The following is a 113,898-nucleotide window of genomic DNA, read 5'->3' as shown; positions in this document are numbered from 1 at the left end:
GAGAGCGGCGCATAGGTCCGCGCGTTACTCCCACCAGCGGTCGATGCTGGCAATATCATCATCGGACCAGCCGAAGTGATGCGCGAATTCGTGGATGGTGACATGGGCCACCAACTCCGCGATGCTGACATCGCCGCGCGCGCGCCATTCATCTAGAATAGGCTTGCGGAACAACCACACAGTGTCTGGTCCCATCGGTTGGTCGAACACCGATTTCTCGGTCATCGGGATGCCTTCGTAAAGTCCGGTCAGATCCAGCGGATCGTCGATCTCCAGCCCCGCCATCAAATCCGCGTCAGGCCAGTCCGTGACGCAAATTGCCACGTGCAGTGCCGCCGCGCGAAACGGGTCAGGCAGGCTGTCCACCGTCTGGCGGGCCATCTCTTCCATCTGGGCAAGATCGGGTATTTGCTCTGACATGGTCGCGATATGACCCTAAACGCGGGAAAATGAAATCCCCTCATCCTGTAGGGACATAAACGACCTCTGAGTCGTGTTTCGGCGCGCCGCGGGCAGGGTGTTCTGCGAGAACACGCCGATTCCAGTTCAGGACATGAAAATGATCGCAGTGCATGCGCAAGAAACGGCTTTCTCAGGCGAGGAATGTGACCGGATCGTCGGTTTGGCCGACGCGGCCCCGTCGCGCGATGCGCGTCTGGTAGGGCAGACACAGGACCACAACCTGCGGCGCGCCGATCTGGTCTGGCTGGACGATGTGCCGGGCAGCGATTGGGTCATGGACCGTATCATCGACGTGGTGCGGATCGCCAACCGCGATGTCTTCGGCTTTGATCTGCAAAGCTTTTCCGAAAGTGCGCAAGTTGCCCGCTACGATGCGGCGCGCGAGGGCCATTTCGACTGGCATTCCGATATTGGCGAGGGGCCATTGGCGCGCCAGCGCAAACTGACCATGGTGGTGCAGCTGTCCGGGGCAGAGGATTATGATGGCGGGCGGCTGGAAGTCATGCCAAGCGCGCATACACACGAGGCGGGCCTTGGTCGCGGCCATGCGACGATCTTTCCCAGCTTTCTACTGCACCGCGTGACGCCGGTCACCAAAGGACAGCGCCATTCCCTGACGATCTGGGCGCATGGTCCGGCCTTCCGCTAGGCTGTGCCAGCGCAACGTGGTGCTCTCGGTCAACGCGACTATGGATATTTCCGGCAGAAAGAAACAGGCGCCGCCCTGACATTCTTCTTGCTTCAAATATCCCTGATGCCCGTGCCGGCAAAGCGGGGTGTCAGGGTTTGGGCAGGATGATCCGGTTGACATGCCCCATCTTGCGACCGGCTTTGGCCTCGGCCTTGCCGTAAAGATGCAAGGCGGTAGCTGGCTCTTTTGCAAGCTCCGGCACGTGGTCCATATCCGCCCCGATCAGGTTCTCCATGATCACATCGGCATGGCGCGTCCCGTCCCCCAGAGGCCAGCCCGCGATTGCGCGGATGTGCTGCTCGAACTGGTCGATGGTGCAGCCGTTCTGGGTCCAGTGCCCCGAATTATGCACACGCGGCGCGATCTCGTTTACGATTAGGCCCTTGGGGGTGACAAACAATTCAACGCCCATCACACCGACATAATCCAGCGCGTTCAGAATTCTGGCGGTCAGCAGTACCGCATCCATCCGCTGCGCCGAAGTCAGGCGCGAGGGAACGGTGGTCGTGTGCAGGATACCATCGCGGTGCACGTTCTCGCCCGGATCATAGCAGGCGACCTGCCCGCTGGTATTGCGTGCGCCGATCACCGAGACCTCGAAGCTGAAATCAATGAAGGCTTCCAGAATGGCAGGGCTGCCCGCCATATCCGCCAAAGCGCGCGGCGCATCAGTGCTGGACCGTAGCCGTGACTGCCCTTTGCCATCGTAACCGAAGCGCCGCGTTTTCAGAATCGAGGGCACCCCGACGTCTCCAATCGCCTTCTCCAGCGATGCGGCATCATCCACGGCCGCATAGGGGGCGGTGGTAAGACCCAGTCCCGTCAGAAAGTCCTTCTCGAGTATCCGGTCCTGACTGATCCTCAGCGCCTCGCGGCCCGGACGGATCGGGCGCAGCGGCTCCAGCAAGTCCAGTGCAGCGGTCGGGATATTCTCGAACTCGTAGGTGATGACATCGCAAGCGGCCGCAAACCGGCCAAGGGCTGCGGCATCTTCGTAAGGGGCGGTGGTCACCTGATGCGCGACATCAGCAGCGGGCGGATTAAGCCCCGGCTCGAAAATATGCGTGCGAAAGCCAAGGCGGCTGGCCGCAACTGACAGCATCCGGCCCAGTTGTCCGCCGCCCAGAATACCGATGGTCGCGCCCGTTAGAAGCATATCACTCATCCACTGGCACCTCGGGGATCGAGGCTGACAGATCCGCGCGCCATGTGTCCAGCCGCGTCGCCAGGGCTGCATCCTGTAGGGCAAGGATGCTGGCTGCCATCAGCCCGGCATTGGCCGCCCCTGCAGCACCGATCGCCATGGTCCCCACAGGATAGCCGCGTGGCATTTGCAGGATCGAATAGAGACTGTCCACACCCGACAGCGCACGCGTTTGCACAGGTACGCCGATCACCGGCACCCGCGTCTTGGAGGCCATCATGCCAGGGAGATGCGCCGCACCGCCAGCGCCTGCGATAATCACCTGAAGCCCGCGTTCCACTGCCGTTTTGCCATAGTCCCAAAGCCGGTCCGGTGTGCGATGGGCCGATACGATCCGCGCCTCGTAGGGCACATCAAGCGCGTCCAGCATATCTGCTGCCTCTTTCATGGTGGGCCAGTCCGACTGGCTACCCATGATGATACCTACCTTGACGTCGGCCATGCCTTCACGCTCCTTCAACAACTGAGCGCGCACTATAGCCAAGGTCGCAGGCGACGCAATCGCAGGATCAGGCGATGATGTCCGGCGTCAGACGGTCTTCGATTCGGGCGATCAGGTCTTTCAGCATCAGCTTCTTCTTTTTGAGCCGCTGGATCGTCAATTGGTCGCCAGTGCCTTTTTGAACAAGCGCGGAAATCGCATCATCCAGATCGCGATGCTCGCGCCGGAACACTTCAAGCTCCACGCGCAATACGTCGTCGTTCTTCATCGAGATATCGCTGATGGCGTTCATGGCACGACATTCCCTGACTGGTGATTCCCCCGTGTTTCGCACGGAGAACCAAGATACTGAAAAACCGCATTTTTGCAAAGTATCTCGAACGGAGGGGCGGATTCGGAAGCCCCCCGAAGGTGAGGCTCTTGCGCTGGCAACCTGGCCACCCCATATTTCCGGTATGCAGGCCGCCATAACGGGACCTGCAATCTGGACGGTCGCTTTTGACAAGGACGTGTCGATGACGAAACTGACCTTGGGGTCACACCCTTACCTGCTGGGCTTTGACCAGCTGGAGCGTTTGCTGGAACGCAACGCGAAATCCGGGAATGAAGGCTATCCCCCCTTCAACATCGAGCAAACCTCGAACAATTCCTATCGCATCACGCTTGCTGTGGCAGGATTTGCCGAGAACGACTTGGCGATCACAGTCGAGGACCGGCAACTGGTCATTCGTGGACGGCAGCGTGACGATACAGAGGGGCGCGTCTATCTGCATCGGGGCATTGCCGCGCGACAGTTCCAGCGCAGTTTCGTTCTGGCTGACGGTGTCGAGGTCGGCGAGGCGATCATGGAAAATGGATTGTTGCATGTCGATCTGACACGCGCCCAGCCCGAGACTGTGGTGCAGACGATCAGGATCAGGAAAGGATAAGGTACATGGAAACGAAATTCGATTTCGGAACAGAGGGTGAGAACCCGATTGTCTATGTCCGGCCCGTGAAGGTCGCGGATCTTCCCGAGGAAATTCGCCAGCAAGCCGAAGGGATCGAGACTTTATATGCGGTCCATGATGCGGCAGGCATGCAGCTTGCCCTGGTCAAGGACAGAAGCCTTGCCTTTGTTCTGGCGCGGCAAAACCATATGGCGCCCGTAACGGTCCACTGACGATCCGGCCAGACAGTGGCTGCGCCTGAATCTGTGCAATACAAAAAGGCCGCATCCAGAAAGGTGCGGCCTTTGGTTTTGGACGATATGGGCGCGATCAGCCTGCGATCAGACCCATGCTTTCCAGCTTCAGAATGACCTGATGGGCGCAGTTGTCGACCTCGACATTCTCGGTGTCCAGACGTAATTCTGGATTCGCGGGGATATCATAGGGGTCTGAAATCCCAGTGAATTCCTTGATTTTCCCCTCGCGGGCCAGCTTGTAAAGCCCCTTGCGGTCGCGCCGTTCACATTCTTCGAGGCTTGTTGCGATATGCACTTCCAGAAACGCGCCGAACTGCTCGATATCCTCGCGCACGGCGCGGCGGGTCGTGGCGTAGGGCGCGATCGGAGCGCAGATGGCGATGCCGCCATTCTTGGTGATCTCGGATGCGACATAGCCGATGCGACGGATGTTCAGGTCGCGGTGTTCCTTGCTGAACCCTAGTTCGGAACTGAGGTTCTTGCGGACAACATCCCCATCAAGCAGCGTGACGGGGCGGCCACCCATTTCCATCAGCTTGATCATCAAGGCATTGGCGATGGTGGATTTGCCCGATCCCGAAAAGCCGGTGAAGAACACGGTAAAGCCCTGCTGCGACCGTGGCGGACGGGTGCGGCGCAGCTCTGCGACCACTTGCGGGAAGGAAAACCATTCGGGGATTTCCAGCCCCTCGGCCAGACGGCGGCGCAGTTCGGTGCCCGAGATGTCCAGCACGGTCGAACCTTCGGGCACTTCGTCAGCGGGGAAATACTGCGCCTTTTCCTGCACATAGACCATGTGTTTGAAATCGACCATCTCAATGCCGATTTCGGCCTCATGTTCCTTGAAAAGCGTTTGCGCGTCGTAGGGGCCGTAGAAATCCTGCCCCGCAGAGTTCTTGCCGGGGCCGGCATGGTCGCGGCCCACGATGAAATGCGTGCAGCCGTGGTTCTTGCGGATCAGCCCGTGCCAGACCGCTTCGCGTGGGCCAGCCATACGCATGGCGAGGTTCAGAAGGCTCATCGTCGTGGTCGCGGAAGGGTATTGGTCCAGCACAGCCTCATAGCAGCGCACGCGGGTGAAGTGATCCACATCGCCCGGTTTGGTCATGCCGACAACCGGATGGATCAGCAGGTTGGCCTGTGCCTCGCGCGCGGCGCGGAAAGTCAGTTCCTGATGCGCGCGGTGCAGCGGGTTGCGGGTCTGAAAAGCCACGACCTTGCGCCAGCCCAGCTTGCGGAACAGGGCGCGCAATTCGTTGGGCGTATCGCGGCGGCCTTTGAAATCGTAATGCACTGGTTGCTGGATGCCTGTAACCGGACCGCCCAGATAGACAGCACCTGCGGTATTGTGCAGATAATTCACCGCCGGATGGGCCAAGTCATCGTCGCCAAAGACCTTTTCCGCCTCGCGCGCCTTGTCAGGCACCCAGCGGTCGGTCACGGTCATGGTGGCAAGGATCACGCCTTCCTGATCGCGCAGCGCGATATCCTGACCGATTTCCAGTTTTTCGGCAAAGGCTTCGGGCACATCCAGATTGATGGGCATCGGCCAGAGCGCGCCATTCGCCAGACGCATCGTGTTGACGACGCTGTCGTAATCTTGCTCGGACAGGAACCCTTTGAGCGGGTTGAAGCCGCCATTCATCAGCAGTTCCAGATCGCAGATCTGGCGCGGGGTCAGATCCCAACTGATCAGCTGCGCCGCTTCGACCTTGAGCTTTTGGGCACTCTCATACGAGACATAGAGTTCGGGAATAGGGGCAAGATTAGGCGTATACATGGTCAGTCTTTCAATGCGGAACAGGCGGAATGCTGATGCGGAACGGATTACGGTTGCCCAATCGGCTAGCCGCAGGGTCGCGGGCCGAATAGCCTTTGAAGCAGGCGAAATTCAAGCTGACATTGGCCTGAACTGTGTTTTCGGACCAATGTGATTCATTTTTGCAGGGCTTTGGTCGATTATTCCAGATGTTCGGCCAGAAAGCGTTCAGCGTCCAGCGCCGCCATGCAGCCCATTCCGGCTGATGTTACGGCTTGACGGTATTTGTGATCCGTCAGGTCGCCTGCCGCGAAAATTCCGGGAATCGATGTCTCGGTGCTGCCGGGTTTCACGGTGACATAGCCGCCATTGTGCAATTCCAGCACGTCCTTGACCAGTTCGTTGGCGGGGGCGTGACCGATGGCCACGAAGACACCCTTGCACGGAATTTCGGTAATGGCGCCGGTATCGACATGTTTGACGCGCACGGCTGTGACGCCTTTGGGATTATCCTCGCCAACAACCTCTTCCAGCGCGTGGAACCACAAAGTTTCGATCTTGGGGTTCTTGAACAGACGGTCCTGAAGGATCTTTTCCGCCCGCAGGGTGTCGCGGCGATGGATCAGGGTGACTTTTGACGCGAAATTGGTCAGGAACAACGCTTCCTCGACCGCAGTATTGCCGCCACCGATCACGACGATTTCTTGACCGCGATAGAAGAACCCGTCGCAGGTGGCGCATGCCGATACGCCGAAGCCTTTGAAGGCATCTTCGGACGCGAGGCCCAGCCATTGGGCGCGCGCGCCTGTGGCAAGGATCACCGCATCTGCCGTGTAGATCGTGCCACTATCGCTGCGCGCCACGAAGGGGCGCACAGTGGTATCGAGCGAGACAATGATATCGCCAATAATCTCGCAGCCCATCGCCTTGGCATGGTTTTGCATCCGCACCATCAGATCGGGGCCCTGCACTTCGGTATCGCCGGGCCAGTTTTCGACTTCGGTTGTTGTGGTCAACTGGCCGCCCGGTTCGATCCCTTGCACAAGGATAGGCTCCAGCATCGCGCGGCTGGCATAGACCCCTGCCGTATAGCCCGCAGGCCCTGAGCCGATGATCAGAACCTTGGTATGTCGTGTCTCAGCCATGGGGCCACCTTTGCCGTTTGAATCTTGTGTCAACCTTGCATATAGACCCGCAATGTCAGGGCGGAAACCCCTTTGGCGGGCTTTGGGTCTGGCTTTGCAACTGATGCTTGGGAACAAGCCTGTCGGCAATGATCTTGCGTCATGTTGAAAGAATATTGCGTGTGCTGATGGCAGTGCTATAAGAAACCGTCTTCAAGGAGAGCAGGCACATGGCCGGAACGCGGCTTGATCCGATTGATCGGAAAATTCTGGCGGAATTGCAAGCTGATGGCCGCATGACCAATGTGGAACTAGCCAAGCGCGTCGGCATTTCCGCACCACCCTGCTTGCGCCGCGTCCGCACCTTGGAAGAGGCGGGGTTCATCCGTGGTTATCACGCCAAGGTCGATCCGCGCGAACTGGGCTTCGAGGTGCAGGTTTTTGCGATGGTCGGGCTGCAAAGCCAGGCCGAGGCGGATCTGAGCGCTTTCGAGGCACGCTGCCGCGCCTGGCCGCTGGTGCGTGAATGCCATATGCTGAATGGTGAGGTCGATTTCATCCTGAAATGCGTGGCCCCCGATCTGAGCACGTTCCAGTCTTTCCTGACCGAACAACTGACCGCTGCGGACAATGTTGCCAGCGTCAAGACCAGCCTGGTGATCCGCTGCGCCAAGGATGATCCCGGCGTGCCATTCGACATATTGGAAGCGCGGCTGAACCGGTCGGCCTGACGCCGCACTTCCGTCGCTTCAAGCGGCTGACAGGTTGTCCAGCATTTCCAGCGTTGCGCGCGGAAAGGCCAGCGGTCCGAAATCCTCGAGATTGCGGATATGCGGGAACAGTGACAGGAACAGCGCCACGGTATTGGGGCCCATACGCTGTTCAAGCCCCGGACCGGGGTGATAGCTTTCCATGTCGATGCCTGCCACCTTGATCGCCGCGTGCTGGTCAAGGCATAGGTGATAGACCGTGACAGGGCGGGGTGGCGTGATCCTGATCGCGCGCGATCCGTCCTCAAAATCGGCAACCGGTGTGAAGACCTGACCTGAACGTGCACCGGTTCCGTCCAGCCCGCGCAGGGCGGCGGGACGGTGCAGCAGGCGCGCGCCGGGGCCTGCCATGACATCCGCCATGGGACGGCCCAATCCGAACGTGTCAGCCATCAGGCGGGTCATGCGGGTCTGGTCTGGCGTGTCGACAGGGGCATCGGGTAGGATCGTCATGCAGCCGATCCACAAGACACGACGACGACCAGCGCCGGACGTTTCGATCTCCATTCCGGGGACCAGATCCTCGATCGCGCAAAGCCCGTTTGACGTGGTCAGCAAAGTGCCGCGGGCAAAAGCGGAAAAAGCGGATTCGAACTGCGCTGTGGCCGGGGCCACATGGCGGCTGCTGTCGATATGTCCATCTGATGTCAGATAGCTCACTTCGTAGCGGCGCATCACTGGCGGCTTGCGCGGCTCTGTCACGGCCTGGGGCAGCGTCGCGCGTCGCATCTGCTGCGGCGGAACGGCTGTCAGTACCCGCGCGGGCACTGTGGCGCGACGCGGCGTTTCGCAATGGGTTTTGATCTGGACGGATGCGTCGCGCGCATTTGGCAGAGGCTGCGCGGCCTTCATCATCCCTTTCGGAAGTGTGATTCCATGGGTGGTTTTTTCAACCGCCGGAAATCTGGCAGAGGGGGCATCGTATGCCATACGGTTCACCAATATTTGGCGTCGCAATCGTGTCGGCCCCCACCGACAACACTGAAAGGACTGTTGTTTCAGATCGAATTCAGTGCGTTTTGTATGGCCAATTTTCGCCATCTTTGTCAAAAACGACGACTAATCCTTTTTGGAACAACGCCAATCATGGTTGCAAGCACAGTTTTGTTTCGAGCTTTCGGACAAAGTTGCCACAATTCGATTCGATCAGGGAATCTTGCGCACATTGGTGCAAAAACCGTGCCATTTCAGAACCGGACATGCAAAAGCCGCCCGTGCGGGGGCGGCCTGATGCTGAAACGGTAATCTGTGTCAGGCGCTGCGGACAGCTTTCAAGGGGCTGTGGCGCTTCACGATCATTGCGGCCCGCGTTCCTCCGCGCTGCCACGGCAGGGATGTTCCGGCGACGGTTGTGCTTTTTGCGGTTTCGATCACCGACTTCATCCAGCGCTTGTTTTTCATTCTTGTGTCTCTCCTGCCCTTGATCTTGTTGTCCGGACCCTAAGGTTCTGATCCGGTCGTTGCGGCGCATGTCGGCCAATCAAGAAACAATATGCCCGATCAATACGGCATTGTTTTGTCCGCTTCTGTGGCATTGTTATGGCGGCCTGTCAGCGCAGGTCGATGCGCGGGCTCGACGTCACGGAAGTGGCGCAAATTGCTTGAAATATACTGTTTTTAAGCGGATTTCTGGAAACAGTATCAGATGTTTCGCATTCATTGTTGCGGGAAGGGCGCAAGGTGCGTGCCGGAAATGTGGCGAAATCGCCAAATTACAACCGGATCGCCGAAATCAGCCGCCCGTAATCAGCCTCGCCTGCATGGGTGGTCCGGCGATAAGAGAAAAAGCGGTCTGGATCGGCATAGGTGCAATGGCGCGTCCAGTCCGCGTGTCCCACGCCAGCGTCGCGCAGGCGGTGCAATCCGTAAGATGGCAGATCGAACATCATCCGGTCGCCTTGGCCTTGGGCAAAGAAACGCGTGTTCCGAATATCCTCGGCCAGAAAGTCGTCCAGAAATTCGGGACCGACCTCATAGGCGCTCTGGCTGATCGTTGGGCCGATGACGGCGGTAATGTTCTCGCGGTCGGCGCCCAGTTCCACCATCGCGGCCACTGTCGCTTCCAGCACACCGTCCAGCGCGCCGCGCCACCCTGCATGTGCGGCACCGATAACCTGCGCCACGGGATCGGCGAAAAGCACCGGCTGGCAATCTGCTGTGAGGATCGCAAGCGCAATGCCGGGCGTGGCGGTGACCATCGCATCGGCGCGCGGTTTTTCCGCCACGGGACCAGCGATATGGACGACCTCAGGGGAATGGACCTGATGCACCGTCACCAGGGACTCCGGTGCAACCTCCATCGCTTGCGCCACACGGGCACGGTTGATCGCAACGATTTCCGCCTGATCTGAGGAGCCAGGACCGCAGTTCAGCCCCTGAAACACGCCCGAGGATGCACCGCCGCGACGGGTAAAGAACCCGTGTCTGAGGGGCATCAACGCCTCTGATGTGAGTATTTCCAAGGTCATTTGTGCTATGGTTCCAGTCCGGGCGGTGGGGCGGCACCCTGCGGAAAGAGGGCCACCACTTTGAAGAGCGTCCCCATTTCCTGCGGATGCGTCAAGCGGCGATGTGCAGCGATATGTGTCTCCAGCGCCTTGCCCGACAGTTTGGCCGCAAGGCTCTGTGCGCGGGACGTAATTCCAAGGCGTTCCAGAAACACGCCCTGTGGTGTCAGGCGGCTGTGCGGGGCAGGGCTGGCGGCGACCAGCGCCTCGAAATCGACATGGGCGGTCAGATCGGCTTGTCCGGGGCTGTCTAGCGGATCGCAGGCGGCATGATTGCGCAGTGCTTGCAGCGTATCGCCCAGTGACCGCCAGTCGCCATAGTCAAGAATCAAAACCGTTCCGCCATGATCGTTGATCCGCGCACCGATGCTTTGCATGACAGGGCGCGCGGCGGTGCACAGTTCAACCAGATCACCGTCGCGGGTATCTGCCAGCCTGTGATCCAGCGCGCCTTGCGGTGTCGCGTCGGTTAGGCCTAAAGCCAGCTTTCCCGCGATAAGCCCCACGCGTTTTTCCCGCCATCCGTCGCCATCACGCAGGAATTGCCGTATCGGCAATGCATCAAAAAACTCGTTCGCGACTCCAAACAGCGGCTGTTCGGGCAGGGTGTCGGCACTATCGTGCCAGGTTGCCGGGTCAGGTCTGATCAAGGGCGCAAGCGTCCGCTCTTGTGCTGCGCGCAGCACCGCGGATGCCTCGACCAGATGCACTTGCGCTGCGTCGTGAAATCCCGCCACGATACGCGTCGCGCGCAAGATATCGGCCATCAACGTGCCACGCCCCGGTCCGAGCTCGGCCAGTGTGAATGGTGCGGGCGCCCCCTGATCAAGCCAAGCCTGCGCCAGCGACAGGCCGATCAACTCCCCGAACATCTGACTGACCTCGGGTGCGGTGATAAAATCACCCGCCACGCCGAACGGATCGCGGGTGCTGTAATAGCCAAGTGTTGGATGCAACAGACACTCGGCCATGTAATCCGCAATCGAGATAGGCCCGTCCGTGGCAATGCGCGCGGCGATATGCTGCGCTAACGGTGTCATGCCGGAACTGCAGCCACCCTGCGGCGCGCCAGCAGGATCAGGACAAGGCCCGCAGCTACCATGGGCAGCGACAGGACCTGACCCATCGTGATGCCGGCCTCGCCCAACCGGATGACATAGCCCATCGGGTTGTCGAAGGTGATGAACTGGGCATCGGCTTGCCGGAAATATTCTACCACGAAGCGCGCGAGCCCGTAGCCCGCCACAAAGACCCCTGTGATCTGTCCCGGAACCTTCAGCGCATCACGCCGGAACGCCAGCCACAGCAAGACACCCAGCAAAACAGCGCCTTCGAGACCTGCCTGATAAAGCTGCGAAGGGTGTCGAGCGCAAACACCGACGACGCCAAAGCAATCCTGCGCCGCAGCGCCAGGAAAGATCACGCCCCACGGCAGATCGGTGGGGCGTCCCCACAACTCGGCATTGATGAAATTGGCCAGACGTCCCAGCATCAAGCCGACAGGCACCCCAAGAGCGATGGCATCGGCAGCGGCCAGACGCGGTATCTTGTGGCGCGCGGTGAATATCCACGCGGCCATTACGACGCCCAGAAATCCGCCGTGAAAGGACATGCCCCCCTGCCAGACCATCGGAATCTGCGCCGGATTGGCCAGATAATAGGAAGGCTGGTAAAACAGCACAAAGCCCAGCCGTCCGCCCGCGATGATGCCGATGATGATCCATGTCAGCAGATCCTCGATCTGTGCCTTGGTCATCGGGGGGATATTGCCGCGCCACAGTGCGGGACGCCGGATTGCGGCCATCGTGATCTGCCACGCGATCACGATCCCAAAGATATAGGCCAAAGCATACCAGCGCAGCGCCAGTTCGAAACCGAAGACGGGAATCGAGAAAATTTCGGGCGAGAATTCGGGGAAGGGGATCATTGCGCGCATCTGCGTCTGTGTGCCTCGGGGCTGGAAGGAGGTCAACCTTGTGAACTGCTAATTCGCAGCCCATATAGGGCGTAAAGGTAACGTTGGAGAGCCGCAATGCAGACGCGCAACAAAATTCTGGATGATATCTCGCAATTGATGACAAATGCGATGGGCGTGGCACAGGGCGCCAAGGACGAGGCCGAAACCGCGATGAAATCCATGATCGACCGCTGGCTGGCCGATCGCGACTTTGTCACGCGTGAGGAATTCGACGCCGTGCGTGCCATGGCGCAGAAAGCGCGCGAGGAGAATGCCGCGTTGAAGGCGCGTCTGGATTCGCTGGAAACCAAGGCCAAATAATAGCCGCGAATTGCCACGCCGGACAAGCTACGCGCACCCCGAAACGGGTGCGCGTTTTTCGTGTGCACGCCCCCGATGCCGCTGCATTGATCAAGATGCTGTCATAATACACGGTTCATCCACACCTTATTGGGGTTATCCCCAAAATATTGCTTTACAGAACAAAGCGACGCGACCACCATATCTTGTAGGGACGAGTGGAATAGCCTCCGTCCTTTGAGCAGGCACCTAGCAGTTGAGGCAATATAAAGCCCGACAGCTACAGGCAGAGAGGTGGCGTCATGGCACTATCCGAGCATTACCTTGAAGATGACATTCACCCCATCGACATCGTCGAAAATATCGCCGAATATCACGACTGGGATTTTGACCGCATCGGTCAGGACCAGATCGCCATGGCGGTTGAGGGGCAGTGGCGGACCTATTCGATCACACTGGCATGGTCCAGCTATGACGAAACCCTGCGCCTGATCTGCACCTTCGAGATGGAGCCGCCCGAGGCGCGTTTGCCGCAACTTTACGAGACACTGAACGCCGTCAACGATCAGTGCTGGAACGGCTCCTTTACCTTCTGGGCCGCGCAAAAGCTGATGGTCTGGCGCTACGGGCTGGTGCTGTCGGGCGAACAGGTGGCTAGCCCTGAACAGATCGACACGCTGATCAACGCGGCCGTGATGAATGCCGAGCGCTTTTATCCGGCCTTCCAACTGGTCGTCTGGGGCGAACGGTCGCCGGCCGATGCGATCCAGGTCGCCATTGCAGAGGCTTACGGGCGCGCGTAACACTACCCCCCGACGCGAGACAGCCAAGGGGGATTTCACATGGATATGACAGAGCTTGGACGCAGGGGGCTGGTCCTTCTGGGCTGTGGCAAGATGGGGTCGGCCATGCTGGCAGGCTGGCTCAAGCGCGGATTGGCCCCGTCCGGCGTCTGGGTCATCGACCCCAACCCGTCCGATTGGTTGCGCGGCACAGGGGTGCAGATCAACGCGATCCTGCCGGATACGCCTGCAATCGTGATCGTCGCTGTCAAACCCCAGATGATGGGCGATGCCTTGCCCGTTCTGGCCGCGGTGGGAAATGGCGACACGCTGTTTGTCTCGGTTGCCGCAGGTACATCTATTGCGCGTTTCGAGGAGGTCTTGGGCGCAAAGACACCCATCATCCGCGCGATGCCGAATACTCCCGCCGCTGTGGGGCGCGGTATCAGCGCGATCATCGGCAATGCCCATGCGGGTCAGGCACAGATGGATCTGGCGGAAGACCTGCTCTCCGCCGTGGGGCAGGTCGTGCGGCTTGAAACCGAGGGGCAGATGGATGCGGTCACGGGCTTGTCCGGCTCTGGCCCTGCCTATGTGTTTCATCTGATCGAAACGATGGCCGCCGCTGGCGAGGCACAGGGGCTATCCCCCGGTCTCGCGCTGCAACTGGCGCGGGCGACTGTCGCAGGCGCAGGGGCGCTGGCCGAGGAAGCAGATGAGACCCCCGCGCAACTCCGTATCAATGTCACCAGTCCGAACGGCACTACGCAGGCGGCGCTTGAGGTGCTGATGGACCCCAAGACGGGTTTCCCTTCACTGCTTGATCGCGCTATCACCGCTGCGACCGAACGATCCAAGGAACTGTCCCGTGGCTGAAATAACCTATGATGATTTTCTCAAGGTCGATATCCGCGTAGGCCGCGTGACCCGCGCCGAACCTTTCCCTGAGGCGCGCAAGCCCGCGATCAAGCTCTGGGTCGATTTCGGCGCTGAGCTTGGTGAGAAGAAGACTTCGGCACAGATCACGGTGCATTACGCACCGGACGGATTGATCGGCAAACAGGTCATGGCCGTGGTCAATTTTCCGCCGCGCCAGATCGGTAAATTCATGTCCGAAGTGCTGGTTTTGGGCGTATCGGACGCAACAAACGGGATCGTGCTGCTGTCGCCCGATCTGGAAGTGCCACTTGGCGGAAGGATGCATTGATGCCCAAGGTTCTGATCAGCCGCCGTTTGCCGGATAGTATCCTTGCCGCCGCCGAGGCCATGTTCGACGTCGAATTGCGCGACAAGACAACGCCGATGACACCTGCGGAAATGCGGTCTGCCCTTGCGCTTTATGACGGGATCATGCCCTCGCTCGGGGATCAGTTTTCGGCCGAGATTTTTGCTGAATTTGGGCGGCCCCGCTGCAAGATCCTTGCGAATTTCGGGGTAGGGATCAACCATATCGACGTGGACGCAGCGCGCGCGCACGGGGTTAAGGTGACGAACACGCCCGGTGCCGTGACCGACGCCACAGCCGATACCGCAATGACCCTGATCCTGATGAGCGCGCGTCGCGCCGCCGAGGGCGAGCGTCTGGTGCGCTCGGGCGCGTGGGAAGGCTGGCACCCGACGCAGATGCTGGGCCTGCATGTGACGGGTAAGACCGTCGGTATCGTCGGCATGGGGCGGATCGGGCAGGCCATTGCGCGGCGTTGCCATTTCGGTTTCGGGATGGAGGTGCGCTATTTCAACCGCTCCCCCAAGACGATTGATTTTCCGGCACGGCAGATGGACAGCCTGACCGATCTGGCGGCGGCGGTGGATATCCTTGTGATCGCCACGCCGGGCGGTGCCGAGACGCGCCACCTGATCGGCGCAAAGGTGCTTGAGGCGATGCAACCCCATGCCCATCTGGTCAATATCGCGCGCGGCGATGTGGTCGACGAGGCAGCGTTGATCACCACCCTACAGGCGCGCAGCATCGGGGGGGCGGGGCTTGATGTCTACGAGTTTGAGCCACAGGTGCCGCCGGCCTTGCGCCAGCTTGATAATGTGACGCTGTTGCCGCATCTGGGCACGTCGACACTTGAGGTGCGAGAGGCAATGGGACAGCTTGTGCTGGACAATCTGGCCGCACATTTCGCCGGAGAGCCGCTTCCCAACCCCGTATAGCGTGCGCTGTCACCGGAACGGCAAAGGGACGGGGGCTTGACCTAGGCGCCGCACTGGGATGATCTGGGTCACCATTCAGAGAGGTTTTGTCATGTACCAGCCAGTCATCAGCGGCACAGGGGTGTTTACGCCCTCCCAAACCATCACCAATGACGAACTGGTTGTCGCCTTCAACGCTTATGCGGACATGTTCAATGCCGAACACGCGGACGAGATCGCGGCAGGAACAGTCATGGCCAAGGATCACTCCTCGTCCGAGTTCATCTTCAAGGCGTCGGGGATCGAGCAGCGTTATGTGCTGGATAAATCGGGCATTCTGGACCCCACAGTGATGCATCCGCTGCTGCGCCAGCGCAGCGATGACGAACCCGGCGTCATGGCCGAAATGGCATTGGATGCCTGCACCAAGGCGCTTGCAATGGCAGGACTGACTGGGGCGGATATTGATCTGGTCATCTGTGCGGCCAGCAACATGGAACGCGCCTATCCCGCCGTCGCGGTTGAGATCCAACAGCTTCTGGGCGCAGGCGGCTTTGCATTTGACATGAATGTTGCCTGTTCTTCGGCCACCTTCGGGATTCAGGCGGCCTCCGATATGGTGCGGTCCGGATCGGCCCGCCGTGCGATTGTCGTCAACCCCGAAATCTGTTCAGGCCATCTGGAATGGCGCGACCGCGATTGCCATTTTATCTTTGGCGATGTCTGCACCGCCACGGTGATCGAGCGGGAGGAGGACGCGAAAGACGGGTATTTCAAGGTGCTGTCTACCCGCTGCGCCACCCAGTTTTCCAACAATATACGCAACAATAACGGCTTTTTGCGCCGCTCGCGTCCAGATGGCACGGCAGACAGGCGGGACATGCAGTTCATGCAGAACGGGCGCAAAGTGTTCAAGGAGGTGGTGCCGATGGTGTCCGAACACATCCTCGCCCATCTCGCGGCAGAGGGTGTCGGATCGGACCAACTCTGTCGCCTCTGGCTACATCAGGCCAACAAGTCGATGAACGATTTTATCGGTCGCAAGGTGTTGGGCCGCGAACCGGCACCGGGCGAGCAGCCCAATATCTTGCAGGATTACGCCAATACATCCTCGGCAGGGTCCATCATTGCCTTTGCCAAGCATTCGGCGGATCTGAAGTCAGGCGATCTGGGGTTGATCTGTTCTTTTGGCGCAGGCTATTCCGTCGGATCGGTGCTGATCAAACGGGTCTGATCCGCCCAAGCCGTCCCATGCGGCAAATCGCCCACCGCCTCGCGCCAATGGCGTCGGCACAGGCTGACATAGGTTTCGTTTCCGCCGATCTGCACCTGTGCGCCGTCGCGTAGCGCGCGCCCTTCGGCATCGTTGCGGACGACCATCGTCGCCTTGCGCCCGCAATGACAGATCGTCCGCACTTCGCGCAATTCATCCGCAAGCGCCAGTAGCGTGGCCGATCCGGGGAATAATTGGCCCCTGAAATCCACCCGCAATCCATAGCACATGACGGGCAGACCCAGATCATCCACAGCCCGCGCCAGATCCCAGACCTGCGCGGGTTCCAGAAACTGCGCCTCGTCTATGAAGACGCATGCCACAGGTGCCTGCCTGATTCTATCTTTGAGGCGCGCAAACAGATCGTCACCGGGGGCGAATGTGTCAGCCTCCTGACCGATTCCAATGCGCGAGGCGACACGCCCTCGACCGGCGCGGCCATCCACCTGTGCAGTCAACAGATAGGTCTCCATACCCCGCTCTCGGTAGTTGTGCGAAGCCTGTAGCAGGACAGTCGATTTGCCTGCATTCATAGTGGAGTAATGAAAATAGAGCTTTGCCATTTGGCCGGTCTAGTCCGGGAGGCCGGCCAAAGACAAGCACATTGGCGCGTTCGGGAGGGGTGAAATGCGGGTTCAGGAATGTGGCTTTTCAAAGTCCGCCGCGTTGCTGCCAGAAACTCTGGCTCTATCCTCTCCAAGGATAGAAACGCGACGGACCAAAACGATGCCCTGACGGAGAATCAAGGCCACTCGTATGTCTGCCACAGCGTGCAGATGCAGAAGAACTAGCATCCAACCATTGATTGCGGGACAAAAAAATTAAGTCGCGCGCAACAAGTTCGCACCCTTGTTACCGCTACGCAACAAATCTGACGTCGCAAAAATATTTCGGGTGCAGCCTTGTATCTAAAGATACCTGGCCTTGACCAAACTGGTTTCAGCCTTGCAGCGGCATGACCGTAAAATCGCCTTCTTCTCTTGCGCGCATGGCAAGTGCTGCCGCATGGCTGCCCGCTGCGGTCGTGAAATAAGGGATCTTGTCATAAAGCGCCACTTTGCGAATTTCACGACTGTCCTCGACTGCCTGCGCGCCTTCGGTCGTGTTCATAACCAGCGTGATTCCACTGTCTTTCAGCATATCCACGATATTCGGACGACCTTCGTAGACTTTGTTCACGACCTCGCAAGTCACGCCATTTTCCTGCAACCATGCAGCTGTGCCTCTTGTTGCCACAATCTGCAGGCCAAGGGCTGTCACGATCTGCGCGGCCTCGATCATGTCGGCGGTCTTGTCGGCGTCACGAATCGAGATAAAGACGCGGCCCTCGCGTGGCAGGTCGGTGCCGGCACCCAATTGTGCCTTGAGAAAGGCGAGCGGGAAGGACACGTCCCAGCCCATCACCTCGCCGGTCGAGCGCATTTCAGGGCCCAGGATCGTATCGACACCGGGGAAGCGGGCGAAGGGCAGCACCGCCTCTTTGACTGAGAACCAGGGCATTGCAGGATCTGCTAGCGTCAGCGGATCTGCCATTGGCAGGGTGCCGGGTTTTGCATCCTTGGGGTAGGGGCCGCGATGCGGGAAATTCGCCATCGGCTCGCCAGCCATCAGGCGCGCGGCGATGGACGCAATCGCGCTATCGGTGGCTTTTGCCACGAAAGGCACGGTGCGCGAGGCACGCGGGTTGACCTCGATCAGATAGACCTCATCATCCTTGACGGCGAATTGAACGTTCATCAGACCGACAACACCAAGGGCAAGCGCCAGCGCTTCGGTCTGCTTGTGCACCTCGTCGATGATGCGCTGCGGCAACGAATAGGGGGGCAGCGAACAGGCGCTATCGCCGGAATGCACGCCCGCCTCTTCGATATGCTGCATCAGGCCGGCGACATGCACGGTCTTGCCATCGCAAAGCGCGTCCACATCCATTTCCACGGCGCCGGACAGATAACTGTCGAGCAGGACTGGGCTGTCTCCCGACACGACCACCGCCTCGCGGATATATCGCTCAAGATGGGCCATATCGCGCACAATCTCCATCGCGCGCCCCCCCAGCACGTAAGAGGGGCGGATCACCAGCGGGAAGCCGATATCCTCGGCAATCGCCAGCGCCTGCGCGTCGGTGGATGCAATACCGTTGCGCGGCTGTTTCAGACCCAGACGCTGGACAAGCTGCTGGAACCGCTCGCGGTCCTCAGCAAGGTCGATGGCGTCCGGCGTCGTGCCAAGGATCGGAATACCTTCTTCATAAAGCGCATTGGCCAGTTTCAGAGGGGTCTGGCCGCCGAATTGCACGATCACGCCGTGCAAGGTGCCGTTGCTTTGTTCAACCCGCAGAATCTCCATCACATGCTCGAAGGTCAGCGGCTCGAAATAAAGCCGATCCGAGGTGTCATAGTCGGTCGACACGGTCTCGGGGTTGCAGTTGATCATGATGGTTTCATAGCCCACATCCGACAGGGCAAAGCAGGCGTGGCAGCAGCAATAATCAAACTCGATGCCCTGACCGATCCGGTTGGGACCGCCGCCCAGAATCACCACTTTCTTGCGATCCGAAGGCCGTGCCTCGCATTCCACATCGCCCATCGCGGGGGCTTCATAGGTGGAATACATATAGGGCGTCTGCGCCTCGAACTCTGCGCCGCAGGTGTCAATGCGCTTGAACACGGCGTTCACACCAAGGTTCTGGCGCGCGCGGCGGACATTGGCTTCGGTGCGGCCCGTCAGATTGGCCAGACGCGCATCGGTGAACCCCATCATCTTGAGCTTGCGAAGACCGTATTCGGTGACAGGCAGCCCGTTGCGACGTACTTCGTCCTCCGCGTCAACGATCTCGCGGATACGGGCAAGGAACCACGGATCGAACATGGTGGTCGCGTGAATTTCGTCATCTGTCAGACCATGGCGCATAGCCTGCGCGATTGTTCGCATCCTGTCGGGCGTTGCTTTGGAGATGGCTTTGATCACGGCAGACTTTTCAGGCGCGCCCTCGATCTCGACCTCGTCAAAACCGGACAGGCCTGTTTCCATAGACGCCAGCGCCTTCTGCAGCGATTCGTGGATCGTGCGGCCAATCGCCATCGCCTCGCCCACGGACTTCATCGCTGTGGTCAGGTTGGGCTGGCTGCCGGGGAACTTTTCGAAAGCAAAGCGCGGGATCTTGGTCACGACATAGTCGATTGTCGGTTCGAAGCTGGCAGGTGTCACCTTGGTGATATCGTTGTCCAACTCGTCCAGCGTGTAACCCACCGCCAGCTTCGCCGCGATCTTGGCAATCGGAAAACCCGTCGCCTTGGACGCCAGAGCCGAGGACCGCGACACGCGGGGGTTCATCTCGATCACGACCATGCGCCCATCCGCAGGATTGATCGCCCATTGCACGTTGGAGCCGCCGGTCTCAACACCAATCTCGCGCAGTACGGCGATGCTGCCGTTCCGCATGATCTGGTATTCCTTGTCGGTCAGCGTCAGGGCAGGGGCCACGGTAATCGAATCGCCTGTATGCACGCCCATTGGATCGACGTTTTCGATCGAACAGACGATGATCGCATTATCGGCGCGATCGCGCACGACCTCCATCTCGAACTCCTTCCAGCCCAGAAGGGATTCATCGACGAGAATCTGCGCCATCGGCGAGGCTTCAAGCCCCGAGCGGCAGTAATATTCGTAATCGTCGCGGTTATAAGCGACGCCGCCACCCGTGCCGCCCAGCGTGAATGCAGGGCGGATGATGGCCGGCAGGCCGATATCCTCAAGCGCCTCAAGCGCCTGTTTCACACCGGCGGCGATATCGAATTTGCCGTTCTCTTTCTTGGGCGCCGCGACAATCGTTGCCTTCGGGTTCTCCAACCCGATCCGGTCCATTGCCTCGCGGAACAGCTTGCGATCTTCTGCCATTTCAATAGCTTGGCGATTGGCACCGATCAACTCGACCCCAAACTTCTCCAGCACGCCCATATCGGCCAGAGCCAACGAAGTGTTTAATCCCGTCTGTCCGCCCATCGTGGGCAGCAGCGCATCAGGCCGTTCTTTCTCGATGATCTTGGCGACGACTTCGGGGGTGATCGGCTCGATATAGGTGGCGTCCGCTAGGCCCGGATCAGTCATGATCGTCGCAGGGTTCGAATTGACAAGGATGACGCGGTACCCTTCCTCGCGCAAAGCTTTGCACGCCTGTGCGCCGGAATAGTCGAACTCGCAGGCCTGTCCGATCACAATGGGACCGGCTCCGATGATCATGATGGACGAGATATCGGTTCTTTTTGGCATGTCGGTCCCCTTGTGGCGCGGCACGTTGAGAAGGCAGAGCCTGCGCGGCAGCTTGGCGTCACGGGGGGCAGCCCCGCGCGCAAATTCTCGTGGGTTATAGACATCCCGAGTTGCGGCGCAAGCCCTGTTTGGCAGCCAAATCCACATGCTTGCACGCATCTGCCAACAGCACTTGTTTCGCGGCAGCGTGATACTTATGTCAACTTTCATTGACAGGTTTGGGTCACAGTAAGCGTTGCGACGCCACTTTTTCCTTCTTACGGCTATTGCGCCCTAAACTTTGTGCTTTCCCGTCCCTTCGCGGAACCAGGAGAGAAGGAATAAGAATGAAACGGTCCGAACCACAGCAGCAGGCGATCACAAAATGACCGCGCCGACCGCAGGATTGCTGCGCGCGCCGCGCCGCAAGGGCATGATGGGGTCGCAAACCGTTTTGCCGCTGGTGGCTGCGATTGAACGGAGACTGGGGCAGGATACCGCCGCTAGACTTCTGGATGAGGCGCGGTTCACGCAGCTTCCCAAACCCGGCGAACCGGTGCGCGAGCGGCAGGTGGCGGTTCTGCACCAGTCCTTGCGACGTGAATATCCCGACTTGGCCGAGGCGATTCAGCGCGAGGCGGCGCGTGATGCTGTCGATTGGTTGATGCAGAACCGGATTCCGGCACGGGCGCGGTTGCTGTTGTCGGGCATGCCATGGGGTATGGCCGTTTGGATGCTGGGCCGCAACGCAGCGCAGAATTCATGGACTTTCAGCGGATCGGGCAAGTTCAGCCTGCTCAGCACCAGCGAGTTCCAGATGATCGACAACCCCTTGATACGGGGCGAGCGCAGCAATGGTCCGGTCTGCGCCTGGCATGAGGAATTATTGCAACACACTTTCCGCCGCATGGCGCATAGCCGATTAAGCTGTGTCGAGACAAGCTGCATGGCCACCGGCGCCGATGCCTGCCGGTTCCGCCTGAGCATGGATCCGGTGCTAAACACAGCTTGATCTGTGTCAATTTAAGTTGACACTTAATATGTCAGATTTCCTGAAAGTAACAGGGAGTCGGCCATGCGTATTCTTTTCGTTCACCCCAATTACCGCTCGGGCGGGGCCGAGATTGCAGGAACATGGCCACCCGCTTGGGTCGCCTATCTGTCGGGAAGCCTGCGCAAGGCGGGTTTTGACGATATCCATTTCATCGACGCGATGACCGACAATATCGGCGATGCCGATTTGGCCACGCGGATGGCCGCGATCCAGCCCGATGTTGTGGGCGTTACGGCGATCACCCCGTCGATCTACCGCGCCGAAGACGTGCTGAAGTTGGCGCAGGAACACTGTCCGAACGCGGTGCGGATGCTGGGCGGTGTGCATGCGACTTTCATGTATAAACAGGTCATCTCAGAGGCGCCTTGGGTCGATGTGATCGTGCGGGGCGAGGGCGAGGAGATCCTGACCGAGTTGATGCTGACGATCGAGGATGGTCGATGGCCTGCCGACCGTCATAAGGTCAAGGGTATCGCCTTTGCCGAGGGCGACCACATCGTGGCAACACCAGCCGCCAGCACTGTCAGGGATCTGGACGGGATCAGCCCCGACTGGTCCATTCTGGAATGGGAGAAATACAAGTATATCCCCCTGAACACCCGTGTCGCCATCCCCAATATGGCGCGCGGCTGTCCCTTTACCTGTTCCTTCTGCTCGCAGTGGAAATTCTGGCGCGACTACCGTGTGCGCGACCCCAAAAAGGTCGTGGACGAGATCGAAGATCTGGTAAACAACCACGAGGTGGGCTTTTTCATCCTCGCGGATGAAGAACCCACGATCAACCGCAAGAAGTTCATCGAATTCTGTCAGGAACTGATCGACCGTGGCCTGCCCGACCGCGTGAAATGGGGCATCAACACCCGCGTTACCGATATCTACCGTGACCGCGAATTACTGGGTTTTTATCGCAAGGCCGGACTGGTCCATGTCAGCCTTGGCACCGAGGCCGCAGCCCAAATGAAGCTGGATATCTTCAACAAGGAGACCAAGGTCGAGGAAAACAAGACCGCGATCCGCTTGCTGCGCGAGGCCGATATCCTGGTCGAGGCGCAATTCATCGTGGGCCTTGATAATGAAACCCCCGAGACCTTGAACGAGACCTATAAAATGGCATGGGACTGGCAGCCCGATCTGGCCAACTGGGCCATGTATACCCCATGGCCCTTCACGCCGCTGTTTCAGGAGTTGAAGGATCAGGTCGAGGTGTTCGACTTCAGCCGCTACAACTTCGTCACCCCCATCATGAAACCCGCCGCCATGACGCGGGGCGAACTGTTGGACGGGGTGATGAATAACTACCGCCGCTTCTATCTGAAAAAAGCTCTGTTTCATTACCCGTGGCGCGGCACGGGCTTCCGGCGGCGCTATCTTCTGGGCTGCCTCAAGGCGTTCATGAAAGCAGGCTTTGCGCGCACTTTCTATGATCTTGGCAAGGTCGGCTATACGGGGCCGCAATCCAAGAACAACCTTGATTTCCATTTTGACGAGACCCGCACCATTGCCGAGGCGCAGATGGAGGATTGGGACGCCAGCGCCGACAAAGCCGCCCGCGCGGCAGAACGGCGCGCGGCTTTGCGCGCGCAAGGCAAGGAACGGGCAGCCGAACGCGCCAAGGGTTTCAAAATGCCCAACGGGGCCAAGGTGAAGGCCTGTGGCGGCGGCTCGCAACAGATGGAAGATGTCTGAGCAGGAGAAGGCCAACCATGGCGCTGGCCTGATCGGGCCGAACGCTGTGCTGCAACTGGTCCCGCTTCTGGACAGAACGGGCGGGGCCGTGTGGCGCGACATGCTCATGACCCGCGCAGGGCTTGAGGTGTTGCCTGACGGATCAGACATGATTCCGGAACGCCCCGTCGCACGACTGCATCAGGCTTTGCGCCATGACCGGCCAGATCTGGCCGCGCAACTTGGCGGGCAGGCGGGCGTTGCCACGGGCGACTATATCCTTGCCCACCGCATTCCGGCTGCGGCGCAAAGGCTGCTGAAAATACTGCCCTGGCAGCTGTCCGCGCGCCTGTTGTCGACGGCCATCGCCCGCAATGCTTGGACCTTTGCCGGATCGGGACAGTTTCTGGTCGTGTCACCGCTGATTTTCGAGTTGCGCGCCAACCCGCTTGTGCAAGGCGAAGTCGCCGATCATCCACTTTGCGACTGGCATCGGGGCGTCTTCACACGGCTCTTTCAGACCCTCGTTCATCCGCATCTCACCTGCCACGAGCCGCGCTGTTGCGCTACTGGCCACGCGGCCTGCCGCTTCGAGATCCGCCACGATATCGCATGAAAAGCCGCAAATCGGGCTGATCCCTTGACTTCCACGCGCAGGCGCGGTGTATCGGGCCAACTCATTTGCCCCGAAGGGACCGCCCCATGCATGCCTATCGCAGCCATACCTGCGCCGATCTGAACATCTCTCATGTTGGGGCCGCCGTGCGCCTGTCCGGCTGGGTCCACCGTGTGCGCGATCATGGGGGCTTGCTGTTCATTGATCTGCGCGACCATTACGGCATCACACAGGTCCTCTGCGATCCCGACAGTCCCGTTTTCGCGCAGGTCGAGAAAGTCCGATCCGAATGGTGCATCCGCATCGACGGCGAGGTGAAGGCGCGCGATGCGGCACTCGTAAACCCCAAGATTCCGACCGGCGAGATCGAGGTGTTTATCCGCGATATCGAAGTGCTGGGGGCCGCCAAGGAATTGCCGCTGATGGTGTTCGGCGATCAGGAATATCCCGAGGAAACACGTCTGCGCTACCGCTTCCTTGATCTGCGCCGCGACGCGATGCAGCGCAACATGGTGCTTCGCTCGGACGTGGTCGCCTCGATGCGTAAGCGTATGTGGGACAAGGGCTTCCGCGAGTATCAGACCCCGATCATCACAGCGTCCTCGCCCGAGGGCGCGCGCGACTTCCTGGTGCCGTCGCGCCTGCATCCAGGCAAGTTCTACGCCTTGCCGCAGGCGCCGCAGCAGTTCAAGCAGTTGCTGATGGTGTCGGGCTTTGACAAGTATTTCCAGATCGCACCCTGTTTTCGCGATGAAGACCCGCGCGCTGACCGTAGCCCTACAGATTTCTACCAGTTGGACATGGAAATGTCCTTCGTCACCCAGCAGGACGTATTCGACACGATCTCGCCCGTGATTGCAGGTGTGTTTGAAGAGTTCGGCGGCGGACGCAAGGTCGATGCAGCCGCCGACTGGCCGCAGATTTCCTATAAGGAGTCCGCGCTGTGGTATGGCACCGACAAGCCGGACCTGCGCAACCCGATCAAGATGCAGGTCGTGTCCGAGCATTTCGCAGACTCGGGTTTTGCCATCTTCGCCAAACTGTTGGAGCAGGAGGGCACCCAGATCCGCGCCATCCCTGCGCCAAAAGGCGGCAGCCGCAAATTCTGCGACCGGATGAATGCTTTCGCCCAGAAGGAAGGATTGCCCGGAATGGGTTATATCTTCTGGCGGCAGGCCGAGGACGGATCAGGCATGGAGGCCGCAGGCCCCCTTGCCAAGAATATCGGGCCCGAGCGGACCGAGGCGATCCGCCAGCAGCTTGGTCTTGGCATCGGCGATGCGGCCTTCTTCCTCGGCGGCAAGCCCAAGCAGTTCGAAGGTGTGGCGGGCAAAGCGCGCACCGTGATCGGTGAAGAGCTTGGTCTGACCGACAAGGAGCGTTTCGCCTTTGCGTGGATCGTGGACTTCCCGATCTACGAACAGGACGCGGAAACCGGCAAGATCGACTTCGAGCATAACCCCTTCTCCATGCCGCAGGGTGGAATGGACGCGCTGATGGGTGATCCGCTGGCCGTGCGCGGTTTCCAGTATGATCTGGCTTGCAACGGCTACGAACTGGTTAGTGGTGCGATCCGGAACCACAAGCCCGAGATCATGTTCAAGGCGTTCGAGATCGCAGGCTATGGCAAGGACGAGGTCGAGAAACGCTTTGGCGGGATGGTCAACGCCTTCCAATATGGTGCGCCGCCGCATGGAGGTTGCGCCGCTGGGATCGACCGGATCGTGATGTTGCTGGCGGACGAGGCAAATATCCGCGAGGTGATCCTATTCCCGATGAATCAGCGCGCCGAAGACCTGATGATGGGCGCGCCGAGCGAGCCTTTGAGCCAGCAATTGATGGAGCTCAACCTGCGCGTTATCCCGCAGGAGTGATTTCACCCTTTGCGGTCGCATTTCGCAGCTGGAAAGTTGAGAAAATGATAGAGTGGGGCATATTTGTGTGCCCCGCTCTTTCTATATGAACAGGATGGTGCAATCCGTCAGATCAGTTTGTCGCGCTGTTTTCGGCGCGTTTCGGCAAGGCGGGTCAGGCAGTTTCCGCCCGCCCGTCACCCTGCCAGAAATTATATTATATCCGGTCTGACACATAGGTGGATGTTTCATCGGCCAGCGCCATTGTGCCTGTCTTGACCGCAAAAAATGCGGCGACAGCCAGCGAGATGACAGCCGCCACAAGAACAACCCAGTCTACTGTCACGGCACCGCATTCAGCGCGTATGAAGCGTTTGGCAAAAACGACCATCGACAAATTCCTTCCGCAGTCCCAGCGCCACCAATGAACGCTGGAACCTGCGTGCACTGCAAATACGGCGCTTTTGGGTGGAAACTATGTGCAGAAAACGCTTTGCAACTGTGTTTTTCATCTTTGTACGAAAACATCCTAAAGCGCGGATCAGATTGCCACGCGGTTGGCCAATCTGTCCTGTAACAGCCCTGACAGATGCGCGAGATCCGAGCGCAGAGGCTGGCCCGCGGCGCGTGCGCGCCGCAGCGAGTGATTGGCCGCCAGCAATGGCCGGTCGCCTGCAAGGTCAGCCACGCCTTCGAGAAACTGGGTGACATAGTCCAGAACGGTATCATCCGCACCCGATCCGATCAGATCGGCGACATGGGCCACATCGTCACGAAAGGCCACCGAATCAGGGCTTATAACCTCATCCGAAAGCAGGCGCGGCCCGGGAGGCTGCCGTTCGGGGGGCAGATGTTGCAGGATTTCCTTCTGGAACAGAGCGAGGGATTGCAGTGGTTTGTCAAGAAATCCGTTGGCACCCGCATTCATGCAGATGTCGCGGGCTTGATCATCGGCGCTGATGCCAAGGATCAGGTCGATACGGGGGGCTGTCTGATCTGCCTCGGCGATAAGATCGGCGCCGGAACCGTCTGGAAGACCCAGATCGACGATCAGCACGGAAGGGCGGTAAACTTGCAAATGCCGCCTTGCAGAGCGCAAGCAATCCGCCCGACGAATGCGCGCGCCTGATCGCATGCATAAAAGGCGCATTGCTTCGGATGCAAAACGACTGTCCTCAACCAGCAGGACAGTCAGGCCCAGCAGCGGACGCGCCGCCGAGGGAATAGGCAAACTGTGAAACGGGTCCCTGTCGTCCATTTGGTCCATCCTTCTGTATCAGGGTGATCGTGATGCCGACTCAGACCCCAGACTGGACCGCATATCCCTAAGAGGGGGTTAACACGGATGTGCAAACGTCGCGTCGCTGCACCTGCCCCTGCGCGCCCATGCCGCCCCCGACCATCTTGCCTAAAATCTCCATGCAGCCCATAACCAGCCAAACAGGAATTAAACCACAGGAGTTGCCCATGATCGGCCGTCTTAACCATGTCGCCATTGCCGTGCCCGATCTCGAGGCCGCCGCAGCACAGTATCGCGATGCGCTCGGCGCAAAAGTAGGCGCGCCACAGGACGAGCCGGATCACGGTGTGACGGTCGTCTTTATTGAGTTGCCGAACACCAAGATCGAATTGCTATACCCCTTGGGCGAGAACAGCCCGATACAGGGATTTCTGGACAAGAACCCATCGGGCGGGATGCATCATGTCTGTTATGAAGTGGACGATATCATTGCAGCGCGCGACCACCTGAAGAAAACAGGCGCGCGTGTGCTTGGTTCGGGCGAGCCCAAGATCGGCGCGCATGGCAAGCCGGTTCTGTTCCTGCATCCCAAGGATTTCAACGGCTGTCTGGTCGAGTTGGAGCAGGTTTGATGGGCATCACATCCGCCCTCGTTCTCTATGCTGTGCTGTGGTTTCTGACCTTTCTAGTGGTGATCCCGATCCGGCTGAAAACCCAAGGCGATGTGGGCCAGATCGTGCCGGGCACCCATGCCGGTGCGCCGCATGAACCGAATCTGCGTAAAAAGGCACTGATCACAACGGCTGTGTCAGCCGCACTTTGGGTGATCATAGCCTATGTTTTGGTGTCGGGCATGCTGACGGTGCGCGACATCGACTGGTTCAACCGGATGGAACCGCGCGGCTGAAGGCTTTGGCCGTTAAACAGGATGCCCTGCGTTTTGGCGCAGGCCGTGGTAGATATGCGTAAAGGTCGCGGCGCCAAGCACGGGGATCGCCAGATTGACCAAAGGTACCGATAGTGGCATCGCCATCAAAACACCCGCCAGCCAAATCGTCCCGTTATGGCGCTTTCGCATCTCGATGGCCCGCACACGGCCCAAATGTCGGATTGCGACCAGCGTGAAATACTCGCGCCCCAACAGATAGCCGTTCAGGCCCCAGAAAATGAACAGGGCCACCGGCGAGAAAATCACATAGAGCACCAGTGCCACGATGTTGGCGGCGATCATCACCCCAAGAAAACCGGCGGAATCAAGAAGGCTGTCCACAAACGAGACAGGTGTGGCGACGCCGGCCTGCGGATAATGCCGCGCCTCGACAGCATCGGCCACGCGATCCAGAAACAGCGAGGACATGGCCGAGGCGACAGGCACCATCAGCACCACCGAAAACAAGATCATCGCGACCGGCCCCGACCATGCGGCCAGTGTCGCAAACCATGTGACCTCGCCGACTAGGGGCAAGGTGACGCCGTCCCCCGCCCACCAGAGCAAAAGCGCCTGTACCGCCGCCGAAGCGAGCGCCAGCAGAACAAGGCTCAGGACGATCCCCAGCCAGAACACCCGCGAAAGGCGGCGGTCGCCGATCTGACCGACTGCCTTGACAAAAGATCCCAGAGTCAGAGCAAATGCCATGTCAGGATCTGCACCATGTCACGATCTGTGACAGATCGGGGCGCGGGCGGTCCGGCGGCGCGCTGGTCTCGGTGCCGATATGGATGAAGCCTGCAACGCGTTCATACGCGGCAAGCCCCAAGGCATCGGCCATGAAGCTGCGGTCATGGCTGGGCCAACCGGACAGCCAATTCGCCCCCCAACCACTGGCCAGCGCCGCATTTAGCAGTGCTAGGCAAACGCCACCGACCGCATATGTCTGTTCTAGCGCCGGAATTTTCTCAGAGGGTTTTTGCACCTCGATCACAGCCACTGCCAGATGGCCGGTCTCGAACTGTTGCGCGCCCTTGTCCGCCTGCTCCGCGTCCAGGCCGCGCGTCTTGGCGCAGGCGCGGGCCTCATCGCCCAGACGCCGCAGGGCGATGCCCTCAAACACGATAAAGCGCCAAGGCTCCAGTTTGCCGTGGTCGGGGCTGCGCGCGGCAGCCGTCAGGATCGGCGTCAACTGTTCGGGCGTGGGGACCGGCAGACCGAGGGTTTTGGCCGGACGCGAACGACGTGTCAGCAGGAAATCAAGTGCGGCGGGGTTGGGATCGGGCATAAGGTGTCCTTTGGCCTTTGGTCCATAGTTCGCTGGGTCCACAGGGCGGACTGGCTGGCATGATCTATGTCGTCGTTTCGTGCGTCCGGTTCAAGGCGTGGCAGGAAGTGGCAGTAGGATATCGGCCATCTCGCCGATCAATGTGCTGACAAACCCATCCATCCGCGCCGAGGGTTGGCGGGCAGCGACGATCGCTGCCATCGGATCAGGCGCGTCGATGTCGCTTCGGGCCAATTCCTGCAACACGGCATGACCGCAAAACGGCACATAGGCTTCGGAATACCCGCCCTCATGTACCATCACCAGACGCCCCCCGCACAGACGGTCGGCGGCATCCATCACTTGCCGCGTCATTTCGCGGAACGTATCCACCGTGGCCAGCATCCGCGCCAGCGGGTCGAAACAGCCGGCGTCATAGCCGCAGGCGATGATGATCATGTCAGGCTGGTACTGATCGAGCGCGGGCAGCACGATCCGCTCCATCGCCTCGAGATAGCTTGCATGCCCTGCGCCCGGCGGCAGGGGTATATTCATGTTGAAGCCAAGGCCCGCATCCCGTCCGCGATCCTCGATAAAGCCTGTATCGGTGGGATAATTCCGTTCCTGATGCAGGCTGATGGTCAGCACATCGGCGCGACCATAGAATACCGCTTCGGTTCCGTTACCGTGATGCACGTCCCAGTCGATCACAGCAATCCGGCCGCCATGTCCTGCCGCCCGCGCCGCGCCGATGGCAATGCCTATATTGTTCAGAAGGCAAAACCCGTTGGGCCAGTCGGGCAGACAGTGATGCCCCGGCGGACGCGACAGCGCATAGGCATTGTCGCTGCGCCCTTCCCACACGGCCAGAACAGCGGCCTTGGCCAGCCCTGCCGACAGTGCCGCGATCTCGAACCCGCCTTTCAGAAATGGCGTCCGCAGCCCCAACTCTCCTCCGCCCAGATCGGACAGATCCTTGAAACGGTGCAGGAATTCCTCGGGGTGTACGCGCGCAAGATCTTCCCAATTGGCATGATCCGCGCGGCGCTGGTCCAATGCGTCTGACAGGCCGGTCACATCCATCAGGTTCTTGAGGCGCCGTTTGGTCTCGGGGTTTTCGGGCAAGCCCCCTGCCGCCAGCGGTTGCACCAATCCGCCCAGTGGCAGGGTCAGAGCGTAATTCCCGCCCGCATGCCAGAAACACCGCTCATCCCAGTAAAACGCAGTTGTCATTCTTGCTCCGTTTGCTTCTTCTTGCTGCCAGAAGAGAACCGAAAGGCGCAGGATGGACAAGGGTGCATTGGTACATCTGGCCCTTGAAGGGGCAGAAATCGCGGTGCGTGTGACGCCGGGGGCGGCGCGCGACCGGATCGCGGCAGAGGCCGGTTGCATCCGCATCCATGTCACGGCACCGCCCGAAGACGGGCGCGCCACACGGGCGGCGCAGGTGCTGCTGGCCCGTGCTTTGGGGGTTGCAAAAAGCCGTCTTGTCCTGCTGCGCGGGGCCGCATCCCGCGACAAGCTGTTTCGTCTGGACTGAGTGTCGCAAGACCTTTTCGGCCCTAGTCGGCGGCGCGCAGGTGATAGACGCCTTCCGGCAGGTTCAGCGCGGCCGCCAAATCGCGGATCTGCGTCATGGACAGGTTGATCTTCTGCACCTGCTCAAGTCGCGGATCGAATTGTTCAATCGTCACGCAGTCTTCAAAGGCATTGACGATCACGTCTTCCTGCAAATGCTGCTCGCCCTCGTCGACAAGGGTGATCACGGTGGCGTCAAATTCGTGCTCTATGGTAAACATGGTCCCAGCTTACGGCGGGAAACAGCCAATGCAAGCCCGACAATGGGCGTGATTGCAGACAAGCCGTGCCATGGCGCAGTCAACTGCGCGTGAGCAGGTCTGGCGCCGCGCGCAACTGCTGCTAAAGATGATGCTACCGTTTTCGAAAGGGAAATTGCATGCGCTGGTTTGTTCTGACCGCTACGTTGGTGCTGGCAGGCTGTGTCAGCCCGATGGATTTGCCCGACGCGCCGCGTCCGGCCGCGCCATCGCAAGCCGGTGCGCCGGTAACCGGGGCCGTGACGCCCCGCAGCTTCGCGCAGGTGGCCGACAGGGTGCGCCCCGTGGCCGAGCAGGAATGCCGCCGCGTCAGGAGCGGGAATTGCGATTTCCAGATCGTGGTCGATGACAGGCCGGGACAGGCGCCGAATGCGTTCCAGACGCTGGATAATGCAGGTCGCCCGGTCATCGGCTTTACCGTGGCGCTGTTGCGCGACATGCAAAATAACGACGAGCTTGCCTTTGTCATGGCCCACGAAGCCGCACATCACATCGAAGGCCATATTCCGCGCCAGCAACAAAATGCCGCTGCCGGTGCTGTGGTTTTCGCTGGTCTGGCGTCATTGACGGGTGCAGATGTCAATGCGATCCGTTCGGCGCAGCAGCTTGGCGCGACCGTCGGGGCGCGTAGCTACTCCAAGGAATTCGAACTCGAGGCCGATGCCCTTGGGACGGTCCTTGCGGCAAGAGCGGGGTTCAACCCCGTGCGCGGTGCCGAATTCTTCAATCGCATCCCCGATCCGGGCGACCGTTTCCTCGGCAGTCATCCGCCCAATGCCGCACGCGTTGCAACAGTGCAGCGCGTCGCCTCTGGCCTCTGACCGTCGCCTTACCTGCTTAGTTTGCTGCGCTTGATTCAGGTCAAGGCAGTCAATCGCGGCTTCATGCTTGAGTAATCCTATCCTGCGGGTCGCAGGATCTGGATAATCCGAGGAGAAGCCGATGCCGACAAACAAGACATTTCGCCGCCACGCGGAACTGGTTGACCGGATGGCGGGTGCGCTGGGGCTGGATCTTGAAGAGGTCGTCATGCGCGGCCAGCTCAGCCCTGACGAACTGCCCGAAATGGTCATGCGCTGCACAGGATGCGGCAATCCCGACGGGTGCGAGTCCTGGCTGGCGACGGGTGCCTCAAGTAACGAAGCCCCCTCTGAGGCCACGCCCTATTACTGTCGGAATGCCGGGGTTTTCGATGATCTCAAGCGGATCTGACGAGGCCCGTCGTCAAAGGGCGCAAGAACATTCTGTGCTTCCACTCGGCGATCCTGACCGCCATTTCTGGCTTTTCCGCTCTGTTGCGCGGGTGATCGGTCTTGATCTGGCAAGGGCCGTGTCACAAGGCATGTTGGAGCGTGAAAATTACAGCGCCATCGTCAACCGCTGCCGGACTTGCCCGATGGTGGCCGCCTGTGAAACCTGGCTGGCCACATCCAGCGGGTCGGCCGCGACCCCGCCGCAGGGCTGTCTTGTCGCCGCAGATATCGCACAACTGAAAACAATGACAAAAAGCAAGGGAGCCTATTGATGGGACTGTTTGACAAGATCGACCGCAGCGCGCAGGTGATGGGGCGCATGGCCGAAACACTGAGCGTGGATTTCGCAGAAGCTATCGCGCATCATCCCGAGACTGTGCGCGAGTATCGCCAAGCGGTGATGCGATGCGCCGCCTGCACGCATGAGGACGCATGCACCGGCTGGATGGACGCGCATCCCCAAGCAGCGCAGACACCCGGTTATTGCCGGAACAAAGATATTCTTGAGCAGCTAGCCTAGTCGCGGATATCGCGGGTTTCGCCTGATTTCAGATTTGCCCCTTCCGGCGCAGCCTGCGCAGATGCGTCCGGTAGAGAAGGGGGGCCAGCACATAGTTATAAGTCAGGGTCGCGGCCTGCCGTAAAACCGGCAGGGCGACGAACCGCGCCAGCCAGCGATAGCGGGGCATTTGCTGCCACAGGGTGATGAAAGCAGGCATGCCTGACAGAACCCGCCCCTCATGCACGACATGCAACCGCCGTGCGGCCTGATCGGCAGTAACACCCCACATTCCCAGATCGACCATGTTCAGATCGCAAAAGCCGATCGCCAACCCCTCACGTCCTGCGTAATCCGCATAATGCGTGATTTCCGCGCGGCACACGGGGCAGTCGTGATTGTAAAGAACGCGGGTCGCTGTTTCAGACATGAATCACAGATAGATGCGGGTCCCGATCCGGCAACCCCGACCGGCCCATCGGGAACCACAGTTTCCGCAACAGCGTTGGCATCCGTATGAAAGCGGCTTGCGCCTTGCGAATGCGTTTCGCGCCTTGGGCGCGGCTGTCCGGCCTGACACCTGCCGCAGCAAGCCATGGAACGAAAGGGGAAAGCCATGAGTGTATGGCAGGAAATCTGGAGCACGATTGCAGGGCAGTTCTCGGATATTCCGGACGTCAAAACGCTTACGTTAACCACGATGCGTCTTTTTTTGGCGGCACTACTTGGCGGTATTCTCGGCTTCGAGCGCGAGAGCAAAGCCCGCAGTGCTGGCGTGCGGACCCATATGCTGGTGGCCGTGGGGGCTGCGCTCTTTGTGACCGGATCGGTGCAAAGCGGTATGGAAATCGCGGATCTGTCCCGCGTTCTGCAGGGGATCGTTCAGGGCATCGGCTTTCTGGGGGCCGGTGCCATAATCGTGCGCAACAACACGCAGGTTCAGGTCGAAGGCTTGACCACTGCCGCCGGTATCTGGGGTGTGGCAGGCATCGGTGTTCTGGTGGGGCTCGGGCTTGAGGCGACAGCGATCCTGTCGACCGCGATTATGCTTGTGATCCTTGCCCTTGTTCCGCTCATTGTCACAACAGCGGCGAAGAATGGAAATGATGGGTCCAATCCACCGGACGCATGAACCCGCGCTAAAGCCATCAAGCGTCAGACCAGCCGTCCCCAAAGATCGTATTCCCCGGCCTCGTCCACCTCGACCTTGATAACATCGCCGACATTCAGCGCAGTTGTGTTTTCGTCAATGAACAGGTTGCCGTCGATTTCCGGCGCATCGGCCCATGTGCGGCAGGTGGCGATCCCGTCCACGTCGATATCATCCACGATGGCCTCCAGAACGCGGCCCACCTTGGCGTCCAGCTTTGCCTCGGAAATGGCTTGTGCCTTTTCCATGAAACGCTCCCAACGCTCTTGCTTGACCTCTGGCGCGACATGATCCGGCAGCGCGTTTGACCGTGCTCCGGCGACGTTTTCATACTGAAAACAGCCTACGCGGTCCAGTTGCGCCTCGTCCAGCCAGTCCAGAAGTGTCTGGAATTCGGCCTCGGTCTCGCCGGGATAGCCGACGATGAAGGTCGAGCGCAGGGTGATATCGGGGCAGGTCGCGCGCCATGCGGCGATCTCGTCCAGCGTCTTTGCCGCAGCAGCGGGTCGCGCCATGCGGCGCAGCACATCCGCGTGCGCGTGCTGGAAGGGAATATCCAGATAGGGCAGCACCCCTGACGCCGGATCAGCCATCAAGGGGATCAGGTCGCGCACATGCGGGTAGGGATACACGTAATGCAGCCGCACCCATGCACCAAGCGACCCCAGATCGCGGGCCAGATTGGTGATATGGGCGCGGTGTCCATTTGTCTCGGCATGTTTGATGTCGACGCCGTAGGCCGATGTATCCTGCGAGATCACCAGCAGTTCCCGGACACCGTTCTGCACCAGCTTTTCGGCCTCGCGCAGCACGGCATGGGCGGGCCGACTGGCAAGGCGACCGCGCATGTCGGGAATGATGCAGAATTTGCACTTGTGATTGCAGCCCTCGGAAATCTTCAGATAGCTGTAATGGCGCGGCGTCAGCGATACGGCGGATGCGGGCAAAAGGTCGATGAACGGATCAGGCGAGGGCGGCACCGCCTTGTGCACCGCGTCCAGCACCGCCTCGTATTGATGCGGGCCGGTGACAGCCAGCACCTTTGGATGCGCACCGGTGATATATTCAGGCTCGGCCCCCAGACAGCCGGTCACGATCACGCGGCCATTCTCGGCCAGCGCCTCGCCGATGGCATCCAGGCTTTCGGCCTTGGCGCTGTCCAGAAAGCCGCAAGTGTTCACGATCACCGCATCCGCACCGGAATAATCAGAGCTGATGGCGTAACCTTCGGCGCGCAGCCTTGTCAGGATGCGTTCGCTATCCACAAGTGCCTTGGGGCAACCAAGACTGACCATACCGATTGTAGGCTGGCCGGGGCGTGGCGCATCGACGATCCTTGCGCGCGGCGCAAGGTCGGGACGCATGCTGGGCGGATTTGCATAAGGCGGGTTCTGGGTCATTTGCGCGCCTATAGTCGGTTTTGTGCTGCTGTGGAAGTGTGCCGGAAGAGTATCATCTAACCGGGTCTGACAAGTTCGGCCATAAGCGGCATGTGATCGCTACAGGCAAGCCATTCCGCGGGCGCACCGATCCGCAAAGCGCCTATCTGCCACGCCTTGCCCGTCAGGATATAGTCGAGGTGATAGGGCTTTGCCAAATTGCGCTGCAAGAAGAAACTCGGATGCAACTCGTCGCCATGGGCGACGTTGTAGTGCCTGTGATAGGCGCTTTGCAGCCCCAAGGCGGCAAGGCGCTGCATGGTGGGTGTATGGCCCCAGCTTTTGCGCGGCCCGTCCCAGACCGCGCTGCTGTTGAAATCACCGGCAAAAATGCAGGCCGGATCGTTCAGCCATTGCGCGCGACTGTCCAGCGCTTGGGATATCTGGCCAATGTAATTGCGCCCTTTACGTGTGGCGCGATGTGCCCAGACCGCGCAGACCGGAACGCCCGCAACAGCGCGTGGCAAAAAGAACCGCGCCTCATGCGTCCACCGCAAAGGTTCTATCGCAAGGTTCCGCCGTGGGAAAATGCCAAGGCCCTTGCTGGCGGTAGTGCCGATCCATGCATAATTCTCACCGGCCCACGTCCGGTAGGCAGCGTCCTGACTTTGGGCAGGATCTTCGCATTCCTGAATGATCAGAATGTCTGCATCCAGGCTGTCGATTTGGCCAAGCTTGTGCCGCAACGCCCCGTTGCAGTTCCAAGTGCAGATGGTCAGCTTGGACGGTGGCGTGATGGTCATATGGTCAGGCTGTGATGTCTGTTACGGTTGCAAAATCCTGTTACCAGAAAGATGCCTGCCCCGCATCCGCCTGTAGATATCTGTCTGGGTGAAGCGGTCGTTCGGTAGTGGCTGGGCAACACGCGCCGACGTCTGGGCGTGACATGCCGCGAATCTGCGGCTAAAGTCCGTAGACGACAGGAGGGTGCCTGCATGTATCGCGGAATCTGGTTCATCTGATCACATCCGCCCTGACAGGGCGTTTTGCGTGCTCCGGCGCGCCTTGATCGCATTTCCATATTCCAGAAAGCCGCGCCCATGTTCCGTTTTTTCGAAAACCTCGTCGATCCCTATGTCTCCTATGCTCAAAAGGACCACCCGCCGCAGACGTTGCTGGCCTTCATGCTGGACTATGCCCAGCCTTTCAAACGTGTTTTTTGGGTCACGGGTATCCTGTCCGTGCTTGTCGCGGCGGTCGAGATCGCGCTGATCTGGGTCATGGGCTGGATCGTGGACGCGCTGCAGGGCGATCCCGCGCAGTTCTGGGAAGATCACGGTCTGGCGATGATCCTCCTGGTGGTCTTCATCCTGATCCTGCGCCCCGCCATCCAGGGCCTGGACGTGCTGCTGCTGAACAATACGATCCTGCCCAATTTTGGCACCCTGATCCGCTGGCGGTCGCATGCCCATGTCCTGCGGCAATCCGTGGGCTGGTTCGAGAACGATTTTGCAGGCCGTATAGCAAACCGCATCATGCAGACCCCGCCTGCTGCAGGCGAGGCGGTGTTTCAGGTTTTTGACGCCATCACCTTTTCGCTGGCCTATGTCGTGGGCGCTGTCGTTATTCTGGGGCAGGCCGATGCGCGGCTGATGCTGCCGCTGGTCGTCTGGCTTGTCGCTTATGCGGCTCTGATGCGTTGGGCGATCAAACGCGTGCAGCCCGCATCCGAGGCGGCATCGGACGCGCGCAGTGCCGTGACAGGCCGAGTCGTGGACAGCTACACCAATATCCATGCGGTCAAGATGTTCGACCAACATGGCCGCGAGCTTGATTTCGCCCGCGAGGCGATCGAGGACGCGCGCCTGACCTTTCAGGCCGAGATGCGGCTTTACACCAAGATGGACTTCGGTCTGGTGTTCTTGAACGGTCTGCTGATCGTCGGTGTTGTGGGGTGGGCGATCTGGCTCTGGATGCAGGGGCACGCAAGTGTCGGGGCAGTTGCGGCGGCGACAGCGCTGACATTGCGCCTGAACGCGATGACCGGTTGGATCATGTGGGCGTTGACCACGTTCTTCCGCCAGTTGGGCGTTGTCGCTGAAGGTATGCAAACCATCGCGCAGCCGATCACGCTGCCGGACGCGGCGGATGCGACACCTCTTGTCGTCAAACAGGGCGAGATCGTTCTGGACAGTGTCAGCCACAGCTATGGGCGCATCAGCGGCGGACTGGAACAGGTGAAATTGACCATCGCACCGGGCGAAAAAGTAGGCCTTGTGGGCCGCTCGGGTGCTGGCAAATCGACGATCATGAAGCTGCTCTTGCGCTTCTACGCAGCCGAGGGTGGGCGTATCCTGATCGACGGGCAGGATATTGCCCGCGTGACGCAATCCAGCTTGCGCGCGCAGATCGGTATGGTGCAGCAGGACAGCGCGCTCTTGCACCGCTCGGTCCGCGACAACCTGCTTTACGGCAGGCCAGATGCCACCGAGGAAGAGATGCGCCGCGCTGCCGCACAAGCGCAGGCGCTGGACTTCATTCCCGATCTGCAAGACGGCAAGGGGCGTCAGGGCTTTGATGCGCAGGTCGGCGAGCGCGGTGTCAAACTGTCGGGCGGACAGCGCCAGCGGATCGCACTGGCCCGCGTGATCCTCAAGAACGCGCCGATCCTGCTGCTGGACGAAGCGACAAGCGCGCTGGATAGCGAGGTCGAGGCCGCCGTGCAGGACACGCTTTACGACATGATGGCGGGCAAGACCGTGATCGCCATTGCCCACCGCCTTAGCACGATCGCGCAGATGGACCGGATTGTCGTGCTGGATCAGGGCCGTATCGTGGAAGAGGGCACGCATGCCGATCTGCTGGCCCAGGGCGGGATTTATGCGGGTCTGTGGGCGCGGCAGTCTGGCGGCTTTATCGGGGATGAAACCGCCTGAGCAGCAAGTCGGCGCGTCAGGGCTGCTTTGGCCTTGACGCCTGTAGCGATTCCGCCTAATCACCCCGAACGGAATTCGGGGCGCTGCCTGTGGCGGTGCCCTCATGTGTTGAAGGCGCCTGATGCGCCCCTGATCAAGTCGAGGATATAGCCATGTCGCGCCGCTGCGAACTGACCGGAAAAGGCCCGATGTCTGGCAACAATGTCAGCCATGCCAACAACAAGACCCGTCGCCGGTTCCTGCCGAACCTGAACGATGTGTCGCTGCAGTCCGAAACGCTGAACCGCGTTGTGAAACTGCGGATCTCTGCTGCTGCCCTGCGCTCGGTCGATCACCGTGGCGGCCTGGACGCGTTCCTTGCGAAAGCCAAGGACGACACGCTGTCTGACGCGGCCCTGAAGATCAAGAAAGAGATTGCAAAGGCACAGGCAACCGCCTGATCCTTTCTGGTCGTTCCGATCCGGTACAGCCCCGCCCTTGTGGTGGGGCTTTATCCATTTGGTGATGTCGTTATGTCGCGCCTCATCGTTTGCCACTTTTCGTGCCGTCAGAGCTTGCTTATAAGCGCGCTATGACCTGCCGGTTCCGCCCATTTTTTGCAATTGCACTTGCCCTGCTGCTGGTCCTCACGGCCCAGTCGATGGCGGCGGCGCGTGGCATGTCGGGTGTCAGCGGTTCTGTTGTCCTATGCACAGGCACGGGGCCGGTGACCATCCTGACAGATGCCGACGGGCAGCCTGTCGGTCCGGCGCATATTTGCCCGGATTGCACCCTTTCGCTGATCGTGGCGCTGGCAGGGGACGCCCCTTTGGTCCTGCACCCGATGGGGCGGGCCGAGGCTCTGAAAGCCGTGGGACGTTCGGTCCTGCTGCACCGCATCGCGCAACCCTTTTCCGCGCGCGATCCGCCTGCTGTTGTCTGACTCTTTTCACCAATAACCAGACAAAACAGCACACAGAAGGAGAGACAGCATGTCTTTCAAATCCACACTGCTTGCAGCAACGGCTGCTATTCTCATGGCCTCGACTGCTTTTGCCGAAGGTGTCAAAGTGCAGGACGCCTATGCGCGCAGCGCTTCCGAAATGGCCACAACCGGTGCCGCATTCATGGTGATCCATAACCAAGACGGTGCGCCAGACCGTTTGATCGGTGTGTCGTCAGACATCGCAGCACGGGTCGAGTTGCACACACATCGCGAAGATTCTAATGGCGTGATGCGGATGATCCATGTCGAGGAAGGCTTCGATTTGCCGGCCGATGGCGAGATCGTCATGGAACGCGGCGGGCATCACGTGATGTTCATGGGCCTGACCGAACCGCTGAAGCAGGGCGACATGATCGACCTCACTCTGGTCTTCGAGACCGCAGGCGAGGTGGCCGTGCAGGTGCCCGTCGATCTGGAACGTCAGCCCCAAGCCGGCGCACATGGTGGTCATTCCGGCCACGGAACGATGAAAAAAGACTGAACCATTGCTAAAGACAAATCAGAAAGCCGGGTCCGTAGGGGGCCGGCTTTTTGTTCACCCGCGCAGCATCTCGTCTACCCAGAGCGGCACAAGCTCTGACGCCTTGCCAAAGCGGGTCTCGGAAAAATCCGATACCACTGCGGACGGGTCCAGATTGATCTCGATCGTATGCGCGCCCCCCCTTGTGGCATCCTGCACGAAAGCCGCTGCCGGATAGACCTGCCCCGAAGTGCCGATAGCCGCGAAAACATCCGCGGCGCGCAGCAAGTCCCAGATTTCATCCATGTGATAGGGCATCTCGCCGAACCAAACGACATCGGGGCGCGCGGTGGGCCCCGCACAGGCGGGGCAGGGGTGGCCCGGCACCATTTCGGGCGGCGCTGTCCAGCGATGATCGCATTGGCTGCAAAGGGCACCCGCAAGCGTGCCATGCATATGCAAAACGCGCAGCGATCCTGCGGCCTCGTGAAGCCCGTCGACATTCTGGGTCACTATGGTCACCTCGCCTGCATTGGCGGCCTCAAGCCTTGCCAATGCGTGATGCGCGGCATTCGGCTGCGCCGCTGCCGACTGCACCCTGCGGGCATTGTAGAAGCTGTGAACAAGGGCTGGGTTGCGGGCAAAGCCTTCGGGAGTGGCGACATCCTCGATCCGGTGTTGTGACCAAAGTCCGCCCTCGTCACGAAAGGTGCCCAGCCCGCTTTCCGCCGAAATTCCTGCCCCTGTGAGGATCACGATTCTACCCATGTTGCTGTCCTTGCCGTTCATTTCTGTCCGCGTGCACAGTACCGCCGCCAATCTTGCAGGCAATCTTTGTCGGTAGGCCAGTGCGCTTTCGGCTTTTCCGAAAGCCCGTTTCAAGCCTTTGAAAATGGGCGGCCTCCGGCAAGTGCGCCCCTTGTCCGGCGCGATATTCTGCCTCTCAATGGGGGCAGAAAGGTCAGGCCCATGGCGAAACGCTATCTCAAATCGGCCCAACCCCAGACATGCGGCACACAGGCCGATACTTCGGATGCGGTGCGTATCCTGCTGGCGCAAATGGCGCAGGGCGGCGAGGACCGCGCTTGTGAACTGGCCCGGCGTCTGGATGGCTGGGACGGTCCTATCGTCGTGTCGTCCGACACGATTGAGCGCGCGATTGCCACCGTGCCACAGGCGCTGCGGGACGATATCGCCTATGCCCACGAGAACATCCGCCGCTTCGCCGAGGCGCAGCGCGCAGGTTGCGTCGATATGCAGGTCGAACTGCGTCCCGGCCTGATCGCAGGGCAGCGCCACATCCCTCTATCCGCCGCCGCTGCCTATGTGCCGGGTGGACGCTATGCCCATATCGCCAGCGCGTTGATGACAATCACTACCGCCAAGGTCGCAGGCGTAGCGCATGTGACCGCAGCCTCGCCGCCGCGCGCGGGGCAGGGCATTCCGGCGGCAATCCTCTACGCGATGCATCTGGCAGGGGCCGATCACATTCTGGCACTGGGGGGCGTGCAGGCCGTTGCTGCGATGGCGCAGGGCCTGTTCGGTGCGTGCCCTGCCGATATTATCGTGGGCCCCGGCAACCAGTATGTGGCCGAGGCCAAGCGTCAGTTGTTCGGACCGGTCGGGATCGACATGTTTGCAGGTCCGACAGATTCGATGGTTCTGGCCGATCGCAGCGCCGATGCGGATCTGGTCGCGTGGGATCTGGTGGGGCAGGCCGAGCATGGCGGAAACTCGCCCGTCTGGCTGGTCACCACCGACCCGGCGCTTGCCAGCAAGGTGATGGCGCAGGTGCCGTTATGCATCGCGCAATTGCCCGAACCGAACCGCAGCGCCGCCACCACAGCATGGGACATGCTGGCCGAAGTGATCCTGTGCGACACTGCTGCGGAAATGGCGCAGGTCGCTGATGATACAGGCCCTGAACACCTGCATGTTCAGGCAGACAATCTTGACTGGTGGCGTGATCGGTTGCGGGTCTACGGCTCGCTTTTTCTGGGCGAACACAGCACGGTGGCTTTCGGCGACAAGGCATCCGGCCCCAATCACGTGCTGCCCACATCGGGGGCCGCGCGCTACACCGGTGGCCTGTCGGTCCACAAGTTCCTGAAATGCGTCACGTGGCAGAAGGTCACGGCCGGGGCACTGACTGATCTGGCGCGGGTGACGGCCCATATCAGCCGCACCGAAGGGATGGAGGGGCATGCCCGCAGCGCCGATATCCGGCTGGACAAATTCTGCGCCATGCCCAGACTGGCCGCCAATCACAAAGGATAAGTCATGAATCTTGCGAAGTTCCCCCGCGCCCGTCTGGCCCATCTGCCCACGCCTCTGGAACCCTTGCCGCGCCTGAGCGACGCCTTGGGCGGGCCCGAGATCTGGATCAAGCGCGATGATTGCACGGGGCTTTCCACAGGGGGCAACAAGACCCGCAAGCTGGAATTCTTGATGGCCGAAGCGCAGGCGCAAGGCGCCGACATGGTAATGACCCAAGGCGCCACGCAATCCAACCATGCGCGCCAGACTGCGGCGGCTGCGGCACGGCTTGGGATGGATTGCCATATCCTGCTTGAGGACAGGACAGGCTTCAACCATCCCAATTACCGCCATAACGGCAATGTCTTGCTGGATCATCTTCACGGGGCCACGATGGAGCATCACGCCCCCGGGCCGGATATGAATGCCGAGATGGAGACCGTCGCCGAAAAGTTCCGCGCGCAGGGGCGCAATGTCTATACAATTCCGGGTGGCGGCTCGAACGCGACTGGCGCGCTGGGCTATGTAAACTGCGCCTTCGAAATGCTGGCGCAGTTCAACGACATGGGGCTGAATGTGGATCACATCGTCCATGCGACCGGATCGGCAGGCACGCAGGCGGGTTTGATTGCCGGCCTCAAGGCAATGAATGCGGGCATCCCGTTATTGGGCATCGGTGTGCGCGCCCCCAAGGCCAAGCAGGAAGAGAACGTCTATAACCTCGCGGTGAAAACAGCTGCCAAACTCGGCTGTCCCGATGTGGTGGATCGCGCGGATGTCGTCGCCAATACCGATTATGTGGGCGAAGGGTATGGCATCCCCGCGCCCTCGACCATTGAGGCGATCGGGATGTTTGCAAGGACCGAGGCGATTTTGCTGGACCCTGTTTATTCCGGCAAAGGGGCTGCGGGTCTGATTGACCTGATCCGCAAAGGGTATTTCACCAAGGGGCAGAAGATTGTCTTTTTGCATACAGGTGGCGCTATCGGACTGACCGGCTACACCCATGCCTTTGATTTCGAAAGTTGAGCCTGCGTTCATGCGGCCTGTCGGCATCCTTGGCGGGATGGGGCCTGAGGCTACGCTCCTCCTGATGCAGAAATGCATCGCGCTGGTGACAGCTTCTGGCCGCGATACGGTCGATGACGCGGATCATATCCCGTTGATCGTACACCAGAACCCACAGGTGCCCAGCCGTATCGCGCGGCTGATCGACGGGCATGGCCCCGATCCGGCCCCTGTTCTGGCACAGATGGCCCGCGATCTGGCTCATGCGGGCGCGCAGGCGCTGGCCATGCCCTGCAACACCGCGCATCACTATGCCGATGTGGTCCGCGCCGCCACCGATCTGCCGTTTCTGGATATGATCACGGCCACAGCAGACCATCTGGCCGCGACTGGCGTGAAACGTCCGGGCATGCTTGCTTCACCGGCGGTCCGACTTGTCTCTGTCTTCGATGCTGCTTTCGAGGCGCGCGGGTTGACCCCGATCTGGTTCGCAGACGAGGTGCCGGTTCTGGCGCTGATCCGCGCAGTCAAGGCGGGAAAACCCCTGACAGAGCTATGCCCGCAGATGATGGCACTGGGGCAGGCGGCACTGGATCAAGGCGCGGACCATCTTCTGGTCGCCTGCACCGAGCTTTCTCTGTTAACGGACAGCCTGCCTGCAACTGCGCTTTGGACGGACAGCCTGGATTGCCTGACAGCACAGATTGCGGCCTTTGCAGGACCGCCTGTGTCTTCTTGCTGAAAATATCCCCGGCGAAGCCGAAGCCTGTGATGACCTCGCTGCAACGATAGCCTAAGCGTTCGTCTCTAGCTGCACATCGCGGCTGCGGTCTCGCCGAAGGCTCGATATTTGCGCCAGAAAATTTCGTGGCTGTGGTTGTCGGACTGCCGGATGTCCTGCGCCCGTTGGGGATCGCGAAAAAACTTGGCCGCCATCCGCTGGTCGCTGCGCGACAGGGTGCGATCTGCCACCTGCTGGATGCAGGCACACAAACGCGGCGACCGCGCCTTGCGGTCCGAGGTCATGCAAGCCCGATCAATCGGGCCGGCCATCGCCACGCCGGTAGTCGACACAACAGCCACAGGGGCTATTGCAACGGCCAATGCGACCGCCATCAGAAACTGCTTCATCCTAAGCCTCTTGTCTGGTGCCGCCGCCCCGGCCTTTGCGGCCATGTTGCGCGCAGCGCGTCTGCTCTGGCGCAACTATGCCGCAGCTAGAGGCATTTTTCAATCGCGCAACAGGGGCTGCGGCAATTGACATCTTTTGCAGGTCCGGCTGGCTTGCGGACGTTCTGCCCGCCGGTTCGAAAGACCCCTTTATCCCACCTTGACCAAAGCCCTTTTCCCCATCATATCCCCTTGCATGACAGAGCTTTCACGCATCCGCAATTTCTCCATCGTTGCCCATATCGACCACGGGAAATCCACCCTGGCCGACCGGCTGATCCAATCCACCGGCACCGTGCAGGACCGGGATATGAAGGAACAGCTGCTCGACAGTATGGATATCGAGCGCGAGCGCGGGATCACGATCAAGGCCAACACGGTTCGCATCGACTACAAGGCCGATGACGGGGAAACCTATGTCCTCAATCTGATCGACACGCCCGGCCATGTCGATTTCGCCTATGAGGTCAGCCGCTCCATGCGCGCGGTCGAAGGTTCGCTGCTTGTTGTCGACAGCACGCAGGGCGTCGAGGCGCAGACGCTGGCGAACGTCTATCAGGCGCTGGATGCCGATCACGAGATCGTCCCCGTCCTGAACAAGATCGACCTGCCCGCAGCGGATTGCGACCGTGTTGCCGCCCAGATCGAGGATGTGATCGGGATTGATGCCTCGGATGCATTGCGTGTCAGCGCCAAATCCGGCATCGGTATCAAGGATACGCTGGAGGCCATCGTCAAGCGCCTGCCCGCACCCAAAGGTGACAGCAACGCCCCTTTGACAGCGATGCTGGTCGACAGCTGGTATGACGCCTATCTTGGCGTGGTCGTGCTGGTGCGGATCATGGACGGCGTGCTGAAAAAGGGCGACCGGATCACGATGATGCAGAACGGATCGGTGCATCAGGTCGACCGGATCGGTGTATTCCGTCCGCAAATGCAGAATGTCGACGCGCTTGGGCCCGGCGAGATCGGGTTCATCACCGCCCAGATCAAACAGGTGCGCGACACCCGCGTGGGCGATACGATCACCCATGAGAAAAAGGGCGCGACCAAGGCTTTGCCGGGTTTCAAACCCTCGCAGCCCGTGGTGTTCTGTGGGCTGTTCCCCGTGGATAGCTCGGAATTCGAGGACCTGCGCGACGCGATTGAAAAACTGGCGCTCAACGATGCGTCCTTCAGCTACGAGATGGAAACATCCGCGGCGCTTGGCTTCGGCTTCCGCTGCGGATTTCTTGGGCTTCTGCATCTGGAAGTCATCCGCGACCGGATCGAGCGGGAATATAACATTGACCTGATCACGACCGCGCCCTCGGTGATCTACCATGTCTATCTGCGTGACGGCACGATGAAGGAATTGCACAACCCTGCCGACATGCCCGATCTGTCCATCGTCGACCATCTGGAAGAGCCGCGCATCAAGGCGACGATTCTGGTGCCCGATGACTATCTGGGCGACGTGCTGAAACTTTGCCAGGACCGGCGCGGTATCCAGCAGGAACTGACCTATGCGGGCAGCCGCGCGATGGTGGTCTATGACCTGCCCTTGAACGAAGTGGTGTTCGATTTCTATGATCGCCTGAAATCGGTCACCAAGGGCTATGCCAGCTTTGACTATCAGTTGATCGGCTACAGTCAGGACAATCTGGTCAAGATGTCCATTCTTGTAAATGACGAGCCGGTGGATGCGCTGTCGATCATGGTGCACCGTGACCGTGCCGAAATGCGGGGTCGGTCGATGGTGGAAAAGCTGAAGGAGCTGATCCCCCGTCACATGTTCAAGATCCCGATTCAGGCAGCCATCGGCGGCAAGGTCATCGCACGCGAGACTCTGGCCGCACTGCGCAAGGATGTGACCGCGAAATGTTACGGCGGCGACGCGACGCGCAAACGCAAGTTGCTGGACAAGCAGAAAGCGGGCAAGAAGAAGATGCGTCAGTTCGGCAAAGTCGAGATCCCGCAGCAGGCCTTCATCAACGCGCTGAAGATGGATACTTGAAGGGACAAGGCACGGCAGGCCCCTGCCTTTTTCTAATCCGGCTTTTCTGCGGCGTCTTAACTACGTGTTAACAAATCATCCTGCATGATCTTTGGGTCCGCTGCATGTGGCTGCGGTATTGCACGAGTACGCCCATGTTCCGAATGATTCCCGCCGCCCTTGTCCTGATGTTACTGACCGGTTGCGAATTGCCCGCGCAGGACCCTGTTGTGACGGCCTATAACGGGGACAGCGTGAATATCATCCAGCCAGCCTTTACCTCGGCTACGGATGCCGAATTGCTGGCACTGGCCAACAGTATCTGTCAGCGTGGATCGAAGAAGCTGGCCGAGCGTGTCTCGGCCCGGATTTTGCCAGACTATCAAGGGACGGAATACTTGTTCCTTTGCCTGAACAAACCCTGAATCATGATCGCACTTGGGCAATGTCAGGGATTGTCGCATTCTGCATTCTGCATTCTGCATTCTGCATTCTGCATATGAAATCCGAAGTGCATCATGCCGAAGCCTCCTCCGACTGCCTATTCCCGCGTCCAGATCTGCCTGACCTAGCTGATGTTCGCGCAGCTGGTGGAGCAATACCTGCTGCACAAGACGATCACCGAGGCTTTTGACCTGATCGAGGACGGGCTCGTGCCGCCTTTTGATCCACAGGTCGCAACTCATGTCTTTAGCGGCTTTCTGATCTTAGTGCTGGCCGCGGCGCGGCTTTGGAGCAGGCTGGATCGCGGTGTTCCGCTCTTGCCCGCCTCGGACCCTCCGATGCAACGGAGGGCCGCGCATATGACCCACTACAGCCTCTACGCGTTGCTGTTGGTGATGCCCGTCAGCGGGGCCGTTGCGTGGTTCCGCGGCAATGAAGCTGCGGCAGATGCCCATGGCGTGATGCCTTTTGTCCTGCTGGCTCTGGTCGCACTGCATATGGTGGCCAGCTTTTATCGCCAGTTCGTGCTCAAGGATGGGCTGATGGAAAGAATGCGGCGCTCTGATCCCGTCTGATTCAGATCAAGGCAGCGGTCTGCGGGGCTGGTTATAATTCCCTCATGTTCTTAATAGAGGGGCCGCGCGATGTGGCGACTTGGTTTCATCCTGCATCTGTTCATCGGGTCAACGCTGGCCGGAATCGGTGTGATTTTTGCCTTGGCGACGGGGTTTGACACCCTGTCACCAATTCTGATGGCTGCGACGGTCGGGTTTCTGGCCGCAATCCCTGTGACATGGGCCGTGGCCAAGGCGCTTTATGGAGATACCTGAGTTTGGCGAATCCTGCCTCAAGGGGCGGGTGGGACGGCGGCGGTGCGAGGGAGGGGTCCCCGTTGGGGCTGCCGCTGTCCCGACATTCACAGCACAGCGGGGTTGCAGACGATCACTGCGGCCCCGTCAGCCTTCCAGCCAGACTCGCAGTGCGGATTCGAACTCGCGTGGTTTTTCTGCATGCAACCAATGCCCCGCCCCAGGAATCTTGGCAAAGCGCGCGGCGGGAAACAGGGATTTGATCCGGTCGCGGTGTTGCGGGTCGACATAATCGGACTGTGCCCCTGTCAGAAACAGCGCCGGTTTGTCAAACTGGCCTTCGATCGAGGGAAATCCCAAAATATGCGGCATCTGGTCTGCCAGCGCAGCAAGATTGAGCCGCCAGCGTTTGTCCTTGATATCTAGCGACTGGGTGAAAAAGGCGGGAAGGGTAGGGTCATCCACCAGATCGGCCAGTTGTGCCTCGGCATCCGAGCGCTTTTCGACACGCGACAAATCAACCGCCTGCATCGCCTGGATATAGCGGCTTTGATCATGGGTATAGCTGACAGGGGCGATATCACCGACGATCAGGCTGTCCACCAGTGCGGGATGCTGCAAGGCCAAAAGCATCGCGGCCTTGCCACCCATCGAATGGCCCAGAACTGCCATCGGGCCGCCAGAGGCGCGGATGACCTCCGCGAGATCTTCGGCCATATCCGTGTAGCTGTGGCTGTCCGACCAAGGGCTGGACCCGTGGTTCCGCATATCGACAGCAAGCACTGTCCTGTTGTTTGACAGCCGTTTGGCGATCACACCCCAGTTGCGGCCAGAGCCGAAAAGACCGTGGGCAATCAACAAAGGAACCTGACCAGCGGGGCCATCGTGGCGAATGATGTTCAACATGCGCGCAGGGTTAGACGCTTTGCCTTTGCCTGTCCACTCGCGCTGCGGCTTTGGATGGTCAACAGCGCGAAGACCGCGCAGCGGTGACAAGCGCGCGAAACAGGGCGCGCTGGCGGCGCGCATAGATCAGGTATTCAGGGTGCCACTGCACACCAAGCGCAAAGGGCGGATTTGTGCGCTCGATCGCCTGCACCATGCCGCCTTCGTCCCGTGCGGCCACTTGCAAATCCGCGCCCAACCGGTCCACAGCCTGCGAATGAAGGGCATTCACGCGCATCGGGGCCGTGCCTGCGATACCGGCAAGCGCTGTCTTTTCCAGAATTGCGATATCCTTGCGCGGCAGGATCGTGCGATATTCGCGGCTGTCCGCATAATGGTCATAGGCGCGCTGGTGCAGGTTGCCGCCCTGCGCGATGTTCAGCATCTGCGCGCCACGGCAAATGCCCAAAACCGGCTTGTCCGCTGCAAGCGCTTCCAGAACCAGACGCCTTTCCAGCGCGTCGCGGTCCGGATCAAGACGGGCCTCGGCCACGACCTCGCCCTGATAGAGCATCGGCGAGATGTCGTCGCCACCCCCGACAACCAACCCGTCCACCATCGCGATATCGGCCGCTCTGGCCGAATCCCAACGCAGGGCGCATCCGCCTGCGATCAATATATTCAGCGCCATGAAGGGAAAGACGCGCCATCCGGTGCGGCGCGATACGGTGACCCCGATCTTTGGCCTCATGTCCAGATTGCCGCGTCCGACAGAACCGCATCCACGGTTTGCACCCAGTCGCGTCGTAGGCTGGTCAGCGCGGCGCGGTGGTCGATCCACATGGCTGACAGTCGGTCCAGCAGGACCGGGTCGGCGGCAATCCTTTCGATCAGAACCCAGCGGTTCCACTCATAGGTGACCGACCATCCTTCTGCGCCCAGACGTGCCTCGGGCAGGCGGTAGTGAAAGGTCGGGCGCCCGCCTTTGAGGGTATCGTCCGGCATCGCGGCATGCATCGCTTGGGGTCGCAGATGTTCCAGAAGCGGCAGCAGATCAAGACCCCTGTTGCGGGTCGGCGTAAGCTCGGCATAGACGCGCAGCAGGTCGTCAAGTCGCCAAGCCGCGCCGTCTTTGGCCAACAGGTCCAGCAGGTTGCGCGGCCAAGGATCGACAAAAGGCAGCAAACGGCGCGACGGATCTATCGGATCGCTGGCGCGCAGCCAATCTTCCAGCAAACCGTAAGCGCGCACGACCGGCAAAACGCCGGATATATCCTCACGCGCGACTTCGGGGTTCAGATGGAGTCCAAAGCCGTAGAAAATCCCGCCTTGCGTCCCTTCGGCACCTGCCGCGACCAATGCGTCCACCAATGGGTCGATGCGTTCAAGCTGTGTCCGCGTCAGTGGTCCCGTCACGATTTCGACCGGCACAACCGCGCGTGACCAGTTCAGCAACTTGTCCGCGATAAAGCTGCCAGCCTTGTCGCGCAAATGGACATCCAGTTCGATTTTCACATCGCCCAGTGCAGTGTTCCTGACCGTGATGTCATGCAGGGTGGCGATGTCGATGGTGCCGCCCCATGCGTCTTGAATGATCTCTGCCGTATCCGCTTCCGACAGACCGGCAAATTCGATCTCGACCCCGACACGGCGTTCCTTGCCGTCGGCACGCCGAGGCTCCGGTAGCTGCCACAGCTTGTCCTGCGGGATGCGCGTCAGAAGATCACTGAAATCTGTCAAGGGGTTGCACTCTTCATAGGAACTGCGTGACAGTCCACACTATGGGAAAGCATGTAGAGAAGGCAACCGTGGGACGTGACAGATTGCCGGGCAGCCTATGAGCCGCATGCGGTGGAAGGCTGCAGCTTTGGGCGGTGCAATAGTTGGGCTATGGGGCTTGATTGCACATATGCCTGTCTATCTGCCGCCTGTCACACCCGCTATGCTGGACGCACAGCCCGCGCAGGACAGCGGCCCGCAAGATGTTTTCGGCTACGCCACTCTGAAGCATTCTTTGCTCCGGTTTGTGGTAATTGGCCGTCCGGTGTCCGCCGCACCAGCACAGCTTGAAGGATTTTTGCGCGAGGGGCGCGATCTGCGTCGCGATTCCGGCAGCGTGGTTGCGGGACAGGTCTTTACTGTAGGGCCGGAAGGTCTGTTGCGATTGGACCGCTACGAACGATTGGGAGAGCGCTACCGCCGTGACCTCAGGACACTGAACGACGGACGCGACGTCTGGGTCTACCAACTCTTGCCCGCAGCCCGCCAGTGACCCAGACACAGTAGATGCCAAAAAGGATTCTCATGCCCGCGCGCCGGATATTTGCCAGACTGACAGACACCGCCCCCGATGCGCTGAACGATGGCGAGGCGCGCAATGCTTTGATCCACGTCATGGCCCTGACACTGACCAAGTCGGCTGACAGCCTGATAGATCCCAAACTGGTACTATCGTGGCTTCTGAATGCATTGGGTGCACCCGGAGTTGTGTTGGGCGCGCTGGTCCCCGTGCGCGAGGCCGGATCAATGTTGCCGCAACTTGCCTTGGCCAGACAGGTCGAACAATCGACGCAGCGCAAGCGGATCTGGGCCGCCGGAGCACTTGTGCAGGGTGTGGCGGCATCGGGAATCGCACTGGCGGTGCTGACGCTGGAAGGGAGCGCCGCAGGCTGGACCGTGCTGGCACTGCTGGCTTTGCTGGCGGTTGCGCGCTCTGCCGCATCTGTCAGCTACAAGAATGTGCTGGCGCGCACGATTGAAAAGGGGCGGCGCGGCACTGTGACTGGACTTGCGGCTTCGGTCGCCTCTGTCACGGCCTTCGCGTTCGGATTGCTGATGGCGCTGGGTGTTTTCGATGTGGCCGTGCCTGTCCTGGCCGGCGCGATTGCTCTTGCTGGGGCAGGGTTCGTGGTGGCGGGCCTATTGTTCCTGCGCCTGAAAGAGCCGGACAACGAAACCGGCACGACTGACACGAACGGGATTGGCGATCTGATCCGCCCGCTGCGGGAGGATCGCCAGTTGCAGGTTTTCATCGCGGCGCGGGCTGCCCTGACCGTGACGGCCTTGGCGCCGCCCTTCATTATCATGCTGTCTTCTGCGCAGGGTGATGGCGCGCTGGACCAGTTGGGACCGATGGTTATGGCCTCGACCGCGGCGGCCGTGCTGTCCTCGTATATCTGGGGGCGCCTGTCGGACAAATCCAGCCGCCAGACCTTGATGCTTGCAGGAAGCCTTGCCGCCCTCGCGCTTTTTCTGACGGGCCTTGCGGGGGCGGCGCTCGACGGGTTGGGTGGCGCATCGGGGGCAGGCTTGGCTATTTTTGTTGCCCAGATCGCCTATGAGGGTGTGCGGGCGGGGCGCAAATTGCATCTGACAGACATGGCCGAGGATGATTTCCGCGCCCGATATACGGCCCTGTCAAACACGTTGATCGGGCTTGCCTTGATGGCTGGCGGGCTGTTCGGGCTGGCGGCTGACCGCTTTGGGCCGGCTGCCCTTTTGATGGTTTTCGCAGTGATTTCGCTGACTGGTGCCGTGATCGCAAGCCGTCTGGACGAGGTGCAGAAAACCTGAGTAGAGCCGCATTGGTTGCGTTTTACCTGTTCTTTCCATAGTTTGACACGCTCATTGCCGGATCACGGGTGTGGCCCGTCCGGTCCCTTCACAACGAGAGGGTAACGCGGCAGTGCCGCTCAACGACAAAAACAATCGAAGGACAGCTTTCATGACCGACGAGGAAATAGCCCGCGATCCGGATGCGACCGATCCCGAGGCAATCGAAGCCATTCCCGAACCCGAAGGTGAGACAGAGATCATCGAAACGGATTACACGATCGGGCAGGACAATATCGCCACGCGCAAATGGGTGTTCGAGTTCGATATCCACAATCCGGTTTTTCCGGTCTCGGCCGTTGCGATCCTGTTGTTTACCTTCCTGACACTGGCATTCCAGACAGAGGTCGAGCCGCTTTTCGTCGGTCTGCGTGACTGGCTGACCGGAAATCTTGACTGGTTCTTCCTGTTGTCGGGCAATATTTTCGTGATCCTTTGTCTTGCGTTGATCCTGTCTCCCTTGGGGCGCGTGCGCCTTGGCGGACCCGAGGCAACCGCCGACTACACATATATCGGATGGTTCTCGATGCTGTTTGCTGCCGGTATGGGGATCGGCCTGATGTTCTTCGGCGTGTCCGAACCGATGTCGCATTTCTCGGCGGCATTCGACGGGATTGCCGTGGGCGAGGACGGCCTGCGGACGGATTGGGCACCGCTCGGCGGGGCTGAAGGCGATGCAGAGGCAGCGCGCCGTCTGGGTATGGCCGCCACAATCTTTCACTGGGGTCTGCACCCTTGGGCGATTTATGCCATTGTTGCTCTTGCACTGGCCTTGTTCAGCTATAACAAAGGTTTGCCGCTGACTCTGCGCTCTGCTTTCTATCCCATTTTCGGCGAGAAAGTCTGGGGCTGGCCCGGCCATGTCATCGACATTCTCGCGGTTCTTGCGACGGTTTTCGGTTTGGCCACATCCCTTGGTATCGGGGCGCAACAGGCTAGTGCAGGGCTTGATTTCCTGTTCGGTCTGGGTAGCTCGAACACGGTGCTGATTGTCCTGATCATCTTGATTACGGCCATTGCGATCGTCTCGATTCTGCGTGGTCTGGACGGCGGGGTCAAAGTGCTGTCCGAGGTCAATATGGGTCTCGCCGCGCTGCTGTTGTTCTTCATCATCGCGGTCGGGCCTACGCTTGAGATTCTGACGGGCTTCTTTGCCAATCTTGGGGCCTACGCGCAGAACCTGCCCGCGCTGTCCATGCCTTTCGCGCGCGAAGATTCCAACTTTGCCAGCGGCTGGACCGGCTTCTACTGGGCTTGGTGGATCAGCTGGTCGCCTTTCGTCGGCATGTTCATCGCCCGCGTGTCCCGTGGCCGGACCGTTCGCGAATTTCTGATCGCGGTATTGATCGTGCCGACACTTTTGTCGGTGCTATGGATGACAGCGCTTGGCGGCACGGCGATCAGTCAAGTCGTCAATCAGGGCCTTAGCAGCGTTCAGGATGCCGCGCTCGAACTGAAGCTGTTCGAGATGCTGACCTATCTACCCCTGACCGGCATCACCTCGATGATCGGGATCGTCCTTGTGATCGTGTTCTTCATCACATCCTCGGACTCGGGCAGTCTGGTGATCGACACGATTGCGGCAGGCGGCAAGACCAACGCGCCGGTTATCCAGCGCGTGTTCTGGGCCAGCTTCGAGGGCATGGTCGCGATTGCCCTTCTGCTGGGTGGCGGTCTGGCGGCTTTGCAAGCGATGGCTGTATCCACAGGCTTGCCGTTCACGCTGGTCCTTTTGGGCGCATGTTATTCCATCGTTAAAGGGCTGCTGAACGAGCCACGCTGACACGCGGGATAAATCATTGCATAATCTGCACAAGGGCGGTGGGCGAAAGCGCGCCGCCCTTTGTCGTGGCGCGTTGTAGAATCGTCGGGTGACTGATCATGTGCCTGATATCGTATGATAATCGCACCCAGTTTTGCCGGGGCTTTCGGTGACGTAGCAGGAAAGAGCCGACCATGACCACGCCACAGATGATGATTTTCGGTATCCTCGCCCTGACGGTGGGTTTGTTTCTTTGGGGCAAGCTGCGCCATGATGTGGTGGCCCTAGCGGCGCTGATGGCCTGTGTCGTTGTCGGGCTTGTTCCCGCAGCCGAGGCATTTGTCGGCTTTGGCCATCCGGCCGTGATCACCGTGGCCTGTGTGCTGGTTCTCAGCCATGGCTTGCAACAATCCGGCGCCGTGGATGCGCTAACGCGCAAGGTTATGCCAAAAAATGGGGGTAAGATTGCAACACTTGCCGCATTGATGGGGCTTGGTGCGCTATTATCCGGTGTGATGAATAATGTTGGCGCAATGGCTTTGCTCATGCCGATTGCCGTGCAGGTGTCAGGGCGGCTGGGGCTTACAGCAGGTCAGGTGTTGATGCCCTTGGCCTTCGGCACGATTCTGGGTGGGATGACCACGCTTGTGGGTACGCCGCCCAACCTGATCGTTTCCGGCTTTCGGGCGGATGCGGGATTGGGCCAGTTCCGCATGTTCGATTTCACGCCGGTCGGACTGGCCGTGGCGGCCGTCGGGGTGGTCTTCGTGTCTCTTGTCGGCTGGCGGCTGGTGCCGGCACGCAAATCCTCAAGCGGCGACGGGTTCGAGACAAGCGCCTATCTGACCGAAGTGCGGGTGCCATCCAAAAGCAAAGCTGTCGGCATGACATTGCGCCAGATCGAAACCGAACTTGAAGGGGCCGAGGCGCAGATCGTTGCGCTTGTGCGAAACGAGGTCAAGATGAACGCCCCGCATGGCGGCCGCCGGATCAAAGCCGAAGATATCCTGATGCTGGAAGCCGATGTCGAGGGCCTTTCCGAAGCATTGTCCGCGTTCGGGATCAAACTGGAAGAGCAAGGCTCCTCTTCCGAAATGGTGGAAGAGGAGAGCGGCAAGGCCGAGACCAAAAGCAAAGCCAGTGCAAAATCCACCAAGGCCGATGCTGATGCAAAAGCGGCCGACCGAAACAAAAACAAGGATCAGGACGAGGAGGAGGATGACTCGCGCCGTGATGAAGACATCGTTCTGCGGGAACTGGCGGTTCTGCCGGCATCCAACCTCGTGGGCAGGTCCGCGCGCGATATCCGGCTGCGTACCCGTTTCGGCTTGAACCTGCTTGCTGTCGCACGCGAAGGCCACCGTCCGCGCGCCCGTTTGCGGACGCTCAAGTTGAAGTCGGGTGACTTGCTGATGATGCAGGGGCCTGCAGAAGTCTTGACCGATTTTGCAAATGAATCCGGCTGCGTGCCCTTGGGGGAGCGCGAATTGCGCATTCCCGATGCGCGCATGGCTTTTCTGTCTACCGCGATCATGGCGGGGTCCATTGCATTGGTTACCTTGGGGATACTTCCCGCCGCAGCCGCTTTCGCGCTCGGGCTGCTGGCCTCGATGGTGTTGCGGACTGTGCCGCCGCGTGATGTCTATACGGCGATCGACTGGCCGGTGATCGTGCTGCTGGCGGCACTGATCCCCGTGGCGGGCGCAATGGAGCAGACAGGGGCAGCCGATGTTCTGGCGCGGCTGCTGCTGGACACAATCGCGCAGGGCAATGCCATTGCCGCGCTGGGGGTGATCCTAGTTGTCACGATGTTCCTGTCCGATGTCATGAACAACGCCGCAACCGCCGCTGTCATGTGCCCCATCGCCTTGGGGATTGCGGCCAGCCTTGGCGTCAATCCCGACAGCTTTCTGATGGGGGTGGCGATCGGGGCATCCTGCGCCTTCCTGACGCCGATCGGGCATCAGAACAATACGCTGATCCTTGGTCCCGGCGGGTTCCGTTTCAGCGATTACTGGCGTCTGGGTCTGCCGCTTGAAATACTTGTCGTGGCTGTCAGCCTGCCGCTTCTGCTGGTTGTCTGGCCGCTTTGAGGTTTCAACCGTTCCCGCTTGGCCTTGCTACTATGACGGTCTAGGCTGTCGCGGCAAAGGAGTTCGACATGCATCACTATTCGCTACTTGATCTCTCGCCGGTGGCTGAAGGTGCCACCACGACGCAGGCTTTGGCCAATACCGTCGATCTGGCGGTAAACGCCGAGCGTTTCGGCTATCACCGCTACTGGCTGGCCGAGCATCACAACATGCCAGGTATCGCAAGTGCGGCCACGGCTGTGGTAATCGGGCGGGTGGCTGCCGCCACATCGACGATGCGCGTGGGGTCAGGCGGGATCATGCTGCCCAACCATGCGCCGCTGGTGGTGGCCGAACAGTTCGGCACGCTCGCGGCAATGTTTCCGGACCGGATTGATCTGGGGCTTGGGCGCGCGCCGGGCACCGATATGAACACAGCCCGCGCCTTGCGCCGCTATATGGACGGGGCCGATACCTTTCCGCAGGATGTGGCCGAATTGCTGGGCTATCTGGATGATGCGCCTTCTGACGCGCGTGTGCGCGCTGTGCCGGGGCAGGGTTCGCATGTGCCGGTCTGGATACTTGGCTCCAGCTTGTTCGGCGCACAGTTCGCGGCCTATATGGGGCTGCCCTATGCCTTTGCCTCGCATTTCGCCCCGCAGATGCTGGAAGAGGCTCTGCGGACCTATCGCGCGACATTCAAGCCGTCGAAATATCTGGCGAAACCCTATGTGATGGTGGCCGCAGGTGTTTGCGCCGCCGATACGGATGACGAGGCGCATTACCTGCGGACCTCGCAGATGCTGTCCTTTGCGCGGTTGCGTTCGGGTCAGCCCGGCAAGCTGCCTGCGCCTGTCCGCGATCTTGAGGCGCAGGTTCCGGCGCCTGTCTTGCGGATGGTGCACGAGGCGATGGCTGTCTCTGCCGTCGGTGGGCCGGATGCGGTGCATCAGGATCTGTCGCAGATCGTGGCGCGCTACCGTCCTGACGAGTTGATGGTGACAGGCATGATCCATGATCATGCCGCGCGGGTTCATTCCTTCGGGATCGCCGCGCAGGCACTGGCTGATATACAGGCTGTGACCCACGCGGCCTAAGGCTGTTGTGCCAGTGAAAGTCGATGATCTTCTGGCGGAGCCGACACCGTGACTCAGGACGAGGTTTCAGAAAAGTCTCAGGCAATCTGCACCCTTTTTGCGGATAAGCTATCCCTGTCGCGCGGCTCGCTGGAGCAACGTCTACGCCGCGCCGGGCGGCGTTTGCCGGCGCGCATCCGTGAACAGGCCCGCGTCATCACCGAGGCCGAAATGCTGGCCGCAAACCCGAAACTGGCGCGGCGTGTCGATCCGGACAAGCTGGAACGCGCCTTTGCAGAGGTGCGCAGGCATCTGCTGCAGATCGACCCCGCCGATCGCCGCCGCGGGGCGGTTCTGGGTGTGTTGGGCGGTCTGGCCTTCAATCTTTTGTTGTTTGCCGCTCTCGCGTTTGCAGGCTTGCGCTGGCAAGGCCTGATCTGAAACGGAAAACGCCGCCCCTTTCGAGACGGCGTTTGAAACCTGCGTGCAAGGCTGACGGATTACAGACCGGGATAGATCGGGAACCGCGCGCACAGCGCCTCGACCTCGGCGCGGACCTTGTCCTCCACCTCTGCATTGCCATCTTCGCCATGGGCGGCCAGACCATCCACGACCTGCACGATCCAGCGCGCGATTTGGCGGAATTCATCCTCGCCAAAGCCCCGTGTCGTGCCTGCGGGCGTACCCAGACGCACACCACTGGTGATCGTCGGTTTTTCGGTATCGAACGGAATGCCGTTCTTGTTGCAGGTGATATGCGCGCGCCCAAGCGCTTTTTCGGTGGCATTCCCTTTGACACCTTTGGGGCGCAGGTCGACCAGCATCAGGTGGCAATCCGTGCCGCCTGTCACGATATCCAGACCGCCCTTCATCAACTCGTCCGCCATCGCCTGCGCGTTGCGGATTACCTGCGCCTGATAGTCCTTGAAACCGGGGCGCAGTGCCTCGCCAAAGGCGACAGCCTTGGCCGCGATGACATGCATCAGCGGCCCACCCTGAATACCGGGGAAAATGGCCGAGTTGATCTTTTTCGACAAATTCTCGTCATTTGTCAGGATCATACCGCCACGCGGGCCGCGCAGGGTTTTATGCGTTGTCGTGGTCGCAACATGCGCATGCGGGAAGGGCGACGGGTAATGCCCCGCTGCGATCAGACCGGCGAAATGGGCCACATCGGCCAGAAGATACGCACCGACGCTATCCGCGATCTCGCGCATCTTGGCGAAATCAATGATGCGCGGAATGGCCGAACCGCCCGCAATAATCATCTTGGGCTTATGCTCGGCAGCCAGTTCGGCGATCTGGACATAGTCGATTTCCAGATCCTGTTGGCGCACGCCATACTGGATCGCGTTGAACCACTTCCCCGACTGGTTGGGCTTGGCACCGTGGGTCAGGTGACCGCCTGCATCAAGGCTCATGCCAAGGATGGTGTCGCCGGGCTGCAGGAGCGCGGTGAAGACGGCCTGGTTGGCCTGCGAACCGGAATTGGGCTGCACATTGGCAAAGCTGCAACCAAACAATTGGCAGGCCCGTTCAATCGCCAGATTCTCGGCCACATCGACGAACTGGCAACCGCCATAGTAGCGCCGTCCGGGATAGCCTTCGGCGTATTTGTTGGTCATCACCGAGCCTTGCGTTTCCATTACGGCGCGGCTGACAAAATTCTCGGACGCGATCAGTTCGATCTCGTGCCGTTGGCGGCCCAATTCATCTGTGATGGATTTGAACAGCTCGGGATCGCGCGAAGACAGTGCTTCGGTGAAAAAACCGGTATCGGACATATCAGGCTCCGTTATGGGGTCAGCGTTACCCTGTGTCCTAGTGCAATCCACCCAAGGGGGGAAGGGCTGAAAGCGACGCAGGCAGGGGTGCATGCGGCGCTGTTGGTGGCAGGGGTGGCGCAGGGGGGAAGTTTGTGCTTCCATCGGCGCGCGATGACGCGCTTTGGAAACAGGACAAACCCCCGATGACCCTCAAGATAGCCTTTTGCGCCAGTTCGGTTCCCAGCGCGCAAGAGGCTCTGACGCGGCTGAATGCGCATTATGGCGGGGTGCCCGAGGATCAGGCCGATGTGATCGTCGCACTGGGCGGGGACGGCTTCATGCTGGCGACGCTGCACCGCACCCAATCGTTGGATGCACCGGTCTACGGGATGAATCGCGGAACGGTCGGCTTTCTGATGAACACCTATCACGAGGACGACCTGATGGAGCGTCTGGGCGCCGCCGAGGAAGCGGTGCTGAACCCGCTGGCCATGCGCGCTACCTGCGCCGATGGCATCGTGCACGAGGCGCTGGCGATCAACGAAGTTTCGCTTCTGCGGCAAGGCCCGCAAGCGGCGAAGTTGCGGATCACAGTGGACGGGCGTTTGCGGATGGAGGAACTGGTATGCGATGGTGCGCTGGTTTCCACGCCCGCTGGGTCCACAGCCTATAACTACAGCGCCCATGGCCCGATCCTGCCGATCCGGTCGGATGTGCTGGCGCTGACGGCGATTGCACCTTTCCGGCCAAGGCGGTGGCGCGGGGCGCTTTTGCCCAAAACAGCGCTGGTGCGCATCGACGTCGAGGAGGCTTCAAAACGCCCAGTGATGGCGGATGCGGATTCCCGTTCCGTGCGTGATGTGGTGACCGTCGAGATCCGCAGCGCGCCTGAAATCGAACACCGTATCCTGTTCGATCCCGGTCATGGGTTGGAAGAACGGCTGATTCAGGAACAGTTCGTCTGATCCGACCGGGCCCTCGGCCTAGTAGAACCCTGCCCACATGATCGAGATATCGGCGTGGTGATCACGCCCGTAGGCGACGATTCCAAGGCTGCGAATACTGTCAGCTTTGATCGCATCGCGCAGCAATGCGCCGGAAGGCGCAAAGGCCGAGAAGGGAATTTGCACCTCGGCCCAGTCTGCGGTGGTTGGGAAAGGGGCTTGATAATACTGCCACGGCAGAACCGTCCCCGAGGTTCTGAGGTGGACAAAATAGTCCTCGCCATTGCCCCGCACCTTGAGGGCGACACCGGTCGCACCTTGAGGCGGCGGATTTTGCAGCGTGATCCGCGACTGGATGAACCCGCCGCGATTGGCGGTGCTGACATCACCTGTCAGGCGCAGCACCGGAAGGCCGCCCATGGTCTCGATGCGCGCGCCGCCCTGGGATTGACCGCCCATGACCTGATCCGACACATAGGTCCAGTCTGCATCAGGGGTCAGGCGAGTCTGGACAGGCATCTCGGCCCCCGCAGAAAAAGGAAAGGTCAGGGCAAGGCAGGCAACTGCGATGAGGTTTTTCTTCATCCACAGAATATGGGGCCTTGGCGACAACTGTGCAACGGCGGCGCGAGGGGCAATGAAGCGATCTGGATATTTCAGGCAAGAAGAAGCAGCCCCGGTGCAGTCGCATCGGGGCTGTTCGCTTTACTTCGCATAGCCGAGCGTTTGCAGGGCGGCCTTGATCTCGTCCAGAATGGCGGGATCGTCAATCGTGGCGGGCATTTTGAACGCTTCGCTATCGGCCAGTTTGACCATCGTGGCGCGCAGGATCTTGCCCGAACGTGTCTTGGGCAGGCGGTCCACCACAACGGCCAGTTTGAAGGCGGCCACGGGACCGATCTGGTCGCGCACACGGGCCACGCATTCCTTGACGATATCGGCATGGGGCCGGTTCACGCCTTTGGTCAGACACAAAAAGCCCATCGGCAACTGGCCCTTCAACTCGTCCGTGACACCGATCACGGCGCATTCCGCCACATCGGGGTGACCGGCAAGGATCTCTTCCATGGCACCTGTGGACAGGCGGTGACCTGCCACGTTGATCACGTCATCCGTGCGCGCCATGATATAAAGATAGCCATCGTCGTCGATCATGCCCGCGTCTCCGGTTTCATAGTAGCCGGGGAAATGCGACAGATAGGACTTGCGGTAGCGATCTTCGGCATTCCAGAGCGTCGGCAGCGTGCCGGGTGGCAGCGGCAGTTTCACCGCGATGGCACCCAATTCACCCGCAGGCATCGGATGGCCTGCCTCGTCGAGGATCTGCACATCCCAACCGGGCATGGCGACGGAAGGCGAGCCGATCTTGACCGGCAGCGGATCGAGGCCCATCGGGTTCGCGGCGATCGGCCAGCCGGTTTCGGTCTGCCACCAATGGTCGATAACCGGCACCTTGAGCAAGTCTTGCGCCCAGATGATCGTGTCGGGGTCCGCCCGTTCACCCGCCAGATAAAGCGCGCGCAGGCAGGTCAGGTCGTATTTGGCGCGGTACTCGCCCTTGGGGTCCTCGCGCTTGATCGCGCGGAAGGCAGTCGGGGCGGTGAAGAAGGAGCGCACGTTATGCTCCGAGATCACACGCCAGAAGGTGCCCGCATCCGGCGTGCCGACGGGCTTGCCCTCGAACACCACGGTGGTGTTGCCATGGATCAGCGGCGCGTAACAGATATAGCTGTGCCCCACGACCCAGCCCACATCCGATGCAGCCCAGAACACATCGCCGGGATCGACGTTATAAATGTTCTTCATCGTCCAGTTGAGTGCGACCAGATGGCCCGCCGTGGGCCGGATCACGCCCTTGGGCTGGCCGGTGGTGCCGGATGTGTAAAGCACATAGGCCGGATGGTCGCCCGCTACCGGCACGCATTCGGCGGGCTCCACGCCATGTTGGAAGCCGTGCCAGTCGAAATCGCGGCCCGGAGTCAGTTGCGCCACTTCCTGCTCGCGCTGGAAGATCACGCAGAAATCTGGCTTGTGCGCCGCCTGGTCGATGGCGCTGTCCACCAGCGGTTTGTAATGCACCACGCGGCCCGGCTCGATTCCGCAGGAACCGGCGATGATGGCCTTGGGGGTGAAATCGTCGATCCTGACCGCCAACTCATGCGCCGCGAATCCGCCGAAAACGACCGAATGGATCGCGCCCAGACGGGCGCAGGCCAGCATCGCCTCAAGGGCTTCGGGAACCATCGGCATATAGATGACAACGCGGTCGCCTTTCTCGATACCCTTGGCGCGCAGCGCACCCGCAAGACTGGCGATACGGGTCTGCAACTCGGCAAAGGTGATCTTGTGCACTGTGCCGGTGACGGGGCTGTCATGGATGATAGCCAGACGGTCGCCATGCCCCGCGGCAACGTGCCTGTCTACCGCGTTCCAGCAGGTGTTGACCTGTGCGTCCTTGAACCACTCGTAAAGCGGTGCCTTGTCCGCAAACAGCGCGCGTGAGGGCGGCTTGTCCCAGTCAATCGCTTTGGCCTGTTCCATCCAGAACCCTTCAGGGTTGGCTTGCCAGCCCGCATAGACGTCTTTGTATGCCATTGCATTCCTCCTCCGGCGATTGCCACGGCTTACCCAAGGTCAGGCCCTCCGCGCAAGGGGCTTGTCTGGCCCGAGAGGTCAGTCGCCTGCGCGCTATGGTCACGTTTCGCGCTAACAGACCCTGTTAGCGCGGACCTGCCACGATCCCCTGATCGAAAAGCTGCGCAATCTCGCCCGAAGCAAGCCCTGCGACATCCGCCAGCACCTCCTCGGTATGCGCGCCAAGTATCGGTGCCGGAGCAGGTTCCGGCGTGGCGGCAGCCGAGAACGTCAGCGGCGAGGCTGGCACTGGGTAACGGCCAATGCCCGGTTGGTTGACATCGGCGAACATCGGGTTCTGTCCCGGTTGCAGATCGGGGTCTTCGCGCACGGCGCGGGCAAAGCTGCGGAATTCGGACCATGTCAGGCCTTCGGCTTCAAACAGGGGGGCAATGTCGGCAAGGGTGCGGGCGGCGAACCACGGCATCAGGGCTTCGGTGATCAACGCGCGGGCCTCCCAACGGGCGGCTTCGCGGGAGAGGTTCAACCCTGTCTGGCGGGAGATCCCTTCGATCGCACCGGCGCTGCCCGTTACCTTGACCAAGCCGCGCCATTGCCGGTCTGTCAGACCGATGACCATAATCCGTCGCCCGTCGGCACAGATGAAATCCTGCCCGTAGGCGCCATATAGCGCGTTGCCGCTCTTGGGTCGGTCCACACCGTTCACCACGACCTCGCCGATGATCCCCAGATGGCCCAGCATCGCGGCGGCAACATCCTTGAGAGACAAGTCAACATCCTGCCCCGCGCCGGTTTTCAATCTGTGCCGTTCCGCCGCCAGCAGGGCCGAGACTGCCAGATTACCTGCAATGCAATCCCAAGCAGGCAAGACATGCGCGACCGGATCGCTGCTGCCTGTGGGGCCGGTGGCATCGGGAAAACCAAGCGCGGGATTCACGGTGTAATCTACTGCAGGCCGCCCCTGCCGGTCGCCCGACAGGGTGACCATGACCAGATCGCGGCGGAACTCGCTGAGGGTCGGGTGATCCATCCAGCCGCGCACGCGCAGATTGGTCAGGAAGAGGCCTGCATCTTCCCCCGGTGCGGTGATGATCTGCGTCACGAGTTCCCGCCCGCGCGGTGATTTCATATCGACCGCGACCGAGCGTTTACCCTTGTTCATGCCTGCCCAGAACAGGCTGCGGCCCTGATCCGTAATCGGCCAGCGATGGGCGTCCAGCCCGCCCTCCAACCGGTCGAAGCGGATCACATCTGCGCCCATCTGCGCCAGTGTCATGCCCGCCAGCGGAATGGCTACAAAGGCCGATCCCTCGACCACGCGCATACCCTTGAGGATACCCGCCATCAGGACCAGCCAGCCGTAGCCTGAGTGCCGATATGTCCCTCGGAGGCGGCTGTGCAGAGTATCATGGTATCATCCTCGCTCTTGGTCCCGATCAGACGCAAGGGATGCGTATCGAACATTGGATGCACCCCGCGATACCGGAAGGTTACAGGGGGGCGTCCGGCAAGGCGGGCAGCGGCCTCGATCAGAAGAGTGGCCTGGAGCGGACCATGCACGACAAGCGCGGGGTAATGCTCGACCTGCGTGGCGTAGCTGCGGTCATAATGGATGCGGTGGCCGTTGAAAGTCACGGCCGAGTAGCGGAAGAGGCGAACAGGGTCGATGGTGACAGTCTCGTCGAAATCGGCGCTCTCCGGCGCTTGAGCGGGTTTCGGCGGGGCATAGCGGTCGGGGATCGGCAGGTAAACGATGGTCTGGTCTTCCCCGATCGCCGGACCTGCGGGCGTGTCGATCCGGTGGCGCAGGGTCAGGACCGCCATAGGCGTTTGCCCTGCCTGCTTGTGCTCAAGGCTGATGATCTCGGAATGGCGGGTCAGTGTCTCGCCGACATGCACAGGGGCAAGGAAACGCAGGCTGCCGCCAGCCCACATGCGTCGCCCCAAGCCAAGATCGGGTAGAAAGCCGCCCAGTTTGGGATGGCCGTCAGGGCCGATATCCTCCATCGCGGCGGTCGGTGGAAACGCAGCCCAATGCCAGAGTTGCGGCAGTACATCACCCTGCGACAGCGCGCCTGCCTGCCAATGCGGTCGCAAGGTGGCGCCGAGCAGATCAGCTTGCTGTGGTGAGATCGCGCCTGTGGCGAGCGCTGTGCGCCCTACTGCCGATGTCGTGCCGTCCATGGCTGACCCCCTCCCAGAATGATCGTGCCGGATACATTCAATGAGGGAAGTATTATTACCTATGTGCTTGTCAATGCGTAATTTTTGTATGCAAAGGTGCACATAGGCCGGTCTTTCCCGAGTTGCGGCCTGTGAGGAGTATTTGGGGCAAGATGAAAAGCAGGGCGCGCCCTGTGACCAAGGCGCGCCCTTTGCGACGGGTAGCAAGGATCAGCCGTAATGCGCGACGGGTGTGCCTGCGATTGCGGCCATATTCAGCAGACCGCGCGGAGTAATCGAGGGGCTGACGATATGGGCGCGGTTGCCCATGCCCATCAGGATCGGTCCGACCTCAAGCCCGCTGGCTTTCATCTTGAGGATGTTGCGCACACCCGATGCTGCATCGGCATGGGCAAAGATCAGCACGTTCGCAGGGCCCTGCATACGGCTGTCGGGAAAAATGCGCGCGCGCAATTCTGGGTCAAGCGCGCTGTCCACGTTCATCTCGCCCTCATAGGTGAAATCGCGCGGGGCTGCATCCAGCAGGGCAATGGCCGCGCGCATACGTGTGCCGGCATCCGTGTCCATGTTGCCGAATTGGGATTGAGTGCAGAAAGCCACGTTGGGCACCAGACCGAAGCGGCGTACGTGGCGCGCGGCACCGATGGCGGCTTCGGCCAGTTCGTCCGGTGTCGGTGTGGCGCGCACATGCGTATCCGCGATGAACAGCGGCCCGTCTTCGAGGATCATCAATGACAAGGCCCCGTGCGGGCGGTGGGTGGCACTGCCCAGCACCTGATTGACATATTTCAGATGCCAGCGGAATTCACCGAAAGTACCACAGATCATGCTGTCGGCCTCGCCGCGATGCACCATCACAGCGCCGATTGCGGTGGTATTGGTCCGCATGATCGCGCGGGCCAGATCGGGTGTCACACCGCGCCGCGCCATGATCTGGTGATAGCTGCCCCAATAATCGCGGTAGCGGGGGTCGTTTTCGGGGTTCACGATCTGCACGTCCTGTCCGATCCGCAGGCCAAGACCTGCGCGGGCGCATCGCGCCTCGATCACTTCGGGGCGTCCGATCAGGATCGGCTTCTCGGTGGTTTCCTCAAGAATGGCCTGTGCCGCGCGCAATACGCGTTCATCCTCGCCTTCGGCAAAAACGATGCTGCGGGCGGCTGTGGCCGCCGCGTTGAAGACGGGACGCATCAACAGGGCGGATTTGAACACCGATCCATCCAGACGAGCCTTGTAGGCGGCCAGATCTTCAAGTGGTCGGGTGGCCACGCCTGTCTCCATCGCGGCGCGCGCGACAGCCGAGGATACCACCCCCGATAGGCGCGGATCGAAGGGTTTGGGGATCAGGTAATCCGCTCCGAATGTCATCTGTTCGCCTTGATAGGCGGCCGCCGCCTCGGCGCTGGTGGTGGCGCGGGCCAGTGCGGCGATCCCGTCAATGCAAGCGATCTGCATAGAGTCGTTGATCTCGGTCGCGCCGACATCCAGCGCGCCGCGGAAGATGAATGGGAAACACAGCACGTTATTGACCTGATTGGGATAATCCGACCGCCCCGTCGCGATGATCGCATCGGGCACGACCGCGCGCGCCTCGGAGGGATCAATCTCGGGCGAGGGGTTGGCTAGCGCAAAAATGATCGGACGTTTGGCCATGCGGCCCACCATGGCGGGCTTCAAAACACCCGGACCTGAAAGGCCGAGGAACAGGTCTGCCCCGTCGATCACATCATCCAGCGTCCGCTTGTCTGTTGCCTGCGCAAAGGCGACTTTTTGCGGGTTCATATCCACCTCGCGGCCTTCATAGACCAGACCGTGTATATCGCAGAGCCAGATGTTCTCGCGCTTGACGCCCAGTTTGAGCAGCATGTTCAGGCAGGCAATCCCCGCAGCGCCGCCGCCGGTGCTGACAATGCGGATATCCTCGAACCGCTTGCCTGCCACGAACAGCGCATTGGTCGCGGCAGCCCCGACAACAATGGCTGTACCGTGCTGGTCGTCATGGAAAACCGGAATATTCATCCGCTCGCGGCAAAGCTTTTCCACGATGAAACAATCGGGCGCTTTGATATCCTCGAGGTTGATGGCGCCGAAGGTGGGTTCCAGCGCGCAGACGATCTCGGCCAGCTTGACCGGATCGGATTCGTCCAACTCGATATCGAAACAGTCGATACCCGCAAATTTCTTGAACAGGACGGCCTTGCCTTCCATCACCGGCTTGGAGGCCAGCGGCCCGATATTGCCAAGGCCAAGCACAGCCGTGCCGTTTGTGACAACGGCCACCAGATTGCCCCGCGCGGTATAGCGGCTGGCATCGGCGGGATTGTCGCGGATTTCCAGACAGGCCTCGGCCACGCCGGGCGAATAGGCGCGCGCCAGATCCCGCCCGTTGGCAAGTGGCTTGGTCGCGCGGATTTCCAGCTTTCCGGGCTTGGGAAATTCATGATAGGCCAGCGCCGCCTGTCGCAACGTTTCCTTTTGACTGTCGGACATGTGCTCGCTCCCTGCTTTCCGGATAGTTTAGTGTTAAACTAAATTCCTATCCTAGGGAAGATACCGATTTTTTGCAGGTCTTCCAGCGTCAGCTTGCAAATCACCGGTCGCAGGGTCACAGTTTTCTCGAAGATGGAAATGACAAAATGCCCGGAAACGCCGCAATGACCCAGACGATGGCCGAAATCTGCCTGCGGACGGATGACCTTACAGCAGATATCGGCTTTTTCACCAGAACCCTCGGTTTCCGGATGGAGATGATCTATCCCGCCGATGATCCAACGGTTGCGATCTTTGCCGGGCATGGCCTGCGTTTCCGGCTGTCGCGGGACGCGGGTAGCCACGGGCATCTGCGTCTTTTGACCGATGCTGAAACTGCGGCGTCCGAACTGACCTCGCCTGGTGGGACGCGGATTGAACTGTCGCCGCTTGACCCGCCGCTTATGCTGCCGCCCACGATCCACAGTTTCGTTGTGCGCCGTCTTGCCGACCAGGCGCCTTGGGTCATCGGGCGCGCGGGCATGCATTACCGCGATCTGATCCCCGACCGGCTGGGTGGGTCGATCATTGCCAGCCATATCCGCATCCCCGATGGCGGGCCTGTGCCGGATATGGTCCACTACCACAAGGTCGGTTTTCAACTGATTTTCTGCATCAAGGGATGGGTCGATGTTGTCTACGAGGATCAGGGCCCGCCGATCCGCCTGACTGCCGGAGATTGCTTCATCCAACCGCCAGAGATCCGCCACCGTGTGCTGGAAGCCAGTGACGGGATCGAGGTAATCGAGATTGGCGTTCCGGCGGAACATGTGACCGCGATTGATCACGACATGACCCTGCCGACTGTGCATCTGCGCCCTGACAGGGAGTGGTCGGGCCAGCGTTTCGTGCACAATGTGGCCGATGGGGCCACATGGGCGTCGTTCCGTATGCCCGGGTTCAAGGCCCGTGACACGACAATCGCCACCAATACCCGCAATGTTGCTGGCGTTCAGGTGGCGCGGCCCGATGGTAGGACAACCACATGGACTTGGCATGACAGCGATATCCTGTTCACCTTTGTGAAGCAGGGCGGCATGCTGCTGGAGGGCGAGGGACGGGATCCCTTTACCCTACAGGCAGGCGATGCCTTCGTGATCCCACCGGGCATGAAGACCCGCTATTCCGAACTGACAGCGGATCTTGAGCTTCTGGAAGTGTCCCTGCCGGGGGATTTCAAAACGCATATAGGAGAATTGACATGACCATGATGGACCAAGCCCGCGCCGTGCGGGAGAACGCCTATGTGCCCTATTCGCATTTCAGGGTCGGTGCTGCGATCCGTGCGGCGTCGGGAACCGTCTATGTCGGCTGCAACGTGGAAAACGTGGCCTATCCGCAAGGCACCTGCGCCGAGGCGGGGGCCATTGCCGCGATGGTGGCTGCGGGAGAGACAGAACTGACCGAGGTCGCCGTAATCGCGGATGCCGAACACCCTGTCACCCCCTGCGGTGGGTGCCGTCAGAAACTGGCCGAATTCGGTCGCGGTGCGGTGCCTGTCACGATGGCGACGCTGGACGGGCAGGAATTGCGCATGACTTTGGCAGAATTGTTGCCTGGTGCTTTTTCGACCGCTCATATGACACTTGCGGACAAGGACACCTGACATTTGGATGCCCGCCATATCATCACCCGTCTGCGGGATCGCGCGACACTGACCCGCGAGGAGCTTGGCTGGTTCGCGCAGGGACTGGCGGATGGCGCTGTTTCGGACGCACAAGCAGGGGCTTTCGCAATGGCTGCCTTGCTGAACGGGTTGGGCGATGCAGGCCGTGTGGCCCTGACGTTGGCGATGCGGGATTCGGGATCGGTGCTACAATGGGATCTCGACCGTCCGGTGCTGGACAAGCATTCCACCGGCGGCGTGGGCGATTGCGTCAGCCTGATCCTCGCGCCGGCCTTGGTTGCTTGCGGGGCCTATGTGCCCATGATTTCGGGTCGCGGGCTGGGCCATACTGGCGGCACGCTGGACAAGATGGAGGCGATTCCCGGCCTGCGCACCGATCTGGACGAGGGACAGTTGCGCGCTGTCGTAGCGCAGGCAGGATGCACGATTGTCAGTGCGACTGCCGCTATCGCGCCTGCCGACAAAAGGCTCTATGCGATCCGCGATGTCACCGGGACGGTAGAAAGCCTTGATCTGATCACAGCCTCGATCCTGTCCAAGAAGCTGGCGGCGGGGCTGCAAGGCTTGGTTCTGGATGTCAAAACCGGCAGTGGTGCCTTCATGACGACGCCGGAACAGGCGCAGGCTTTGGCCTGCGCGCTTGTCGATACGGCTAATGCGGCGGGCTGTCCGACAACGGCGCTGATCACGGATATGAATCAGCCGCTTGCGCCCGATCTGGGCAACGCGCTTGAGGTGGCAGCCGCGATGCGTGTGCTGACAGGTCAGACCGGCGGGCGGCTGCTTGAGGTCACGGCGGCGCTGGGCGGTGCTGTGCTGGCAGGGGCGGGGCTGGCCGAAGACACTGAAACAGGCGCGCAGACGATCAGGGTCAGCATCGCGGACGGGCGCGCAGCCGAAGTTTTTGGCCGGATGGTGTCAGCGCAGGGCGGTCCCACGCGCTTTGTGACGGATTGGGCACGCTTTCTGCCTGAAGCAACGGTCATCCGTGAAGTGAAAGCCGTGCAGGCCGGTTTTGTCGCCGCAATGGATGGTCATGCGCTGGGCTTGTGTGTCGTGGCGCTGGGCGGCGGGCGGCAGGTTGAAAAAGACCGCATTGATCCAGCCGTCGGGCTGTCCGATTTGGTGGAACTGGGCACATGGGTAGAGGCGGGCCAACCGTTGGCGCGCATCCATGCGGCACGGCCCGAGGCGGCGCAAAAAGCGCTGGCGCAGGTGTCGGACGCGATCACGATATCGGACAGCGCCCCGGACTTGCCGCCGCTGATCCGCGACAGGATCACCGGATGAGCCGGAACCGCGCCTTTCTTGTGGTGATGGATTCGCTTGGTATCGGCGGTGCGCCGGATGCCGCGCGGTTTTTCAACGGCAGCCGTCCCGACACAGGCGCGAATACGCTGGGCCATATCGCTGAGTCCTGTGCCGCAGGCCGCGCCGAACAGGGGCGTTCCGGCCCGCTGCATGTGCCGAACCTTGACCGTCTGGGGCTGGGCGCAGCACTTGAACTGGCCAGCAGTATGCGCCTGCCCCAAGGTCTGGGCGCAAACCCGCGGGGTCTTTGGGGGGCCGCGACAGAGCAATCGAACGGTAAGGATACCCCATCGGGCCATTGGGAACTGGCGGGCGTGCCGGTTCCTTGGGACTGGCATTATTTTCCCGACATAAAGCCAGCCTTTCCGCCCGATCTGAGCAACCGTATCGCGCAGCTTGCGGGCACGGGTGGTATCCTTGGTGATTGCCACGCGTCGGGCACCGAGATCATTGCCCATCTCGGGGCCGCGCATATCGAAACCGGCTGGCCGATCTGCTACACCTCTGCCGATTCCGTGTTCCAGATCGCGGCGCATGAGGACAGCTTTGGCCTCGACCGGCTGCTCGAACTTTGCAAGCGTGCTGCGCCGATCCTGCACAAGATGCGCGTGGGTCGCGTCATCGCGCGGCCCTTTACTGGCGGGATCGAGACAGGTTTTACCAGAACGGTCAACCGGCATGACTACGCGATCGCGCCCCCATCACCCACGCTTTGCGATTGGGCACAGACTGCGGGGCGCAAGGTCCATGCGGTCGGCAAGATCGGGGATATATTCTCGATGCGCGGGATTGATGATGTGGTCAAAGGTGATGACGCCACGCTGATGCGGCATCTGGCGCGGCTGGTGGACACAGCCGAACCGGGCAGTCTGACCTTTGCGAATTTCGTCGAGTTCGACAGCCTCTATGGGCATCGCCGCGATGTGTCCGGGTATGCCAGTGCGATTGAGCGGTTCGATGAAGCACTCGGGCCGGTCCTTGTGCGCTTGCGTCCCGGCGACATGATGGTATTGACCGCCGATCACGGCAACGACCCAACGTGGAGCGGCACCGACCATACCCGCGAACGCGTGCCGGTATTGGTGGCGGGGCAGGGGCAAGGCGCGCTAGGGCATGTGGCCTTTGTGGACTTGGCCGCGTCGATCGCGGCGCATCTCGGCCTTGTTGAGCGCGGGACAGGGCGGAGTTTTCTATGAGTTGGCAGACCTTTCCCAAGATAGAGTTGCATCTGCACCATGAAGGAGCAGCCCCCCCCGACCTGATCCGGCGTCTGGCCAAAGAGAAATCCATCAACCTGTCGGGTGTTTTTGCCGAGGACGGATCATATGGTTTCGACGATTTCACCCGTTTTCTGCGTGTCTACGAGGCGGCGACAAGCGTACTTAAGACGCCCGAAGACTATGCCCGTCTGACCACAGCCATCCTTGAAAACGGCGCTGAACAAGGTGTGATCTATACCGAAACTTTCCTCAGCCCCGACTTTTGCGGCGGCGGTGATCTGGGGGCTTGGCGCGAATATCTTGAGGCGATCCGCGAGGCTGCAGCAGCAGTTGAGCGCGCGCATGGCATTGTGATGCGCGGGATCGTGACCTGCATCCGCCATTTCGGCCCCTATACCGCGCGCCAGACTGCGCGATGCGCGGCAGATACCGCCGGAGATTGGATCGTCGGTTTCGGCATGGGCGGCGACGAAAGCATGGGCAAACAGGGCGATTTCGCATGGTCATTCGATTGCGCCCGCGAGGCTGGATTGAAACTGACCACCCATGCGGGTGAATTCGCAGGGCCAGACTCGATCCGGCAGGCGCTGGACGATCTGCGCGTGGAGCGCATCGGTCACGGTGTCCGCGCCATTGAGGATGCCGCAATCGTCAAGCGTCTGGCAGAGACCGGCGTGGTGCTGGAAGTCTGTCCCGGATCGAACGTCGCTTTGGGCCTCTATCCCGATCTGCGCGCCCATCCCATTGCGAAGCTGCGCCAAGCAGGGGTAAAGGTGACCGTGTCCACCGATGATCCGCCCTTCTTCCGGACCTCTATGAAACAGGAATATGCCGGATTGGAACAGGCCTTTGACTGGACACCCGAGGATTTCGCGGCCCTGAACCGCACCGCACTGGACGCCGCATTCTGCGATGCCAAAACGAAAAAGCGCCTTGAGGGAAAACTTAAAGCGCGCACAAAGCTTTGACTGGAGTTGCCATGACCGATCACCTGACCGTCGTTACCCACCCGCTGGTGCAGCACAAGTTGACACTCATGCGGGACAAGAACACCTCGACAGGGTCATTCCGCCAGCTTCTGCGCGAGATTTCGGCGCTTCTGGCCTATGAGGTGACGCGCGAGCTGGAACTGACAACCCACGCGATCGAGACGCCGATGCAGGAAATGGATGCACCAGTGCTGAAAGGCAAGAAACTGGCGCTTGTATCGATTCTTCGGGCGGGCAACGGGCTGCTGGACGGGGTTCTGGAATTGATCCCGTCGGCGCGCGTCGGTTTTGTCGGGCTCTACCGTGACGAGGTGACTCTCAAGCCCGTGCAATACTATTGCAAGCTGCCCGAAGGCCTTGAGGATCGTCTGGTGATCGTCGTCGATCCAATGCTTGCCACGGGCAATTCTTCGGCCGCGGCTGTCGATCTTCTCAAGGCGGCAGGGGCCACGAATATCCGGTTTCTCTGCCTGCTGGCCGCGCCCGAAGGGGTGGCGCGCATGAAAGAAGCGCACCCCGATGTGCCCATTGTCACAGCTGCGCTCGACAAACGACTGAACGACAAGGGTTATATCCTTCCGGGACTAGGTGATGCGGGTGACCGGATGTTTGGCACTAAATAAGCTATCAGGACTTTACGGCACGACGTGATTCAGGCACAGTGACTCCACGCTATCTTGGGGAAGATTGTCATGTTTGTACGGGTCGTGTCGTTTGCGGCACTAGTTGTTTTGTCTTCATTCGCGGGGTCCGCGCCCGCCGACGCGCAAAGCCAGCGCTACCGCGAACCCGCCGAGTTTCCGCCTGCCTCGTTTACCGGAACGCAATATGTTGACAGCCGCGGCTGTATCTTCGTGCGTGCGGGGATCGGCGGGGCGACAGCATGGGTGCCGCGGGTGACCTCATCAAGGCAGAACCTGTGCGGTGCAACCCCGACATTTGCAAATGGTGCTCCACCTCAGACAGCGACAACGGCCCAAGCGGCCATTCCGCCGGGCGCGATCCTGATCACGCGCCCGCAAACGCCAACAGCCAGACCGACGGCTGAGGCGCGTCCCGCCCAAGTGGTAGCGCCGCAGCCTGCCCGTGTTGCAGCCACGCCCCCCCGCGTGGCGGCCCCCTCACAGCCGCGTACCGTCAATGCCCGTATGGCCCCCCAAGCTCCGGTAATAATCGAACGTCCGGGCCGACCGATGCAGACCATTGCCTCGATTACGACACCCCCGACGATTGGCAAAGCCGCACAGGCGCAGCCACAGACACCCGTTGCAAACCGCTGTGCGGCTGCAGGGGTGCGTTGCGGCCCGCAGACACAGGACCCTACAGGCTATCGTTCGGGCACCGGCCCGATCGTGGCAACACCGGGGATGGTGGTGCGTCGCAGCGACCTGCACAGGCTGGACCCGCAGACACGGATCGTGCCGCGCCATGTCGCCGAAGCCCAAGCACAGGTGGCGGGCGCGAATGTCGTGCCGAAAGGGTATCGTCCGGTCTGGACCGACGACCGCCTGAACCCGCTGCGCGCGCATGGCACGGTTGCCGGTCAAAAGGCGATGGAACTGGTCTGGACCGATACAGTGCCCCGCCGTCTGATTGACCGCCGCACAGGGCGCGACATGACCGCATACAATCCAAACGTGGTTTATCCTTATACCGATCTGGCCACGCAAACACGTGCGGGTGTGCTGGCCGCGCGAAACATCACGGTATCAACCTCTGGCCGTGTGCACGAACAGCCCAAGGCAAAGCCGCGTCAGCAGGTGCCTGTCGCGCAAGTCACAACCCGTTCGACACCGCAGCACGCACCACATAAATTGGCAGCGCGCTATGTGCAGGTCGGGGCCTTTGCAAATCCTGCCAATGCCGATGGCGCGATCCGTCGGTTGCAGGCAGCGGGCTTGCCCGTCAGCACGTCCAATGTGACGCGCAAAGGAACGTCCATGCGCGTGATATTGGCTGGACCCTTCGCATCTTCTGGAGCGTTGTCGCAGGGATTGGGGATTGCAAGGTCTGCCGGCTTCAGGGACGCCTTCGCGCGCAACTGACACATCCCTGACCTGAACCTGTCATGCAGATTGATTGTCAACAGCCCAATGTCGCTGAAGACTGGTCAAGAGGCACGCGATGCGGATGATCTGACAGGGAGCGTCGTCTAGACCCTCCTTGGCAAGGGACGGTTCAGGCCACGCTGCACCTGTGGTGCTACAACCGCCCGCACATGTCGTGAATGCCTGATTAATTGCCTCTTGACCCCCTCCCAGCAAAGGTTCGGGATGCTTTTTGCTTTTTGCTTTTGTGACCGTCGACGGGAGCCGGTCTGCCTTTGCGCAAGAAATTGCCACACTGATCAAACGGATTGACGGGGCAGGGAACCCATCTGCCCGCCGAACGGTTTCTTTCCGGTCATCCATCCGGACAGCCTCGGGCTGACGGGGTGTGGCGGTCAATAAAAGGAGATCAGAAAGATGAGACATTCCATCGTAACCATGGCTATCATGGGCGTTCTTTCCGCACCTGCCGCTTATGCGCAAACCACCGCACAAGCTGCGACGGCGCTGAATCTCAGAGCAGGCCCCGGCCCGGCAGAGGAGATCATCTCGGTCATTCCGGCAGATGGCGAAGTGACGGTCGAGGCGTGCATTCAGGGCTCGAACTGGTGTGAAGTCAGCTTTGAAGGTGTGAACGGCTGGGCATTTAGCGACTATTTGACTGTTCAGCTTGAGGGCGAGGCCGATCCTGTCATTCTCTACGAAAACAGGGACCGGATTACTGTCCATACGATCGAGCGCACGGATACCACAGCTGAATCCGCATTGGGTGGAGGTACTGTTGGTATGCTGGCCGGTGCCGTGGTTGGTGGGCCCGTTGGTGCCGCGATTGGTGGTCTGGCCGGCGCAAGTGCCGGTGCCGCATCCGATCCGGGTGAACAGGTGACAACCTATGTTCGCACCAACCCTGTGGATCAAATCTACCTTGATGGCGAGGTGGTCGTCGGTGCCGGTATCCCTGAAACTGTGAATCTGCAGGACGTACCGGATAGCGAGTATTCTTATGCCTACGTCAACGGTGTGCCGGTGGTCGTCGATTCCGACAGCCGCCAGATCATTCACATTCTGCGGTAAACGCCGGCCGAACCAATCAGTTTTGGAGGGCGCGACCAGAAATCGCGCCCTCCTTGCGATGCATGACCGCCGTGTGTCATAGGATTGCGCCGCTTTGCGTGGCGGGCGTCACGCAGCCTGCGAAAGCAAAGTGATCCCCGGCTTTGGTGCGGCAGAATCCGCGATGTTTGCCGCACGCCACGCAAGAAAGATCGGATCCGAAAGCAAGTTTCGAAGATATCCGTGGCATTGTCTGGGACGTGCCACTTGACCATTCATCTATGGTCAAATAACAGTAGCGACGCTAAGCGGGCGTTGTGTAATGGTAAGACCTCAGCCTTCCAAGCTGATGACGCGGGTTCGATTCCCGCCGCCCGCTCCAGCCTTTTTTCCGACAATTGATATCTTTGTTGTGGGGCCTTGACTGCGGAGTCTCTGCCGCTACGATCCCGTGAACCCGCGCGGTTGTGACTGGCGCGACCTCATGTAGGTCAAGCGCCAGACCCCGCTAAGGGCGCTGTGGTGGAAGGAGGAGCCACCACAGCGGTTTTCCCGGAACAATACGGTGCTGTATCTGCCTGCTGCATTGGCCCCTTGCAAAAAAGGGCGCAGGATCAAAACCCGCCTCATTCAAACTTGGCGCAGCCTAATCAGCCGACTGATTGCCATAACCCGCCTTTGGTCGGCCAGCGCGATGCGGCATTTCAAATATCTGCGACAGGCCCGCGACAGGACAGCCGCTTGCCCCGCGCCGCGTCAGCGCTTACACCGCTCAACGCAGGGTAAAAGGAACAGACGCATGGCCGCACCGGGGATCACCGCCGAGCAGGAACGCGCAAAGTCGAAACGGATCGGAGCTTTGGCCGCGCTGTGGCCGTTCCTCAAACCGTATCGGCGACTTTTGATTGCGGCTATTTTGGCCTTGGTCTTGACGGCTTGTGTGTCCTTGATGCTGCCCTTGGCCGTGCGCCGGGTGGTGGACAATTTCAACGCCGAAGATGGCGCGCTGCTGGATATGTATTTCACAGCAGCTTTAGGGATCGCCTGTCTTTTGGCGATCGGAACCGGCCTGCGCTATCTGCTGGTCACGCGGCTTGGCGAACGCGTGGTCGCGGATATCCGCAAAGCGGTTTTTAACCGCGTGCTGGGTATGTCCCCGGCCTTTTTCGAGCGGATCATGACGGGCGAGGTTCTGAGCCGGATCACCACAGATACCACGCTGATCCAGTCCGTGATCGGCTCGTCCATCTCGATTGCGCTGCGGAACCTGCTGCTGTTCATCGGCGGCTTGATCCTGATGTTGTTCACATCCGCCAAGCTGACCAGTCTGGTATTGCTGATCGTGCCCGCGGTGATCGTGCCAATCCTCGTGCTGGGCCGTCGCCTGCGTGTCCTGAGTCGCGAGAATCAGGACTGGATCGCCGCCAGTTCCGGCAATGCCTCGGAAGCGTTGTTGAGCGTGCAGACAGTGCAGGCCTTCACCAACGAGAGTGCATCGCGCAAAGCGTTCGGCGACGTGACGGAACTGAGCTATGACGCGGCGCGCAAGCGGGTGAATACGCGTGCAGTGATGACTGTGATCGTGATTTTTCTGGTGTTTTCGGGCATTGTCGGTGTGCTGTGGATGGGCGCGCGTGATGTGCGTGCAGGCGCGATGAGCGCAGGCGCTTTGATCCAGTTCGTGATCTATGCGGTGATGGTGGCCGGTGCCGTGGCCGCCTTGTCCGAAATCTGGGGCGAGTTGCAGCGCGCCGCGGGTGCGACCGAACGTCTGGCCGAGCTTCTTGGCGCGGATGATCCGGTGATGGACCCTGCCCATCCTGTCGCGGTGCCCGACCCCGTGCGCGGGCGCATCACCTTTGAAGACGTCAGCTTTCGCTACCCCGCCCGCCCCGGGATACCGGCACTGGACGCGGTCGATCTGGTGATCGAACCCGGCGAGACCGTGGCGCTTGTCGGCCCGTCCGGTGCGGGCAAGACAACAATCATCCAGACCTTGCTGCGTTTCTATGATCCGACAGCAGGCCGTATCCTGCTCGATGGTGTCGCACTTGATAGGATGCGCCGCGAGGATTTCCGCAGCAAGATGGCGCTTGTCCCGCAAGATCCGGTGATCTTTGCGACAACCGCGCGCGAGAATATCCGCTTTGGGCGGCCGGATGCCACAGATGCCGAAGTGGAACAAGCCGCGCGCGCCGCCGCCGCGCATGAGTTCATCATGGCCCTTCCAGATGGCTACGAGGCGCAGGTCGGTGAACGCGGCGTGATGCTGTCGGGCGGCCAGAAACAGCGCATCGCCATCGCCCGTGCGATCCTGCGCGACGCGCCGGTTCTGCTGCTGGACGAGGCGACATCGGCGCTGGATGCTGAAAGCGAGCGGGCTGTGCAACAGGCGGTGGACGCATTGTCCAAAGGGCGCACCACGATCATTGTGGCGCACCGTCTGGCGACGGTGAAAAAGGCCGACCGGATCATCGTGCTTGAGGGCGGGCGGATCGTGGCCCAAGGCAGCCATGACGCGCTGGTCGCCGAAGGCGGGCTTTATGCACGTTTGGCGCGGTTGCAGTTCACTGACGGGGCTTATGCCGCGTAATTAGCGCTTGCCAGCCTTGTTGTGCTGTCCGACACTCTCCCGCGTTAAGACGTGCCCCTGTATTTGTGCGGGGGAGGGTAATCAGAAGGACAGATTCATGGGACTTTTCAATTTCTGGAAGAAATCGGGCAAGAAAGTCGCCGGTGGCGATGATGAAGCCCCCAGCGCCGACGCGCTGAGAAAAGAAGTGGCCGATCTGGGGCTGGACACCAAGGGGGCGGAAATCACCGTCGAGGGCGACAAAGTTACCGTGAGCGGCGGCAGCCTGAGCGCGGAAGAGCGCGAGAAGGTCATTCTGGCGGTTGGCAACGTGGAAGGTGTCGCCTCGGTCGAGGCGGATCAGGCGGATGATGCGGTGTTCCACACTGTCGAAAAAGGCGACACGCTGTCGGCGATCGCCAAGAAGACGCTGGGCAATGCCAACCGATATAACGAGATCTTCGAGGCCAACAAACCGATGCTGAGCCACCCCGACAAGATCTATCCCGGTCAGGTGCTGCGTATACCTGGCGGTAAATAGGCCTGATCCGGTGCCATGACAGACAAAGGGCCGCCTTGGGGCGGCCTTTTGATTGGCGAAAAGCCAAGGGATGTTTCGCGCAACCGCGCCTTTGCAGAGCTTGCGCGAATTTATGCGATTTGCCGCGAAATTTGCCCCCTAACGTCACGCCACCTTTTGCGCTGCACCCTTGTATCCGCAACAAAACCCTTTCACATTACCGTCCGAGGATGAGGCGGGGGCAATTGCTGCGCCCCGAAAGGGAGGACCACGATGGGTTTTGCATCTGTCGCAGATACGATTGCAATTGAAACGGAAATGCCCTGGGCTGACCGGGATATTCCCAAGACGCTCTACCAGATGCTGACGCAGACGCGTGACAAGAACCCGTCGGGCAAGGCGGTGACCTTTCAGCTTTTGAGCGGTCCCAAGGACAAGGCAGAAACCCTGACTTGGGGGCAATTGCATGAAAAAACATGCCAGACGGCCAACTTGTTCCGCAGCCTTGGTATCAAGGAAGGCGATGTTGTTGCCTGCGTCCTGCCCAATTGCAACGAGACCGTGCTGACCATTCTGGGCGGTGCCGTCGCGGGGATCGTCAATCCGATCAACCCGCTGCTGGAGCCGGAACAGATCGCCTCGATCCTGCGCGAGACGAAGGCTAAGGTCGTCGTCACCCTGAAGGCGTTTCCGAAAACCGATGTGGCGCAGAAAACCGCCGAGGCCGTGCGCCATGCGCCGGGTGTGCATACCGTGTTGGAGGTTGATCTCAACCGCTATCTGACGCCGCCGAAATCGTGGATTGTGCCGCTTGTCCGGCCCAAGAACCTTGGCAACCATCATGCCGACGTCAAGGATTTCAACGCCGAGATCGCGCGCCAGCCCAAGACGCTGGCCTTTGCCGATAGCACAGGCGACCGTGTCGCGGCCTATTTCCACACGGGCGGCACGACGGGCATGCCGAAAGTCGCGCAACACCGCTATTCGGGGATCATCTATAACGGCTGGCTGGGCGGCACATTGCTGTTCACACCGGATGACAACGTGATCTGTCCATTGCCGCTGTTCCATGTCTTTGCTTGCCATGTGATCCTGATGGCCGTGGTCAAATCCGGCGCGCATGTCGTATTGCCGACGCCTGCGGGCTATCGCGGCGAAGGCGTGTTTGATAATTTCTGGAAGCTGATCGAGCGTTGGCAGATCACCTTTATCATCACCGTGCCCACCGCGATTTCCGCACTGATGCAGCGCCCCGTGGATGCCGATGTCTCCAGCGTCAAGACATCCTTTTCAGGTTCCGCCCCCTTGCCACTGGAACTGTTCAAACGGTTCGAGGCGGCAACAGGCGTGACGATCGTGGAAGGCTATGGCCTGACCGAGGCGACATGCCTTGTGTCGGTCAATCCCGTTGACGGTGTCAAGAAAGTCGGTTCTGTCGGTATCCGGTTCCCTTATACCGATATCAAAATCATTAAGACGGTACATGGCGAACCCGTGGAATGCGAGGCAGACGAGGTCGGCGAGATCTGCATCTCCAACCCGGGTGTCTGGGCGGGCAACACCTATACCGAGGACGATAAGAACCGTGATCTTTATCACTATGGCAAGTATCTGCGGACAGGCGATCTGGGGCGTATAGACACCGACGGCTATGCGTGGATCACGGGCCGTGCCAAGGATTTGATCATCCGCGGCGGGCACAATATCGACCCTGCCGAGATCGAGGATGCTTTGCTGGCCCATAAGGATGTTGCATTTGCCGGTGCGATCGGCCAGCCCGATGCCCATGCAGGCGAATTGCCCTGCGCCTATGTCGAACTGGTTTCCGGTGCGACCGTCACCGGCGAGGAACTTGTCGCGCATTGCAAGGTCCATGTGCATGAACGTGCGGCCCAACCCAAGCATGTCGAGGTGCTGGACGAGTTGCCGAAAACCGCCGTGGGCAAGGTGTTCAAGCCGGACCTGCGTAAACGGGCGATCACCCGCGTCTACAACGCGGCACTGGAAGAGGCCAAGCTGAACGCCGTCGTGGTCGAGGTGGTGGATGACAAAAAGCGCGGTCTGGTCGCGCGCGTGCGCCGTAACGGTGTTGTGCATGACGAGGAAGTCGGCCACGTGCTGGGGGCCTTCACGCGGCCTTGGGAATGGGCCGACTGAGCGCAGTCTTGGCGTGAGCAAGGCGATGCACAACCATTGTGCGTCAGAGGGCGGCGGCAGGGGGTGCACCTGCTGCCGCCTTGCATTAGTTTACCCCTGAAACATCAAAATGCAGGATGACCCCATGAGCTATACCCCTCCCAAAGTCTGGACCTGGACCCCTGGCAATGGCGGCCAGTTCGCCAATATCAACCGCCCAATTGCTGGCGCCACGCATGACAAGGAACTGCCTGTCGGCAAGCATCCGTTCCAGCTGTATTCGCTGGCCACACCCAATGGCGTCAAAGTGACGGTCATGCTGGAAGAACTGCTGGCCGCGGGGCATCAGGGTGCCGAATATGACGCATGGCTGATCCGCATCAACGAGGGCGACCAATTCGGTAGCGGGTTTGTTGGCGTCAACCCGAACTCTAAAATCCCTGCGCTGATGGATCACAGCGGCGACACCCCGCAGCGCATTTTCGAATCTGGCGCCATTCTGCTTTATCTGGCGGAAAAGTTCGGGGCCTTCATGCCGACAGATCATGCCGCGCGCACGGAATGCCTGTCATGGCTGTTCTGGCAAATGGGCAGCGCGCCCTATCTGGGCGGTGGTTTCGGCCATTTCTACGCCTATGCGCCGGAAAAATTCGAGTATTGCATCGACCGTTTCACAATGGAGACCAAACGCCAGCTTGATGTACTGGACAGGCATCTGGCCGATCATGCGTTCATGGCTGGGGAGGACTATAGCATTGCCGATATGGCGATCTGGGCATGGTACGGCCAGCTTGTGCTGGGCCGCCTGTACAGCGCGGCCGAGTTTCTGGACGTGGAGTCCTATACCAATGCCATGAAATGGGCGAAAAAGATCGACGCAAGGCCAGCGGTGCTGCGCGGGCGCATGGTCAACCGCGCCTTTGGCGAGCCGGAGTTGCAATTGCACGAACGCCATGACGCCAGCGATTTCGACCTGCGGACACAGGATAAGATCGCACCCGAAAGCTGAGCAATCAGGCGGGGCGGAAATAGGCGTCGCGGTCCAGAACGCCTGCCAACCGCCCTGCTGTGCAAAGACTGGCGCAGAGCGTCGCCTCGGACCGGTTGCTGGCGATCAAGGCAACGGCAGGACCGGTCAGGCGTAGCGGCCCCAAGACGCGGACCAAGGCCGCCGCCAACATCTGCCAGTGAGCCTGCGGCGATGGCATCTCTGCCGCGCCGATAAAGGGTAGGGTCGATACCTCGCGCAGCTCTTTCAGAAACAGGGCGGGGTTTTCGCCTTCAGGCGCCAGTGCCAGAAGGTGGCAGGCTTTGGTCTGCGCCAGATGGGCGCGCACGGCGGCGGGCAATTCAAGCCTGCGGGACGGCGAAGTTGCAACGCGTCCGGTGTAAACAACAGTCCGGCAGGATCGCGCCCTGCTGTGCGGTAGAGCGCGGCGTAATCGGAATAGGCCATCCCGAGTTCTGCCGCGCGTGCCATACGCATGCGGATGACAGGCAGTGGCAAGCGGCTGTCGGAGTGTTCGGCACGGGCCCGCGCCCACATATGCTGGTGCCACAGGCTGACCGGAGCGGGCGCATGGTTGTGACCAATTCCGGCGGGTGGCAGATCCTGGGCAGTCATGGTGTGCCTTCAAGGCGCAATGCTTTGGATCAAGGCTTGTCGCGACCGCCATGCCAATGCAAGCGGGAAGGGTTCTATTCCCCGCTTTTGGCCGGAACATGGTTGACGAGCAGTGCATTCAGACAGCATACGCTGTTGCGGACAGATCAATAGAACCGTGCTCCGACCATTACCTGACAGGGGCGCTAAGGGAGGATGCGTTTTGGCTTTTCTTGCCATTCTGATGCGGGCAATCAACCGCCTGAACATCATCGTCGGACATGTGTTCTCATGGTTGGCCGTGGGTATTTTTGTTGTCTGCTTCTGGGTGGTAATCGAACGCTATTTCTTCGGCAATACACGATTGTGGATGCAGGATCTTTACGTCTGGCTGAATGGTGCAATGTTCACGGCAGTGGCGGCATTCGCGCTTTACCGCAATGATCATGTCAGAGTTGACATTTTCTTCCGCACCGCCTCAATCCGTTCCAAAGCCATCATGGACATGATCGGTGTCTGCCTTTTCCTGCTGCCTTTCATGTATATCGTCTGGATTTACTCTTATCCCAACGTCATGCGGTCCTGGTCGGGGTTTGAAGCCTCGGCCAATGTCGGCGGAATGCCGGGCCTGTTTGTCCTGCGGACTTTTATTCTGGCATTTGCGGGATTGGTGGCCTTGCAGGGTATCGCCATGCTGATCCGGTCCGTGCTGATCCTTGCGGGGCGCGAGGATCTGATTCCTGACGATTTCCGCTACAAATACGAAACGGAGTAACGGCGATGGATCCTGTCCTGATTGGCGAGGTTCTCGCAGGTCTTATGTTTTTCGGTGTCATCGGAATGCTCATGCTGGGCTTTCCGGTGGCCTTTACTCTTGGCGGTACATCGCTGCTGTTTGCAGTGATCGGGATGCAATACGGCGTCTTCGATCCGTCGAACTTCGGTGCTTTGGCGGGCCGGTATATCGGCTATATGACCAACGAGGTACTGGTGGCTGTGCCGCTTTTCATCTTCATGGGGGTGATGCTGGAACGGTCCAGTATCGCCGAGCAACTGTTGCTGACCATGGGCAAGCTGTTCGGCAACCTGCGCGGCGGCTTGGGTATCTCGGTCGTTGTTGTGGGCGCATTGCTTGCGGCCTCGACAGGTGTTGTCGGGGCCACTGTGGTGACGATGGGCCTGATCTCGCTGCCTGCGATGCTCAAGGCGGGCTACAGACCTGCATTGGCGACGGGCGTCATCTGCGCGTCCGGTACGCTGGGGCAGATCATCCCGCCATCGACCGTGCTGATTTTCATGGGCGACATGATCGCGGGTATCCACGCACAGGTCCAGATGTCAAAGGGCAATTTTGCGCCAACATCGGTCTCTGTGGGTGATCTGTTCGCGGGGGCGTTTTTTCCCGGATTGATGCTGGTCGGCATCTATCTGGCGTTCATCGTGTTCAAGGCCGTCACCGATCCGGAAAGCTGCCCCGCGACGCCGGTCCCGCCGGAGGAACGCCAGCATCTGCTGCGTGAAGTCTTTACTGCGTTTGTGCCGCCCTTGGCACTGATTATCGCAGTACTGGGATCGATCCTTGGCGGCATCGCAACCCCGACCGAGGCCGCATCGGTAGGCGCTGTCGGGGCCACGATCCTGGCCGCAGCACGCTGGCGTCTAAGCTTCGCGGTGTTGCGCTCGACGGCACTTGCGACGGCGACGATCACCTCGATGATCTTCATCATCCTGTTTGGTGCGTCGATCTTTGCCATCGTTTTCCGCCAGATGGGCGGCGACAATCTGGTTGAGGAATTTCTGACCCGTCTGCCCGGCGGAGCCACAGGCGCGATGATTGCAGTCATGGTGATCATGTTCGTTCTGGGCTTCATTCTGGATACCTTCGAGATCATCTTCATCGTGATCCCGATTACAGCGCCGGTCTTGTTAGGGCTGGGGATTGACCCGATCTGGCTGGGTGTGATGGTGGGGGTCAACCTGCAGACATCGTTCCTGACCCCGCCCTTCGGCTTTGCCCTGTTCTATCTGCGCGGGGTCGCGCCGAACTCTATCTCGACGATGGAGATCTACCGTGGTGCAGTGCCGTTTGTTCTGCTTCAGATCCTAGCGATTGCGCTGCTGTTCATCTTCCCGGGCATCGTGACTTGGTTGCCGTCGATGCTGTATTGAGAGACCTTCGGGGACAGTGTCACCCGACGCGGCCCAGACAGGTGTCGAACAAAAAAGGCCCGGAGTTTCCTCCGGGCCTTTTGCGTTCCGGAGTGAGCCGGATCAGATCTTGAAGAACTTCTCGCGAGCGGCCACGAAGCCTGCATCTGTGCCTTCGGTCTTCTGGCGCACGATGTTCAGCGATTCAATGAAGCTTTCCGTCGTGCGCTTGACCAGCGGGTCGCTGCTGTCGCGCAGTTCGGTCAGGATCTCGGCTGCGGCTTTTGCGGCACCTTCCAGAATGCTGTCGGGGAAGTTCGGATGCACGATGACGTCGTGATCATTCACAAGCGTCTGCAGGGCACGCGGATCGTTCGCGGCAAAGTCTGCTGCGGTGTTGTCATACTCTGCCGCGCAGCAATCGCGTACGATGGCCTGAATGTTCTGTGGCAGCGCCTGGAACTTGGCCTTGTCCACAACCAACTCGGTCGCCAGACCGGGCTCGGTGAACGACGAGGTATAGTAATGCTTGCAGACCTGGTGGAAGCCAAGTGCAAGGTCATTATAGGGGCCGACGAATTCGGCAGCGTCCAGCGCACCGGATTGCAGGGCTGCAAAGATCTCGCCCGCAGCCATGTTGGTGACGGATGCGCCAATTTTCTGCCAGACCTGACCGCCCAGACCGGGGGTGCGGAAGCGCAGGCCTTGGACGTCCTCGACGCCGGTCAGCTCGTTGCGGAACCAACCGCCCGCCTGTGTGCCTGTATCGCCCGACAGGAAACCCTGCAGACCATACTGGTCATAGATGTCGTCCCAGATTTCCTGACCGCCCATGTGACGGACCCAAGCCGTCAGTTCGCGCGAGGTCATGCCGAAGGGCACGCCGGTGAAGAAGGACAGCGCGACAGACTTGTTCTGCCAGTAATAGGCGGCACCGTGGCTCATTTCGGCCGACTGGTCGATCACGGCATCAAGCGCCTGCAGCGGGGGAACCATTTCGCCAGCAGCGAACAGTTGCACGGTCAGCGCGCCATCGGTTGCGGCGGTGATCCGGTCGGCCAGACGCTGTGCGCCGACACCCAGTCCGGGGAAGTTCTTGGGCCATGTGGTGACCATGCGCCACGTGATATTGCCCTGCGCGATCGCAGGTGCAGCCAAAGATCCGGCGGCGGCAGCAGTGCCACCCAATGCGGATGTTTTTAGAAAGGAACGACGATCCATGATTTTTCTCTCTCCCTAGTGAGACTCGGTCCCGCGTAGTCCCGGAACCTCGGACGCAGCCTGTATATGCGCTGACCGCGCGGTAGGCAATTCAACCACAAGGGTTTTTCTGCCGAAAGCGGCAGTCATTCTGACATTTTCATGTGTGGCTCTGCGCCGCAGCCGAACTCGCCTCAGGCATTCCCAATACATCAGGTTCGCGCTAATTGCTCTATTGTAATACCGCGGATGCGCATCAGTCATAACGCAGATCGCGCGCCTTGCCGCGGAACACGTAATAGGCCAGAGCTGAATAGCCCACGATGATCGGAATGACCACCAATGCGCCGATCAGGATGATCATGAGGCTTTCCGGTGCAGAGGCGGCATCATAGATCGTCAATTGTTCCGGCACGACATAGGGATAGAACGAATAGGCCAATCCGGTGAAGGCCAGAACAAACAGCACGCTTGCCCCTGCAAAGGGCAGCCACGCAAAACTGTCCTGATCGGTGGGCAGGCGACGCAACACAACCCACAGGCCAATGATCAGCGCGGCCGACATCAGCGGCAAAGGTGCCAACAGAAAGAACTCGGGGATGGAAAACCACCGCTCCCAGATGCGCGGGCTAACCAGAGGCGTCGCAAGGGAAATCGCCCCGACGCCCAACACGACGCCCCAGATACCGCCTTTGGCCCAGCCAACCGCTTTGCGCTGCAGCGCCCCCTCGGTTTTGAGGATCAACCAGCACGCGCCGATGAAACTGTATCCGACTGTCAGGAATATGGCCGACAGGATCGCGAAACCATGTGCTGCGGGACTATGGACAAGTCCCATTACGTAAAAGCCCAGCATGTAACCCTGCGCCATCGAGGTCATCAGCGAGCCTGTGAAAAAGGCGATGTTCCACGCCTTCTTTTTCGGCAGGGCAACTTTGGCGCGGAACTCGAACGCCGTACCGCGCAGGATCAGGCCGATCAGCATGATCGCAACGGGCAGGTAAAGCGCGGTCAGGATGGCGCCATGCGCCGCCGGAAATGCCACCAACAACAGACCGACCGCCATGACAAGCCAAGTCTCGTTGGCATCCCAGAACGGCCCGATCGAGGCAACCATCCGGTCTTTCTCGGCCTCGTCAGCCAATGGCGTCAGGATACCCACACCCAGATCATAGCCGTCCAGTACCACATAGATCAGGATGGACAGGCCCATGAGCGCGGCGAAGGCGACCGGCAGCCAGATTTCGGGATCATCGAACAGTGCCATCATCTTATTTTACTCCGCAGGCATGGACTGGACAGCGCCACTGGCCGGGCGGCCCGCAACCGCTGTCTTGAGCCCGCCTTTGGCCTTGCGGGCGGCGAGATAGACAAGCACGCTGATATAGGCCAGCAGCAATACGGCGTAAATCGCAAGATAGGCGACCAGAGTCGTTGCCACCAGCGCGGGTGCGACGTCACCCACGGCGGCATCTGTGCTCAGCACACCTGTCACCAGCCATGGCTGACGACCGATTTCTGTCGTATACCAGCCTGCAAGCGTTGCAAGCCACCCCGAGAAGGCCATCGGAACAAAGGCCCAGACCACAGGACGCGGCAGCCCTTCGACACCGCGACCACGGCGCATCAGGAACAGGGCGGTCCATGACATCAGCAGCATTGCCATACCCGTACCAACCATCACACGGAACGACCAGAACACTGCGGTGACCGGCGGATGCAGAGGCGTTCCGTCCTCGGCCACAAAGTCGTTCAGACCCGGCACAACACCGTCCGGGCGATGCGTCAGGATCAGGCTGGCACCCGAAGGAATACCCACCTCGAAACGGTTTTCTCGTGCACCCTCATCCGGCAGGGCGAATAGCAGCAACGGCACGTTGCCCTGCGTATCCCAGTTGCCTTCCATCGCCGCGACCTTGGCAGGCTGGTATTCCAGCGTGTTCAGCCCGTGCATGTCACCGGCATATATCTGTAGGGGGATAATCGTGGCACCCATGATCACGCCAAGGCGCAGGGTTTTGCGGACTTCGGCACTCCGCTCGCCCAAGAGCCAGCGCAGCGCCGAAAGGCCCGCGATCAGGAAGGCGACTGTCAGACCGGAGGCCAGCAGCACATGAACCAGACGGTAGGGCATGGACGGGTTGAAGATGATCGCGAACCAGTCGGTGGCATAGGCTACGCCATCGCGCATCTCGAAGCCCTGCGGCGTATGCATCCAACTGTTCAGCACAAGAATCCAGAAGGTCGACAAAGTCGTGCCCACGGCGACAAGAATAGTCGCGCCCGTATGCGCCCAACCGGGCAGGCGGCTGAAACCGAAAAGCATGATGCCCAGAAACGCCGCTTCCATGAAGAAGGCGGTCAGGATTTCATAGGCCAGCAGGGGGCCTGCGATATTCCCTACGCTTTCCATGAAGCCGGGCCAGTTTGTGCCAAATTGGAAGGACATGGTGATACCCGAGACAACCCCCATCGCGAATGACAGGGCAAAAATCTTGACCCAGAAAAAATAGGCATCCATCCAGACAGTGTCAGACGTGCGGACATAGCGCCATTTGAAGAAGACAAGCACCCAGCCGAGCGCAATTGTGATGGTCGGGAACAGGATATGAAACGAGATATTCGCCGCGAACTGGATGCGCGACAGCATGAGTGTATCCATGAATTCCATCGTTAACTCTCCTAACGACCATTCTCAGGTCTGAATTATGCGCGCCCCGTCGCGGTCCACGCAGGGGCTTTCTTACAAAGGTACATATGCTGCGCGGGTTTACCGTGAATGCGGCAGGAGACCGCAGGTTGCCAGAAAATGGGCGTGTGCACCTTTGCCGAAAGGCCTCTGTCACTGTCAAAACGGATGCGGGTGACAACCGGTTCAGATCGCGCACGCCATAATCTGGAATTATTGTCGCAATCAATAAATGCAACTTCATATTATCGCGCACTGTTGTTAGAACAATTCTAGTAACGTGCGTCGAGGGTCAGGTCTGGCAGGTAGAGAAGCAGTGCGCCCGCCAGTTTGATTTTGTCCCCTGACGGAAAAACAAACCACGATCGGAGAGACTTATGGACGGAAATGATATCGGCAAGTGCCCGGTGATGCACTCGGCGGTGAACCCGAATGCAATTCAGAAGGGTCGCACGAATCGCGAATGGTGGCCAAACCAACTGAACCTCAAGATCCTTGGCCAGCACTCTAACAAAGTCGATCCGATGGGCGAGGCGTTCAATTACGCCGAGGAATTCAAGAAGCTGGATCTCAAGGCGCTCAAAGCGGATCTGGCCGCTTTGATGACCGACAGCAAGGATTGGTGGCCGGCGGATTGGGGCCATTACGGTGGTCTTTTCATCCGTATGGCATGGCACAGCGCAGGCACCTATCGTACCGCTGATGGTCGCGGGGGCGGCGGCACAGGCTCGCAGCGTTTCGCTCCGACAGGCAGCTGGCCAGATAACGCCAATCTCGACAAGGCGCGCCGCCTGCTGTGGCCGCTCAAGCAGAAATACGGCAACAAGATTTCTTGGGCCGACCTCTACATTCTCGCCGGCAACGTCGCGATGGAGACAATGGGCTTCAAGTGCTTCGGTTTCGGCGGTGGTCGCGCGGATATCTGGGAACCCGAGGAAGACATCTATTGGGGCGCCGAGGATGAATGGCTGGCCACAACCGACCATGAACAGTCCCGCTATCAGGGTGACCGCCAACTGGAAAACCCGCTGGCCGCGGTGCAAATGGGCCTCATCTATGTGAATCCTGAAGGTCCGGATGGGAACCCCGATCCGCTGGCTTCGGGCCGCGATGTGCGTGAAACCTTTGCCCGTATGGCGATGAACGACTACGAAACTGTCGCGCTGACAGCGGGGGGGCACACCTTCGGCAAGTCGCATGGCGCAGGCGATGCGGCACTGGTCGGACCCGAGCCGGAAGCAGCACCGATGCATCAGATGGGTCTGGGCTGGATCAGCACCTATGGCTCCGGCAAAGGTGGCGATGCCATCACGTCAGGGATCGAGGGGGCTTGGAAGCCCAACCCGACAACATGGGACATGGGCTATTTCAAAGTCCTGTTCAAATATGACTGGCAACTGGTGAAAAGCCCCGCAGGCGCGCATCAGTGGCAGCCCATCAACTGCGAGGAAGAGGATATGGTCGTGGATGCCCACGATCCGTCCAAGAAACACCCGCCGATGATGACGACAGCCGATATGTCACTGAAAATGGACCCGATCTACGAACCCATCTCGCGCCACTTCCTTGAGAATCCGGAAGAGTTCGCCGATGCCTATGCCCGCGCGTGGTTCAAGCTGACGCACCGCGACATGGGCCCCAAGGCCCGCTATCTGGGTGATGAAGTCCCCGCCGAGGATCTGATCTGGCAGGACCCGATCCCCGCTGTGAACCATCCGCTGGTGGATGATGCGGATATTGCCGCGCTCAAAGCCAAATTGCTGGCCTCGGGTCTGTCGGTGTCCGATCTTGTCAGCACAGCCTGGGCCTCGGCGTCGAGCTTCCGTGGCTCGGACATGCGCGGAGGTGCCAATGGTGCCCGCATCCGTCTTGCACCGCAAAAGGATTGGGAGGCGAACCAGCCGGACAGTTTGGCTTCGGTGCTGGCCGTGCTTGAAGGTATCCAGTCCGACTTCAATGCGTCAGCCATAGGCGGCAAGAAAGTCTCTCTGGCTGACCTGATCGTGCTGGGCGGCTCTGCAGGAATCGAGCAGGCTGCCAAGGATGCGGGCTTTGCCATTGACGTGCCCTTTACGCCAGGTCGCATGGATGCCAGCCAGGAGCAAACCGATGTGGAAAGCTTCGAGGTGATGGAACCTATCGCTGACGGTTTCCGCAACTACGCAAAGGGCGTCTATACCGTTCCGGTCGAGGGGCTTCTGGTCGACAAAGCCCAACTGCTGGGGCTGACCGCACCTGAAATGACGGTTCTGGTCGGTGGCATGCGCGTTCTGGGGGCAACCCACGGCAAGACATCGCATGGTGTCCTGACAGATCGTCCCGGCACTCTGACGAACGACTTTTTTGTTAATCTGGTCGATATGGCAACCGCATGGGTGCCTGTCGACAAAGATGAGCAAGTGTTCGAGGGGCGCGACCGCGCGACTGGTGCTGTTAAATGGACAGGCACCCGCGTCGATCTGGTCTTTGGCGCAAACTCGCAGTTACGTGCCCTGTCCGAACTTTATGCCCAGAACGACGCCAAGGAAAAGTTTGCCCGTGATTTTGTGGCAGCCTGGACCAAGGTGATGAACGCAGACCGCTTCGATCTGGTTTAACCAGTGCTGTGTCGCGGGTTCTCCCGCGGCACAGTTTTTTTATCCGTGAGACCGGCACGTTCGCGAAAGCTGGCGTGTCGTTTTTCCTTAAAGGGTCGACATTTGGCGCCCCAAGTCCCTTGCGCCCTTTGCCAAGCTCCCGCCGGACAGAGGCTTTACCCTGCGCCCTGACAAGTAGTAAGTGAATGCAAAGCGGTTTGCGGGCACCGGCAAGGATGCGACCGGACCAAGGGGCAGGAGAGACAATGCTGAACGTCAATCAAGAACGGTTCCGTGGCCATGCTGCCCGGATGTCCGAGCTTGTACCCTACGGCGCCTTTCTGATCCTGCTCGGCCTGCTGAACCTGATGCCCTACCGCTTGCGTGTCCAGCTTGGCAGCTGGGTCTTTGCGCGCGTCATTGCGCCGCGAGCGGGATACCGTTCACGGGTGCAGGAGAACCTGACTCTGATCTATCCGGATATGGCCGAAAAAGACTGCACGCGGATCGGTGCGGCCACACTTCGCAATATCGGACGCATGGTGATCGAACTTCTTTCGCCAAAGGGATTACAAAAAAAGGCCCTTGCCGCACCGGTAAGCGGCCCCGGATGGGATGCGATGCTCGAGGCGCGACAGAACAACCGCCCCGTGATCCTTGTGTCGGGACATTTCGGGAATTACGACGTGATCCGCGCAGGCACAATCGCACGCGGCTTTCGCGTGGGTGGTATCTACCGCGCGCTGAATAATCCCTATTTCAACCGCTATTATCTGCGCAATATCAGCACGATCGGCACGCCCCTGTTCGAACGCGGCCGCCGTGGTCTGGGCGAGATGGTGCGATTTCTGCGGCAAGGTGGCACCGTGGCTATGCTGATCGACCAGCATATGAGCAAAGGAGAGCCGCTTGCTTTTATGGGGCAAACCGCGCTGACAGCCCTGTCCGCCGCGGAAATGGCATTGAAATACAACGCGCTTCTGGTGCCGTGCTACGGCATTCGGCGGGCAGACGGATTGTGCTTCGATGCCGTTTTCGAGGAGCCGGTCCCGCATACGACCGCCGTCGAGATGACGCAGAAACTCAACGACAGTCTCCAGGCGCGGATCGAAGACAATATTGACCAGTGGTTCTGGATCCACCGCCGATGGAAGGGCGGTTCCTGAGATGGTCAAAGCCATTCGAGCGCGCGGACCGGTCACAAACGAAAGGTCCCACGCATGATTGACTGGCGCGACCGCCTGCACAATTTCTGGATTGATCAAGGGGTTGTTCGACTGTTCTGGACCAATAGCGCGGAAGTCGCACCAGGAGTGTATCGCTCAAACCAGCCCGGCCAGAAAAGACTGGCAGCAGTGAAAGAAAAAGGCGTGCGATCCGTACTCTATTTGCGTGGCAACACGCGCAGCGCACCTTTTCGCGCCGAGGCCGCCGCGTGTAAAGCGCTGGGGCTTGATCTGCATGTCTTTCACATGAGCGCGCATCGTTTGCCCGATGCCAGTCGCATCATGGCTCTGATCGACGTCTTCCGGCAGATCGAAAAACCGATATTGATGCATTGTCGTGCTGGCGCTGACCGTACAGGCCTTGCCAGCGCCATCTATCTGCTTGCTCTTGAGAATGCATCAATAGAGGATGCCAGATCCATGCTGTCGGCTCAGTTCGGACATTGGAGTTGGACGTCGACCGGACTTCTGGATCAACTTTTGCACCACTATGACAAAGACCAGAAAGAAACCGGTTCTACTTTTGTCGAATGGGTTCAAACCCGATACGATCCCGCCTTCATTACACGCGAGTTCAGCCAAAAATCGGCTGTAGAGCGGTTCAAACTGTCCTGTCGCTGAACCGCAGACGGATTTCATCAAAGTTCAAGCCAATGCGCCCGCCCATTTTCCGGAAACTGCGGATCATGGCAATCCGGTTAATTCTTGCTGACAGTGACCTTAGCGGAATTGCATGTATGTCGCCAAATCCGTCAATCAGAACGAATTGGATGTTCATCCCTCGTTGGCCCAACACAATGTTTGCAGCAGTCATGTCACCTGCAATAATTGCGTGACGAAACATGCGCTCCGTGAACTGGTTCAGCATGTCGATTTTATCAGGCCCAAGTTCACCTTTTGTAGCGATACTCTTGAGGGTTCTGCCAAGCATTTCGTCCGGCATGGCAACCCGTTCCACGGCGAGAACTGGACCGATATCCGAGTCGCAAAAGCCGTAAAGATTGGGAATTGGCAGGTCGTCTGACGCAATGCCGCTGAGCCGCGCCCGAAGGTAGCAATCACTTTCCTTAAAAAATGGGTGCCACAGGCTGCGGGGAGCTAGTTTCAACATCAATCGACGAAAATTCTTCAGATCCGCCATGCCTAACGACATCGGCGTGCCAGTCTCCAAACCAAGGGCCGCTTCAAGGGGCTTGGGAGCCTTGAACAGAAAGTCCGGATAGTCGGGGTGGAAATAGACATACCTGTCCTGCCCGTTTGCGACAGGTGCAAGATGCGCCAGTGCAAGGGTCCCAGCCGGAAAACGCATGCTGAAAGAATGGTCCGTCATTCCGAATTCCGTTGGTTCGCGCTGCCTGACCTATAGCCCTCAAGCAACGCCCCCCAGTCAAGATCGGTCCAGTTGAGGGACGGGTTCTTTGCCTTTTCCTTTCCCAGCGATCTTTCCAGTCGGTCTAGGTTCTGCTTTTGCCATTTTCCGGGCAGTCGGCGCTCGCATTTATCAAAGTCGATCAGCCAGACTTTGCCGTCAGCATCCAGCAGGATGTTCCGGCAGTTCAGGTCGGAATGCAAAACGCCTAAGTGATGCATTTGCGCGATGACAGAACCGATCCGCTTCCAATCCGCTTCGGAAAGTCTTGCCTCGGCAATGAATTCTGCCAAGGGACGGGCTGCGGGGATTAATTCCATCAGTAGATCTGCTCGGTACCACAAGCCAGTTCGGGTAAATCGCGCAGCCACGGGGCGAGGCACGGGAAGCCCCTGTTGCCGCATCCATCCAAGTAAGCTGAACTCCTGCATCGCGCGGCTATTTCCAACCGGTTCGCGCAGGTAAAGGTCTTTGACAAAGCGTCCCACCATACCGCCACGCCAGTAGTGCCGCAGCACCATGTCGAGGCCTGCATAGCGCAGAAACCATGCCGTATTGCGGCCGGTGGAGCCGCCCGTCAAATGGCCGGTTTCACGTAGCCATAGCGGATCGAAAAAGCGGATATCTACATCGGCGAGCAGATCTGGATCATACCAGATGACGTGTTTACCTTCCAAGAAAACTGCGGTCTCAGCCATACCGGATCAGCGCCACAACGCATCAACCCAAGCGACAGGCAGCACACGGCGATACCATTTGCCGCTGCGGCCGATGATGGCGTCAGGCGGATTGGGCTTGCCGTGGAACACGACAACCTTCGCGCCATCAGGAATGCGGGCGGGTTTGAAATAACCCATCACCCCGCGATGCATGCAGTGCCGTTTGAAGCTTACACACCATCCGGCAGGCCAATAGGTCATCTTGCCCTGACGCGAGAAATAGCTGGTCACGAATTCCTGCTCGTTCCGGTAATCGCCCTGCGCTGAAGTCAAAGACTGCCCCAAATAGGCGACAAGATCCCCATGAGCGCCCGCGGTAAAGCGGAAGACCGAGGTGTTGCCAGTCTCGTCCTGCTTGTCCCATTCCTTTATAACGATGAACTCGCCCGGCGGGTCGAAGAAATCATCCAGAGGTCCTGTAATAACGATATCCACATCCAGAAACAGGGTCGGTCCCGTCAGATCATAAAGGGGCGATGCAAACACCGTCACCTTCAGCCAGCCATGCAGTCGTGTCCATCCGGTGGCTGTATCAAATTCCGGAATGCCGATCGGTGGAAGAGGGCGCGTCTCAATACGAGGATCAATGCCGGTTGCGTCATCTGTAAGACAGACAAACCGGTAGGGACGCGACATGTTGCGCCCCACCATCGAATGAAGTTTGTTGACGTAGTCAGGGCCGTATTTCGTCCCCCACTTCACGCAAAGTATATTAACGGGGTCCATTCCAAAGCCTTAACCGGATGCTTGCGGCACCATACCGGTCCAAGCCTGGCGCTGCAACTGTCAGGTCTGCGCCCGCGGTGCAAGTCTGTCGCGCAAGCGCCGTGCTTGCAGGAGTGACGCAGCCATTGTATCGAGACAGAAGGTGAACAATCCGAGCCTGAAATTCTCGTGAACCGTGATTAGCTCTGAGCAATGAAAGACAGAAGTGACGGCATGAGGATCAACTGCATGATCATCCATCTGGATCGCGCGGTGGCACGGCAGGCGCATGTTTCTAAAATGCGGGGCGCACTACCTTTTCCTTCGGAAATTGTATCTGCCATTGATGCAAAATCCGGTGAAAATCAGAACGCGGCTTATGGTTCTTATCAAACAGAACTGTTTCGTCCGCGCTATCCTCACGCATTGAGCCCTACAGAGGTGGCTTGCTTTCGCAGTCACCGAAAATGTTGGCAGAGGATCGTTGATCAGGATCTGGATGCAGCCTTTGTCCTCGAAGATGATGTTGAATTTGATCCAGAGATCTTTCCGAGGGCTGTCAAACTTGCAATGGGGTTAGTGCGACAGGGAGATTTTGTGAGGTTTCCTCAAAAGCAAAGACAGGTGAAGGGGAACACGCTCGCCCAAGACGAGGACATTCAGTTGACGTTGCCTGCTCGGATTGAGTTGGGAATGATTGCGCAGATCGTGACGAAAGAAGCGGCCAAACGGCTGTTGCAGTGTACCACGGATTTTGACAGGCCGGTTGACTGCTTGCTCCAGATGCCTTGGGAGCATGGAGCAAGGGTGCTTTCGGTTTGGCCTTCAGGCGTAAAGGAAGTGTCCAACCACTTGGGCGGAAGCATGATAGATCATAAGGTTTTTGGGCTGGCAAAGCTGAAAAGAGAAATCAACAGGCCAATATATCGTAGCAAAATCAACAGCCTTTCAGATAAGTTCTTTGCGAAGTTGCCCTGAGGTCTCGCCACGAGGAAGTTTGCCAAAAGATACTGATTTGCATCTGCTAGCAGTGTCGTCGCCATGTTGCTCTACTTTGGTAAACACTTTAGGGAACGACCTGGTTTTGCAGACGTTACGTTAAAGGTGTGAGAATCGGGCAAGGTGAGACCCGGTGGTCCGGATGGAAATGGAGATTGGGAGTGTTGAGCAAAAGTAAGCTCGGTTCTGTTGCGGGCAGAAGGGTTGTGGTTTCATTGACCACTACACCCGGAAGAATTGAGTATCTGAACGCTACGCTTGATAGCATCAAGCGCCAATCTATCGTGCCGGATTCAATCGAAATCAATATACCTTTCGAGTATCGGAAGAGAAGCTTGGGGAAAGTTGATTTGTCAGCTATTCCAGCAGGTATAGATGTATACCGTTGCGATGATTATGGTCCCGCGACAAAGATTATACCGACTTTACAACGCTATAAGGGACAAGACGTTTGTATAATCTATTGTGATGATGATCGGTTATACCACTCCAATTGGATCGAGAGGCTATTGAAAGCTTATGATGCTCAGCCCAATGCCTGTGTGGCCGAAGAAATTATCCAGATCAAAAACAGGTTTTTAACGAGAGCGTATTCAAACAGTCTGAGCTACAGATTGAGGAGAACTTTCTCTTTTGGTCTCTGGAAACCACGCCGCAATGACCCCTCTCAAGGAGAGATTGTCGAAGGTTTCGGCGGCGTTCTCGTGCGGCCCGAATTTTTTGATGACCAAGTTTCCCAAATTCCGGAAGAATTTGTGATGGTTGACGATATCTGGATTTCGGCCATGCTTGCGAAGAAACGCGTGCCTGTTGTTTTCTCGGGCCGCCAAAGACACGAACGATCGAAAGAGGTCCTGGTAAACGGGGTCGATCTGGGGCGTGCAGAAGGTTCTCTCGTGACCTCCACGCATGAAGGAAAAGGGCGGATTGATCTCGACTGCGAAGCGATATTGCTGGCCAATCGAGAGTTGCATGTCTGGGACGCGCCAGTATCGCGTGTGAGTGGAAGCTACGATTTGAAGCAGAACACCTGAACCCACCGGTAAGACATTACAAGTAACGCCTGTATCAAGTATCGCCTGTATACGGTCTTTGATTTTTCAGGCGTTATTAGCAAGAAGCAAAAAACAGTCGAGTTGGTAAGCAGAATGACAACCAGAACCGCCATCATCGGGCTTGGGATCATGGGGCGGCGGATGTTGGGGCAGATGTTGCTTCATCCTCAGTTTGATCCGGTTCATCTTTGGGATCCGAGCGCCGATAACGCGGCGCTGGCCATGGACATGGCGTCTGGGTTGCAATTGGCGGCCAGTGCCGAGGATGCGATTGACGGGGCTGATATTGTCTATCTGGCATGCCCCCCTGTGCCACGGCATGCGTTGGCCTTGATGGCCGCAAAGGCGGGCAAGGCCGTGTTTCTGGAAAAGCCGCTGGGTGTCGATGTTGCGGCAAGTCGTGATCTTGTGCAGCAGATCACGGACACTGCTGTTCCAGCAGCGGTGAACTTCACGCAGGCGGCAGGGGCGGCGCTGACGACTGTTTCCGGTGATGCCAAGGCGGGACGTCTGGGCGACCTCGCGGGTATTGATATCGTCGTCACCTATAGTAACTGGCCCCGTGCGTGGCAGCAGGCCGCCGATTGGCTGCGGTTCCGTGACGAGGGTGGGATGACCCGCGAGGTGATCTCGCATTTCCTGTTCTTCTCGGAGCGCATTCTTGGCCCGTTGTCACTGGTCTGGGCGCGATCGTCCTATCCCGATGACCCAGCGCTCTGCGAGACACATATGCTGGCACGGCTCGAGAACGCTGCAGGTGTGCCGGTCTCGATCCTGGCCAGCGTGGGGGGTGCACAGCCTGACCGACAGGAACTGACCATCAAAGGCACGGCGCGCAGCGCACGTGTTTCGGATTTCTATGCCGTTGCAACTTCGGATGGTGCGGACTTCGAGGCTGCGCCTGCAACAGGGGATGATCCGCGCAGCAGCAGCCTGCGTGCGCAACTTGATGATCTGGCGAAAATGGTCGCAGGTCAGCCTCATCGGCTGGCAACGCTGGATGAGGCGCTGCGTGTGCAGATACTGATCGAGGCCATGTTGCAGGGTAAATCCTGACAACCCCCTTGCCTTGATCGGGACGGCATGGAAGCTTGCGGTCGGATTTTAGGGAGGATGAACATGACCGAAACGCGGCCTATCTTGTGGCAACCAGAACCCGCGCGGGCCGAAGCCACGACGCTTGCGCATTTCATCCGCTGGCTGAAGGCCGAACACGGTCTGGAATTTGCGGATTATCATGCGCTGTGGGAATGGTCGGTTGCGGATCTGGACGGTTTTTGGACCGCGATCATCGCGTTTTTCGATCTGCCCGTATCCGGCTGGACCGAGGTATTGCCCGAACGCAAGATGCCGGGTGCCGACTGGTTTCCTGGCGCGCATACAAATTTTGCGGCCCAGATCCTGCGCCACGCCGACACCCGCGCATCAGAAGAGGCGATCATCCTGCAGTCCGAGACATTCGGGCGGCAAGTGTTGACATGGGCTGATCTGCAATCGCGCGTCGGTGCCGCACAGACCGCTTTGCAGGAAATGGGCGTCGGGCAGGGGGACAGGGTTGTTGCGGTCCTGCCCAACGCGACCGAGGCCCTGGTCGCCTTCCTTGCGACAGTGTCGATCGGGGCTGTCTGGTCGCTTTGTGCACCTGATATGGGGCATGTCGCCATTTTGGACCGTTTCCGCCAGATCGAACCCAAGGTGCTGATCGCGCAGGACGGATATATCCATGCGGGCAAACAGGTGGACAGGCGCGGCGTGCTTGAAGGCATCGCGCAGGGCTTGCCCAGTCTGACGCATCGCGTGATGGTGCCTGCCTTGTTCGACATCCCCCAAGGGTGGTCGGGCTGGAGCGTGATGCAAGCGCAGCCCCAAAAACCCGAGATCACACAGGTGCTCTTCTCGCATCCATTGTGGATCGTCTATTCATCCGGCACGACCGGCAATCCCAAACCTATCGTGCATGGGCATGGCGGGGTGATGCTGGAGGCAGCGAAGCAGTCGCTTCATCAGGATCTGAGCGCGAAAGATCGCTATTGCTGGATGACATCCTCAGGCTGGATCATGTGGAATTCGCAATGGACCGCCTTGGGGCAGGGGGCGACGGTCGCCCTGTTCGATGCGGCCCCCAACCATCCCGACATGCTGGAAGCGTGGCGTATGGTGGCGCGGGAAAGGCTGACTTATTTCGGGGCGGGTGCCGCATTTTTCATGGGCTGCCAGAAGGCGGGGACGAGTCCGCGAAAGGCGTTGGACCTGTCTGCCCTGCGCGCGGTCGGGGCGACCGGATCGCCGCTTAGTCAGGAAGGCTATGACTGGATCTACGCCGAGGTGAAGCCCGATTTGTGGCTTGCGCCGATTTCCGGCGGCACCGATCTGGCAGGGGCTTTTGTCTGCGGCAATCCGATGATGCCCGTGCGCGCTGGTGAGATGCAGTGCCGCGCCTTGGGTAATGCGGTGCGTGCTTTCGATCCCGACGGCCGCGAGGTGATCGGCGAGGTGGGGGAACTGGTCTGCACTGCGCCGCTGCCCTCGATGCCACTGTATTTCTGGGGTGACGACGACGGATCGCGCCTGCATGACAGCTATTTCGACACCTATCCCGACATCTGGCGGCATGGTGACTGGATTGAATTCACGGCTGATGGCGGGTCGGTGATCTATGGTCGCTCGGATGCCACGATCAACCGGCGCGGGCTGCGGTTGGGCAGTTCCGAGATTTATCGCGCGGTCGAGGGGCTGGACGCAGTAATGGACAGCCTGGTCATTGATCTGGAGTTTCTGGGTCGCGACAGTTTCATGCCGCTTTTCGTCGTGCTCAAAGAGGGGCTGACACTGGACGATGCCTTGCGCGACCGTATCCGCGATGCGATCCGCCACGCCGTCTCCGCGCGTTTTCTGCCGGACGAGATCATCCAGATAGCCGAAGTGCCGCGCACGTTATCCGGCAAGAAGTTGGAGGTTCCGGTCAAGAAACTCCTCTTGGGGGGCGATCCAGAAAAGGTTGTGAATCGCGATTCCATGGCGAACCCCGACAGTTTCGAAGTGTTTCTTGGCTATGCTGCAGCGCGTGCGGCCAACTGAAAGCAACTGACTGCCGATAAAGAACAACCCGCGCCGGATTGTTCCGGCGCGGGTTGTTTCATCTTTCAGGTCCGCTTTAGAAGCTCAACGCCAGACTGCGATGGTTTGCAGTGCATCCTGCAAGGTAAAGCCCTTGCTCGCGTGTCAGACGCTGTCCAAAGCGCACACCAAGCGTTGCCTGCGTGTCGACAAGGAAGGACTCAAGCCCCGGCAGGATCGCGGCACCTGCCGCATCGCGCCATGACGCCTGCGCTTCATACTCGGCCAATGCGCTATCGAACTCTTCCAGAGCTTCGGCACGGTCGTCGGGCGTGCGTTCCAGAACACGTCGTGCAGCGCCCAGATCCGAACGGATGTCGCCTGCACCCTCGATATCGCGGAACTGGTCCGCAACCATGTCCAGCGCGGCAGCGGTTGCTTCCGGCTCACCTGTCTCGACCGCAGCCCGCAACGCGCGCAAAGGTTCCTCCAGCGCGTTGAACGCATCGTTCCCCCGCAACAGCGCAGCGATTTCGGCAACGGTTTCATAGCTGTTGTCGCCAATGCGCCGTGATGCAAGACGTGCATTTTCCTCGTCATCGGTCAATGCCTTGAAGGTGTCGTGTATAGGATCCCATGTTTCGGGGATCTGGGCCTCAAGCGCTGCGATTGCAGCTTCAAGTTCAACCTTGCGCGCTTCCAGAACAATCGTCCGGCTTTCCGATGCAGCCTCGCGGACCCGACCCATTTCTGTGTTGATATCGGCCAGATCTTCTTGATGGTTCCGGATGCGCTTTTCGATGCTCCGTACCACTTCGAGAACCGGACGATACTCGCCCGCTGCGGCCCCTACCACTGCCGCCTTTTCAGGGATCAGATTGACTGCCTGCGGGAATGTTGCCGCATCTTCGGCGGCCTCTCGCAAATCATCCGCAAGATCATCCGGCAAGGCAGAGACATCCAGCGCCTGAAGCGCCGCGATAGCCCGCTGCGTGCGGCCGCCATCCGATTGCAGCCCCGAAATGACATAGTCATCCATGCAATATTGCAGGCGCGGGTTGCGCGGTGGTGGCGAGGTTTCGGACAGATAGCTGGACCTGTTCGGAAGATAGTTCACAAGCGGCGGATAGAGCCCCACGATCAGCAATGCGATCAATTGAAGCGTGATGAAAGCCACCACCCCTTTGTAGATCTGCATGGTCTTGACCGCAGCGGGCGCCACGCCACGCAAATAGAACAACGCAAAGCCGAAGGGTGGTGTCAGGAACGAGGTCTGGATGTTCAACCCGATCATCACTCCCAACCACACGGCGGTGATGTTGGCGGTCGGATCGGCCAGCAGGATCGGCGCGACAATCGGCACGACGACTACAGCAATCTCGATGAAATCAAGAAAGAAACCCAGCAGGAAGATGACCAGCATCACGATCAGGAACTGAATCCAGAACCCGCCCGGCAACCCTGTCAGGAAATCGCGTACCAGTTCTTCCCCTCCGAAGGCTCGGAAGGCCGCAGTCAGCATGGCGGCCCCCAGAAGGATCACAAAGACCAGCGATGTTGTCTTTGCTGTCTCCAGCATCACGCCGGTCAAGGTTTCCTCGATCCGCATGACACGCATGCCGGACCAGATCAGCGATACGGTCATGAGCAATGTACCGAACGCACCAATATAGATGCCGGTCATGTCCTCTGGCGTGCTCGCCGCCTTGAGGTTCATCGGGTAATTCGCCAGCGCAAAGGCGATCACGGCCAAGCCGAGCAGTCCGATGATCGCGGGCAGATAGGTATTGCGCCCCTCGCGGTTCAAACGGTATCCGGCCATGATCACCGCCCCTGCGGCCCCGATGGCACCCGCCTGGTTGACCGTTGCGACGCCCGCGATGATCGACCCCAGAACCAGAAAGATCAGGGTCAATGGTGGGATCAGCGTCAGCGCGACATTGCCCCAGAAGGCAAGGCTGAACTCCTCGTCGCGCGGGACGGAAGGGGCCTTCTTGGGGTTGATGATCGCGTAAGCCAGAATATAGAGCATATAAATCAGCACCAGCAGGATGCCGGGCACCAGAGCGCCAAGGAACATCTCGCCCGCACTGGTCGAAGACACGTCGAAGACCGAAGGCATGGACAGTTCGCCTGTGGCTTCTTTGTGCAGGGCTTTACGCGCTGTTGATGCTTGATCTGTGGCCGAGGCAAGCTGGTCCGCCAGAATGATCAGAACGATAGATGGCGGGATGATCTGCCCCAATGTGCCCGAAGCTGCGATTGTGCCCGAAGCAAGTGAGGGCGAATAGTTGTTCCGCAGCATGGCAGGCAACGAGATCAGACCCATCGCAACCACCGTGGCCCCGACGATGCCTGTCGTTGCCGCCAGCAATGCGCCCACAAAAACCACGGAAATGCCCAAACCACCGGGGACCGGTCCGAAAAGCTGCGCCATCGTGACCAGCAGATCCTCGGCAATCTTCGAGCGTTGCAGCATGATGCCCATGAAGATGAATAGCGGAATGGCAATCAGGGTATCCCTGTCTACCTCCCAGTAGACACCTCTCAGGTTTGTCACGCCTGCCGACAGCCATTGCTGTGGTCCGCCTGAGTGGAAATAGGCATCGGTGCCACCGCCGAACAGATAGCCTGCGCCTGCAGCCAGACCGATTGAGATGATCGCCGCACCAGGCAGGGCGAAGGCCACCGGATAGCCGGAGCCAAGGGCCCAAGCCATGATCAGCAGCAGAATAGCGAGAAATAGAAGCTCCATGTCAGACCTCAGTGCGCAATGGGTTTATGCTCGCGACGACCGGGTTCGTCCCGGTAATCCGCCACTGCTTCAAACAGGTAGCTCACGAACTGGATGATCATGGAGATCGCGAAAACGGCAAGGAAAGCGGCCATCTGATATTTGATGAACATGCCAACGGCACCTGTCTGGGTGATTTCGAAATTTGCCACCGGCGCATTGATGATAGCGGTCTTGCCGTTCAGTCCGATGGCAAGGATCACGGCACAGGTCGAGATGCCCAGCAAAAGCGACCCCCAAGCGTTGATAAAACCCCGTTTGCGCGTGCTGAAACCGGCATAGAACACATCAACGCGGACATGTCCCTCGTCGAACAGGGTGTAGGCGGAGGCAAATAGGAACAGCGCTGCATACCAGTAACGGACCAGATCGCCCATCAGCGCCTGCTCGTAAGAAAACACAAAGCGCAGGAAAACGATGATCAGCTCGGCCAACACAATCAGCAGCGTTAGCCACGTAAAGCCTAGCGTGCGAGTGAACAGCGCCACAACAAAACCCAGTGCGACCAGTGGCATATGGACATAGGGGCCGACATAGGCGGACCGGCCAAGTGCGCGGCTGGTTTCTTCCGAGAAAAGCAACGTCAGCATATTCTCAACCCGCAACTGCGCGATTGCCGCATCGACGACGCCCACAAACAGGACTGCCCAGAAACAGCCGCGTATGAAATAGAGGTTGAAACGGTGCAGCCGCGCCGCATCCGTCCGCAACACGGTGGACTTGCTGGAAAACACATAGACCACGCATAAAAGCAGGCTGGCAGCATAGATCGCAATTGGCACGAAAGCGCCCTCTGCGCCGCCTGTCAGCGCAGGCATAAGGGCCGGTGTGCCATAACCCACGTTCATGACGTTATTGACCAGAAAGGCCGCCAGGATCGCCAGAATGCCCCAGCCCAGAAGTCGTATACCCGATGCCTGACTGCCATGGCCTGCAACCTGATCAGTTGTCATTGACTGTGCCATGTATTCCCCCACCTCTGCTACAAATGCGCGTTTTCCGACCGCTTGCCCCTGCTTTCGCAAAACGGGGTCAGCCACACGCCAAACGGGGCTCCTTGCAGGGCCCCGCTTGGTTTCTTGTCAAAGCGTCACTACTCAGCCAAGGCCGAGAATACGGTTGCGCTGGTTCAGGAAGTTGCCCTCAAACTGGGCGATCGTGCCACCGATCTCGCGCAGTTTTTGCTGGAAGTTGGTATCGACGCGTGCCGCCAGATCCGAGTGGTCGCGCACCTCCTCGAAGACTTCTGCCGAGGCTTCGCCAAAGGCGTCCCAGACGTCATCGTTGAAGGCTTTGACCTCGACCCCGTGATCATTGACCAGTTTGGAAAGATATTCGCCGTTCTTGGCCATAGCCTCGGAATGCGACATGTCATGCTCTTCGGCGCAAGCGGCCTCGATCACGGCTTTTTCCCAATCTGTCAGGGTTCCGTACCACGATGCGTTCATCCCGAAAGCCAGACCACCGCCCGGCTCGTGCATACCGCCGGTGTAGTAGATTTTGGCGGCCTCGTAGAACTTCATGAAGTAGTCGTTGAACGGACCGACCCATTCGGTTGCCTCGATCGCACCCGAGACAAGGTTCTCGTAGATCTGGCCGCCGGGTAGCGACACGGTCGAGGCGCCCAGTTTGGACATCACGGTGCCACCAAGGCCGGGAATACGCATTTTCAGACCCTTAAGGTCGTCACGCGATTCGATTTCCTTGTTGAACCAGCCGCCAGCCTGCGTGCCTGTCGATCCGCAGGCGATCGCCTTGAGGCCGAAGGAACCCGCCAGTTCGTCCCACAGTTCCTGACCGCCGCCGAAACGAATCCATGCGGTCCATTCCTGCGTGCTCATACCAAAGGGCACGGAAGTGAAATAGTTATAGGCCGGATGCTTGCCGCCCCAGTAATAATCCGCGCCGATATAGGCTTGCGAGTTGCCGGACGCCACTTCGTCAAAAGCATCGAATGCGCCAACGCGTTCACCCGCGGCGAAATATTCTGTGGTCAGCGCACCGTCGGACAGTGCCGTGATCCGCTCGGCAAGACGCTGCGCCGAGATACCCAGACCGGGAAAGTCCCGCGGCCAGGTCGAAACGATGGTGATGGTCTTGGTGCCTTGCGCGACGGCGGGTGCTGCAAGAACAGCCCCCGTACCAGCCAGTGCGGCACCTTTCAGAAACTTGCGACGTTCCACTTCTTTCTCCTCCATGATGGTAACCCCCGCCATTTTTCCCTGCGGGTTGCTTGCAGAAGACAGTGATGTCGGTTTTCGCGCAACAGTTTTTTTGATGCCTTGGATAATGTGTTGTGATGTGACCTTATTTTTCTCCGTTCCGGAATGCCGCTTCTGTTGGCAACACACAGGACCAGACTTGCGCTTGCCGTGCAGGTCGGCAAACAGACCCGAGCGTCGCAGAATATTGCCGCGGCAAGGGGGATCGCTGCGCTGCTGGTCCGTATCAAGCGGACTGACGTTCACCATTCTTCAACCTCATTTTGTCCACAAAACCAACCTATCCAGAGACAGCACCCGCCGCCTTGTTGGTATGGGGCCGGTCTGTTTCGAAGTTTCTTTGAGTATTGTGGTATCGAGGATATTGTTAACAGCTACGGGCAATTCCGCTCTTGTAGAGCCGAGGTGAGTGGTTGCAGCCCGTCAGCCTTATTTCCCGTCCTATCTAGCACGAACTGGTCTTCCCCGGGTGGGAGGCACCGCTGTGCAAGCGAAAGCTGAGCATCTGTCCCGTGCGAGCCTGAGCATCGTTGACCAGGCTGCATCCAAGTTTTTCGCCCATAGGACTAAAATCAACTCGGAAACAGACGTTACAAATTGGCCGGGGCTTTTTGCGACGGCTTTTTGCGAGTGACAGCAGGTCAGGGCGGTATCTTGCGGTCTTTTGAACGAGTAACACAGGTTTTCCAGAGCAGGTTCTGCTTTGCCAAGACTGCTTGGCTTGCGGTCACTACACCGGCTTTCGGCGGCGTCGGACGCGACGACATCCGTTTCTCCGGTGATCTGCGCGGGACTTTCGTACGGCGCGCTGCGAGCGGGGGCAACTGACCCATGCCCTTCAACATTTCCGGCGTCGCGATCCAGAACCTGTCGTCACTTATTGCTTTGGATTTTTTGTCGAGCACAGAACAGATCATCACCTATCCGCTTAATCTGGGCAGCTTGAGCATCCAGTCGGGCACATTGACAGCGGACGACCAGAACAACAGTGGCACGATCAGCCGTGGCGAGACCATAGATCATAACAACTCCGACGCGCCCCTTGGTCTGCTGGATTCAATACCGGACCTCAACAACGCGACAGTTCTTGGTATCGGCGAGATGACCGGGCTGGTTGCCGGTCTCTTTGTCAGCTATCCGGTCATTCTGGTCAGTTCCGACGGTTCGCAATACCTGATTTATCCTGACGACAGCCCTGACGTGCTGACCGCGATCACCGAGGTTGTCGCAACGACAATCAGGTTCAACGCGGATGCACAGATCAATGCCAGCGGGCAGGTCATCTTCCCTGACGGCACGGTTCATGGAACCTCTGGCAATGACAACATGGCGGTCGGCTATGTCGATCCGCAGGGTGACCGGATCACCATCAATGACGATTCCATTGCGGCAGGGGCTGGTGACGACGTTATCAAGCCGGGCGAAGGAAACGATACTGTTTTCGGCGGAGACGGCAACGATACAATCGACGACTGGATAGGCAATGATCTTGTCTATGCCGGGGCCGGAAACGATGTGGCGAATGTCAGCGTCGGCAATGACGTGTATTACATGGAGGACGGTGACGATCTCATAAATGTGTGGGACAATGCCGACAATAACACGTTCTTTGGCGGCACAGGCACCGATCAGATTGACTTCCAGAACGTCCAAAGCGCAAGCGGCGTGGATGTCAGTTTCAATCCTGACGGTTCAGGCAGCTTCAGCCTTTTCTCGGGTGCGAGCACTGGCACGTTCGACGGCTTCGAGATCGTCTCGGGGACGGCTTTCAATGATACGCTCGAGGCTTCGGGATCGACGGTCGGCGTCGTGCTGCGGGGTGAGGCTGGCGATGATACGCTGACCAGTGGCACCGGCGGCGATACGCTGTCCGGTGGTGCGGATGCCGATCTGTTCACCATCGGCTCTGCCGCCGCAGGTGGGGGGGATGTGATATCGGGTGGCGATACCGGTGTGGACGATGACACGCTGGACCTGACGGGCGTTGGCAATTTCCGTCTGATCAATGTGCTCGACGACTCGGAGGGAAATGGAAGCAACGGAATCGTCCAGTTTCTGGATGGTGCGGGCAACCCGACCGGCCAGACACTGACCTTCACCAACATCGAAACAATCCTGGGCACGCCCTACCAGCCTGCAACCTCGCCTGTCGTTGTTGATGGTGTAGACACGACAGACGTGATGAGCCCCGGCTATACCGATGCCGAAGGCGACATGATCGACGGTGCGGATGGCTTGAACGATACTATTGTCGGGAATGGTGGCGCTGACACCATCAATGCGGGGGAGGGGAATGATTTGGTCAATGGCGGTGTCGGCGACGACGTGATTGACGGCGGTGCCGGTGACGACACATTGCTGGGAGACCACGGCGACGACCGTTTCACCTTCTCGACCGGTGATGACAGTGTGACAGGGGGTGAAACCGGCGAAGGTGATGGTGACACGCTTGACGCAAGCGCGATCACAGGCGGTCTTGATCTGCAATTCACCGGCAATGAAAGCGGCACGCTGAGCCAGAACACTACGCAGGATGTGACCGGCCCCGCCGTTTCGGATGGTTCGACCACCGTTCCCGGCGGCCAATTCGAGTTTTTCATTCTGGACCGTTCTGCGTGGAACGATCCCGACAATATGGTGCGCGACAGCAACAATACTGGTGCGGCCACGCCCGGCGACACCATAAGCCTCAACAGCTATAGCGGCGCAACCGTTGTGGTGGACGGCCCACGCATCCAGGATAGCGGTGTGGCCGATCTCGTCGCGCCGGTCACCATCAACGGCGAGACATTCCCCGCCGGTCGAAATGTCGAGCTGGACTACGGCTTTGTCGTGCAGGATGAGAATGGCATCCAGTATTTCATCGGTAAGATTGATATCGGCGGAGGGGCCGCTGACTGGGACGGCTCGGTCGTCACAGCCGGCTGGAACCCGAGCGCAAGAACATGGGGCGCGCCACCCGAGCCGGGCGCAGTTCTGACCCTGATTAACGCACCCAACGGCTCTCCGTGGACGGGCTTCTCCTTCAGCGATTCTGTATCGACCTCATCGCTCAACCCCTATTCGAACGATGCGCGACTGGGCATCGACATCGCGGCACCGGTTGTCAGCGCTGGTTCAGTCACGACGACCGAGTCAATCACGCACAGCACGACCTTCTCCGAGATAGAGACCTTCGATCTGGGCGGCGGCAACGATACCGTGGATGCAAGCGCCACAACTGACGGGACCAAGATCAACGCAGGCGCGGGCAACGACTCGGTGCTGGGTGGTGCCGGTGCCGACACGCTGGATGGCGGTGCGGGCAATGACACCCTGACGGGTGGTGCGGATGCAGATGTTTTTGTTGCCGGTGGCGCGGATCTGATCACTGACTTTGATACCGTGACCGGGCTTGGTGACGATAACTCGGCGAACAACGACTTCGTGGATTTGTCGACATTTTACAACGATAGGGCTTTGGCAGCGTGGAACGCGGCCAATCCCGCGCAACAATATGACAATCCGCTGGAATGGCTGCGGGCCGATCAGGTCGATGGCGTGCTGGATCAAGCCGCTGGTCTGCAAATTCAGAACGGGGGGACGGCGGTCGACGGCGATAGCCTGAACGCGGAAAATACTGCCGTTTGCTTTGTGGCAGGAACCCTGATCGTGACCGGCCATGGTCAATTGCCGATCGAGGATCTGAAACCAGGTGACCTTGTGCTGACCATGGATCACGGTTTCAGGCCCATCCGCTGGATCGGCTCGACCAAGGTTGTGGGGAAGGGGGGCCTTGCACCGATCACGATCAAATCCGGTGCCCTGACCAATGTCCGCGACCTGCGTGTGTCTCCGCAGCACCGCATGTTCCTGAGCGGCTGGAAAGCGCAAATGCTTTTCGGCGAGAACGAAGTTCTGGCCGCTGCAAAGCATCTTGTGAACGATACCTCCATTTTCCAGCAGGAATGCGATCAGGTGGAGTATTATCACATCCTGTTTGACGGGCACGAGATCATCTTTGCCGAAGGTTGCCCTGCAGAAAGTTTCCATCCCGGCGACAAGAGCCTCGGTGCCCTTGGCGAAGAGACACGGCAAGAGATTTTTGCGTTGTTTCCGCAACTGGCCGAACTGGATTTCTACAAATCCTACGGCGATAGCGCGCGACGGTCCCTCAAAGCACATGAGGCAAGGTTGATGCAAAGCTTCGGCGGTGACGAAGTGTCCACCTGACAAGGGTATGGAGCCAGAGCGGGTCGCCGGCAAGACGACTTTTCAATCGGGGCGGGGCAAACCAGCGATCATATCTGATGCGCGGTCTGGCACTGCACAGCCAGTCCCGCCGCGTAGATCATTCCCGGTTCGTCGAGGGTGATGCGCACGAGCGTCTGCGCGTCGACTTCCTCATGAAGGACGGTCTCGCCATTCACAGCCATCAACGCCAGCACGACAGAGGCGTCCGGAAGGTTCAGGGCTTTTGCGCTCGATCCTGCCACGCGGATACGGGTATCGGATCCGATGACCACATCCGAGATAGGCAGGCCCGGCGCGAAGGCATCCGCCTTGATACGCACCATTGATGCAGGGCCTACAGTTGTTTTCGAGACTGCGACCACCGATACAGCGCCACGACGCGACAACAGCATAGCACCTGTTTCCACGTCTTTTGCGAAACAATCGAAATCCAGAGTGTTCAACAGGGTATTGCCGCAAAAACCGGTTGTGCCAGTCTCAGACAGGCTATCTTTTCCCCATGATCGGGCCATAAAATTGGACATTACACACTCCAGCACACCTCAATCGGCGCGGTTCTTGTCGACCGCGGCGACATGTAAACGGTTAACGAAACGATAAAGGATGTCCAATCCAATCATCCAAGCCGAGAGCGATCGTTTCCAAACTGTGTTGTAAAAAACAGTGACCCTGCGTCAAGAAGCAGTTTCCTGTGCATCGACCGGATGCAGAGAGCGCGCAATCAGATTGGAGGGTATTGCATCGGCAGCTTCAATGTCATGCGAAGTTTCATTCCGTGCCAGACCAACAATTGGCAGCCCGCCCTGTTCCGCGCGGCACCTCGGCGATCTTGCAAAAATGCTCTACCTCTGGGTCGCAGGCTATGCCTTCCTACCAAAATCGCCTCGTGAGCCAGCAGCATCACGCGACGGGAGCCACTTGTAAGGCATAATTTGATTTTGGCGGAAAATATGGTGCTGTGAGAGAGGATTGAAATCCCCTTCGAGCGCCATAAAGCATTGAATTTCAAGCGCTTGTCAGACCTGTCGCCTTTTGATCTGCACCTGATATATGCACCAGTTTGGCTATGTCTTCAAGCAACAGATCGATATTCTTTACAATTTGTAAACAAATGAGGAGCTGATCAGTCTGCTGGACTGGTGCCGAATTTCTTACTAGACCACTGTAGGTGTTCGGGACTGCCGACCATGCATCTGGAGGGGACGTGGCAAGATAGAGTCTGGCTGGATTGAGGCAGGCCCTTGCCATCTGGCCATAATGGAAAGTTATTACATGACAAAAGATGAAGGTTCGCACATTCCTCGTGATATCGTGGTAAAAATTCGGCGCTCGTTTTTCATGTATCCTGATATGGAATTTGTAGAACCCTTGATAGCATATGCAGAAGGCGATAGCCCTTATGCAAAATGCGTTGCTTCCGCCATCGAAAACTTTCACAGCACTATTAGCGCAGTAAGTTTACCATTCACCTTAATGCATACAGCCATTATTAAAAGACGGTTCGATTCAATTCATGCTTCTGAACGCATCCTAGCATTGATACCTGAAAAACAAGGAGCTCCATATACCACCGAAATGTCAAAAAAAGCTTTAGAAAAGGCAACGCAGAAAGCTAACGAATTCTTCGGTACCGAAGAAGGGAAAAATTACGTTCGTGATCATATTGTCTATGAGATGCATGATAGCTTAAAGTCGCCAAATGTAGAAAATGGCTCTCAAGAATTACTTGTTCAAACACTAATTTCAACTTGGTCAATATTCGAGAGCTTTTCAAGATCCTTTATTATATCATGGCTTGACGAGCATCCAAACGATGTTTCTTTATTAATGGCATCAAGTGATTTCAAAGACTATTTTGGAAAGCAGATAATAGATATCCAAACAATAGGCGATCACAGCTTTGACCTATCTAGATCAATGGGAACTATACTTTTTAAGAATCGCCGCCTTGACAGTCTTTCCAACATAAAGAATGCGATGAAGGCTTTATTTAATTCTGCCGATTTGCAAAATGCTCTTGGCACTGAACTGCGGACCTTAAATCAAAAGCGTCATCTATTCGTGCATAATAGGGGAGTTGTCGATGCCGAGTACATAAAGAAAACGGACTGCACCAGTCCTCTAGGCGAAAGACTTAAATTGGATGCTCATGAGATCAATGATTACATGATAGCAGTTCGAGCCGCAATAATGACAATCGGAGATACAGTAAGAGCTTTAAAATAGCTAAAAATTAAATGGCGAGACAAACCGCATTGCTGCTTCGTCTTGTTTCGTTAAGAAAATGATATAACTTACAATATTTCATGCCCCCAGTATTCGTAACACGGAACATGTCGCTATTTTGAGTAGTGGCGCGACCTGCCTTATTGCAAGCCGCGCAGTGTTCGTTATCTGCAGTTCTTCGCCACAAGCTGGCGGTCGATGGCTTGAACCTTGCCCTTCGCCACAGCAATCATTGCCTCCTGATCGCCACCGGACATGCTGGACAGGGGAAGGCCAAGGAGGAACACGCCCCACGCATCGCCACTGGCGGCTGTTTTCTGCTTCGCGCTCAGGTTCTCAAGCTCTTGGCTTATGGTGGTCTTCTCGGCCACGAGTTGGGAACAAGAGTACCGTGTATACGCGTCACCACCCACATCAATTGCTGCGATCTGATCGGGTTGCTTCGCGCAGGCCGCAACAAGTGCCAAGCACACTGCAGGCAGGAAAAACTTCTTCATGGGGCTACTCTGTCCTTCGTTCATTTCTCATCTCGGCAGTTGGCCGACAGAGATTATGTGAAGGGTGAATACGCCCATAGCGGGACTGAATTTCGGCGAAAACACGTCAAGGAAGAGTTTGACGCTCCGATGTCAAAGTTTCGTGTCACGACTGCTTCCTGACCGCGATCTGACATGCCTGAAAGGGGAAGGCCAACGAGAAAAGAACTCCACGCATTTCCGTTCACCTTTGCTACCACACAGCAATTCCAACGATCCGCCAAGAGCTGCCTTCAACTGGATTACAGCGATGGCACTTGGCTCAAGCAGTCCACTGGTGAGGAAGCTTTCAGTTGGTTGTCCCTGTAGCGCGATCAAACGCGCTCTTGAGCTGCTGGGCCAGCATACCGCCCATCAGAGCTTCCATCTCTTCCACCATGTCCGGAGTGAAGGAATTTGCAGCCTTGTATTTGGTGTCTGCTGCTTCGAGAGCGCCGTAATATGGCGTACGGTTGGCAACGATCTGTTCTGGAATGGTCTCCGTCCCCGGAAGAAGCATTCCTTCCCTCGCACACAGCACAAGGTAAGATACCGCTCTGGATGTTCGGCCATTCCCATCGACAAAAGGATGAATCCAGTTGAGACGCCACATGACGAACGATGCAAGATGCACAGCGCTCTTGTCCATCCAGTTGTCGTTCACATAATCGCACATCTCTTCCACGAGTTCTGGAACCAAATGTCCCCCCGGCGGTTCATGTGCGCTTTTCCCAATTGCCACCCCCGCCGGTCTGAAATTGCCCGCATATCCGTTCAGACCTTCTATGGCACACCGATTCAAGTCCAAGATGGTCGATACTCTCAACTTGAACGGACGTCCGTCCAGTGCTTGCAATACCAAGTCTCGAACGCGTTCAGCTTGGCGTAGAGAATTTGCGGCTTCAAGCCGTGCCTTCTCTACTTCATTGACTTCTATCTGTGCTTCTTCCGCTTGACTGTGCCGGACGTGTTCATCGTCATTCATATTCAACTCACAGTCCGAGTTTTTCGCCCTGTTCTTTGATCATTTCCTTTGTGATCATAGGGTTCTCAAAGGCTGAATTACCGTAAGCAAAGCTTCGGCGCTGTTCCAGTACTTGAGCTTCGGTCATGGACACCTTCTTCGCGGCTTCGATTAGGCTTCGCAGTGCGTCATGTTCCTGTTTGGTCACCTGTAGCTCTCCCATTTTTTGTGTTTCTCAAACCGTACGGCACAAGACTGACTCGCAACAGAGAAAAATGCTTGGTACCGATTCCTGAGCAGCGGTATGCAGTAGTATGAGTCATGGGCGCAACACACATCATCTTGATGCGCCATAGTTCGCTATAGGTCCGATGAACCTAATTCAGACGACACAAGTGCCGCGACACCTGTGCGGCTGTCCACTCGCCGCCCCTTGCGGTCTTGACCCCCAGACGCGACAGCTCTGCGGCGATCTCGCGCAGGGATTTCCCGGCCTGTCGCATGGGCAGGAGTACCCCGCGAAGGTCGTCAGCGCGGCGCTGGGCTTGCTCCATGACCACCTCGTTGCGCTTCATGGTCTGGTCGCGCAGGCCACCGAGGGTCTTGCCCTTGGCCTTGGCTGCGGCCAGTGCGGCCTTGGTTCTGCGGGAGATGAAGTCGCGTTCCTGTTCGGCCAATGCTGCGTAGATGTGTAGCTGGAACTTGTCGGCATGGGGCATGGAGGCCACGCGGAAGCTCAAGCGTTTGTCCTTCAACATGGTGGCGACGAAGGCCACGTCACGGCTGAGGCGGTCGAGTTTGGCCACCAGCAGTTCTGCGCCTGTACGCTTGGCCAGTGCAATGGCCTTGGCCAGTTCAGGGCGGTTGTCGTTGCCGCCGCTTTCGACATCCACGAATGATCCGATTACCTCGAAGGGTTGTTCGGAGTAGGTCTCAAGGAAGAGCTGGATGTCACGGTCTTGAGCTTCAAGCCCAAGACCACTGCGTCCTTGCTCTGCTGTGCTGACACGCTTGTAGGTCACGTACTGCCTGACGTTGCCCCCTACCACTAATCCAGTTTGAGATAGA

Annotated in this window: 112 protein-coding genes and 1 tRNA gene (1 of these 113 only partly in view); 65 read left to right on the top strand and 48 right to left on the bottom strand. The window is 59.4% G+C overall.

What is annotated here, in order from left to right; translation table 11 throughout:
• Positions 1–15 carry the end of an NAD+ synthase gene (locus K7H22_RS14215; RefSeq protein WP_230801532.1) on the top strand. The gene continues 1,650 nt to the left of window position 1, outside the view, so the window shows 15 of its 1,665 coding nt (coding positions 1,651–1,665); the start codon falls outside the window, past its left edge; its stop codon occupies positions 13–15.
• Between the two features lie 9 nt (positions 16–24).
• Here K7H22_RS14215 and K7H22_RS14210 read toward each other — a convergent pair whose 3' ends face one another.
• Positions 25–420 (bottom strand): metallopeptidase family protein, encoded by a 396-nt coding sequence (locus tag K7H22_RS14210; RefSeq protein WP_230801531.1) that lies wholly within the window; start codon positions 418–420, stop codon positions 25–27.
• Between the two features lie 139 nt (positions 421–559).
• On the opposite strand from K7H22_RS14210, the gene K7H22_RS14205 reads away from it, so the two are divergent.
• A complete protein-coding gene (locus K7H22_RS14205; RefSeq protein WP_230801530.1) occupies positions 560–1,111 on the top strand; it encodes a 2OG-Fe(II) oxygenase in 552 nt (183 codons plus the stop codon).
• A gap of 130 nt (positions 1,112–1,241) precedes the next feature.
• Here K7H22_RS14205 and K7H22_RS14200 read toward each other — a convergent pair whose 3' ends face one another.
• From K7H22_RS14200 to K7H22_RS14190, 3 genes are all read right to left on the bottom strand, one after another.
• Positions 1,242–2,318: a 5-(carboxyamino)imidazole ribonucleotide synthase gene (locus tag K7H22_RS14200; RefSeq protein ID WP_230801529.1), complete on the bottom strand. Its 1,077-nt coding sequence runs from the start codon at positions 2,316–2,318 to the stop codon at positions 1,242–1,244.
• Positions 2,311–2,799 carry a 5-(carboxyamino)imidazole ribonucleotide mutase gene (gene purE, locus K7H22_RS14195; RefSeq protein ID WP_230801528.1) on the bottom strand — a complete coding sequence of 163 codons (489 nt, stop codon included), beginning with the start codon at positions 2,797–2,799 and terminating at the stop codon, positions 2,311–2,313. The genes K7H22_RS14200 and purE overlap by 8 nt, the downstream gene beginning before the upstream one ends.
• Before the next feature lie 67 nt (positions 2,800–2,866).
• Positions 2,867–3,091: a YdcH family protein gene (locus tag K7H22_RS14190; protein ID WP_230801527.1), complete on the bottom strand. Its 225-nt coding sequence runs from the start codon at positions 3,089–3,091 to the stop codon at positions 2,867–2,869.
• 223 nt (positions 3,092–3,314) lie between these two features.
• On the opposite strand from K7H22_RS14190, the gene K7H22_RS14185 reads away from it, so the two are divergent.
• Positions 3,315–3,728, top strand: coding sequence for an Hsp20 family protein (locus K7H22_RS14185; RefSeq protein WP_230801526.1), 414 nt, complete (start codon positions 3,315–3,317; stop codon positions 3,726–3,728).
• A 5-nt stretch (positions 3,729–3,733) separates the two neighbouring features.
• On the top strand, positions 3,734–3,961 hold the full coding sequence (locus K7H22_RS14180) for a DUF1150 family protein (protein WP_230801525.1): 228 nt from the start codon (positions 3,734–3,736) through the stop codon (positions 3,959–3,961).
• A gap of 97 nt (positions 3,962–4,058) precedes the next feature.
• Here the strand turns inward: K7H22_RS14180 and K7H22_RS14175 are convergent, their stop codons facing one another.
• Complete coding sequence (locus K7H22_RS14175; RefSeq protein WP_230801524.1) at positions 4,059–5,765, bottom strand: bifunctional sulfate adenylyltransferase/adenylylsulfate kinase; 1,707 nt, start codon at positions 5,763–5,765, stop codon at positions 4,059–4,061.
• A gap of 179 nt (positions 5,766–5,944) precedes the next feature.
• Complete coding sequence (gene trxB / locus K7H22_RS14170) at positions 5,945–6,889, bottom strand: thioredoxin-disulfide reductase (RefSeq protein WP_230801523.1); 945 nt, start codon at positions 6,887–6,889, stop codon at positions 5,945–5,947.
• Positions 6,890–7,098: 209 nt separating this feature from the next.
• Here trxB and K7H22_RS14165 point away from each other — a divergent pair, with 209 nt between their 5' ends.
• Positions 7,099–7,599, top strand: a complete 501-nt coding sequence (locus K7H22_RS14165) for an Lrp/AsnC family transcriptional regulator (RefSeq protein ID WP_230801522.1) — start codon at positions 7,099–7,101, stop codon at positions 7,597–7,599.
• An 18-nt stretch (positions 7,600–7,617) separates the two neighbouring features.
• On the opposite strand, the gene K7H22_RS14160 is transcribed toward K7H22_RS14165, so the two are convergent.
• The 5 genes from K7H22_RS14160 to lgt all read right to left on the bottom strand — a co-directional run bounded on the left by K7H22_RS14160 (position 7,618) and on the right by lgt (position 12,081).
• On the bottom strand, positions 7,618–8,568 hold the full coding sequence (locus K7H22_RS14160) for a Hint domain-containing protein (protein ID WP_230801521.1): 951 nt from the start codon (positions 8,566–8,568) through the stop codon (positions 7,618–7,620).
• Between the two features lie 321 nt (positions 8,569–8,889).
• Positions 8,890–9,039 carry a hypothetical protein gene (locus K7H22_RS14155; RefSeq protein WP_230801520.1) on the bottom strand — a complete coding sequence of 50 codons (150 nt, stop codon included), beginning with the start codon at positions 9,037–9,039 and terminating at the stop codon, positions 8,890–8,892.
• A 311-nt stretch (positions 9,040–9,350) separates the two neighbouring features.
• On the bottom strand, positions 9,351–10,106 hold the full coding sequence (gene pgeF, locus K7H22_RS14150; RefSeq protein WP_230801519.1) for a peptidoglycan editing factor PgeF: 756 nt from the start codon (positions 10,104–10,106) through the stop codon (positions 9,351–9,353).
• 5 nt (positions 10,107–10,111) lie between these two features.
• The gene (locus tag K7H22_RS14145; RefSeq protein WP_230801518.1) at positions 10,112–11,185 is read right to left on the bottom strand and encodes a class I SAM-dependent methyltransferase; all 1,074 of its coding nucleotides are present in this window, start codon (positions 11,183–11,185) and stop codon (positions 10,112–10,114) included.
• Positions 11,182–12,081, bottom strand: a complete 900-nt coding sequence (gene lgt, locus K7H22_RS14140) for a prolipoprotein diacylglyceryl transferase (protein ID WP_230801517.1) — start codon at positions 12,079–12,081, stop codon at positions 11,182–11,184. The genes K7H22_RS14145 and lgt overlap by 4 nt, the downstream gene beginning before the upstream one ends.
• A 96-nt stretch (positions 12,082–12,177) precedes the next feature.
• Here lgt and K7H22_RS14135 point away from each other — a divergent pair, with 96 nt between their 5' ends.
• From K7H22_RS14135 to K7H22_RS14110, 6 genes are all read left to right on the top strand, one after another.
• A complete protein-coding gene (locus K7H22_RS14135; RefSeq protein WP_230801516.1) occupies positions 12,178–12,423 on the top strand; it encodes an accessory factor UbiK family protein in 246 nt (81 codons plus the stop codon).
• A gap of 281 nt (positions 12,424–12,704) precedes the next feature.
• Positions 12,705–13,205, top strand: a complete 501-nt coding sequence (locus tag K7H22_RS14130; RefSeq protein ID WP_230801515.1) for a YbjN domain-containing protein — start codon at positions 12,705–12,707, stop codon at positions 13,203–13,205.
• Positions 13,206–13,244: 39 nt separating this feature from the next.
• Positions 13,245–14,060, top strand: coding sequence for a pyrroline-5-carboxylate reductase (gene proC / locus K7H22_RS14125; protein WP_230801514.1), 816 nt, complete (start codon positions 13,245–13,247; stop codon positions 14,058–14,060).
• Positions 14,053–14,391 (top strand): tRNA-binding protein, encoded by a 339-nt coding sequence (locus tag K7H22_RS14120; protein ID WP_230801513.1) that lies wholly within the window; start codon positions 14,053–14,055, stop codon positions 14,389–14,391. Before proC ends, K7H22_RS14120 begins: the two co-directional genes overlap by 8 nt.
• Entirely contained in the window at positions 14,391–15,344 is a 954-nt protein-coding gene (locus tag K7H22_RS14115) for a 2-hydroxyacid dehydrogenase (RefSeq protein WP_230801512.1), read from the top strand. Before K7H22_RS14120 ends, K7H22_RS14115 begins: the two co-directional genes overlap by 1 nt.
• Before the next feature lie 91 nt (positions 15,345–15,435).
• Positions 15,436–16,557, top strand: a complete 1,122-nt coding sequence (locus tag K7H22_RS14110; protein ID WP_230801511.1) for a beta-ketoacyl-ACP synthase III — start codon at positions 15,436–15,438, stop codon at positions 16,555–16,557.
• Here the strand turns inward: K7H22_RS14110 and K7H22_RS14105 are convergent.
• Positions 16,521–17,159, bottom strand: coding sequence for a thymidine kinase (locus tag K7H22_RS14105; RefSeq protein ID WP_230801510.1), 639 nt, complete (start codon positions 17,157–17,159; stop codon positions 16,521–16,523). The two genes, K7H22_RS14110 and K7H22_RS14105, sit on opposite strands and share 37 nt — an antisense overlap.
• Positions 17,160–17,535: 376 nt before the next feature.
• Entirely contained in the window at positions 17,536–20,865 is a 3,330-nt protein-coding gene (carB, locus tag K7H22_RS14100) for a carbamoyl-phosphate synthase large subunit (RefSeq protein WP_230801509.1), read from the bottom strand.
• Positions 20,866–21,229: 364 nt separating this feature from the next.
• Here carB and bchJ (K7H22_RS14095) point away from each other — a divergent pair, with 364 nt between their 5' ends.
• The 4 genes from bchJ (K7H22_RS14095) to aspS all read left to right on the top strand — a co-directional run bounded on the left by bchJ (K7H22_RS14095) (position 21,230) and on the right by aspS (position 26,053).
• On the top strand, positions 21,230–21,856 hold the full coding sequence (gene bchJ, locus K7H22_RS14095; protein ID WP_230801508.1) for a bacteriochlorophyll 4-vinyl reductase: 627 nt from the start codon (positions 21,230–21,232) through the stop codon (positions 21,854–21,856).
• A 63-nt stretch (positions 21,857–21,919) separates the two neighbouring features.
• Positions 21,920–23,584, top strand: a complete 1,665-nt coding sequence (gene bchE, locus K7H22_RS14090) for a magnesium-protoporphyrin IX monomethyl ester anaerobic oxidative cyclase (RefSeq protein ID WP_230801507.1) — start codon at positions 21,920–21,922, stop codon at positions 23,582–23,584.
• Positions 23,577–24,179 (top strand): bacteriochlorophyll 4-vinyl reductase, encoded by a 603-nt coding sequence (gene bchJ, locus K7H22_RS14085; protein WP_230801506.1) that lies wholly within the window; start codon positions 23,577–23,579, stop codon positions 24,177–24,179. Before bchE ends, bchJ (K7H22_RS14085) begins: the two co-directional genes overlap by 8 nt.
• Before the next feature lie 86 nt (positions 24,180–24,265).
• Positions 24,266–26,053, top strand: coding sequence for an aspartate--tRNA ligase (gene aspS, locus K7H22_RS14080; protein WP_230801505.1), 1,788 nt, complete (start codon positions 24,266–24,268; stop codon positions 26,051–26,053).
• 196 nt (positions 26,054–26,249) lie between these two features.
• Here the strand turns inward: aspS and K7H22_RS14075 are convergent, their stop codons facing one another.
• Together K7H22_RS14075 and K7H22_RS14070 are read right to left on the bottom strand one after the other, a co-directional pair.
• Positions 26,250–26,423 (bottom strand): hypothetical protein, encoded by a 174-nt coding sequence (locus tag K7H22_RS14075; RefSeq protein WP_230801504.1) that lies wholly within the window; start codon positions 26,421–26,423, stop codon positions 26,250–26,252.
• 150 nt (positions 26,424–26,573) lie between these two features.
• Positions 26,574–27,290 (bottom strand): response regulator, encoded by a 717-nt coding sequence (locus K7H22_RS14070; protein ID WP_230801503.1) that lies wholly within the window; start codon positions 27,288–27,290, stop codon positions 26,574–26,576.
• 209 nt (positions 27,291–27,499) lie between these two features.
• Between K7H22_RS14070 and mce the strand changes: the two genes are divergently transcribed.
• Both mce and K7H22_RS14060 read left to right on the top strand, forming a co-directional pair.
• Positions 27,500–27,904: a methylmalonyl-CoA epimerase gene (gene mce / locus K7H22_RS14065; protein WP_230801502.1), complete on the top strand. Its 405-nt coding sequence runs from the start codon at positions 27,500–27,502 to the stop codon at positions 27,902–27,904.
• Positions 27,904–28,179, top strand: coding sequence for a DUF1467 family protein (locus K7H22_RS14060; RefSeq protein WP_230801501.1), 276 nt, complete (start codon positions 27,904–27,906; stop codon positions 28,177–28,179). The genes mce and K7H22_RS14060 overlap by 1 nt, the downstream gene beginning before the upstream one ends.
• 12 nt (positions 28,180–28,191) lie before the next feature.
• On the opposite strand, the gene K7H22_RS14055 is transcribed toward K7H22_RS14060, so the two are convergent.
• From K7H22_RS14055 to K7H22_RS14045, 3 genes are all read right to left on the bottom strand, one after another.
• Positions 28,192–28,908 (bottom strand): EI24 domain-containing protein, encoded by a 717-nt coding sequence (locus tag K7H22_RS14055; RefSeq protein WP_230801500.1) that lies wholly within the window; start codon positions 28,906–28,908, stop codon positions 28,192–28,194.
• A 1-nt stretch (position 28,909) separates the two neighbouring features.
• On the bottom strand, positions 28,910–29,488 hold the full coding sequence (locus K7H22_RS14050; protein ID WP_230801499.1) for a nitroreductase family protein: 579 nt from the start codon (positions 29,486–29,488) through the stop codon (positions 28,910–28,912).
• A 90-nt stretch (positions 29,489–29,578) separates the two neighbouring features.
• The gene (locus tag K7H22_RS14045; protein ID WP_230801498.1) at positions 29,579–30,700 is read right to left on the bottom strand and encodes a class II histone deacetylase; all 1,122 of its coding nucleotides are present in this window, start codon (positions 30,698–30,700) and stop codon (positions 29,579–29,581) included.
• A gap of 52 nt (positions 30,701–30,752) precedes the next feature.
• On the opposite strand from K7H22_RS14045, the gene K7H22_RS14040 reads away from it, so the two are divergent.
• Positions 30,753–31,007 (top strand): DUF167 domain-containing protein, encoded by a 255-nt coding sequence (locus K7H22_RS14040; protein WP_230801497.1) that lies wholly within the window; start codon positions 30,753–30,755, stop codon positions 31,005–31,007.
• Between the two features lie 22 nt (positions 31,008–31,029).
• Here the strand turns inward: K7H22_RS14040 and K7H22_RS14035 are convergent, their stop codons facing one another.
• Complete coding sequence (locus tag K7H22_RS14035) at positions 31,030–31,266, bottom strand: hypothetical protein (protein WP_230801496.1); 237 nt, start codon at positions 31,264–31,266, stop codon at positions 31,030–31,032.
• 158 nt (positions 31,267–31,424) lie between these two features.
• On the opposite strand from K7H22_RS14035, the gene K7H22_RS14030 reads away from it, so the two are divergent.
• From K7H22_RS14030 to K7H22_RS14015, 4 genes are all read left to right on the top strand, one after another.
• The gene (locus tag K7H22_RS14030; protein ID WP_230801495.1) at positions 31,425–32,126 is read left to right on the top strand and encodes a M48 family metallopeptidase; all 702 of its coding nucleotides are present in this window, start codon (positions 31,425–31,427) and stop codon (positions 32,124–32,126) included.
• 121 nt (positions 32,127–32,247) lie between these two features.
• Entirely contained in the window at positions 32,248–32,517 is a 270-nt protein-coding gene (locus tag K7H22_RS14025; protein WP_230801494.1) for a DUF6455 family protein, read from the top strand.
• Positions 32,498–32,830 carry a DUF6455 family protein gene (locus K7H22_RS14020; protein ID WP_230801493.1) on the top strand — a complete coding sequence of 111 codons (333 nt, stop codon included), beginning with the start codon at positions 32,498–32,500 and terminating at the stop codon, positions 32,828–32,830. The genes K7H22_RS14025 and K7H22_RS14020 overlap by 20 nt, the downstream gene beginning before the upstream one ends.
• Positions 32,830–33,078: a DUF6455 family protein gene (locus K7H22_RS14015; protein ID WP_230801492.1), complete on the top strand. Its 249-nt coding sequence runs from the start codon at positions 32,830–32,832 to the stop codon at positions 33,076–33,078. Before K7H22_RS14020 ends, K7H22_RS14015 begins: the two co-directional genes overlap by 1 nt.
• Positions 33,079–33,106: 28 nt before the next feature.
• On the opposite strand, the gene K7H22_RS14010 is transcribed toward K7H22_RS14015, so the two are convergent.
• Complete coding sequence (locus K7H22_RS14010; protein ID WP_230801491.1) at positions 33,107–33,487, bottom strand: thiol-disulfide oxidoreductase DCC family protein; 381 nt, start codon at positions 33,485–33,487, stop codon at positions 33,107–33,109.
• A 186-nt stretch (positions 33,488–33,673) separates the two neighbouring features.
• Between K7H22_RS14010 and K7H22_RS14005 the strand changes: the two genes are divergently transcribed.
• A complete protein-coding gene (locus K7H22_RS14005; RefSeq protein WP_230801490.1) occupies positions 33,674–34,189 on the top strand; it encodes an MgtC/SapB family protein in 516 nt (171 codons plus the stop codon).
• Between the two features lie 23 nt (positions 34,190–34,212).
• Here the strand turns inward: K7H22_RS14005 and rimO are convergent, their stop codons facing one another.
• Positions 34,213–35,607: a 30S ribosomal protein S12 methylthiotransferase RimO gene (rimO, locus tag K7H22_RS14000; protein ID WP_230801489.1), complete on the bottom strand. Its 1,395-nt coding sequence runs from the start codon at positions 35,605–35,607 to the stop codon at positions 34,213–34,215.
• 56 nt (positions 35,608–35,663) lie between these two features.
• Positions 35,664–36,389, bottom strand: a complete 726-nt coding sequence (locus K7H22_RS13995) for an endonuclease/exonuclease/phosphatase family protein (protein WP_230801488.1) — start codon at positions 36,387–36,389, stop codon at positions 35,664–35,666.
• A 297-nt stretch (positions 36,390–36,686) separates the two neighbouring features.
• On the opposite strand from K7H22_RS13995, the gene K7H22_RS13990 reads away from it, so the two are divergent.
• The 4 genes from K7H22_RS13990 to K7H22_RS13975 all read left to right on the top strand — a co-directional run bounded on the left by K7H22_RS13990 (position 36,687) and on the right by K7H22_RS13975 (position 39,988).
• Positions 36,687–38,522, top strand: a complete 1,836-nt coding sequence (locus K7H22_RS13990) for an ABC transporter ATP-binding protein (protein WP_230801487.1) — start codon at positions 36,687–36,689, stop codon at positions 38,520–38,522.
• 152 nt (positions 38,523–38,674) lie between these two features.
• Complete coding sequence (gene rpmB, locus K7H22_RS13985) at positions 38,675–38,962, top strand: 50S ribosomal protein L28 (protein ID WP_230801486.1); 288 nt, start codon at positions 38,675–38,677, stop codon at positions 38,960–38,962.
• Between the two features lie 131 nt (positions 38,963–39,093).
• Positions 39,094–39,444: a hypothetical protein gene (locus tag K7H22_RS13980; protein WP_230801485.1), complete on the top strand. Its 351-nt coding sequence runs from the start codon at positions 39,094–39,096 to the stop codon at positions 39,442–39,444.
• A 49-nt stretch (positions 39,445–39,493) separates the two neighbouring features.
• Positions 39,494–39,988, top strand: coding sequence for a copper chaperone PCu(A)C (locus tag K7H22_RS13975; protein WP_230801484.1), 495 nt, complete (start codon positions 39,494–39,496; stop codon positions 39,986–39,988).
• 54 nt (positions 39,989–40,042) lie between these two features.
• Here K7H22_RS13975 and K7H22_RS13970 read toward each other — a convergent pair whose 3' ends face one another.
• The gene (locus K7H22_RS13970) at positions 40,043–40,735 is read right to left on the bottom strand and encodes an NAD-dependent deacylase (protein WP_230801483.1); all 693 of its coding nucleotides are present in this window, start codon (positions 40,733–40,735) and stop codon (positions 40,043–40,045) included.
• A gap of 201 nt (positions 40,736–40,936) precedes the next feature.
• On the opposite strand from K7H22_RS13970, the gene hisD reads away from it, so the two are divergent.
• From hisD to K7H22_RS13955, 3 genes are read left to right on the top strand one after another with little or no spacing between them, the layout of a single operon-like run.
• Positions 40,937–42,244, top strand: coding sequence for a histidinol dehydrogenase (gene hisD, locus K7H22_RS13965; RefSeq protein ID WP_230801482.1), 1,308 nt, complete (start codon positions 40,937–40,939; stop codon positions 42,242–42,244).
• 3 nt (positions 42,245–42,247) lie between these two features.
• Positions 42,248–43,252 carry a D-cysteine desulfhydrase gene (locus K7H22_RS13960; RefSeq protein WP_230801481.1) on the top strand — a complete coding sequence of 335 codons (1,005 nt, stop codon included), beginning with the start codon at positions 42,248–42,250 and terminating at the stop codon, positions 43,250–43,252.
• Entirely contained in the window at positions 43,230–43,973 is a 744-nt protein-coding gene (locus tag K7H22_RS13955; protein ID WP_230801480.1) for an aspartate/glutamate racemase family protein, read from the top strand. The genes K7H22_RS13960 and K7H22_RS13955 overlap by 23 nt, the downstream gene beginning before the upstream one ends.
• A 65-nt stretch (positions 43,974–44,038) precedes the next feature.
• Here the strand turns inward: K7H22_RS13955 and K7H22_RS13950 are convergent, their stop codons facing one another.
• Positions 44,039–44,362 (bottom strand): hypothetical protein, encoded by a 324-nt coding sequence (locus tag K7H22_RS13950; RefSeq protein WP_230801479.1) that lies wholly within the window; start codon positions 44,360–44,362, stop codon positions 44,039–44,041.
• Between the two features lie 235 nt (positions 44,363–44,597).
• On the opposite strand from K7H22_RS13950, the gene lepA reads away from it, so the two are divergent.
• The 4 genes from lepA (at position 44,598) to K7H22_RS13930 (ending at position 47,650) form a co-directional block, all read left to right on the top strand.
• Entirely contained in the window at positions 44,598–46,397 is a 1,800-nt protein-coding gene (gene lepA / locus K7H22_RS13945; protein WP_230801478.1) for a translation elongation factor 4, read from the top strand.
• 134 nt (positions 46,398–46,531) lie between these two features.
• Positions 46,532–46,801, top strand: a complete 270-nt coding sequence (locus K7H22_RS13940; protein ID WP_230801477.1) for a hypothetical protein — start codon at positions 46,532–46,534, stop codon at positions 46,799–46,801.
• A 150-nt stretch (positions 46,802–46,951) separates the two neighbouring features.
• Entirely contained in the window at positions 46,952–47,395 is a 444-nt protein-coding gene (locus K7H22_RS13935) for a cytochrome b (RefSeq protein ID WP_230801476.1), read from the top strand.
• 69 nt (positions 47,396–47,464) lie between these two features.
• The gene (locus K7H22_RS13930) at positions 47,465–47,650 is read left to right on the top strand and encodes a CTP synthetase (protein ID WP_230801475.1); all 186 of its coding nucleotides are present in this window, start codon (positions 47,465–47,467) and stop codon (positions 47,648–47,650) included.
• A 126-nt stretch (positions 47,651–47,776) separates the two neighbouring features.
• On the opposite strand, the gene K7H22_RS13925 is transcribed toward K7H22_RS13930, so the two are convergent.
• The 3 genes from K7H22_RS13925 to K7H22_RS13915 are packed head-to-tail and all read right to left on the bottom strand — an operon-like array spanning position 47,777 to position 50,254.
• Positions 47,777–48,535 carry an alpha/beta fold hydrolase gene (locus tag K7H22_RS13925; protein WP_230801474.1) on the bottom strand — a complete coding sequence of 253 codons (759 nt, stop codon included), beginning with the start codon at positions 48,533–48,535 and terminating at the stop codon, positions 47,777–47,779.
• Positions 48,536–48,593: 58 nt separating this feature from the next.
• Positions 48,594–49,265 carry a gamma-glutamyl-gamma-aminobutyrate hydrolase family protein gene (locus K7H22_RS13920; protein ID WP_230801473.1) on the bottom strand — a complete coding sequence of 224 codons (672 nt, stop codon included), beginning with the start codon at positions 49,263–49,265 and terminating at the stop codon, positions 48,594–48,596.
• Complete coding sequence (locus tag K7H22_RS13915) at positions 49,262–50,254, bottom strand: amidoligase family protein (protein ID WP_230801472.1); 993 nt, start codon at positions 50,252–50,254, stop codon at positions 49,262–49,264. Before K7H22_RS13915 ends, K7H22_RS13920 begins: the two co-directional genes overlap by 4 nt.
• Before the next feature lie 97 nt (positions 50,255–50,351).
• On the opposite strand from K7H22_RS13915, the gene K7H22_RS13910 reads away from it, so the two are divergent.
• The 6 genes from K7H22_RS13910 (at position 50,352) to K7H22_RS13885 (ending at position 57,477) form a co-directional block, all read left to right on the top strand.
• Positions 50,352–50,786, top strand: coding sequence for a gamma-glutamylcyclotransferase family protein (locus K7H22_RS13910; RefSeq protein ID WP_230801471.1), 435 nt, complete (start codon positions 50,352–50,354; stop codon positions 50,784–50,786).
• Positions 50,787–50,818: 32 nt separating this feature from the next.
• Positions 50,819–52,087, top strand: a complete 1,269-nt coding sequence (locus K7H22_RS13905) for an MFS transporter (protein ID WP_230801470.1) — start codon at positions 50,819–50,821, stop codon at positions 52,085–52,087.
• Positions 52,088–52,238: 151 nt separating this feature from the next.
• A complete protein-coding gene (locus K7H22_RS13900) occupies positions 52,239–53,909 on the top strand; it encodes a BCCT family transporter (protein WP_230801469.1) in 1,671 nt (556 codons plus the stop codon).
• A gap of 173 nt (positions 53,910–54,082) precedes the next feature.
• A complete protein-coding gene (locus tag K7H22_RS13895) occupies positions 54,083–55,981 on the top strand; it encodes an SLC13 family permease (RefSeq protein WP_230801468.1) in 1,899 nt (632 codons plus the stop codon).
• A gap of 68 nt (positions 55,982–56,049) precedes the next feature.
• Complete coding sequence (locus tag K7H22_RS13890; RefSeq protein WP_230801467.1) at positions 56,050–57,057, top strand: LLM class flavin-dependent oxidoreductase; 1,008 nt, start codon at positions 56,050–56,052, stop codon at positions 57,055–57,057.
• A 48-nt stretch (positions 57,058–57,105) separates the two neighbouring features.
• Positions 57,106–57,477: a hypothetical protein gene (locus K7H22_RS13885; RefSeq protein WP_230801466.1), complete on the top strand. Its 372-nt coding sequence runs from the start codon at positions 57,106–57,108 to the stop codon at positions 57,475–57,477.
• Positions 57,478–57,536: 59 nt separating this feature from the next.
• On the opposite strand, the gene glyA is transcribed toward K7H22_RS13885, so the two are convergent.
• Entirely contained in the window at positions 57,537–58,820 is a 1,284-nt protein-coding gene (glyA, locus tag K7H22_RS13880) for a serine hydroxymethyltransferase (protein ID WP_230801465.1), read from the bottom strand.
• A gap of 185 nt (positions 58,821–59,005) precedes the next feature.
• On the opposite strand from glyA, the gene K7H22_RS13875 reads away from it, so the two are divergent.
• On the top strand, positions 59,006–59,767 hold the full coding sequence (locus tag K7H22_RS13875; protein WP_230801464.1) for an NAD kinase: 762 nt from the start codon (positions 59,006–59,008) through the stop codon (positions 59,765–59,767).
• 18 nt (positions 59,768–59,785) lie between these two features.
• Here K7H22_RS13875 and K7H22_RS13870 read toward each other — a convergent pair whose 3' ends face one another.
• From K7H22_RS13870 to K7H22_RS13850, 5 genes are all read right to left on the bottom strand, one after another.
• The gene (locus K7H22_RS13870) at positions 59,786–60,331 is read right to left on the bottom strand and encodes a CIA30 family protein (protein WP_230801463.1); all 546 of its coding nucleotides are present in this window, start codon (positions 60,329–60,331) and stop codon (positions 59,786–59,788) included.
• 120 nt (positions 60,332–60,451) lie between these two features.
• On the bottom strand, positions 60,452–62,341 hold the full coding sequence (gene prpE / locus K7H22_RS13865; RefSeq protein WP_230801462.1) for a propionate-CoA ligase PrpE: 1,890 nt from the start codon (positions 62,339–62,341) through the stop codon (positions 60,452–60,454).
• 124 nt (positions 62,342–62,465) lie between these two features.
• Positions 62,466–63,686, bottom strand: a complete 1,221-nt coding sequence (locus K7H22_RS13860; RefSeq protein ID WP_230801461.1) for a CoA transferase — start codon at positions 63,684–63,686, stop codon at positions 62,466–62,468.
• A complete protein-coding gene (locus tag K7H22_RS13855; RefSeq protein ID WP_230801460.1) occupies positions 63,686–64,525 on the bottom strand; it encodes an FAS1-like dehydratase domain-containing protein in 840 nt (279 codons plus the stop codon). Before K7H22_RS13855 ends, K7H22_RS13860 begins: the two co-directional genes overlap by 1 nt.
• Before the next feature lie 210 nt (positions 64,526–64,735).
• Complete coding sequence (locus K7H22_RS13850; RefSeq protein ID WP_230801459.1) at positions 64,736–67,015, bottom strand: NADP-dependent malic enzyme; 2,280 nt, start codon at positions 67,013–67,015, stop codon at positions 64,736–64,738.
• Positions 67,016–67,179: 164 nt separating this feature from the next.
• Here K7H22_RS13850 and K7H22_RS13845 point away from each other — a divergent pair, with 164 nt between their 5' ends.
• The 13 genes from K7H22_RS13845 to yghU all read left to right on the top strand — a co-directional run bounded on the left by K7H22_RS13845 (position 67,180) and on the right by yghU (position 81,539).
• Complete coding sequence (locus K7H22_RS13845; protein ID WP_230801645.1) at positions 67,180–68,259, top strand: cupin domain-containing protein; 1,080 nt, start codon at positions 67,180–67,182, stop codon at positions 68,257–68,259.
• On the top strand, positions 68,256–68,660 hold the full coding sequence (locus tag K7H22_RS13840) for a cytidine deaminase (protein WP_230801458.1): 405 nt from the start codon (positions 68,256–68,258) through the stop codon (positions 68,658–68,660). The genes K7H22_RS13845 and K7H22_RS13840 overlap by 4 nt, the downstream gene beginning before the upstream one ends.
• A 3-nt stretch (positions 68,661–68,663) precedes the next feature.
• Positions 68,664–69,971 (top strand): thymidine phosphorylase, encoded by a 1,308-nt coding sequence (locus K7H22_RS13835; RefSeq protein WP_230801457.1) that lies wholly within the window; start codon positions 68,664–68,666, stop codon positions 69,969–69,971.
• Positions 69,968–71,188, top strand: coding sequence for a phosphopentomutase (locus K7H22_RS13830; protein ID WP_230801456.1), 1,221 nt, complete (start codon positions 69,968–69,970; stop codon positions 71,186–71,188). Before K7H22_RS13835 ends, K7H22_RS13830 begins: the two co-directional genes overlap by 4 nt.
• Entirely contained in the window at positions 71,185–72,180 is a 996-nt protein-coding gene (locus K7H22_RS13825; protein WP_230801455.1) for an adenosine deaminase, read from the top strand. Before K7H22_RS13830 ends, K7H22_RS13825 begins: the two co-directional genes overlap by 4 nt.
• Before the next feature lie 11 nt (positions 72,181–72,191).
• The gene (gene upp / locus K7H22_RS13820; RefSeq protein WP_230801454.1) at positions 72,192–72,824 is read left to right on the top strand and encodes a uracil phosphoribosyltransferase; all 633 of its coding nucleotides are present in this window, start codon (positions 72,192–72,194) and stop codon (positions 72,822–72,824) included.
• Between the two features lie 69 nt (positions 72,825–72,893).
• The gene (locus K7H22_RS13815) at positions 72,894–74,246 is read left to right on the top strand and encodes an SPOR domain-containing protein (RefSeq protein ID WP_230801453.1); all 1,353 of its coding nucleotides are present in this window, start codon (positions 72,894–72,896) and stop codon (positions 74,244–74,246) included.
• A gap of 420 nt (positions 74,247–74,666) precedes the next feature.
• Positions 74,667–75,323: a DUF1236 domain-containing protein gene (locus tag K7H22_RS13810; RefSeq protein ID WP_230801452.1), complete on the top strand. Its 657-nt coding sequence runs from the start codon at positions 74,667–74,669 to the stop codon at positions 75,321–75,323.
• Positions 75,324–75,610: 287 nt separating this feature from the next.
• A tRNA-Gly gene (locus K7H22_RS13805) sits at positions 75,611–75,684 on the top strand.
• Between the two features lie 417 nt (positions 75,685–76,101).
• Positions 76,102–77,895, top strand: a complete 1,794-nt coding sequence (locus K7H22_RS13800; RefSeq protein ID WP_230801451.1) for an ABC transporter transmembrane domain-containing protein — start codon at positions 76,102–76,104, stop codon at positions 77,893–77,895.
• Positions 77,896–77,992: 97 nt separating this feature from the next.
• Positions 77,993–78,415: a peptidoglycan-binding protein LysM gene (gene lysM / locus K7H22_RS13795; protein ID WP_230801450.1), complete on the top strand. Its 423-nt coding sequence runs from the start codon at positions 77,993–77,995 to the stop codon at positions 78,413–78,415.
• A 252-nt stretch (positions 78,416–78,667) separates the two neighbouring features.
• Positions 78,668–80,551 carry an acyl-CoA synthetase gene (locus K7H22_RS13790; RefSeq protein WP_230801449.1) on the top strand — a complete coding sequence of 628 codons (1,884 nt, stop codon included), beginning with the start codon at positions 78,668–78,670 and terminating at the stop codon, positions 80,549–80,551.
• Between the two features lie 124 nt (positions 80,552–80,675).
• Positions 80,676–81,539 carry a glutathione-dependent disulfide-bond oxidoreductase gene (yghU, locus tag K7H22_RS13785; RefSeq protein WP_230801448.1) on the top strand — a complete coding sequence of 288 codons (864 nt, stop codon included), beginning with the start codon at positions 80,676–80,678 and terminating at the stop codon, positions 81,537–81,539.
• Positions 81,540–81,543: 4 nt separating this feature from the next.
• Here the strand turns inward: yghU and K7H22_RS13780 are convergent, their stop codons facing one another.
• Entirely contained in the window at positions 81,544–81,879 is a 336-nt protein-coding gene (locus K7H22_RS13780; RefSeq protein ID WP_230801447.1) for a hypothetical protein, read from the bottom strand.
• Positions 81,880–82,356: 477 nt separating this feature from the next.
• Between K7H22_RS13780 and K7H22_RS13775 the strand changes: the two genes are divergently transcribed.
• Together K7H22_RS13775 and K7H22_RS13770 are read left to right on the top strand one after the other, a co-directional pair.
• The gene (locus K7H22_RS13775; RefSeq protein ID WP_230801446.1) at positions 82,357–82,908 is read left to right on the top strand and encodes a TRAP transporter small permease subunit; all 552 of its coding nucleotides are present in this window, start codon (positions 82,357–82,359) and stop codon (positions 82,906–82,908) included.
• A gap of 5 nt (positions 82,909–82,913) precedes the next feature.
• Positions 82,914–84,302: a TRAP transporter large permease gene (locus K7H22_RS13770; protein ID WP_230801445.1), complete on the top strand. Its 1,389-nt coding sequence runs from the start codon at positions 82,914–82,916 to the stop codon at positions 84,300–84,302.
• 102 nt (positions 84,303–84,404) lie between these two features.
• Here K7H22_RS13770 and K7H22_RS13765 read toward each other — a convergent pair whose 3' ends face one another.
• The 3 genes from K7H22_RS13765 to K7H22_RS13755 form a co-directional block, all read right to left on the bottom strand.
• Complete coding sequence (locus tag K7H22_RS13765) at positions 84,405–85,502, bottom strand: TRAP transporter substrate-binding protein (protein ID WP_230801444.1); 1,098 nt, start codon at positions 85,500–85,502, stop codon at positions 84,405–84,407.
• Between the two features lie 235 nt (positions 85,503–85,737).
• The gene (locus K7H22_RS13760) at positions 85,738–86,748 is read right to left on the bottom strand and encodes a cytochrome d ubiquinol oxidase subunit II (RefSeq protein ID WP_230801644.1); all 1,011 of its coding nucleotides are present in this window, start codon (positions 86,746–86,748) and stop codon (positions 85,738–85,740) included.
• Positions 86,749–86,757: 9 nt separating this feature from the next.
• Entirely contained in the window at positions 86,758–88,152 is a 1,395-nt protein-coding gene (locus tag K7H22_RS13755) for a cytochrome ubiquinol oxidase subunit I (protein WP_230801443.1), read from the bottom strand.
• Between the two features lie 395 nt (positions 88,153–88,547).
• On the opposite strand from K7H22_RS13755, the gene katG reads away from it, so the two are divergent.
• The 3 genes from katG to K7H22_RS13740 all read left to right on the top strand — a co-directional run bounded on the left by katG (position 88,548) and on the right by K7H22_RS13740 (position 92,593).
• Entirely contained in the window at positions 88,548–90,767 is a 2,220-nt protein-coding gene (gene katG / locus K7H22_RS13750; RefSeq protein WP_230801442.1) for a catalase/peroxidase HPI, read from the top strand.
• Positions 90,768–91,012: 245 nt separating this feature from the next.
• Entirely contained in the window at positions 91,013–91,912 is a 900-nt protein-coding gene (locus tag K7H22_RS13745; RefSeq protein ID WP_230801441.1) for a lysophospholipid acyltransferase family protein, read from the top strand.
• A gap of 54 nt (positions 91,913–91,966) precedes the next feature.
• The gene (locus K7H22_RS13740; protein ID WP_230801440.1) at positions 91,967–92,593 is read left to right on the top strand and encodes a tyrosine-protein phosphatase; all 627 of its coding nucleotides are present in this window, start codon (positions 91,967–91,969) and stop codon (positions 92,591–92,593) included.
• On the opposite strand, the gene K7H22_RS13735 is transcribed toward K7H22_RS13740, so the two are convergent.
• The 3 genes from K7H22_RS13735 to K7H22_RS13725 are packed head-to-tail and all read right to left on the bottom strand — an operon-like array spanning position 92,574 to position 94,786.
• Positions 92,574–93,302 (bottom strand): YrbL family protein, encoded by a 729-nt coding sequence (locus K7H22_RS13735; protein ID WP_230801439.1) that lies wholly within the window; start codon positions 93,300–93,302, stop codon positions 92,574–92,576. The genes K7H22_RS13740 and K7H22_RS13735 overlap by 20 nt on opposite strands.
• Complete coding sequence (locus K7H22_RS13730; protein ID WP_230801438.1) at positions 93,299–94,039, bottom strand: 3-deoxy-D-manno-octulosonic acid kinase; 741 nt, start codon at positions 94,037–94,039, stop codon at positions 93,299–93,301. The genes K7H22_RS13735 and K7H22_RS13730 overlap by 4 nt, the downstream gene beginning before the upstream one ends.
• A 6-nt stretch (positions 94,040–94,045) precedes the next feature.
• Positions 94,046–94,786, bottom strand: coding sequence for a hypothetical protein (locus K7H22_RS13725; RefSeq protein WP_230801437.1), 741 nt, complete (start codon positions 94,784–94,786; stop codon positions 94,046–94,048).
• Positions 94,787–95,014: 228 nt separating this feature from the next.
• Here K7H22_RS13725 and K7H22_RS13720 point away from each other — a divergent pair, with 228 nt between their 5' ends.
• The 4 genes from K7H22_RS13720 (at position 95,015) to K7H22_RS13705 (ending at position 99,897) form a co-directional block, all read left to right on the top strand.
• On the top strand, positions 95,015–95,743 hold the full coding sequence (locus K7H22_RS13720; protein WP_230801436.1) for a glycosyltransferase family 25 protein: 729 nt from the start codon (positions 95,015–95,017) through the stop codon (positions 95,741–95,743).
• A 185-nt stretch (positions 95,744–95,928) separates the two neighbouring features.
• A complete protein-coding gene (locus K7H22_RS13715) occupies positions 95,929–96,798 on the top strand; it encodes a hypothetical protein (protein ID WP_230801435.1) in 870 nt (289 codons plus the stop codon).
• A gap of 114 nt (positions 96,799–96,912) precedes the next feature.
• Positions 96,913–97,875 carry a Gfo/Idh/MocA family protein gene (locus tag K7H22_RS13710; RefSeq protein ID WP_230801434.1) on the top strand — a complete coding sequence of 321 codons (963 nt, stop codon included), beginning with the start codon at positions 96,913–96,915 and terminating at the stop codon, positions 97,873–97,875.
• 63 nt (positions 97,876–97,938) lie between these two features.
• The gene (locus K7H22_RS13705) at positions 97,939–99,897 is read left to right on the top strand and encodes an acetoacetate--CoA ligase (protein WP_230801433.1); all 1,959 of its coding nucleotides are present in this window, start codon (positions 97,939–97,941) and stop codon (positions 99,895–99,897) included.
• A 76-nt stretch (positions 99,898–99,973) separates the two neighbouring features.
• Here the strand turns inward: K7H22_RS13705 and K7H22_RS13700 are convergent, their stop codons facing one another.
• The 3 genes from K7H22_RS13700 to K7H22_RS13690 form a co-directional block, all read right to left on the bottom strand.
• On the bottom strand, positions 99,974–102,631 hold the full coding sequence (locus tag K7H22_RS13700) for a TRAP transporter large permease (RefSeq protein WP_230801432.1): 2,658 nt from the start codon (positions 102,629–102,631) through the stop codon (positions 99,974–99,976).
• 8 nt (positions 102,632–102,639) lie between these two features.
• On the bottom strand, positions 102,640–103,623 hold the full coding sequence (locus K7H22_RS13695) for a TRAP transporter small permease subunit (protein ID WP_230801431.1): 984 nt from the start codon (positions 103,621–103,623) through the stop codon (positions 102,640–102,642).
• A gap of 144 nt (positions 103,624–103,767) precedes the next feature.
• A complete protein-coding gene (locus tag K7H22_RS13690; protein ID WP_230801430.1) occupies positions 103,768–104,886 on the bottom strand; it encodes a TRAP transporter substrate-binding protein in 1,119 nt (372 codons plus the stop codon).
• 837 nt (positions 104,887–105,723) lie between these two features.
• Here K7H22_RS13690 and K7H22_RS13685 point away from each other — a divergent pair.
• The gene (locus tag K7H22_RS13685) at positions 105,724–109,104 is read left to right on the top strand and encodes a Hint domain-containing protein (protein WP_230801429.1); all 3,381 of its coding nucleotides are present in this window, start codon (positions 105,724–105,726) and stop codon (positions 109,102–109,104) included.
• 68 nt (positions 109,105–109,172) lie between these two features.
• Here K7H22_RS13685 and K7H22_RS13680 read toward each other — a convergent pair whose 3' ends face one another.
• Positions 109,173–109,649 carry a Hint domain-containing protein gene (locus K7H22_RS13680; RefSeq protein WP_230801428.1) on the bottom strand — a complete coding sequence of 159 codons (477 nt, stop codon included), beginning with the start codon at positions 109,647–109,649 and terminating at the stop codon, positions 109,173–109,175.
• A gap of 748 nt (positions 109,650–110,397) precedes the next feature.
• On the opposite strand from K7H22_RS13680, the gene K7H22_RS13675 reads away from it, so the two are divergent.
• Complete coding sequence (locus K7H22_RS13675) at positions 110,398–111,351, top strand: hypothetical protein (RefSeq protein ID WP_230801427.1); 954 nt, start codon at positions 110,398–110,400, stop codon at positions 111,349–111,351.
• A 164-nt stretch (positions 111,352–111,515) separates the two neighbouring features.
• Here K7H22_RS13675 and K7H22_RS13670 read toward each other — a convergent pair whose 3' ends face one another.
• From K7H22_RS13670 to K7H22_RS13655, 4 genes are all read right to left on the bottom strand, one after another.
• Entirely contained in the window at positions 111,516–111,848 is a 333-nt protein-coding gene (locus K7H22_RS13670) for a hypothetical protein (protein ID WP_230801426.1), read from the bottom strand.
• A gap of 328 nt (positions 111,849–112,176) precedes the next feature.
• Positions 112,177–112,851 carry a Fic family protein gene (locus tag K7H22_RS13665; RefSeq protein ID WP_230801643.1) on the bottom strand — a complete coding sequence of 225 codons (675 nt, stop codon included), beginning with the start codon at positions 112,849–112,851 and terminating at the stop codon, positions 112,177–112,179.
• Between the two features lie 7 nt (positions 112,852–112,858).
• Positions 112,859–113,038, bottom strand: coding sequence for a hypothetical protein (locus K7H22_RS13660; protein WP_230801425.1), 180 nt, complete (start codon positions 113,036–113,038; stop codon positions 112,859–112,861).
• 169 nt (positions 113,039–113,207) lie between these two features.
• Positions 113,208–113,898: recombinase family protein (locus K7H22_RS13655; protein WP_269063126.1), on the bottom strand; the 691-nt coding region annotated here is incomplete at its 5' end.

This window comes from Seohaeicola saemankumensis, assembly GCF_021021435.1.
In the GTDB taxonomy this organism is placed as follows: Bacteria; Pseudomonadota; Alphaproteobacteria; order Rhodobacterales; family Rhodobacteraceae; genus Seohaeicola.
The sequence above is the reverse complement of the archived record's forward strand: the minus strand, read 5'-3'. Positions and strand labels throughout refer to the sequence as shown.

Coding starts and splice junctions, on each gene's coding strand:
- K7H22_RS13890 (WP_230801467.1), top strand. CDS start 56,050: ATGCATCACTATTCGCTACTTGATCTCTCGCCGGTGGCTGAAGGTGCC.
- K7H22_RS14035 (WP_230801496.1), bottom strand. CDS start 31,266: ATGTTTACCATAGAGCACGAATTTGACGCCACCGTGATCACCCTTGTC.
- K7H22_RS13895 (WP_230801468.1), top strand. CDS start 54,083: ATGACCACGCCACAGATGATGATTTTCGGTATCCTCGCCCTGACGGTG.
- K7H22_RS14160 (WP_230801521.1), bottom strand. CDS start 8,568: ATGGCATACGATGCCCCCTCTGCCAGATTTCCGGCGGTTGAAAAAACC.
- K7H22_RS14210 (WP_230801531.1), bottom strand. CDS start 420: ATGTCAGAGCAAATACCCGATCTTGCCCAGATGGAAGAGATGGCCCGC.
- K7H22_RS13930 (WP_230801475.1), top strand. CDS start 47,465: ATGTGGCGACTTGGTTTCATCCTGCATCTGTTCATCGGGTCAACGCTG.
- K7H22_RS13740 (WP_230801440.1), top strand. CDS start 91,967: ATGATTGACTGGCGCGACCGCCTGCACAATTTCTGGATTGATCAAGGG.
- K7H22_RS13730 (WP_230801438.1), bottom strand. CDS start 94,039: ATGGCTGAGACCGCAGTTTTCTTGGAAGGTAAACACGTCATCTGGTAT.
- K7H22_RS13830 (WP_230801456.1), top strand. CDS start 69,968: ATGAGCCGGAACCGCGCCTTTCTTGTGGTGATGGATTCGCTTGGTATC.
- K7H22_RS14110 (WP_230801511.1), top strand. CDS start 15,436: ATGTACCAGCCAGTCATCAGCGGCACAGGGGTGTTTACGCCCTCCCAA.
- K7H22_RS14060 (WP_230801501.1), top strand. CDS start 27,904: ATGGGCATCACATCCGCCCTCGTTCTCTATGCTGTGCTGTGGTTTCTG.
- K7H22_RS13845 (WP_230801645.1), top strand. CDS start 67,180: ATGACCCAGACGATGGCCGAAATCTGCCTGCGGACGGATGACCTTACA.
- K7H22_RS14155 (WP_230801520.1), bottom strand. CDS start 9,039: ATGAAAAACAAGCGCTGGATGAAGTCGGTGATCGAAACCGCAAAAAGC.
- K7H22_RS14165 (WP_230801522.1), top strand. CDS start 7,099: ATGGCCGGAACGCGGCTTGATCCGATTGATCGGAAAATTCTGGCGGAA.
- K7H22_RS14010 (WP_230801491.1), bottom strand. CDS start 33,487: ATGTCTGAAACAGCGACCCGCGTTCTTTACAATCACGACTGCCCCGTG.
- bchJ (WP_230801508.1), top strand. CDS start 21,230: ATGACCGCGCCGACCGCAGGATTGCTGCGCGCGCCGCGCCGCAAGGGC.
- K7H22_RS13745 (WP_230801441.1), top strand. CDS start 91,013: ATGCTGAACGTCAATCAAGAACGGTTCCGTGGCCATGCTGCCCGGATG.
- K7H22_RS13800 (WP_230801451.1), top strand. CDS start 76,102: ATGGCCGCACCGGGGATCACCGCCGAGCAGGAACGCGCAAAGTCGAAA.
- K7H22_RS13900 (WP_230801469.1), top strand. CDS start 52,239: ATGACCGACGAGGAAATAGCCCGCGATCCGGATGCGACCGATCCCGAG.
- K7H22_RS13860 (WP_230801461.1), bottom strand. CDS start 63,686: ATGGCGGGTATCCTCAAGGGTATGCGCGTGGTCGAGGGATCGGCCTTT.
- K7H22_RS13735 (WP_230801439.1), bottom strand. CDS start 93,302: ATGACGGACCATTCTTTCAGCATGCGTTTTCCGGCTGGGACCCTTGCA.
- K7H22_RS13680 (WP_230801428.1), bottom strand. CDS start 109,649: ATGTCCAATTTTATGGCCCGATCATGGGGAAAAGATAGCCTGTCTGAG.
- K7H22_RS14115 (WP_230801512.1), top strand. CDS start 14,391: ATGCCCAAGGTTCTGATCAGCCGCCGTTTGCCGGATAGTATCCTTGCC.
- K7H22_RS13720 (WP_230801436.1), top strand. CDS start 95,015: ATGATCATCCATCTGGATCGCGCGGTGGCACGGCAGGCGCATGTTTCT.
- K7H22_RS13810 (WP_230801452.1), top strand. CDS start 74,667: ATGAGACATTCCATCGTAACCATGGCTATCATGGGCGTTCTTTCCGCA.
- K7H22_RS13905 (WP_230801470.1), top strand. CDS start 50,819: ATGCCCGCGCGCCGGATATTTGCCAGACTGACAGACACCGCCCCCGAT.
- carB (WP_230801509.1), bottom strand. CDS start 20,865: ATGCCAAAAAGAACCGATATCTCGTCCATCATGATCATCGGAGCCGGT.
- K7H22_RS14040 (WP_230801497.1), top strand. CDS start 30,753: ATGGACAAGGGTGCATTGGTACATCTGGCCCTTGAAGGGGCAGAAATC.
- K7H22_RS13695 (WP_230801431.1), bottom strand. CDS start 103,623: ATGACAACTGATCAGGTTGCAGGCCATGGCAGTCAGGCATCGGGTATA.
- aspS (WP_230801505.1), top strand. CDS start 24,266: ATGCATGCCTATCGCAGCCATACCTGCGCCGATCTGAACATCTCTCAT.
- K7H22_RS13770 (WP_230801445.1), top strand. CDS start 82,914: ATGGATCCTGTCCTGATTGGCGAGGTTCTCGCAGGTCTTATGTTTTTC.
- K7H22_RS14130 (WP_230801515.1), top strand. CDS start 12,705: ATGGCACTATCCGAGCATTACCTTGAAGATGACATTCACCCCATCGAC.
- K7H22_RS13755 (WP_230801443.1), bottom strand. CDS start 88,152: ATGGAATTCATGGATACACTCATGCTGTCGCGCATCCAGTTCGCGGCG.
- upp (WP_230801454.1), top strand. CDS start 72,192: ATGACCGATCACCTGACCGTCGTTACCCACCCGCTGGTGCAGCACAAG.
- K7H22_RS13675 (WP_230801427.1), top strand. CDS start 110,398: ATGACAAAAGATGAAGGTTCGCACATTCCTCGTGATATCGTGGTAAAA.
- K7H22_RS13850 (WP_230801459.1), bottom strand. CDS start 67,015: ATGTCCGACAGTCAAAAGGAAACGTTGCGACAGGCGGCGCTGGCCTAT.
- rimO (WP_230801489.1), bottom strand. CDS start 35,607: ATGACCCAGAACCCGCCTTATGCAAATCCGCCCAGCATGCGTCCCGAC.
- K7H22_RS13955 (WP_230801480.1), top strand. CDS start 43,230: ATGCCTTTGATTTCGAAAGTTGAGCCTGCGTTCATGCGGCCTGTCGGC.
- lgt (WP_230801517.1), bottom strand. CDS start 12,081: ATGCGCGCAATGATCCCCTTCCCCGAATTCTCGCCCGAAATTTTCTCG.
- K7H22_RS13910 (WP_230801471.1), top strand. CDS start 50,352: ATGAGCCGCATGCGGTGGAAGGCTGCAGCTTTGGGCGGTGCAATAGTT.
- K7H22_RS13690 (WP_230801430.1), bottom strand. CDS start 104,886: ATGGCGGGGGTTACCATCATGGAGGAGAAAGAAGTGGAACGTCGCAAG.
- K7H22_RS14135 (WP_230801516.1), top strand. CDS start 12,178: ATGCAGACGCGCAACAAAATTCTGGATGATATCTCGCAATTGATGACA.
- K7H22_RS13920 (WP_230801473.1), bottom strand. CDS start 49,265: ATGAGGCCAAAGATCGGGGTCACCGTATCGCGCCGCACCGGATGGCGC.
- K7H22_RS14075 (WP_230801504.1), bottom strand. CDS start 26,423: ATGGTCGTTTTTGCCAAACGCTTCATACGCGCTGAATGCGGTGCCGTG.
- K7H22_RS13940 (WP_230801477.1), top strand. CDS start 46,532: ATGTTCCGAATGATTCCCGCCGCCCTTGTCCTGATGTTACTGACCGGT.
- K7H22_RS14005 (WP_230801490.1), top strand. CDS start 33,674: ATGAGTGTATGGCAGGAAATCTGGAGCACGATTGCAGGGCAGTTCTCG.
- K7H22_RS14180 (WP_230801525.1), top strand. CDS start 3,734: ATGGAAACGAAATTCGATTTCGGAACAGAGGGTGAGAACCCGATTGTC.
- K7H22_RS14015 (WP_230801492.1), top strand. CDS start 32,830: ATGGGACTGTTTGACAAGATCGACCGCAGCGCGCAGGTGATGGGGCGC.
- K7H22_RS14050 (WP_230801499.1), bottom strand. CDS start 29,488: ATGCCCGATCCCAACCCCGCCGCACTTGATTTCCTGCTGACACGTCGT.
- mce (WP_230801502.1), top strand. CDS start 27,500: ATGATCGGCCGTCTTAACCATGTCGCCATTGCCGTGCCCGATCTCGAG.
- K7H22_RS13995 (WP_230801488.1), bottom strand. CDS start 36,389: ATGACCATCACGCCACCGTCCAAGCTGACCATCTGCACTTGGAACTGC.
- K7H22_RS13710 (WP_230801434.1), top strand. CDS start 96,913: ATGACAACCAGAACCGCCATCATCGGGCTTGGGATCATGGGGCGGCGG.
- glyA (WP_230801465.1), bottom strand. CDS start 58,820: ATGTCCGATACCGGTTTTTTCACCGAAGCACTGTCTTCGCGCGATCCC.
- K7H22_RS13670 (WP_230801426.1), bottom strand. CDS start 111,848: ATGAAGAAGTTTTTCCTGCCTGCAGTGTGCTTGGCACTTGTTGCGGCC.
- K7H22_RS14020 (WP_230801493.1), top strand. CDS start 32,498: ATGATCTCAAGCGGATCTGACGAGGCCCGTCGTCAAAGGGCGCAAGAA.
- K7H22_RS13790 (WP_230801449.1), top strand. CDS start 78,668: ATGGGTTTTGCATCTGTCGCAGATACGATTGCAATTGAAACGGAAATG.
- K7H22_RS13935 (WP_230801476.1), top strand. CDS start 46,952: ATGTTCGCGCAGCTGGTGGAGCAATACCTGCTGCACAAGACGATCACC.
- pgeF (WP_230801519.1), bottom strand. CDS start 10,106: ATGACCTTGGAAATACTCACATCAGAGGCGTTGATGCCCCTCAGACAC.
- K7H22_RS14145 (WP_230801518.1), bottom strand. CDS start 11,185: ATGACACCGTTAGCGCAGCATATCGCCGCGCGCATTGCCACGGACGGG.
- K7H22_RS14045 (WP_230801498.1), bottom strand. CDS start 30,700: ATGACAACTGCGTTTTACTGGGATGAGCGGTGTTTCTGGCATGCGGGC.
- K7H22_RS14190 (WP_230801527.1), bottom strand. CDS start 3,091: ATGAACGCCATCAGCGATATCTCGATGAAGAACGACGACGTATTGCGC.
- K7H22_RS14070 (WP_230801503.1), bottom strand. CDS start 27,290: ATGGACGACAGGGACCCGTTTCACAGTTTGCCTATTCCCTCGGCGGCG.
- yghU (WP_230801448.1), top strand. CDS start 80,676: ATGAGCTATACCCCTCCCAAAGTCTGGACCTGGACCCCTGGCAATGGC.
- prpE (WP_230801462.1), bottom strand. CDS start 62,341: ATGGCATACAAAGACGTCTATGCGGGCTGGCAAGCCAACCCTGAAGGG.
- K7H22_RS14025 (WP_230801494.1), top strand. CDS start 32,248: ATGCCGACAAACAAGACATTTCGCCGCCACGCGGAACTGGTTGACCGG.
- K7H22_RS13875 (WP_230801464.1), top strand. CDS start 59,006: ATGACCCTCAAGATAGCCTTTTGCGCCAGTTCGGTTCCCAGCGCGCAA.
- K7H22_RS13975 (WP_230801484.1), top strand. CDS start 39,494: ATGTCTTTCAAATCCACACTGCTTGCAGCAACGGCTGCTATTCTCATG.
- katG (WP_230801442.1), top strand. CDS start 88,548: ATGGACGGAAATGATATCGGCAAGTGCCCGGTGATGCACTCGGCGGTG.
- K7H22_RS14055 (WP_230801500.1), bottom strand. CDS start 28,908: ATGGCATTTGCTCTGACTCTGGGATCTTTTGTCAAGGCAGTCGGTCAG.
- K7H22_RS13665 (WP_230801643.1), bottom strand. CDS start 112,851: ATGAATGACGATGAACACGTCCGGCACAGTCAAGCGGAAGAAGCACAG.
- K7H22_RS13765 (WP_230801444.1), bottom strand. CDS start 85,502: ATGGATCGTCGTTCCTTTCTAAAAACATCCGCATTGGGTGGCACTGCT.
- K7H22_RS13705 (WP_230801433.1), top strand. CDS start 97,939: ATGACCGAAACGCGGCCTATCTTGTGGCAACCAGAACCCGCGCGGGCC.
- K7H22_RS13970 (WP_230801483.1), bottom strand. CDS start 40,735: ATGGGTAGAATCGTGATCCTCACAGGGGCAGGAATTTCGGCGGAAAGC.
- K7H22_RS14185 (WP_230801526.1), top strand. CDS start 3,315: ATGACGAAACTGACCTTGGGGTCACACCCTTACCTGCTGGGCTTTGAC.
- K7H22_RS13960 (WP_230801481.1), top strand. CDS start 42,248: ATGAATCTTGCGAAGTTCCCCCGCGCCCGTCTGGCCCATCTGCCCACG.
- K7H22_RS13840 (WP_230801458.1), top strand. CDS start 68,256: ATGACCATGATGGACCAAGCCCGCGCCGTGCGGGAGAACGCCTATGTG.
- K7H22_RS13950 (WP_230801479.1), bottom strand. CDS start 44,362: ATGAAGCAGTTTCTGATGGCGGTCGCATTGGCCGTTGCAATAGCCCCT.
- lysM (WP_230801450.1), top strand. CDS start 77,993: ATGGGACTTTTCAATTTCTGGAAGAAATCGGGCAAGAAAGTCGCCGGT.
- K7H22_RS13980 (WP_230801485.1), top strand. CDS start 39,094: ATGACCTGCCGGTTCCGCCCATTTTTTGCAATTGCACTTGCCCTGCTG.
- K7H22_RS13685 (WP_230801429.1), top strand. CDS start 105,724: ATGCCCTTCAACATTTCCGGCGTCGCGATCCAGAACCTGTCGTCACTT.
- K7H22_RS14105 (WP_230801510.1), bottom strand. CDS start 17,159: ATGGCAAAGCTCTATTTTCATTACTCCACTATGAATGCAGGCAAATCG.
- K7H22_RS14205 (WP_230801530.1), top strand. CDS start 560: ATGATCGCAGTGCATGCGCAAGAAACGGCTTTCTCAGGCGAGGAATGT.
- K7H22_RS14030 (WP_230801495.1), top strand. CDS start 31,425: ATGCGCTGGTTTGTTCTGACCGCTACGTTGGTGCTGGCAGGCTGTGTC.
- K7H22_RS13815 (WP_230801453.1), top strand. CDS start 72,894: ATGTTTGTACGGGTCGTGTCGTTTGCGGCACTAGTTGTTTTGTCTTCA.
- K7H22_RS13990 (WP_230801487.1), top strand. CDS start 36,687: ATGTTCCGTTTTTTCGAAAACCTCGTCGATCCCTATGTCTCCTATGCT.
- K7H22_RS13700 (WP_230801432.1), bottom strand. CDS start 102,631: ATGGAGCTTCTATTTCTCGCTATTCTGCTGCTGATCATGGCTTGGGCC.
- proC (WP_230801514.1), top strand. CDS start 13,245: ATGGATATGACAGAGCTTGGACGCAGGGGGCTGGTCCTTCTGGGCTGT.
- K7H22_RS14175 (WP_230801524.1), bottom strand. CDS start 5,765: ATGTATACGCCTAATCTTGCCCCTATTCCCGAACTCTATGTCTCGTAT.
- purE (WP_230801528.1), bottom strand. CDS start 2,799: ATGGCCGACGTCAAGGTAGGTATCATCATGGGTAGCCAGTCGGACTGG.
- bchJ (WP_230801506.1), top strand. CDS start 23,577: ATGTCTGAGCAGGAGAAGGCCAACCATGGCGCTGGCCTGATCGGGCCG.
- rpmB (WP_230801486.1), top strand. CDS start 38,675: ATGTCGCGCCGCTGCGAACTGACCGGAAAAGGCCCGATGTCTGGCAAC.
- trxB (WP_230801523.1), bottom strand. CDS start 6,889: ATGGCTGAGACACGACATACCAAGGTTCTGATCATCGGCTCAGGGCCT.
- K7H22_RS13870 (WP_230801463.1), bottom strand. CDS start 60,331: ATGAAGAAAAACCTCATCGCAGTTGCCTGCCTTGCCCTGACCTTTCCT.
- K7H22_RS13760 (WP_230801644.1), bottom strand. CDS start 86,748: ATGGCACTGTTCGATGATCCCGAAATCTGGCTGCCGGTCGCCTTCGCC.
- K7H22_RS13925 (WP_230801474.1), bottom strand. CDS start 48,535: ATGTTGAACATCATTCGCCACGATGGCCCCGCTGGTCAGGTTCCTTTG.
- K7H22_RS13725 (WP_230801437.1), bottom strand. CDS start 94,786: ATGGACCCCGTTAATATACTTTGCGTGAAGTGGGGGACGAAATACGGC.
- K7H22_RS14200 (WP_230801529.1), bottom strand. CDS start 2,318: ATGAGTGATATGCTTCTAACGGGCGCGACCATCGGTATTCTGGGCGGC.
- lepA (WP_230801478.1), top strand. CDS start 44,598: ATGACAGAGCTTTCACGCATCCGCAATTTCTCCATCGTTGCCCATATC.
- K7H22_RS13855 (WP_230801460.1), bottom strand. CDS start 64,525: ATGGACGGCACGACATCGGCAGTAGGGCGCACAGCGCTCGCCACAGGC.
- K7H22_RS13825 (WP_230801455.1), top strand. CDS start 71,185: ATGAGTTGGCAGACCTTTCCCAAGATAGAGTTGCATCTGCACCATGAA.
- bchE (WP_230801507.1), top strand. CDS start 21,920: ATGCGTATTCTTTTCGTTCACCCCAATTACCGCTCGGGCGGGGCCGAG.
- hisD (WP_230801482.1), top strand. CDS start 40,937: ATGGCGAAACGCTATCTCAAATCGGCCCAACCCCAGACATGCGGCACA.